Genomic DNA, 115,343 nt, shown 5'->3' with positions numbered 1-115,343 from the left:
GATCCTGCACGTCGAAGATTTTGCCGAGGTTGCGCAGGTCGTTGTAGGTGTCTTCAAGCGAGGCGGCCGGGCGTTTCATCACGAAAGCGCAGGACTCGGTCAGCTCATACACGTTGATGCCCAGCGGTTGCAGGGTCTGCGGCGTGAGATCACCGCCCACGCGCATGCCGTAATCCCAGCCGGCGAAGAAGAAATCGACGTTGGCGTTGAGCAGGGTTTCCACGGACGGATACTTCGCGGCCAACTCCGGCAGGCCGTCGAGCAGCGACTGCATCTCAGGGGTGACCGACTTCCAGCCACTGACGCCGCTGTAACCGGCCATCCGCGATTTCAGGCCGAGGGCGAGCATCATCTGGGTCATGTTGATGTCGTGGCTGACCGCGTGTTTCGGCGCTTGCGTGAAGGTGACTTCACGGTTGCAGCTTTGCACCGTCAGCGGGTATTTCGTGGCCTCGGCCAGCGCTTGGGCACTGCACAACAAAAGAGCGACGCAAAGCAGGGAACGCACAGTCATGGTCGGGTTATCCAGGTGATTCGCGGGTAGCCGTGAAGGGGGTGGGAGTCGATCAAGGCGTCGACGCCGAAGACGTCGCGCAGCAGTTCAGTGGTGAGCACTTCTTGCGGTGTGCCGCTGGCGACGATGCGACCGTGATTGATCACGTACAGTCGGTCGCAGAACGCGGCGGCCAGATTCAAATCGTGGATGCTGGCGAGGGTGCCGATCTGCAAGCGTTTGACCAGTTGCAGCAGCTCCAGTTGATAACGCGGGTCGAGGTGGTTGGTCGGCTCGTCGAGGATCAGCAGTTGCGGTTGCTGGGTCAGGGCGCGGGCGAGGATTACGCGCTGTTTTTCGCCGCCCGACAGCGTGGCGAAGCCGTGGTCCTCGAAGCCTTCGAGGCCGACTGATTTGAGCGCCTGTGTTGCGAGGTTTTGATCCTCAAGGGTTTCGCCGTCGAACAGGCCTTTGTGCGGCGTGCGGCCCATGGCGACCACTTCTTCGACGGTCAGGCCGAAGGCGTCGGGGAATTCCTGCAAGACCACGGCGATGCGTTGTGCGCACCAGCGTGAGGATTGTTTCCAGACGTTGTGGTGACCGAGGTTGACCTCACCGTGTTCCGGCTGACTGAAACGGTAGGCGCAACGCAGCAGACTGGTCTTGCCGCTGCCGTTGGGGCCGATCAGACCAACGAACTCACCGGCGGCCACGTGCAACGAGGCGTCACGCAGCTGGAACTGGTGATGGCAGTGGCCGTGGCCCAGGGGTGTCCAGGCGAGGTTGGCGATTGTCAGTGAGGTCATCTTCTACTCTGAAACATCGGGTGCTGCTGATGACGCCTTCGCGAGCAAGCCCGCTCCCACAGTGGAACGCATTTCAATGTGGGAGCGGGCTTGCTCGCGAAGGGGCCGGTGAATCAAAAGGTGTAATCAGCAGTGACAAAAAACGACCTCGGCTCGCCGAGGATCCACTGCTGCCCGCCATTGTATTGGCTTTGCGCATACCGGCGGTCAAACAGATTGTTCACCTGCAAACCCAAGGTCGTGTTACGCAAGGCCTGCCACGACATTGTCGCATCCACCACGGTGTAACTCGGCAACTCGTTACGGTTGGCCATATCGGCGTAACGTGCATCGACATAGCGCACGCCCGCACCGGCCTTCAGGTCATCGGTAAGTGCTTTGTTCAGCCACAGATTCGCAGTGCGTCGTGGCACGTCCACCGGGCGATTGCCGTTGTACGACAGTGTCTGCCCGTTCACCACTTCGGAAAAATCGTCGTACTTCGCCTTCACAATCGCCGCGTTGGCCAGCAGTTGCCAGGCGTGCGGCAATTGCAGATCAAGGCTGGCTTCCAGACCGTTGGACGATTGCTGGCCGACCTGCTGCTTGAGCGTCGGGTTGCCCGGGTCATCGGTCAGCAGCTTCTTCTTGACGATGCGATAGGCCGCCAGCGTGAACTCGCCGCGCTGATCCCAGAACAATTGCTTCAGGCCGATTTCCGTCTGCCGGGCCGTCGACAGATCGTATTGCTGCTGGCTCGGGCTCAGTGAAACAAGCCCGCCGATGCCATCGGTGCTGGTCGCGACCTGGCCATAGAACGAAGTCTCGGGCGTCAGCGCAAACACCAGCCCGGCCTTCCAGTTGTTGCCGGTCAGGGTCTTGTCGCTTTGGCTATCGTCGATCAGATTGTTGCGATCCACGTGTACATAGTCGCGACGCACGCCGGTCACCAGCGACCAGCGCTCACTCAACTGCGTGCGGTTTTCGGCGAACACCGACATCTGTTTGGTGGTGCTGTCGAACTGGTCGCGGTATGGATTGCTGCTCTCGAAATAGCCCGGTTGCGGATGATGCAGGTCCAGCGGTTGGCCATTGGGCAAGACATCGTTGAACGGCGAGTTGCTGTCGAGCTGGAAGCGGATGCGGTTGTAGTCGACGCCGGTCACGGTCTGGCTGTCGAGGCCGAACAGCGAATGCTTGAAGGTGAACGTCTGACGATCGCCGACTTGCTCCTGCTGGTGGCCGATGCCGAAGTAACCGCTGCGGCTCAGTTGTTGGCTGCCCGCGTCGAAGTTGTAGTTCTCGGCGTTCTGCCAGCGGCGCTGGGCCTTGAGGTAGTAAAGCTCGTTGCTGGCGCTGACGGCATCATTGATCTGCCAGTCGCTGGTCAACCGCGTCCATTGATCGTTGTAGTGCTGTTTGTCGTCGCGCACGTTGTAGTTCTTGTTGCGCAGGCTGTCCTTGAAGTGGCCGTTGATCAGCGGGGTGCCGAAGTAGTTTTGCGGACGCTGGTCGCCGTAGTCGTGGGCGAGGGTGAAGGCCAGATCATCAGTGGCCTGCCAGCGCAGGGCGGCGCTGATGAAGTCGCTGGAGGCGTCGCCGCGATCAATCCAGCCGTTGCTGCGCAGGCGATTGAGATTGAGGCGATAGCTCAGGGTATCGCTCAGCGAACCACCGCTGTCGAAGGCCTGTTGCTGGCTGTCGTAGGAGCCATAGCCGAGGCGCACATGGTTTTCGATTTCGCCTGCGAACGGCTTTTTCGGGATCACGTTGACCACCGCGCCGGTCGCGCCTTCGCCGTACAGCACCGAAGCGGGGCCGCGCAGCACATCGACGCGGTCCACCGACCAGGTGTCGACCGGAAAGGTCACCGTGCCCATGCCGCTGTACATCCGATTGCCGTCATACAGCTGCATCACCGAACTCTGCCCGGTAAAACCCCGCGCCTGTAACGATGTGCCGCCATCGCCCGGCGTGCCGGTGCGGCTGATGCCGGTGCTGCGCGACACGGCGTCCTGCACGCTGCGATCACCCCGCTCGCGAACTTGCTCGCCGCTCAGGCTCTCGACACTGGCCGGGGTCTGCATGGCGCTGAGGTTCAGGCGCGAGCCGGCTGTGGTCGCAGTGGTGAGGCTGACGCTTTCGTCGTCAACTGCCGGCGCAGTGATGCTGCCAGTAGGCAGGGTCAGTACTGGGCTATCGGCATGCGCGCTGTTCATGGCGAACAGACAGAGGCTGGACAAGAGGTACTTGTTCATCGGGGTGGAGAATCACTTCTTCAAAAGAAAGCCCGCAGCTTTTGGCTGCGGGCAGAATGGCAAATTAGCGTTATACAGTAACACTAAGAATTACCGGATTATAAGCCCCGGCATTCTATAGAGCTGCCTAAAACGCGCATCTCACCTGATTCATGATGAAGGTGAGGCAGATTCAGCTTGCCGACCAAGCCGCGACAACAGCAGGCGATCAAACAACCACACCACCACCAGCGAAGCCCCCACCAACGGGAAAATCACCGCCAGCGCCAGCATGATCACCACCCCGGTTTTCCATTTCGGCAAGTCATGACGCAGCGGCGGCACGCCGAATTTGCCCTGTGGCCGGCGCTTCCACCAGATCACCACGCCACTGACGGCGCTGAGCAGGATCATCAGGCAGATCAGCAGCACGACAATCTGGTTGAAGGTGCCGAACATCTTGCCTTCGTGCAGCATCACGCCGATTTCCGTGGCGCGGGCCACTGTGCCGTACTGCTCGAAACGCACATCGGCGAGGACTTTTCCGGTGTACTGATCGACGTGCAGGGTCGCGTCGTTGCGCGGGTCGTCAGCGAATACGGCGATAGTGAATACACCGGTAGCGGTGGTCGGCAGGGTGATGCTGTAGCCGGGTTCGACCTGGCGTTGAGTGGCGATGTCCTGCACGGCTTGCAGGCTGATGGTTGGCGCGGCGGGGCCTGCATTTGCGCTGCCGTGGGCCATGTGTTCGGCGTGGTCGCCGGACATCGGCATCGGTGTGTTTTCCAGCGCCCATGGCACGGTTTGGCGGGTGGCACTGTTGAGGCTGCGCGCCTCGACGTCAGAGGTCGGCACGTTGTCCCACATGGCCGCCGGGAACACGTTCCACACCTGGGCGTATTGCTTGCCCCAGAAGCCGGTCCAGGTCATGCCACTGAGCAGCATCACCAGCAACAGGGTCGCGCCCCAGAACCCGGTGACCGCGTGCAGGTCACGCCACAACACGCGGCCGCGACTGTTCAGACGTGGCCACAGAATTCCCGCCGCCTGACCGCGCGGCCACCACAGGAACAGCCCCGACACCACCAGCACCACGCCCCAACCGGCGGCCATTTCGATGAGTCGGTCACCGACAGTGCCGATCATCAATTCGCCGTGAATGGCGCGGGCGATGGCTTGCAGATTCTGCTTGGCATCCTGCTCGCCGAGGATGTCGCCGTGGTATGGATCGACGAAGACGTTGAGTTCGTGGCCGGCATCTTTCACCACGAATTGCGCACTGCGCTCGGCGTTAAGCGGCGGCAGGTACTGCGTGACCTGACCTCGTGGGTAAGCGCTTTTCACCCGTTGCAGCAAGTCATCGGCCGGAACCGTGTGATGGCCGGCCGGAACTTTGAGCAGGCTGCTGTACATCAGAGAATCGAGCTGGGGTTTGAACAGGTAAATGATGCCGGTCAGGGCCAACATCACCATGAAGGGCGCGACGAATAAACCGGCATAGAAATGCCAGCGCCAGGCCAGATTGTAGAAATTCGGTTTGGGCTTTTGCATCACGTTTGCTCCGCTTGGCTTGGATCTTTTAGTTGTTTATTCAGGTTGCTACACCGCATTCCCTGTGGGAGCGAGCCTGCTCGCGAAGGGGACGTCACATCCAACATCGATGTCGTCTGGCACGACGCCTTCGCGAGCAGGCTCGCTCCCACATGGGTGGGTGTTAGAAACTCATGTCCACCTTGGTCCAGAGCGTGCGCCCCGGCTCATTGATGGCTTGCGGGTCATTGGCCGGGTAGCCGAAACCGGCGTTGCCCGCCAGGTTCAGGTGTTCGGCGTAAGCCTTGCCGAACAGGTTGTCGACGCCGCTGCTGACCTTCCAGTTCTTGTTGATCCGGTAGGCACCGTTGAGCGAGAACACGCCGAAGCCCGAACTCTTGTCGTAATCCTTGCCGACCACGTTGCCCTTGTTCTGATCGATACGGTTTTGCTTGGCCACCACCCTCCAGAGTGCGCCGGCGCTCCAGTTGTTTTCGCTGTAGGTCAGGCCGAAACGTGCATCGAGCGGCGGCATTTGTGGCAGGGCCGAGCCGTCGCTGCTGTTCTCGCCCCAGGCGTAAGCCAGGGTCGCATCGGCTTTCCAGTTATCGGTGAGGTTGTAAGCCGCACCGAGTTCACCGCCCATGATTCGCGCGTCGATGTTCTCGGCGCGCGAAGTGCTCATGCCCATCATCGTCGGGGTGTAATCGAACAGGATGTAGTCACGCACCACACCGATGTACCCAGAGGCCCAGGCCTCAAGATCGGCACTCTTGTAGTTCACGCCGAAATCCAGCTGGGTGGTCTTTTCCGGTTTGATCGAATCGAACGCATTAACCGAACCGGCAGGGCCGGACTTGGGCGAAAACAGCTCCCAGTAATCCGGGAAGCGCTGTGCGTGGCCGAGGCCTGCGTAGAGCGTGGTCGGGCTGTCGGCCAGGTCATGCTCGTAACGCACGAAACCGCTGGGCAATGTGTCGGCACGGGTGTTGTCGGCGGTCGGGTTTGGGCGAGCCATCATTCCCGAACCGCTGGTTTGCCGGTAGTCCTTGGCTGAAGCACGGTCGATTCGAGCGCCGGTGATCAGCCGGTCGCGGTCGGCGGCGTACCAGGTCATCTCGCTGAACACGCCGTAGTTGTGGAAATCGGCGTCCTTGTTACGCGGTACGTCCTTGTAGGTGTCGATGCCCATTGCGCTGCGCTGGCGGTGTTCATTGGTCTGCGCGTCGAGCCCGGTGATCAGTTGAATGTCAGCCCAGCGCCAGGTGGCCTTGATCCGCGCGCCGAGGGTGCGGCGGTCGACGTTGGACGCCATGGGACCTGCCATCATCCCGGTGCCGGACGGCGTGCGCAGGGTGTAGTTGTCCATCACGTGGTCGGCGTAGTTGTAGTAGACCTGCGCCTCCAGCGTCTCCAGTACGTCGGTGATGTTGGATTTCTCCATGCGCAGGCCGAGGCTCTCGCGCAGGAACTGTGAACCGTCCATGCCGCGCCCGGCGTAGCGAGCCTCGCCGTCGCCCTTGCCGGCAGTCAGCTCGATCAGGGTATCGGCGTCCGGGGTCCAACCGAGCGCCACGTCGCCGTTCCACTTGTCATAGCGCGAGGCGACGATGTCGTTGTTGCCGTCGCGATAATCGTCGGAATGCGCGGTGTTGCCGATTACCCGCACGTAACCCAGCGGCCCGCCGGCAGCGGCATCGATGACCTTGTCGAAGCGCCCGTGGGAGCCAGCCAGAATGCTCGCGTTCACCCGCGTGCCGAGCTCGCCAAAGCTCTCCGGCTCGCGGTCGAACAGAATCGTGCCGGCCGAGGCACCCGGGCCATACAGCACGGTTTGCGGGCCTTTGATCACGGTGAGTTTGTCGTAGGTTTCCGGCGAAATGTACGAGGTCGGCGCGTCCATGCGGCCGGGGCAGGCGCCGAGCATCATGCTGCCGTTGGTGAGGATATTGAGGCGCGAACCGAACATGCCGCGCAGCACCGGATCACCGTTGGTGCCGCCATTGCGCACCAGGGCGAAGCCCGGAATGGTTTTCAGATAATCGCCGCCATCACTGGCCGGCACCGGTTGGCGTGGGTCTTTGGGGTTGGTGACGATGGTCAGTGGCGAACTGGGCGCAATGGCGGTGATCACCGTCGGGCTCAGTTCATCCGCGTGTGCGGTGTGATCATCGGCCAGCACCAGCGGGGACAGCAGGACGCCGCAAAGGACGGCGATAGCGTGCCCGAAACGAATCCGCGATTCGTTCAAAGCGAAGTTCGCCTGAGCGCAGCTCAGACGTGGAACAGCAGAAAACCTGGACATGACAATTTCCATCAAACAGTCGTAAACGACACGGCCGGCAGCCTGAAGCTGTCTTCTCAACCGTGTGTAATCAGCGGTGGGTGATTAGGCTGCGACGGGCGGGGCGCGGGTGCGGGCGCCGGGGAAGAAGGTTTGCCGGGCATGGCCCATGCGTGGGGAGGGCGGGGTGATGGTATTGGCGTGGGCGATGCTGAATGTGGCGAATGAACCACCGCCGGTCAGCGCCGGGCAATTGAACAGCAGGCTGCAATAACCGCACTTTTCCCACATGGCATGGTGCGAGGATTGCGGCGGGCAGTGTTCGGCGGAAGGCTTGGCGTCGTGCCCCGAGTGCTCCATGCCGGGCATGTCCATCGACATGTCCATGCTCATCGGCATGGAGGTCGAGGCGTGTTGATCCATCGGCATCGACTGAGAAATCAGTGGGCCGATAAAGATCATCAACATGGCGAACAGGGCGATCCAGCTGCCGCGAGTCAGGTGTTCAGCCTGACGGCGTTGCAAGGATGGCCTGGCGCGCGACGGGCGCATGGGCGTCGTCAACCGCAGTGGTTATTGAGCGTGCGCGTGGGCCTGCGTGGTTTGCGGTGGCTTCTTCTGCACGGCGACTTCGACCGTCACGTCACCGGCCTTCTCGAAGTGCATCGTCAGCGGGAAGCGTTTGCCGTCGCTGAGCAGGCTGCGGTCTTTGAGCTCCAGCAGCATCACGTGATAGGCCATCGGTGCGAAGGTCACTTGGCCGCCGGCGGGCACCGACACGTTCGGCACCTGTTGCATCTTCATCAGATCGCCCTGCATGACGTGCTCGTGCAGCTCGGCTTTGCCCGAGATCGGTGAGTCGACGCTGAGCAAGCGGTCGTCGGTCTTGCCGGGATTGTTGATCACGAAGTAAGCGGCGACAGTCGGCGCATTGGGCGGCAGTTCCTGCGACCACGGGTGAGCGATTTCCAGCTCGCCAGCCTTGTATTCGTGGGCATGGGCGAAGCACGCCGGCAGCAACAGCGCAGCGATGACGATGAATTTGTTCAACATGGCAGTTCTCCAGAACGATTTGAAAACGCAGGTCAAATGCGGGAACAAATCAAACCAGAGGGGAAGCGCGGGGATTGAGACTCGGCCATTGCTGGCGCGGTGTTGGTGTTTGCAGAGAGGCGGGCGCCACGCTGCGATTGCTTTCGAAGCGGGCGAAATACAGCTGCGGCGAATGCCCCGGCAACGCCACCAGCGGCGCTGACCCCGAGCAACACCAGCAATGCTGCATGTTGGAATGGTTGTCGTCGGACGGGGCTTGCTGATCCGTGGTGCCGATATTGATCGCCACCATCTTCGTCCCGCTGCCGGTGCAGAAACTGCTCCAGAGCAATTGCTCGGCCGGTGAATTGGCCGCCTGCGCCATCGCTCCCGTCATCGGCATGGCGAGCATGTTGAACAGCACTGCAAAGCAGGCGATCCAGGCAATGGCTAGCCGGTGTCGGTTCATGGGACAGATCCGTTGGGTGGGCGATCAGGCGCGGCTATTTAGCCTGATCAGGGCCGATAAGTAAAAAAGCGTCGTGCGGTTTGGTGTCGCAGAGTGCTCACTGAGCGACAGCGTGCAATCTCAAACCCAAGGCTTTCATGACTTTCATGATAGTTGCGAATTCGGGATTGCCAGTGCTGCTCAGCGCTTTATAAAGACTTTCCCGGCCCAAGCCAGCATCGCGTGCCACTTGGGTCATGCCCTGAGCTCTGGCAATATCATTGAGTGCTGCCCGTATCAGCACTCCATCACCCGCATCTTCGTCAAAACACGCGTCGAGGTATGCGGCCATTTCTTCGGGTGTTTTAAGAAATTCTGCAGCGTCGAAACGGCTGAATTTTTCGGTCATGACTTACTCCTCATTTCCGATGCTTTGCGCCATCTGTATGGCGCGTTTGATATCTCGTTTTTGTGTCGACTTGTCGCCCCCGATCAGTAGCAAATAAACCACCTCGCCTCGGCGTGTGAAGTACATCCTGTAACCAGGGCCGACATGTACACGCATTTCATAAACGGTGTCGCCTACGAACTCGCAATCACCAAAGTTTCCGTGCTCCGCCGCTCGCAGTCTGGCGATGATTCGAGCTTTGCCGATGGTGTCTTTCAAACAGTCGAGCCAATCGGCGAATGTGCGGGATCGTTCAAAGTCGATCATGTCTGGATCGTATTCCTTGGGATACAGCATGGCAAGCGACAAACTCCCGTTAGGACATTGATGGGAGTTTGCTGACGTGTCGGCTATTTGGATAAAAGGAATCGAAATATTGGGGGGGAAGCTGTAGCAGAGTACAGTCGGCCGCGTCTTAAAAAATTGCCGGCCAATTCGCGAGTAAATTCGAAATCAGGATTTATCTGACACGGATAGAGCTGCGAGGACTTCAGACGTCGACCCAAACTCCCGATCAACCCCCGGCAACCCCGGCCGCTTCAACACAATCACCGGCACTCCACGCTCACGCGCCACTTCCAGCTTCGGCTCGGTCGCGGTGCTGCCGCTGTTTTTGCTGATCAGCACATCGATCTGCCGCCGCTCGAACAACGCACGTTCATCCTCCAGCAGAAACGGCCCGCGCGCGCCGATCACTTCGCAGCGTGCGTTGCCGGGGTAAACGTCGAGGGCGCGCAGGGTCCAGAACTGGTCTGCTGGGATTTCATCGAGGTGTTGCAGTGGTTCGCGGCCGAGGGTGAACAGCGGTCGGCGAAACGGTTTGAGGGCTGTCATCAACTCAGCCCAGTCGCTGACTTCGCGCCAGTCATCACCGGGCTGCGGTTGCCACGCCGGGCGGCGCAGGGCCCAGCAGGGGATTGCGGCCAACTGCGCGGCGGTGGCGGCGTTGTGGCTGATCTGTGCGGCATAGGGATGCGTGGCGTCGAACAGTAGATCGATGCCTTCGTCGCGAATGAACTGCGCCAGACCTTCGGCGCCGCCGTAGCCGCCGACGCGTACCTGGCAGGTCAAGTCAGTCGGCACACGGCCCACACCGGCCAGGCTGTAAATGTGCGAAGGCCCGAATGTCCGCGCGATGGCCAGCGCTTCAGTCACACCGCCCAGCAGCAAAATCCGTTTCATGCAAAACCTCCGGCATGCCCGACAATCGCGCCCTGACGATCAATCGCAAACACTTCGACCTGGACCTGCGCCGGCACCACGCTGCGGGCGAAATTCAGCGCATGGCGACACACTTCATCACCCAGCGCGATGCCGACCGCACTGGCCATGGCCAAGGCCTGCTGACTGGTGTTGGCCTCGCGAATACTCTGCTGCAAAACCTCATCGGCACCAATCGCCGCTGCCCATTGCGCCAGTTGCGGCAGGTCGATGCTCGAATGCCGTGAATGCAGATCCATGTGCCCGGCCGCCAGTTTGCTGATCTTGCCGAAGCCGCCGCACAGGCTGAGTTTATCCACAGGCACTTTGCGCAGATGCTTGAGCACCGCACCGACGAAATCGCCCATTTCGATCAGGGCGATTTCCGGCAGGTTGTAGACCCGGCGCATGGTGTCTTCGCTGGCGTTGCCGGTGCAGGCGGCGATGTGCAGGTAGCCGTTGGTTTTGGCGACGTCGATGCCTTGATGGATCGACGCGATGTATGCCGCGCAGGAAAATGGCCGGACGATGCCGCTGGTGCCAAGGATCGACAAGCCGCCGAGAATGCCCAGACGCGGATTCATGGTTTTCAGCGCCAGTGCCTCACCCCCTTCGACATTGACCGTGACGTCGAAGCCGCCGGCGTAACCAGTCTCGGCCGCAAGCAGGTTCAGGTGATCGCTGATCATCTTGCGTGGCACCGGGTTGATCGCCGGCTCACCGACAGCCAGCACCAGTCCCGGACGGGTCACGGTGCCGACGCCCAAGCCGGCATTGAAACGAACGCCCGGCTCGGCCATCAAGCGCACCCGCGAATAGAGCAGGGCGCCGTGGGTCACGTCCGGGTCGTCGCCGGCGTCTTTGATCGTCCCGGCCTCGGCACCGTCGTCGGTCAACCGGCAGAACTCCAGACGCATCTGCACCTGCTTGCCTTTGGGCAAGACAATCTGCACCGCATCGGCGCCAATGCCACCGAGTAACAGGCGGGCAGCAGCGAGGCTGGTGGCCGTGGCGCAGCTGCCGGTGGTCAGGCCACTGCGCAGGGGCGCGGGTTGTTCGGCGGTTTCGTCACGCATCGAGGGGTTTGACCAGATCGAGCAGGGTAATTGGCAGCGCCTGACGCCAGGTATCGAACTCGCCAAGCGGTTGCGCCTGGGCGACATGGATGCGCGTCAGCTCGCCGCCATGGCGTTCGCGCCAGTTCATCAGGCTGATCTCACTTTGCAGTGTCACCGCGTTGGCGACCAGCCGGCCACCGGGTTTGAGTTGTTCCCAGCAAGTCTCGAAGACACCTTCACGGGTCACGCCGCCGCCGATGAAGATCGCGTCCGGGCGTTCCAGCCCTGCGAGCGCCTGCGGTGCGCGGCCACGGATCAATTGCAGGCCGGGCACGCCCAAAGCATCGCGATTGTGTTCGATCAATTGCTGGCGGCCGTCATCGGCTTCGATGGCCAGCGCCCGGCAACTGGGGTGCGCGCGCATCCATTCAATGCCGATCGAGCCGCTGCCGGCGCCGACGTCCCACAGCAATTCACCGGGCGTCGGGGCGAGGCGGGCGAGGGTGATGGCGCGCACGTCGCGTTTGGTCAGTTGGCCGTCATGCTCGAATGCCGAATCGGGGAGGCCGGCGAGGCGCGAAAGGCGTGGAGCATGGGCGTCGGCCAGGCATTCGACGGCGATCACGTTGAGGTCGGCAATCGGCGATTCGTTCCAGGCATTGGCCGTGGCGTCGATACGCCGTTCGGCAGCGCCGCCCAAATGCTCCAGAACGCTGATGCGACTCGGGCCGAAACCGCGCTCACGGAGCAATTGCGCGACCGCCCCCGGACTCTGTCCGTCATTGCTCAGCAACAACAGGCGCACGCCGCTGAACAGTTGGGCATTGAGGGCTGCCAGCGGTCGGGCCACCAGCGACAGTGTCACCACTTCCTGTAATGGCCAGCCGAGACGGGCGGCAGCCAACGAGCAGGACGACGGCGCAGGCAGGATCAGCATCTCGTCGCTTGGCACCTGACGCGCGAGGCTGGCGCCGACGCCGTAGAACATCGGGTCACCACTGGCCAGCACACAAACTGATTCGCCACGTCGGTCCAGTACCGGTGCCAGCGAGAAAGGACTTGGCCATAACTGGCGCACGCCACGGATGCACACCGGCAACAGGTCCAGCTGGCGCTGTCCGCCGACGATCCGCGAAGCATTCATCAGGGCACGCCGGGCGTTTTTACCAAGACCGTTAAAGCCGTCTTCAGCGATACCTACAACCGTGAGCCAAGGGGTCATGCCGTTCCTCAATCGCGTACTTGCCGTTAATGGGCGACATGATAACGCGGTGGCGGGTAACTGACTGCTGTCTATTTTCAGCGTGGAATCAGACATCAAATGTTTATGTTGTTTCTCAAAGAAGTGATTTGTTTGTTGGTAAGTTGCTATTGGATGGTGCGTCGCTTGGTTTTTGAGAGAAAAGTGCGCGTGATATCAATGAATGAGTGCCTGAGGGCAAAATGAAAAATGGAGAAGTTTATTATGAGCGATACGCAACAACAGATTGAATCACTCTCTGGGGAAAGTAGTTCAGTCGTCATGGGCAGTAATGTGTTGTCCTTTCTTTCGGGAGTGACCCGGCAGGATCGGCAGTTCATCAAAGACAGTATGCGTCTGGCAGAATACCGGGCTGATAAGCTCTTTAACCGAAAACGGGAACCCGCACAGTGGTTTGAGTTTTATTCAGGGGTGCTCTGGTCTGTCGGTTGGGGGCTGGAACATGCTCCTGTGATTATCGCGGACAATGATTTTTCCGGTGCGGTGCTAGACGTGTGGGCGAAGTCACTGTCGACACAGTTGAGCAGGGAAAAGATCAAGCGGATGAAGGAAACCTTCCAGTTACTTGAATACGACGCTGCCGGAGTCGAGGTGTTCACCGACAGCACGCGCAAGTGGGGCGATTTCCGGTTTGCCCCTGCACAGTACAACGTGCATAAGGAACTGGAGATCGTGATCAGTAATGTGCGGTTACTTAATAACGAATGGGTTTCCACTTATCTGTTCTGGAACATAACGCACAGCAGCGCTCAACTTGATCTACAGTCCAGGCGTTTCGTGACCACGCCGAAAGAGATGGATAAGTATCGGGACTTGTTGACTGCTACCGTTCGCGAAATGAGGGTCAAGGAAATAGAGCTCTCATTGAAGTCCTGATCTGTGCGAGAGGTCGGAGCATCTTTAGTTATTGTTTTTTTAGAAACCAATTGAATTAAATGGAACTTGCCTGGTTTTTCTATGGCGGTTACTTTGCCTCTACGCCAAGGCGGCGTTTTAATTAATTAGAAGGGATTATTTTATGAATGAAGTAAACAATCAAGTAATGAGCGCAGCGCAACGTGTTGCGATGATTCAGGAAACCAATGCACTTATCGCAGCGCAACCCCCGGTGATTATGCCGAGGATGGCTGGAGGCGCTACTTTGCCTGTTGATAAGGATGAATTGAACGCGGCCATTATGGGGTCGGGTATTGCCGGTTTCGACGCAAGTATGTCCAAGCGCAGCAAGCGAATTGTTAAAAATACTTATATGTATGCCGATCTGTGTGCGCTGCTCAAGTTTCCGGCAGCAAACCAAAAAGAGCAGCGTTATAACGAATTCATGCGTCTGATGAAACTGGCGGGATGGTTTGTCTTTGGCGAGCCCTATCACCGCTACCAGGCAACTTCGCAAAAGCTGACCATGGACAACCTTGCACTGTCGATCATTCACACCGCGGTGGGCGCGGCCGTCAGTAAAGGTCAAGCAGCATTGAAAGTGCTGTCGACGGTAGCGGATGCCACCCTGGAGGCGCTGAAGAATGAGCCGGAAGCGTTGAAGCTTTTCGAAAACAACTCGAAAAAGGCCGACGGCGGTAACTTCTGCATGTCGAGTTCTTTTGAAGACGCTGACGGTGACATTACGATGGCCGTGGCTGCCGTGCAGTACACCGCCAAGGCTCAGCCGACCAAAGTACTGTTTGTTGAATGGACAAGCTCCAGCGTTGAAATCTACAACGGTGCATCCACCATGACTATCTCGGAAGACGACTACGGTGTCGCCGAACCGCTGATCGTCAAGGCACTGGCCGAGCAGCGCCAAAAAGCACTCAGCATTGAGTTCGGCAAAGCCTGAATTTAACGGGAGCCAGGGGTGCAGACCTCTGGCTTTTAAGGAGTGGACGATGCACAAGACCCTTGGATTCAAAGCGTTCATATGCGCAGGTGCTGTGATTCTGGTGGCGGATGAGTTGTCGGAATCAGACACGCAAGACAGTCTGGATGCCTTGCTTTATTCACAAGCGGCGGCCACCAACAAGATTACCGATTTAACACAGGTAGAGACTTGGACCCGCGCCAACAAGATGGCGATGAGGGTGACCGGTGCAATGCTGCTGGACAATCCTGATGCAAACTTTCCTGTGTCAATGCCTGGCCGTTTCAGTTTATTGGGACTGGCGCGACAGGTGCTGGGGGAATGGATACCTGAAACGGTTGCTTCGGTAATGGATTCAAACGTGCAGCTACGGCTTGAGCAGGCACTCGCAGCGCCCGCAATTGAAGAGCTGCAACAGCATGTGGTACATCAGGATAAATGGATACGGTTCATGTTCGGCGTCGTTTGCCCTGATCTGACCATCACGGTTGTGTTGATAGCTTTCGAGTTCGATGAACCCATAGTCGATAACGTTCTTCGACACCGTTTCAATTCTGAAAAGGTTCTGGGTAACCTCTATGTCGATGGTTACAAGGCGCTGGCCGATCCGGAAGACTATGACCTTTCCCGTGCCACGATCATTTCGTTGTTGGGTGAACGGCGTCATAAGCAAATCATCGCTCTGGACTGAGCGTGTGCCCCGACGTCCAAGTGTCCGCGACGCTTCTATTGTCTGCTCGACCTGACGAGGCGACGGGCAGACTTATCATGCGGCCGGACAAAGCAGGCATAATACCGCGCCTTTCCCACGCAACCGGTCAGTCCCTTGAACGAACGCCCGATGTCCACCGCCATACGCCCCTCGGCCTGCCCGGGGTTGCTGCGTATCGTCCAGGCATTGGACGGCGGTATCTGTCGGATCAAGCTCAATGGTGGCTCGATCAGCGCCGATCAGGCTGACGCGGTGGCCAATGCCGCCGAACAGTTCGCCGGCGGTGTGATCGAGGCGACCAACCGCGCCAACCTGCAAATACGTGGCATCGGTCAGCAATCCGCTGCACTGATCGACAGTCTGCTCGCCGCAGGTCTGGGGCCACGCACGGCAGCGGGCGACGATGTGCGCAACCTGATGCTCAGCCCGACCGCCGGGATCGACCGGCAAATGCGCGTCGACACCCGGGCGCTCGCCGAACAGATCCTCGACACCCTGCAAAGCCATCCACGCTTCCACGCTTTGAGCGCCAAATTCGCCGTGCAACTGGATGGCGGCGAAGCGCTGGCGATGCTCGAACATCCGCATGACCTGTGGCTGTCGGCATTCGAGCGTGACGGTGAAACGCTGCTGGCATTCGGTCTGGCGGGTTGCCCGACGGATCGCGCCATCGGCGCCGTGGCGCTGGAAAACGGCCACGCGCTGGTGGTGGCGGTGCTGGAATTATTCCTTGAGCGGGCGCGGCCAGAGCAAACGCGGATGCGCCACCTGCTCGACGAATTGCCGATGCTGGCGTTTCTCGAACAGCTCAGGGCACGCCTGCCGATCAAGGTGATCAGCGCCTGGCAACGTGCCCCGGCAGCGGACGATCTGCGCATCGGCGCTCACCCGCAAGATATCGACAATCTGGTTTACATCGGCGCGGCGCCGCCACTTGGCCGTCTCGACCCGGACATGCTGCGCGGTGCCGCGCAACTGGCTCGTCGGTTCGGCGATGGCAGCCTGCGCTTCACGCCGTGGCAAAGTCTGCTGCTGCCAAACGTGAGCGCGAGCGATGCCGCACAAGTGCTCGGAAGTCTCCAGCAACTGAGTCTGCTCACCAAGGCCGCTGACCCCCTGTCGACACTCATCGCCTGCACCGGCTCCGCTGGTTGCGGCAAAGGCCTGGCCGACACCAAGCACGATGCTCGTACTCTGGCGAGCCTGTTACCCCTGGCCCAGAGCGTGCATCTGTCCGGCTGCACGCGTTCGTGCGCCGCCGCCCACTGTGCCCCGGCGACGTTGCTGGCCGTCAGTGCCGGGTATTACGACCTCTATTTTCGCGATGCCGCGCAGCCGGGTTTCGGCGCGTTGCACGCACGCAACCTTACTATTGAAGCGGCCGCGACCTTGCTCGCCGTCCGCTCTCGGAGCCCCCTTGATGCTTGATTACATCCGCGACGGTCAGGAGATCTATCGCAACTCCTTCGCGATCATTCGCAGCGAAGCCAATCTGGCGCGCATCCCGGCCGACCTGGAAAAACTCGCGGTGCGGGTGATCCACGCCTGCGGCATGGTCGAGGCTGTCGACGGTCTGCAATTCTCCGAAGGTGCGGGCAAGGCCGGGCGCGATGCGCTGGCCGCCGGTGCGCCGATTCTGTGTGATGCGCGGATGGTCTCCGAAGGCGTGACCCGCGCGCGTCTGCCGGCCAACAACGAAGTGATCTGCACTCTGCGCGATGAGAGCGTGCCGGAGCTGGCCCGCGAGTTGGGCAACACCCGTTCTGCCGCCGCGCTGGAACTGTGGCGGCCGCATCTGGAAGGCAGTGTGGTGGTGATCGGCAACGCGCCGACCGCGCTGTTCTATCTACTGGAAATGCTCGACGCCGGCGCACCAAAACCGGCGCTGATCCTCGGTTTCCCGGTGGGCTTCGTCGGCGCCGCCGAATCGAAAGCGGCGCTGGCGGCCGACAGCCGTGGCGTACCGTTCGTGATCATGCAAGGTCGGCTCGGCGGCAGCGCCATGGCCGCCGCAGCGGTCAATGCCCTCGCCACGGAGATCGAATGATGCAGGCAAAAGGTCGTTTGATTGGCCTGGGCGTCGGCCCTGGTGATCCGGAGCTGATTACTGTCAAGGCTCTGCGCCTGCTGCGCGAATCGCCAGTGGTGGCGTACTTCGTCGCCAAGGGCAAAAAGGGCAACGCCTTCGGCATCATCGAAGCGCACCTTCAAGAAGCGCAGAATCTGCTGCCGCTGGTGTACCCGGTGACCACCGAAGCGCTGCCGGCCCCGCTTTCCTATGAGCAAGTCATCAGCGATTTCTACGATGAGGCCGCCGAGACGGTGGCCGCGCATCTGGATGCCGGCCGCGACGTTGCGGTGATCTGTGAGGGCGATCCGTTCTTCTACGGTTCCTACATGTATCTGCATGATCGCCTCGCCACCCGCTATGAAGCGCAAGTGGTGCCGGGTGTGTGCTCGATGCTGGGCGGCGCATCGGTATTGGGTGCGCCGTTGGTGTATCGCAACCAGAGTCTGTCGGTGCTTTCCGGCGTTCTGCCCCATGAAGATCTGAAGCGCCGTCTGGCCGATGCCGACGCGGCGGTGATCATGAAGCTGGGGCGCAACTTCCCCAAAGTGCGTCAAGTGCTCGAAGAACTCGGCCTCGCCGAGCGGGCGCTGTATGTCGAACGCGCGACCATGGCCAATCAGAAGATTGTGCCGATGGATCAGGTTGAGCCGATGTCGTCGCCGTACTTCTCGCTGATCATCGTGCCCGGCGAACGGTGGCAAGGCTGATGACTCAATCGACTCCCGCCATTGTCATTCTCGGTCAGGGCAGCCTGGCCACCGCGCGGCGCATTCAGCAGGTGTACCCGGCGGCGCAGATCCACGGCCTCGCCGGTCGGGTCGAAGGCGCCGATTGCAGCTATCAGGAATTCGGCGCGACCCTGCGCCAGTTGTATCAGCAGGACACGCCAATCATTGCCCTGTGCGCGGCCGGCATTGTCATTCGCACGCTGGCGCCGCTGTTGCTGGAGAAGGGCGCCGAACCTGCGGTGCTCGCCGTCGCCGAAGATGGCAGCGCCGTGGTGCCACTGCTCGGCGGCCTCGGCGGAGTGAATGTCATGGCCCGGGAAATCGCCGCCGGGCTGCAAGTCGCGGCGGCCATTACCACCAGCGGCGAATTGCGTTTTGGCACCTGCCTGCTCAATCCCCCTAGCGGTTATGCGCTCGCGGATCTGGAACTGGGCAAGCGTTTTGTCTCCGATCTGCTGGCTGGGCACAGCGTGCGCATCGAAGGTGCGGCGCCGTGGCTGGATCAGGCGCAATTGCCGGAAGATCCACAGGCGCAGCGTTCGATCCATATCGGCAGTGCCGAACGCGAAGCGAACGCTAATGAGTTGCTGATTTACCCGCGCAGTGTCGCGGCGATGGTCAGCGCCGACATCAGCGATCTGCCGAATTCTCTGCGTGCGGCGTTGCATCAGGCGGACGTGGCGGTGCAATCACTGGCCTGTCTGGTGGCGATCGACACTCAAATGGCTTCGGCGAACCTGCGTGAAGCGGCGCTGGAACTGTGTGTGCCGCTGCGGTTTATCGGCGCAACGGGCGACCTCGATACGCTGCCGGGCGTGTCGATGATTGAATCGGCACACGGCATCACTTTGGCTGTCGCCGAACAGCCGCTGGACGTGGCGCAAATAGGTCGCCCACGCGGACGCCTGGCGGTGATCGGCCTCGGCCCCGGCGCTGCCGAACTGATGGTGCCGGCGGTAAAAGCTGAACTGGCCCGCGCCACCGACGTGCTCGGCTACGAAACCTACGTACGCATGGCCGGCCCGTTCCGCGACGATCAGGTGCAGCATTGCACCGACAACCGCGAAGAAATGCAGCGCGCGCGTCACGCCTTCAGGCTGGCGGCCGAGGGCCGTTCGGTGATCGTAGTGTCGTCCGGTGATCCGGGCGTGTTCGCCATGGCAGCGGCGGTGCTCGAAGCGTTGCACGAGTCCGATGACCCGGCGTGGCACAGCGTCGATCTGGAAATCCTCCCGGGCGTGTCCGCCTCGCTCGCTACCGCTGCGCAGGCCGGTGCACCGCTGGGTCATGACTTCTGCGTGATGTCGCTGTCGGACAACCTCAAACCCTGGTCGATCATCGAGAAACGTCTGGACCTGGCCGCCGAAGCGGATCTGGCCCTGGCGTTTTACAACCCGATCTCCCGCGCCCGGCCGTGGCAACTGGGGCGGGCGCTGGAAATCGTCGCGCAGCACCGCACGCCTGCAACCCCGGTGGTGTTGGGACGGGATATCGGTCGACCGGGACAGACCCTGCGGACCACGACGCTCGGGGCGCTGACGGTGGATCAGGTGGACATGCGCACCATGGTGCTGATCGGTTCGTCCACCACCTGCACCTTCCCCCGTGCAGCGGGCGGCGATTGGGTCTACACGCCTCGCTGGTATGGAGAAAAGCCCGTTTCCTGACAGGGATGTGCAAACGTTAGTTGGCGTGAACAACGTGGCAAAAGTTTGCTGAGGGAGATGTTTTAAATCAATTGAAGACAAGGCCGTGAACCTTAGGGTTTACGGCCTTGTGCGTCTGTGTGACTGACGGTCTGGATATTAATGCGTCGCTGAATTATTCAAAGTGCCGGTTTGAATGTTATGGGTTATGTATTCAGACACTGTTTGAATTTTCTTGGGTTTGAATAACGCGGGCCGCTGCCCTAGTTTTGTCGAACACGTTGCACTCTCATCAAACCTTCGCTGGCAACGGTTTGTAGCCTGTTGCACCGCCTAATCTGCAGTTGCCTGCCTGTCACTTCGGGACGTTGACGGCAGCGTTTCAAAGTATGACCCGATTTGTGACGTATTGAGTGTTCCGGCAGTGGGCATGGCTTCGTGTCGCCTGAACAAAACTTTGCTGATCAAACAAATAAGGATCAGGAACTTTTGGGTCGGGTTGCGTGCAATCCATGGTCGCGTCATTAACATAAGGAAGTGATGTTGTGAAAGAAGTACATCCCGTTGGCAAAGACAGTTTCAAGAAATTTACCGAGTTGTTTACCCCGGCCGAGTTCGAAACAGCACTGCAATCTTACAAGGGCACTGCGCAATATGCGGCAGCCATGCGTTACTACCAGGGTTGCCTTGGCGCTGTTGCCACTGGCAGCGAACTGGAGCCCCTCGGTCTGCTGCGGGAACAGTTGAGCAGCATGCTGCCGCAGACACGTTCGCAACGCTCAACCGATGGGCAAGGCGCGCGCATGGGCGAGGTTCGGGGGGCTTTGGAGAGCATGGGGCGTCAGCTGGACGAATACGCCTTGCGCAAGCTCAGGAGCGATGCCATCGCGACTCTGGAGGCAGAGCCGATCCCGAAAAAAATGCACTTCGTCTGGGTTGGCGGTGGGCTTGGGGATATTCAGCGCGACTATATCAATGTCTGGAAAACGGTCATGTCCGCGCAGGGATTCACCCTCAACCTGTGGTTCGATCAGGACGCCTTGCTGGCGTACAAGACCAACCAGATCATCGTCGCCGCGGCGAAGGCGGATGTACTTTCGTCAATGACTACACCGATCACTGATGGTGAGGAACTCGCTGACCTGTATGTCAGTCGGGTGCTCGTCCTCAAACAGCAAATGTTCGATCACATCACCGCTTGGCGAGCGGCGGGCAAGACTGCCGATGAGGCGAGAATCGATCTGCTGGTCAAAGCGTATGGCCAGGACCTTGATGAACTGCGGGCACTGAAGAAAAACAATGAGCGAAGTATTCGCAGACTGGCGGACGAACAGCTGGATTTACGCGACCTGAGCAGTCAGGAGCAGACGTTACCGCTGGCGGATATTTACGAGCGTGAAATATCACTGCGCATGAACATGGCGGCCGCATCCGACGCCGTGCGTTATCCGGTGGAGTATCTGGAAGGCGGCATTTACTGCGATGTCGATCATCTGCCGCCCTTTGCGGATGACATTGCAGGGGTGGCGGTTAACGCGCTGGGCTCGGATGCCCGACTGGGTGTTTTGCAGTTGCTGCTGGAACACAATCCGCAGTGGATGCCCGGGCGGGCGCAAAACGTTGAACATTACAGGGATTACTCCGATCAGGTCCCGCCGCAGTATCGCGCCGCACTGGAACAATACGCTGCAGGCAAACCGGCGCTGAACGAAGTCTTTGTCGCGCCGGGGAATCTGGGAGTCCCGCTCGATGGTGTTCGTACGTCGATTCTGAGGGGTAGCCTGAGCAACGCGTTTCTGATGGCTCATCCGCGGTCTGCGGTCGTGAAAGCGATCATTGATCGAATCGGGTTGCAGTACGCCATGATGGACACTGCAGTGCAGCAGTTTGCAGGTAAGCGAGTGGCCATCGGAAAAGCCGAGGCGGACCATTTCTTTGACCTGGCCGGGGAGCTCGTTGAGCAAGTTCTGGAAAGCTTGCCGTTATCGGAAAATGAGCGGGTGCTGGATTTACATTACGCCAAAGCGATAGTCGAATATTTCTTCGACGGTATAAAACCCGAATCAGATGCGGCCATTTTCATGACCGGGCCTAACGTCATGCGGGCCGGAATGGATGCCTACGAAGGGGCGCAGTTCACACCGCAAGGGGCTAGCGTGTGGCGTGACTTGGTCGCCTATCCAAAGGGTGTAAACACGGTCACTGAAGAGGAACAGGATCATAGTTGGAAGGAACAGTTGACCGACGTTGCCGAATGGTACGCGCGTGAAATGCAATCCTGGGCAGAGGGCCAATACACCATCCGCTACAACGGCAACGTGAATGAGCTGCTCAATCCTCGCACCCTCAACTTCGAAAACGGCTGGCCACTGATCGAGGGCCGGCAAGTGTTGTCCACCGAGATTCTCCAGCAGTTGAGAGACAGCCTGGGCGAACCCTTTAGCCAAGCGATGGCACAGGGGCTCACTGGCGCTGTGACCTTCAGGAAAGACCTGTCATTGAGTTTCGATCGGCGCCAGCAGATTCTTGCCGCGCCGAGCAGTCTTGTGCCGACGCCATGGCAGGAGGACAAACGTATACAGGCGCTGACGTTCGATCAGCTGTTGGACAACATCGGTAACAACCAGGTCAGCCTGGAGCAACTCAATCCCGCACAGCGAATGTTTCTGGGCGGCGTGTTTGGCAGTGATTCGCTGGACAGTCAAAGTTTCGGTGATCACTGGCCGGTCATCAAAGTCCAGTGTGCCGCCATGGCCGATCTGTCGGTCGCCAATCGTTACGCCGCCATCGAGCGGCTGCTCCTGAAGAACAATGCGGCTGCGTTTGCCGAAGGGCTGGCAAGTGAATCCGCTTACGCCCCGGCGTATTCCGACCGTTCACTTTTGATGAAAAAAGCCAGCCTGCAACAGGCGGCGACATTGCGTGAATGGGGCGCCCGGGTGGCGAGGCTGCGCAAGGTGGCACTCGCCGAATATCGGGATCAGCTACTGACCCGGCAGAGCGATGTGCTCGGGCACTTCGGAGGCAGCGTCAAGCTCGCCCCACAGGACTTATTGCTCAATGGCTATGGCGAGCGCATCGGTGGGCGCTGTGTGCCGCTGGTACTGGTGCTGGCTGCAGCACTGCACAACAAAGGAGACAGCAGCAACAATCTCTGGACACGCTTTTTTGAAGCGGCTGCAAGCCCCGACTCGATCGAAACCCGCGCTTTTGTGCAATCACTGGAGGCGTTGCAGGACGTTCCTTTGCATGCGGTCGGCAAGTCCTTGGGCCGTGTCACGCTGGACGCTGCGATACGGGCACTGGAGTCTGAAAGCCCTTGGCGCACGCTGATGCTCAACACCGACAACCACTCCATGTTGTTGGCCAGAACCCGGCAGAACGGGCGCAATGCCTACCATTTCTACGACCCGAACTTTGCCATTTCGACCTATCAGGACCCGGTCGAGCTCAAGGAAATGCTCGAAGGATTTTTTACCGGGGAAAAAATGGCCGACTTCTACGCGGCCTTCACAGAGGATAATCAGCTGGCGTTTGATCTGATCGATATCGACGCAAAACGGGTCAGCCAGTGGCCGTTGTCTCCTGAGATGAATGTTTCAACGTTATTGGGGGCGGAGCCGTTACCGGGCGAACCGTTGATCAAACTGATGGAGCGTCTGGGGCGTACCCGGGGGCGCTCACTGTCGGAGAGTCCGCGCCTGGGCAAAAGCCTGCTCGAACTAGACGGCAACTGGTGGGCGGAGCAAATCAGGGACGTCTCGCGACAGCTTCAGCAAAGCAATGGCCTGAGTGCCGATTACGTGCCGATCTATGAAACCCTTGAACAGCATTCGACAGGCGATTACAGCATCAGCCTGATCGACATCAAGGACCGGCAGACCATCAAACGTGTCACCACCAGCAATCGCTGGCTGGCGCGGATCAAGGCCTTCCTGACGAAAATGTTCAGGAGTCTGGCCGGCAAGAACACCGAAGCAACAACCCCGGGTGAGCTGGGCGTGGAGCATGTTTCGGCGGTGCATACCCTCAATGCCGGCTTTACCTTGCAGGCTTTGATCAATGCGTTGCACCGGCATGAAGAGGGCGCATCGGCGGGCAACGAGGCACCACTGGCAATGTCGGTGCGGCTGCATGGCTATGTCAATTACGCGCAGATGGCCCATGGCACGGTGCTTGATGGCGTTGGCCTGCTCAGACTGGTTCAGCAGGGGATGGCCGAGGAGCGCCTGATCGCCGCGACGGCTGTCTCTGCAACACGTGCAGCCGTCGCGCGAGTGGCGACCGAAGGTGTCGGCGCAGCGCTTGCCCTGATCAATGTCGGGTTCGACATCTATCAACTGGCGTACGCCAAAAGCGATGTTGAACGCGCCCAGGTGGGCACCCAACTGTTTTTTGATGCCACCGGTGGCGCCATGATGGTTGCCGGGTGGGCGGTCGGCAGTTCTGCTGGCGCCATTCTGAGCGGTGCTGGCGTGATCGTTGCCGGGCTGGGGGTGGGTGTTGCAGCACTGGCCAGGGGCTTTTCCGATATCGCCGAGCAAGCCAAGCTCGTTGGCCTGTATTTTCACGCGCTCGAAAAAACTTATCGCGAGGGTGGCTATCAACGCGGTGCGCTCGATGGCGTGCTGACGCCAAAACCGCTGATCGTGTTCAAACGAATTGATTTTAAAACGGGACAAATCGATTACGGCAGCCCTGCGCTGTTTCCGCTGAGGGACCATTTCGGTGTGCCGGATTTTGAACCTGACTACGGCGCCGCCATTGATATCCGCCGCGGTCTTGGCTTGCCATCGAACACAACACTCACGTTTGAGCCTGCCGACAGACTGGTGTTGCCGTGCACGCCGGCCACCTATTTCGGTTACGAGTACAAAGCCCTGTTCGGCGCCACCAATCGCCACGATCTGGGCTTCGACCTTGTGCGCAAACTGGAGCAGAGAAACGCTGCGGGCAATTGGCAGTTCATGTTCACGTTCTGGTCGTTCCCCGGCGAATACATCCTCTACAAAATGAATCCGGTCTACCGCGCCACGACGATTGCGGTGCGACTTGATGCTGTCGAGCGCACGCTGATCGTGCCGCAGGTGCCAGAGCTCTGGCACGGTTTGATCACCTATCAGATCAGTGCCGAACAAGGACGCTGCGCCATAGTGCTCAACCCAGGTGTTTCGCTGGTGTGCGAGGCTGCCGGCAATGGCAGCATGCATTGGGAGCTTGTTGCACCCTGGGCAGGAGAGTCAGAGGTGAAGATGCAGGCGCATGGCCAGATGAGCATCGGCACGGTGAATATGCAGTTCACCGGTGGTCACCACGACGTGCTTCTGCGGCTCAAGGACGATCAGGTGTTACGTGTCGACTGGCGGCAACAGTTGCTGCTTGTCGAAGAAGCGGATGCGCTGGAGGTGCCGGGTACTGACAGTCTCAAGGAGCATTTTGCGGCGTTGTCCCGTGAGCATCGCTTGATTCATCCCTACACCCTGGTGCGTAACTATCAGATCCCGTTTGAGCCCATTGATCGGCCGGTTTACACCAACGCCTACTACGATGCAGTGCGCGAGCGTTTCATGTACGTGAGGGATATTGATGAGCCCTTGGTGGATGAAGCGGTGCTGGGTGCTGTAAACGGCGATCAGGCATTTTTCTATCATTCGGACGCTTACATGGTCTGGCAAGTCGATACCGTAACCAGTCTGCCGGTTCGACGCTATCGTCTGCTGCTGGCCGACAACTCCAGAATCACCGGGTGTCTGGTCATGGAGAACGGTGCCGTGCAGGTGAGTCAGATCTTCAATCGCAACGGCCAGGTCGATGAACTGACCTACATGATTCACGAAGATCAGTGTTTGCTGACCTCCATCACCGGTGACCTCGATCCACAGGTAAACATCGCACTCAATGCGGCCAGTGTCCTGAAAGACTGGAACGACGTTCTCGCACCCTATGCGCCGTTACCGTACCGCTCAAGCTTGAAAAACACCGTCGATTGCAAACCTGCCAGTCTGGTTTCAATCTGTTGGCGTGCGCCTGGGGTTGTGAGTCAGTACGCGTGGGTGCGTAACGATGACGGTCTGATTATCCGGCCGGATATCGCGCCGATTCCAAGCGGTCATATACCCAACGGTGGGATACAGTCCCGCCATCTCAGTCTGATTCTGGCCGAAGGCACGGAGCAGTTGGTTTTTGTTTTTTACGATCACAGCACCCGCTGTCTGTTTCGGCAGACCGAGGCCACGGCGCCGGCCATCGCAAGGCCGGGAGAATTTTCGGCGACGGCCATCGAGCCCCGCGAGGTCTCGCAGGTGGTGGCCACCGAGCAAGGTTTCATGGCGGTCACCAGCGAAGGTCTGTCTTTGCACCTGACAACCGATGGCACTCTGCAACTTGCCGGGGTCACCGATGCCTGGCTCAAGGAGCGCCATGACTGGTGGCTGGAGTTGCCGGCGCTGGCCAAGCAGTACGCCGTCGCCAATTTTGCGATTTTGGGGGTGCGCAACTTTGCCGGCGATAACCGGCTCGGCGCGTGGCAACTGGACGGGCAACTGTTGCTGACGCAAGCCGGCCATGGCCAGGCGTATCGTCTGCTGAGTGTCACCGACGACAAACAGGCGGCCTGGGTATTCGACCCGACGGCGGGCGGCGTCTATCGGCAACCCTTTGTCGCGCCGGAACGCTTGCGCGAGATTTTTGCCCAGGGCCACCAGGTGTTGCAGCGAGATGCCGTGCCCCAGGCGCAGCGTTTCTGGTCGGACTGGCCATTCAGGGAGGTTCGCGCCGAGGTTGCCGGGTTGCGGGCGACCACGATTGACGGGGTTGTCCTGGCGTTGCACGAAAACCAGCCAGCGATGGTCGTTGGCGTCGAAGCCGATTGGGTCAACCACCACAAGGATGATCTGCAGCAAAACCTCAGAGCATTGGTCAGCGCTCACCACGCGTCGGCATTTCTGTCGGTGGCCGAGGTGGACAGTTTCCAGTGGTACGTCACGGAGGCTGATCGACTGATCAGCGTTGCCAGAAAACAGGTGATGGAACCGTTTGACCTGCTCGGTACGCACCAGCAAAACAATGTTCTGTTGGTGGATGGCCACGATGGACGCGTACACACCTTCCCGGCGGGGAGTGCCAGCATGCCGTTGATGTTCGTGCAGCGTCATGAGGACGTATTGAGCGTCAGCGCACAAGGACGCATCGACGATGTACTGAAACTGCTGCCTGACGGTGTCTCCACGCTGGTTCTGGGCATGGGGCAAGGGGCGATAACCTGCCACCTCTCGAAGGCTGCCTGGGAGAGGCTCGATACCGTTATCGTTGACTGCCGACGGTCGTCGCAGTCGGCGCAATGGGTGCCGGGCAAATTGATCTGGGATCTCGAATCACCGCAAAAGCTGTTGCCCAGCCTGTTTGGTGAGCATTTGATTCTGATTGATCCGGACAGTGGCCACAGTCTGATTTTTCGTGGCATCAACGCCATCGACAGTGAACTGCGCGCGCAGGTTTTTCTTGGCCTGAAAGGCCTGACCTCGTTCGCCGTGAACAATCTGGTCGACAGGTTAGCGGCAAGGCAAAGTGATGAGGGTGGACAGAGTCTGGGAGCGTTCCTCGAGCAGGCGCAGAGTCCGCAGATAGCCGCGTGAACAGGGCGGGGCCGGGCAATAGTGTCCGGCTCCGTCGCACCTCAGTTGTAGGTCTGGGCTTTTGGGTCAGGGTACAAGGTAGCCTTTGACCCCGGTGAAAATGATCTGCGCCGCCAGTGCGCAAACAAACAGCCCCATCAAGCGACTGACAATCTGCAGGCCCTGATCGCCGAGAATCCGCTCGATGCGGTTCGACAGATAAAGCACCACCCCCACGGTGAAACTGGCCAGTGCAATGCTCATGATCGCCGTGAGCTTGTCGTCCCAATGCGGCTGGCTGACGCCCATTACCAACAAGGCACCGATGGTGCCGGGGCCGACGGTCAACGGAATGGTCAGCGGCACGATGGTCACGTCCTGCTGCACGTTGTCGGTTTGCACCACAGACTTGCCTTGCGCCATGCCCAGCGCCGAGATGAACAGTACGCTGCCGGCGCCAATCCGGAAGGCATCCACGGTGATGCCGAACACATCGAAAATCACGCGTCCGAACAAATACAGAAGAACACTGGAAACCAGCGTGGCGATCGCCACTTTCCAGGCCAGGCGCCGCTGTTCCTTGCGCGAATAACCACGGGTCAGGCTGATGAAGCAGGACAACACGAAGAACGGGCTGTAGAGCACCAGCATCTTCAGGTAAACGCTGAATAACACGTGGAGCATGGTGCAAGCTCACTGGCAAGGAAAGTCGTGGGGAGTCTATCAGGCACTACAAGGTCTGTCGGCTTACGACGGTTGTGTTGTAGCCCGGTTCTGTTGGTCACGCTGAGCGACCCAATGCTCGATTAACTCGCGCAACTGCGACAACTCGACGGGTTTGGACATGTGCCCGTCCATTCCGGCCTGGCGTGCCTGCTCCTTGTGTTCGGCGAGGATGTGCGCGGTCAGCGCGACAATCGGTGTGCGGATGCGTTGATTGCTGACTTCCCAGGCGCGCAATTGCTGAGTCGCGGAGAAACCGTCGAGGATCGGCATTTCGCAGTCCATCAACACCAGGTCGTAGCGCTGGGCCTTCATCGCCTGCAGCGCTTCTTCGCCGTTGCTGGCTGTGTCCGGTTGCAGGTTGAGCTTGCCGAGCATGCCGCGAATCACTTTGGTCGAAATCGTATTGTCTTCGGCGACGAGGATGCGGAAGTCGCTCGGCACTTTGGCCGCCGTGGCCGCGGTGACCACTTGTGGCTGGAACACCACCTGGCCTTTGTTGCGCTGGTTGAGCTCATCCGCCAGGGTAGTCTTGAGCGTGTAACCGGCCACTGGTTTGGCGAGGATGCGTTTGATCCCCGAGTTGCGCGCAATGATCTTGCTCGGCGCGTTGCTGATGCCGGTGAGCATGATCAGCAGGATGTCGTGATTGAGGCTCGGGTCTTCCTTGATCTTCGCGGCCAGTTGCATGCCGGTCATGCCGGGCATGTTCTGGTCGAGCAACACCACATCGAAGTAGTCACGCAGGTGCGCCTTGGTGCGCAGCAGGGCCAGGGCTTCCTTGCCTGATGGCACGGCGCTGACGTTCAGACCCCAGGCGCTGCACTGCTGCACCAGCACTTTGCGGCAGGTGTCGTTGTCATCGACCACCAGCACCCGCGCGCCTTGCAATGGGCTGTCCAGATCAGAGGTCGGGTGTTCGAGCCGATCTGGGTCCAGCGGCAGGGTCAGCCACAAGGTGCTGCCCTGGTTGGCGCCGCTCTTGATACCGAATTCACCTTGCATCAAACGGATCAACTGGCGGGCGATTACCAGTCCCAGATTGCCGCCCAGACGATTGGCCGAGAGGAAATGCTTGCTGTGCAGTTCAGCGTGCATCAACGCATCGCGTTCTTCCTGCTCCATCGGCGCGCCGCTGTCCTGCACGGCGATGCGCAGGCGCGGTTTGCTACTGCGCTCATCAAGGGCGACAACGATCAGCACTTCGCCCTCGTCGGTTTTCTTCAGGGCGTTTTCCAAAAGGCTCAACAGGGTCTGTCGCAGGCGGGTCGGGTCACCGCTGATCACGCGCGGTACTTGCGGCTGAATGAAACTGATCAGCTCGACGTTCTGCTGCTCAGCCTTGGCGCGGTAGATGCTCAGGCAATCGTCGATCAGCGCATTGAGATCGAACTGCACGTCGTCCAGTTCGATCTGCCCCGATTCGAGCTTGGAGATGTCGAGGATCTCGTTGATCAACGTCAGCAGTTCGTTGCCGGCGCTGTGGATGGTTTGCACGTAGTCGCGCTGCTTGACCGATAACGGCGTGCCCAGCAGCAGTTCGGTCATGCCCAGCACACCGTTCATCGGCGTGCGGATTTCGTGGCTGATCTTGGCGAGGAATTCGGCCTTGGCGTTGATCTCGGCATTGCTGGCGGCGAGGTCGCGGCTGATGCTGAAGCGGCTTTCAGTGATGCTGCGCTGACGCTCGCCCAGCGCGATGCTCATCAACAGTCCGCTGATGCAGATGAACGCCATCAACGTCATGATCAGGCCTTGCGGCGCGACGAGTGTCAGGCCCAGCAGCGCCGGAAGAATGATCAGCGTACCGATGTTGAACACCACCATCGCCGCCACGAACAGGCGCGCCGGGCGATACCCTTTCTGCCAGTGATAGAAGCCGACCAGCAACATGCTCAGGCCTGCCAGGGCTACCAGCGCGTAGGTGATGATGTTCAGGGGCAATGTGTTGACGAACAACAGCAACAGGCTGCAGATCACGATGAACAGAATGTCGCCCAGCAACAGTTTGTTCAGGGGATGAGGCCCAAGCGGCGAGAAAAAGCGCAGGGCAAACATCAAACCGGCAGGGGCGGTCAGGAGCAAGGCCAGGTAAGCGCCTGGCGTCTGGATCGCGTGCCAGTTCGGCAACCAAGGACCTGCGAGGTTAAGCAGTAGCAACAGGCTGAGCCCCAGCAGACCTTCGCAGACCGCCAGCCACAGACTGCTGCGCGAGCGTGAATAGGCGTAGCGCACAAGGTTGTGCAGCAACAGCATGCCAAGGCAACCGAACAGCAGGCCGAAGACCAGGGTCTGGTTTTGATTGGCCGCGCTCATCACCGCCGATTGCAGGGTGATGTACGGACGCAACTGATGGTCGGAAACCATCCGCAGATAGACGTCCAGGGTCTTTTCGCTTTGTGGCAGTGGCAGCATGAAGTCGCTGCTCGGCAATGGCCTTTCGGCCTGGGGCTGGTTGGTGCCAGTATTGCGTTGCTCGATCAGCTTGTCGCCGTCCAGCACGTACAGATCAAGGTGGGACAGATCGGGGGCGAAGACGCGCAGCACTTGTTCGTGCTTGCCCGGCGCCAGTTTGAAGCGCAGCCACAAGGCACCCTCTGGCGCCGCCGCGGTGAGGCGATCAAGGTCGATGGGGCTGAATTGATTCGTGTAGCGAGCGGAGCGGATATCGCTCAGTTGCAGATCGCCCTGATCGTCAAGCAATACCGACCAGCCACTGCCTTGCGCGGCCTGAGCCGCAAGCATGCAGAGCAAGGTCAGCAACGTGACGGTGAAGCTTATGGCAATCCTGAGCCAGCGCACGGCGAAATCCCTTCATAGGTTGATGCCAGAATATAACGATGCGCGGCGGCGGAACAGCCCGGCGAGGGACTGCATCCCGCGCCGGGTCTGATCGACAGCTTATTCCTGGGTTTCGCCACGTTCACGGGCAATGGCGCGGTAGCCAATGTCCTTGCGATAGAAGCAGCCTTCCCAGTCGATCGCCGCAGCCAGCTTGTACGCTTGCTGTTGCGCGGCACTGACGCTGGCGCCCATTGCGGTGGCGCACAGCACGCGACCGCCGGCCGTCACGACCTGACCATCCTGCAGCGCGGTACCCGCGTGGAAGACTTTGCCTTCCAGGCTTGCCGCAGCATCCAGACCGTTGATCGCCGCGCCTTTGGCGTAATCGCCAGGGTAGCCGCCAGCCGCCAGCACGATGCCGACGCTCGGACGTGGGTCCCACTGTGCTTCAACCTTGTCCAGCGCTTGCGCCAGTGCGGCTTCAACCAGCAGCACCAGGCTCGACTGCAGACGCAGCATCACCGGTTGGGTTTCCGGATCACCGAAACGGCAGTTGAACTCGATGACCTTCGGGTTACCGGCCTTGTCGATCATCAGACCGGCATACAGGAAGCCAGTGTAGACATTACCCTCTTCGGCCATACCGCGCACGGTCGGCCAGATCACCAGATCCATCACGCGCTGATGCACGTCGGCAGTGACCACCGGGGCCGGGGAGTAAGCACCCATGCCGCCAGTGTTCGGGCCGCTGTCGCCGTCACCGACGCGTTTGTGGTCCTGGCTGGTGGCCATCGGCAGGACGTTCTTGCCGTCGACCATGACGATGAAGCTGGCTTCTTCGCCGTCGAGGAACTCTTCGATGACCACGCGCGAACCGGCGTCACCGAAAGCATTGCCGGCGAGCATGTCGCGCACGGCGTCTTCGGCTTCGGCCAGGGTCATGGCAACGATCACGCCTTTGCCGGCCGCGAGGCCGTCGGCCTTGATCACGATCGGTGCGCCTTTTTCACGCAGATAAGCCAGCGCTGGCTCGATCTCGGTGAAGTTCTGGTAGTCGGCGGTCGGGATCTTGTGGCGCGCGAGGAAGTCCTTGGTGAAGGCTTTCGAACCTTCCAGTTGCGCGGCACCGGCGGTCGGACCGAAGCAGTCCAGGCCACGGCTGCGGAACAGGTCGACAACACCGGCGACCAGCGGCACTTCCGGGCCGACGATGGTCAGGGAAACGTTTTTCTCGGCGAAGTCGGCCAGTTGCTCAAGGGCCAGCACGTCAATGGCGACGTTCTCGCACTTGGCTTCAATCGCGGTACCGGCATTGCCCGGCGCGACGAAAACTTTCTGCACGCGCGGATCCTGAGCCACTTTCCAGGCCAGGGCGTGTTCACGGCCACCGCTGCCAATGATCAAAACATTCATTTCAAAAACCTCAAAAATCTGTCAGTCGCTGCTGGAGCGCTTTATGTGGGAGCGGGCTTGCTCGCGAAAGCGGTGTGTCAGGCAAAACAGTTGTCGCTGACAGATTGCATTCGCGAGCAAGCCCGCTCCCACATTTGGATCGAGTTGAATCAGTGACGGAAGTGGCGCATGCCCGTAAAGACCATGGCGATGCCGGCTTCATCAGCCGCAGCAATCACTTCAGCATCACGCATCGAGCCGCCTGGCTGGATCACCGCAGTGATCCCCACCTTGGCTGCGTTGTCCAGACCGTCGCGGAACGGGAAGAACGCGTCCGATGCCATCACCGAGCCGGCGACTTGCAGGCCGGCGTGTTCAGCCTTGATCGCGGCGATACGCGCCGAGTTCACGCGGCTCATCTGGCCGGCGCCGACACCGATGGTCTGACGGTTTTTCGCGTAAACGATAGCGTTGGATTTAACGTACTTGGCGACTTTCCAGGCGAAGATCAGGTCGTTGATTTCCTGTTCGGTCGGGGCACGCTTGGTCACGACTTTCAGGTCTTCGCTGCCGATCATGCCGATGTCACGGCTCTGTACCAGCAGACCACCGTTGACGCGCTTGTAGTCCCAGGCCGCAGCGCGGTCAGCCGACCACTCGCCACAGGCCAGCAGGCGCACGTTAGCTTTGGCTGCAACGATGGCACGGGCTTCTTCGCTCACGCTTGGGGCAATGATCACTTCGACGAACTGACGCTCGACGATCGCCTTGGCGGTCTCGGCATCCAGTTCGCGGTTAAAGGCGATGATGCCGCCGAACGCCGATTCGGTGTCGGTGGCGTAGGCCAGTTCGTAGGCCTGACGGATGCCGCCTTCGGCGTCCGGGCTCACCGCCACGCCGCACGGGTTGGCGTGCTTGACGATCACACAGGCTGGCTTGACGAAGCTTTTTACGCACTCCAGCGCGGCGTCGGTGTCGGCCACGTTGTTGTACGACAGCTCTTTGCCTTGCAGTTGGGTTGCGGTGGCGATGCCGACTTCGGCAGGCTTGGCTTCAACGTAGAACGCCGCGCTCTGGTGCGGGTTCTCGCCGTAGCGCATTTCCTGAGCCTTGATGAACTGGCTGTTGAAGGTGCGTGGGAATTCGCTGCGACCTTCTGTGCTGAGGGTATCAGCGGCCTGGTTCACGGTGCCCATGTAGTTGGCGATCATGCCGTCGTAGGCGGCGGTGTGTTCGAACGCCTTGAGCATCAGGTCGAAACGCTGAGCGTAGGTCAGGCCGCCGGCCTTGAGGCTTTCGAGGACGTTGGCGTAATCGCTGGCATTCACCACGATCGCGACGTCTTTATGGTTTTTCGCTGCCGAACGCACCATGGTCGGGCCGCCGATGTCGATGTTCTCGATCGCGGTCGGCAGGTCGCAGCCTGGCTTGTTGATGGTGGCTTCGAACGGGTACAGGTTGACCGCGACCAGATCGATCGGCTTGATGCCGTGCTCGTTCATGATCGCGTCGTCGGTACCGCGACGACCGAGGATGCCGCCGTGGATTTTCGGGTGCAGGGTTTTCACCCGACCGTCCATCATTTCAGCGAAACCGGTGTAATCCGCGACTTCCACTGCGGCAACGCCGTTGTCGCGCAGCAGCTTGAACGTTCCGCCGGTGGAGAGGATCTCGACGCCCAGCGCTTCAAGCTCCTTGGCGAATTCGAGGATCCCGGTCTTGTCGGAAACGCTGATCAAGGCGCGGCGGATCGGCAGGCGGGTAGTCTGGTCGGTCATCTCAATTTCCATCAAAAGCAAAGGAAGTCAGCAAAAAAGGCGACCGGTTTTACGCGGGCGCCTTTCTGGTTTGATTGAATGCTTACAGCAGATCGTACTGCTTGAGTTTCTTGCGCAGCGTGCCGCGGTTGAGTCCCAGCAGTTCACTGGCCTTGGTCTGGTTGCCCTTGACGTAGTTCATCACGCTTTCGAGCAGGGGAGCCTCGACTTCGGAGAGCACCAGGTTGTACACATCCGTGACGGACGCGCCCTCAAGGTGGGCGAAATAATTGTGCAGCGCCTTCTCGACACTCCCGCGAAGGGTCTGACCTTCTTCGCTCGGGGTATTGAGGTGCTGTTTCAAATTCACGTTGTCGCTCACGGGTGCTGTTCCACTCACTAAAGTCTCGGTCATCATCGTCATGCGGCCACCCCTTCTTCGTCCCCTGTCAGGCTCTTGTAACGCTCGGCGAAGAACTCCCGAACGTTGGCGCATTGTGTTTCCGTACCATCCAAACGATTGAAGTGGGCGCGAAACTCCCTGGCGCCCGGCAAGGTTGCGAGATACCAGCCCACATGCTTGCGCGCAATGCGCACGCCCATCACGTCCCCATAGAAAGCGTGAAGTGCGGCCAGATGCTCTAGCAGTATGTGTTCCACTTCGATCAGTTGCGGTGCCGGCAATTTCTCGCCGGTACGCAGGTAATGATCGATCTCGCGAAAAATCCATGGCCGCCCTTGGGCGGCACGGCCTACCAACAGGCCATCGGCACCGGTCGCGTCGAGCACGTAGCGGGCCTTTTCCGGCGAATCGATATCGCCATTGGCAAACACCGGAATCGACACCGCCTGCTTGATCGCGGCAATCGTGTCGTACTCGGCTTCACCGGTATACAGATCGGCGCGAGTGCGGCCATGCACTGCCAGCGCGGTGATCCCGGCCTGCTCGGCGATCTTCGCCACGGTCAGGCCGTTCTTGTTGTCGCGATCCCATCCGGTGCGGATCTTCAAGGTGACCGGCACATCAACCGCAGCCACGACGGCCTGCAGGATCTCGGTGACCAGTGCTTCATCCTTCAGCAACGCGGAACCGGCGGCCTTGTTGCAGACCTTCTTTGCCGGGCAACCCATGTTGATATCAATAATCTGTGCGCCCAGTTCGACGTTGGCCCGGGCTGCATCCGCCAGCATCTGTGCATCACCACCGGCAATCTGTACCGAGCGTGGCTCGGGATCGCCTTCGTGGATCATGCGCATGCGCGACTTGCGGGTGTTCCACAGGCTCATGTCACTGGTGACCATTTCCGAGACTACAAGCCCCGCGCCCAGGCGTTTGCACAACTGACGAAAGGGCTGGTCGGTGACGCCCGCCATCGGGGCGAGAATCAAGCCGTTCTGCAATGTATATGGGCCGATGCGTACCGCCGACATAGGACTTCCCTGAAGTGGGGCCGGATCATGAGAGTTCGAAAAAGGGTGGGCATGATACCCGCTCTCGATGACTGGATAAAGGCTGAATTGAACAAAATCTGAACAGTTATTCCGTTATCGCCAGCGGTTTGGTTGCGCAATGCGAAGTCAGAAAATTGCCGTCAATCAAGAAGCGGTGAAGCGATTCACTCGGGCGAGTGGAAACTCAGGCTGTAATTCACCGCTTTGGGGCCAGGATCGAGAATATCCAGCGCGATGTGGATCGGCGTTTGTGGCGGCATCTCCGCCAGACCTTCGAGGTCGCCACTGAGGTATTCGCCGGGTTTGAAGCGACGACTGGCGATCAGGTGGCCGTTGAGGTCGGCAAAACGCAGTTCCAGCAGTGGGAACGGTTGGGAGAACGTCGCGCGGTTATAGATGATCGCGTCGACCACCAGCGCGCCGCTGAACTCCGGATGGCTGCGCACCACCAGATTGCTGCTCTTGATTCTGGCGATGTCGACCTTTGAGGGCACGGTGCAACCGATCTGCGGGCAGGCTTGCTGGAACCATGGGCGGTACTGATCCTGGCGTGCCAGTTCATCAAAATGATAAGCGATGTACTGGAAGGCCAGGCCACCGGCGGCCAGCAGCACCAGCGTCAGCCATAGCAGGCGTCGGCCCCACGGCGAGCGGCGTTTCTGCCAGTCCAGTTGCAGCGGATCGTCGGTCAGGTCCTGCAGCACTTCGGCGCGGACGCCAGGCTCTGCGCGTTCGCGTTTTTTGCGCGGCGGCTCGATTGAAGGCAGATCGTCGTCATCGGCTTCGTCACTGGCGGACAGGCGTTCGCGACGGGCATTCGGATCGATCGGATCGTGCAGGCGCAGTTGCGGGATCGCCGGTTCGTCATCCAGATCCACCGGCTCCAGCGACAACGAAGGTTCGGTGCGCGCAGTTTTCACCGGTTCGGGTTCGACGATCTCGGGTTCGGCTTCGGGCAGGTGCTCATCTTTACGGGCGCTGAACAGGCTATCGCGCCACTGCGTTTCATCGGCTTCGGGACTGTCTCGCCGGGCGCTCAGGGAATCTTCGCGGGGACGACCGAATTCGGTGGTCGGCTGGATTTCCCGTTGTTCGAGGCGAGCGAGTTCTTCGTCCAGATCGAGGTTGTCGAGATCCAGCTCCGAGGCGCTCCACTGCTTTTGGCTGATGGCGCGCGGCGCGGGCGGCTCGACGCTGGCCGGTGACTCGACAACCGGTAGCTCTTCGGCGGGCAGCGTTTCAATTGGCGGCGCGACCGGTGTCACCGCGTCCTTGCCGGCGTGTTGCTCAAGCAGCTGTTTGGCCGCGTTGAACACTTGCAGGCAGGAGCCGCAGCGAACCACCCCGCGGGCCACGCTCAATTGAGCATGGCTGACACGGAAACTGGTTTGGCAATGCGGGCACTGGGTGACGAAGCTGTCGGTCATGCGGCGATCCGGATTATGCAGGCGGCCATTCTAGCGCCGACGCCCGGTGATGCGCACCCAGCCATCGCGATTGGCGATCGGGTCGAGCTCGAAGTCCTGAGCGTAGGCAGCAGCGACTTCATCACCTTGTTCGGCAAGGATGCCCGACAGCGCCAGACGCCCGCCGGACTTGACCAGGCAGGACAGTTGCGGGGCCAGCGAAACCAGCGGGCCGGCCAGAATGTTGGCGACCAGCACGTCGGCTTTGACCTGTGGCAGATCTTGCGGCAGGTACAGCGGGAACAGCTCTTGGGCAATGTTGTTGCGCCCGGCGTTGTCACGCGAGGCTTCCAGCGCCTGCACATCGATGTCGGTACCGACTGCTTCCTTGGCACCGAGCAACAGGGCGGCGATGGCCAGAATCCCCGAGCCGCAGCCGAAGTCGAGCACATTGCAGTCTTTCAGATCCTGGCCGTCGAGCCATTCCAGGCACAACGCGGTGGTCGGGTGGGTGCCGGTGCCGAACGCCAGGCCCGGATCGAGCAGCAGATTTACCGCGTCAGGCTCTGGAGCCGCGTGCCAGCTCGGCACGATCCACAGGCGCTGGCCGAAACGCATCGGCTGGAAACCGTCCATCCAGCTGCGCTCCCAATCCTGGTCTTCGATGATTTCGCTGTGATGCTCAGGCAGCGGGCTGCCGGTCAGCAGCTCCAGATGCGCCAGCACCGGCGCAGCTTCAGTGCCGCCCTCGAACAAGGCCAGCAGGTGCGTGTGCGCCCACAGCGGGGTGGTGTTGAGTTCCGGTTCGAAGATCGGTTGATCTTCGGCGTCCATGAAGGTCACCGACACGGCGCCCACTTCAAGGAACGCGTCTTCGTAGGTTTCGGCTTGTTCCGGGCTGATGGCGAGTCGTACTTGCAGCCAAGGCATGGCGGGCACCTTTGAAAAAATATGATTGCAGCCTAGCGGCCTGCGAGAAGCGCGCAAGTTTACGCGAGCGCGCAGGGTTTGTGGGAGCGGCATTTGTAGCGCAGATGTTGTACCGGTGGGGATCTGTGGGAGCGAGCCTGCTCGCGAAAGTGGAGTGTCAGTAGATGCATATGGATCTGATACACCGCTTTCGCGAGCAGGCTCGCTCCCACAAGGGGTTTGTGTAGTTTGCAGAAACAACAAAGCCGCCCGAAGGCGGCTTTGTCTGGTGCGGGCTGAAGCTTAGTGCTTCTCGCCAGCCAGCTTGTGCTCGAGGTAGTGAATGTTCACGCCCCCTTTGCAGAAGCCTTCATCACGGACCAGATCACGGTGCAGCGGGATGTTGGTCTTGATCCCGTCAACCACGATTTCGTCCAGGGCATTGCGCATGCGTGCCATGGCTTCGTCGCGGGTGGCGCCGTAAGTGATCAGCTTGCCGATCAGCGAGTCGTAGTTCGGCGGAACCGCATAACCGCTGTACAGGTGCGAATCGACGCGAACGCCGTTGCCGCCTGGGGCGTGGAAATGCTTGACCGTGCCCGGGCTCGGCATGAAGGTTTTCGGGTCTTCAGCGTTGATCCGGCATTCCAGCGAGTGACCGCGGATAACCACGTCATCCTGCGTGAACGACAGCTTGTTGCCAGCGGCGATGCTGAGCATCTCCTTGACGATGTCGATACCGGTGACCATTTCCGAAACCGGGTGCTCCACCTGAACACGGGTGTTCATTTCGATGAAGTAGAAACGACCGTTCTCGTACAGGAACTCGAAAGTACCCGCGCCGCGGTAGCCGATGTCGATGCACGCCTTGACGCAGCGAGCCAGTACTTCCTCGCGCGCTTTCTCGTCGATGCCCGGTGCCGGCGCTTCTTCGAGAACTTTCTGGTGACGACGTTGCAGCGAGCAATCGCGGTCGCCCAGGTGGATCGCATGACCCTGGCCGTCGGACAGCACCTGCACTTCGACGTGACGCGGGTTGGTCAGGAATTTTTCCAGATACACCATCGGGTTGCCGAACGCCGCGCCTGCTTCGGTGCGGGTCAGTTTGGCGAAGGAGATCAGGTCTTCTTCCTTGTGCACCACGCGCATGCCGCGACCACCACCGCCGCCAGCGGCTTTGATGATCACCGGGTAGCCGACTTCACGACCGATGCGCAGTGCCGTTTCTTCGTCTTCCGGCAGTGGGCCGTCGGAGCCTGGAACGGTGGGCACACCGGCTTCGATCATCGCGTGCTTGGCCGATACCTTGTCGCCCATCAGGCGAATGGTGTCGGCTTTCGGGCCGATGAAGGCGAAGCCGGAGTTCTCGACCTGCTCGGCGAAGTCAGCGTTTTCCGCGAGGAAACCGTAACCCGGGTGAATGGCGGTAGCGCCAGTCACTTCGGCGGCAGCGATGATGGCCGGGATGTGCAGGTAAGACTGAGCGGCAGACGCCGGGCCGATGCAGACGGATTCGTCTGCCAGACCCAGGTGCATCAGCTCTTTGTCGGCCTTGGAGTAAACGGCGACGGTCTTGATGCCCATCTCTTTGCAGGCACGCAGAATCCGCAGGGCGATCTCACCGCGGTTAGCGATCAGAACTTTTTCCAACTTCGCAGTCATCAAAGGCTCTCCGCAGTTCAAACGATGGTGAACAGCGGTTGGTCGTACTCAACCGGCTGGCCGTCTTCAACGAGGATGGACTCGATCACACCGCTGGTTTCAGCTTCGATGTGGTTCATCATCTTCATGGCTTCAACGATGCACAGCGTGTCGCCTTTCTTCACGGTCTGGCCGACTTCAACGAAGGACGGCGAGGTTGGCGAAGACTTGCGGTAGAAAGTACCGACCATCGGCGAGCGGGCAACAGTGCCGTTCAGCGCTGGAGCAGCAGCGGCAGCCGGGGCGGCAGCAGCAACAGGAGCGGCGGCAACAGGTGCAGCAGCCGGCGCTTGCATCGGCGCAGGTGCGTAATACTGCTGAGCCGGGGTCTTGCTGTGGCGGCTGATACGTACGGACTCTTCGCCTTCCTTGATCTCGAGCTCGTCGATGCCGGACTCTTCCAGCAATTCGATCAGTTTCTTAACTTTACGGATATCCATGAATCATCAACTCCCAAGGGTCGGTCAGGGGCGTATAGCTTGGTGTTCAAGCTGCTCTAGTGCAGCCTCCAGGGCCAGTCGGTAACCGCTGGCGCCAAGGCCGCAGATCACTCCTACCGCTACGTCGGAGAAGTAAGAGTGATGGCGGAAAGGTTCGCGTTTGTGCACGTTGGACAAATGCACTTCGATGAATGGGATGCTCACTCCCAGCAGCGCGTCACGTAATGCGACACTTGTGTGTGTAAAAGCTGCTGGATTGATCAGGATGAAATCCACACCTTCGCCGCGAGCGGCGTGGATGCGATCGATCAATTCGTACTCGGCATTGCTTTGCAGATGCAGCAGATGATGGCCGGCTTCACGGGCGCGGCGCTCCAGGTCCTGATTGATCTGTGCCAGGGTCGTCGACCCATAGGTGCCCGGTTCGCGGGTGCCAAGCAGGTTCAGGTTGGGGCCGTGCAGCACCAGTAGGGTTGCCATCTGCGTGTCCTTGTTATGAATAAGCAGTCGTCAGAACCCGGCGACTATGCCGCAAAGACTTTGTGACTGTCCAGTTCTATGCAATAGCCAGCACGATGGCCGATGTTTGCGCGAAATTTGTGACCGGGTGGTTAGATCCGGTCATTTACGGTGACGGGGCGGGCCTCTTCGCGAGCAGGCTCGCTCCCACATTGAAATATGTACCCCTGTGGGAGCGAGCCTGCTCGCGAAGGCGGTCTATCAGACACGAAAGGCTTGTACGGCCGTATGCAATTGTCCGCCCAATACCAGCAAGTTCTCGCCCTGTTCGCGCCCACGGCCGATGCGGACCAGGTTATCCCCACCCAATTGGTGAATCCGCTCACTGTGATCGCGAATCTCACTGACCGCGCCGCTCTGCTGTGCGGTGATATCGGCGATGCGGATCGCTGTCTCGGAAATGGTCTGGATCGCGCCGACGATTTTGTCCAGCGCACCGTCCGCCGCTTGTGCCTGATTGGCCGTGGCTTCGGCGTGTTCGACCTGCGCGCGCATGCCCTCGACCGATTGCCGCGCCGCCGTTTGCAGGCCGGCAATCAAGGTTTGAATCTCGGCGGTTGCCCCGGCGGTACGCTGCGCCAGCGAGCGAACTTCCTCGGCCACCACGGCAAAACCACGACCCATTTCCCCCGCGCGCGCGGCTTCAATCGCCGCGTTCAATGCCAGCAGGTTGGTCTGGTCGGCAATCGAGCGAATCACCGTCAGCACGCCGCCGATGGTCGCCGACTCTTCGGCCAGATGTTCGATCATTTGCGCGTTGCCCTGCACTTCGCCGACCAAGGCGTGCAGGCCGGTAAGGCTCTGGCCAATGACGCTCTGACCGTGTTCGACGGCCAGCCCGGCATGACGGCTGGCATCGGCAGCCTGTCGCGCATCGCCGGCAACTTGCTGAATAGTTGCCTCCAGTTCGCCGAGGGAATCGCGAATCAAAGCGGTATCACCCGCCTGATGCTCGGCGCCGCTGTGCAAGTCGTTGCTCAATTCGGCCAGGGTACGGCTACTGCCGGCTACTTGCTCGGCATTACCGCGAATGGTGCCGACCAAGTCCACCAGATAAGCGCGCAAGCGATTGAGCGAAGCCTCGATGTCATGCAATTCGCGGTTGGTCTTGCCCAGTTGAATGTCACGGCTGAAATCGCCTTCGGCCCAGGTCGACAACGCCGGAGCAAGATTGGTCAGGGTGCGGGCCAGACGGCGCTGCAAGGTATCGATCAGTAGCGCGATCAGCAGAATCAGGCCAATCATCACGCCTTGCATCAGCCGCACTTCGCTCTGGATCTGCCCGTGCTGCGCGCGCACCACCGGTTCCAGGCCTGCGATGGCTTGCTGCACGGCGGCGATTTTCAGGTGAGTGGCGGTGCTCAGATCGGTGCGCTTCTGGATTTGCTCGCGGGTGCGTTGCAGTTCCGCCGGATAACGGCCGAGCAAGCTGTTGAGTTCGCGCTTGAGGCCGACACCGGCATCTTCGGCGACGGCTTTTTCAGTGCTCTCGATGCCCATCATTGCGGCGAAATCATCGCTGCTTGATGCATTGCTGGCGACCACACCGAGAAGGGGCAGGGCATCGATCAACTGCGCCTGAGCGCGGATGTTGTCGACTTCGCGCTCGACGTCGGCGGCCAGTTCGCTGCGGCCGCTGCTGACCAGTTTGTCGCGTGCCAGCGACAGTTTGCCCAAGTGCTGCGAGGCAGTGAGCAGTGGCGCGAGCCATGTTGCGTTGCCATTGGCGTAGGTGCTGAGTTGCTCCAGGCTGGCGCTGAGTTCGCGCTCAGCCTGCAACAGCAACGCCTGCGGATCACCGGCCAGCTTGCCGGCGGCGAGCAAGTCGGTTTTGCTGAATTCTTCAAGCCCTGAAAGGCTCGGGCGCAGGGTTTCGGCCAGCGCGGGCGGCAGTTCGCCGAGTTCGTTCTGCAAACCGGCGATGGCCTGACTGGCACTGCTCAGGCGCAGGGCATCGCCACTGGCGAGGTAGTCCTCGACGTTACGCGCCACCTCGTTCTGAAATTGCTGCGACAGCCCCAGATAACGCTCCATCAGCAGATACGGGCGTTCGAGGGCTTTTTGCGACCACCACAGCGTGGCACCCAGGGCCACGCACACGGCGACCAGCAGCAAAGTATTGAGATTGGTGAGCAACTTCAGGCGCATGACGGCTACCAACGGCAGAAATGGTAAGCGCCTGAATTTATTGCGGTTCTGTTACAGGGTTATGACCGAATCGGTGGATTCTGATGAAAAAGTGGCACTTTGCTTTGAGTCCCGTGCGGTCTGCACCCGATTGCGTCCGGCACCCTTGGCGCGGTACAGCGCCTCGTCGGCCTGGCTGGCCATCATCAGGCTGTCGCAGTCGTCGTGCATCTCCACCACACCGGCGCTGAAGGTGCACCATAAATCCTGCGGCTGCGCCGGGTAATGGATTTCGGCGAAGCGCTGGCGGATCTCGTCGAGTACTTTATGCGCGGCTTCTATATCGGTATCCGGCATGACGATGGCGAACTCTTCGCCGCCATATCGACCAATGAAATCGGTCTTGCGCAAACGCTGCTTGAGAAACAGCGCGAGGCTCTTGATCACGCGGTCGCCCATCGGGTGGCCGTGGCTGTCGTTGACCCGTTTGAAGTGGTCGATGTCGAGCATGGCAAAGCTCAGCGGCTTGTTCTCGCGGCGGGCACGGAATGAGCAGTCTTCGAGCAATTGCAGGATGTGCGTGTGGTTGTACAAACCGGTGAGGCTGTCGCGCACCATGCGTGCCTTCAGGTTGCGCGCACGGGCGGCGCGGTTGCGCACCGTTGTAATCAGATGCCGTGGCTTGATCGGCTTGGTCAGGAAGTCATCGCCACCCTCGCTCATGGCGTCGAGCTGTTTATCCAGATCGTCCTCGGCCGACAGGTAAATGATCGGCACGCTGACATAGCGGTCGTTGTGGCGGATCACCTTGGCCAGTTCGGTGCCGGTGCAGGCTGGCATGTACATGTCGAGGATGATCAGATCCGGCTGGAAGTCCGCCAGCTCGGCCATCGCCTGAATTGGTTCGATCAGGGTGCGGGTGACGATTCCGGCGCTGTTGAGCAGGCGTTCAGTGTGCAAGGCCTGGGCGCGGGAATCATCGATGATCAGCACTTTATACGGTTCGTACTGGGCGACGCAGGTCAGGACTTCGATCTTCTCCAGCAGGCTCGACGCTTCGAGGGTGCCGGTGAGGAATTCCTGGCCACCGGCGCGCACCGCGGCGAGACGCGTCGGCGTGTCGGTTTCGTGCAGGCTGAAAAACAGCAGCGGCAGCGGCTCTTCCAGACCGACCTGAGCTTCGGCGGCGAGTTTCAGGCCGACGCCGGCACCGCTGAAATCCACGTCCATGACGATGGCGGCGGGCAGGCGCTCGACCATCGACGAGCGAAACGCCGCCACGCTGTCCAGCGCCTGGGCACTCAGGCCGAAGAATTCCAGTTGCTTGGACAGGCGCTCGGCGCGGTCGTGGTCCTGCAACATCACGTAGATCGGTTTGCGCAGTGGCGGCAGGAAGGTCTGGTCGAGTTGGTCGCCATGGCGCAGGCCGGTGCGCGACAAGCGCTGCATCAAGCGGTTGAGGTCGGTGATCAGACCGCTACTGAGGCGTCCGCGATTGGCGTCCACAGCTTCCAGTGACTGACTGATATGGCGTGCGAGATACGTGTGTTCGGGCTGTTCGAAACGCTCGGCAAAACGCAGCAGGCGCAGGTTGGCCTCGCTTAATTCGGCGAGGTCGACGGTGGACCATTCACTGCGTTGCAGGCGCTGCCATATCTCAAGAATCTGACGTGCCTGATGAATTACCCGCTGGGCAAAGTGGTGCTTGAGACGCTCACGGCTGGGGTCTTCTGGCTCGGTCATATCCTGACTACTAGTTAGGCTGCATGCTGAGATCGACTGGTGGCTCTATGCTAGCACCTCTTTTCCCTTAGACGAGTGTCGCGCGTCAATAATCTGCAATGCGTCACCATTCAGTTTCTGACCGAATGGTTTTATTTATGACTTGTTCGTCGGTCAAGTGCCTGTGTGCAGCGGCTTTATCGGGAGGCTGAGTGATTTTTGGTGAGTTTTTTGCGTCGTGCGCTCAAGCGTAGTGAATCCGCTTTGCGATGGCTTTCCACATCCTGAGCCTGCAGTTCAGGGAAGGTGGTATCGGGGATTCCCTTAGTTCTGGCAGATGCGACATCTGCCCGCGCGATTTGCGGCTTATCTATACTCGCGGGTGCCCGGCCTCGGCACGTTGTTGTATGGTTGTGGTCGAACCGTTGAACCCAAGTGATTGAAAGGATATCGCCATGCTGGACTGGAAAAACCGCGCGGGCAGCGCGCCTGAACGTGCCGCCGAGCCCAAGTCGGCCACCCGCAGCTACGTCGGCGGGCTGTTGTTCAGCCGGGCGCTGGCCACGCTCATCGGTATTTATCTGCTGGTGACCATCGGCCTGGGCTGGTACTGGAGCCAGGAACCGGCGCTGTTTCCGGTGGCGCAAAACGCCCAGGCGGCCGCCGAAAAAGAAGGTAAACAAATGGTGCTCGGTTACACCACGGTCGAAACCCTGAAAACCGTCGCCGGTACCCTGCTCGACAAGCCGGGCGGCTATATTTCCAACGACCGTTTCCCGCCGGGCTTGTGGATGGACAACACGCCGAGCTGGGAATACGGCGTGCTGGTGCAGGTTCGCGACCTGACCCGTGCCTTGCGCAAAGACTTCGCCCGCTCGCAATCGCAGTCGGCGGAAGACGCCGATCTGGCCAAGGCCGAGCCGCGTTTCAACTTCGACAACAAGAGCTGGATCCTGCCGTCCAGCGAGTCGGAATATCAGGAAGGCATCAATTCCCTGAGCCGCTACCAAGCGCGCCTGTCTGATCCAGCGCAGAAAAACGCGCTGTTCTACGCCCGCGCGGACAACCTGAACAACTGGCTGGGCGATGTCGGCACCCGTCTGGGTTCGTTGTCGCAACGGCTGTCGGCCAGCGTCGGCCGCGTCAAGCTGAACACCGCGCTGAAAACCGAAGTTCCAGCGGTGGGCGAAGTGCCGCAGGTTGACGAAGAAGTCGTCGAAACCCCGTGGATGCAAATCGACAACGTGTTCTACGAAGCACGCGGCCAGGCATGGGCACTGTCGCACTTGCTGCGCGCCATCGAAGTTGACTTCGCTGACGTGTTGGCGAAGAAGAACGCCACCGTCAGCGTGCGTCAGATCATTCGTGAGCTGGAAGCTTCGCAAGAGCCGGTCTGGAGCCCGATGATTCTCAACGGCAGTGGTTTCGGTGTGCTCGCCAACCACTCGCTGGTGATGGCCAACTATATTTCCCGGGCCAACGCCGCCGTCATCGACTTGCGTCAATTGCTCAATCAGGGCTGATTAATGAGCCACAACGCCAAAGAGGCAGCGCATCGCGCCGCCTCGGATGCCGAACAGATCGCCTGGGTCGACGAGCAGGACAACCTGCTCGGTGCTCTGGTGCGCGCTGATTTGCGCGAACGCGGGCTGATTGGTCGCGGCACTTACATCATGCTGTTCAATTCCGCCGGTGAGCTTTGCGTGCATCGGCGCACCTTGAGCAAGGCGATATACCCGGGTTACTGGGACGTGGCGGCGGGCGGTATGGTGCAGGCCGACGAAACCTATGCCGAGTCGGCAGCCCGTGAGCTGGAGGAGGAATTGGGCGTCAGCGGCGTTGAGCTCACCGCTCACGACCATTTCTATTTTGAGGACACCGGCAATCGCCTGTGGTGCTCAGCGTTTTCTGCGGTGTGGGATGGCCCGCTGAAACTGCAGCCGGAAGAAGTGCTCGAAGCGCGCTTTATCCCGGTCGAGCAGGTCATGCGGGAAATCGAGCGAAAGCCTTATTGCCCGGACTCTCTGGCGGCATTGAAGCGCTATCTCAAGGCTCAGCAAAGCGACGTCGCAAAGAACACATAAATTGGCGCCGATTGGCACTTAGCAATTGGGTTTTTTGCCGTTACACTGCGCGACCTTTTCAAGCTGCACTGGCCTGCTTTTGTTGAAGCGTCGGTGCAGTAGCGCTGCCCCTGCCTGAGTGGGGCTTCGCGGTCGATGACCTTGCCCAAGGTCGCGATCAGTCTTCGTCCTCCCAAGAGGATTGCCGGTGGCCAAAAAAGCCGCATCCTTCGCCGCCCTGGGCGGTCTGGTATTTTCCACCGACGCAGGTCGTCATTGCCCGGAATGCAGTAAACCGGTGGACGCCTGTATCTGCAAACAAACCGTGATCCCGGCCGGGGACGGCATTGCCCGCGTGCGTCGCGAAAGCAAGGGCCGTGGCGGCAAGACGGTGACCACCATCACCGGCGTGCCGCTGGCCGAAGACGCACTCAAGGAGCTGGCGACGACGTTGAAGAAACGTTGCGGCACCGGCGGGGCGTTGAAAGACGGGATCATCGAAATCCAGGGCGATCATGTCGAGCTACTCTTGGCTGAACTGATCAAGCACGGTTTCAAAGCGAAGAAGTCCGGCGGCTAGCAGCCTCTGTGAAAACCACCTGCGGCTTGATCCGGTTCTGAATGTCTTCGGGTCCGGCGTCGTCTCCATGGTTTTCACAGAGCCTGTTCATGACCGGTTTCTAAACTCCACGCGGTCAGCGCGGTCTACCGCCGCGCTGACGAACCGTCATTTTCATTCTTTAGACTGCGCCAGCCTGCATTTCAGGTAACGCACTATGACTTCTTTATAGGGGACTTCGATGTCCGTACGACGCACACGTAAAGACGATGGCAGCCAATGGACAGTTGCGGACAGCCGCAGTGTTTACGGGATTCGCCATTGGGGGGCCGGGTATTTCGCGATCAATGAAGCCGGTCGCGTCGAAGTTCGTCCGAACGGCCCGAGCAGCTCGCCTATCGACCTGTTCGAGCAAGTCGACCAACTGCGCAAAAGCGGTTTGTCCTTGCCGTTGCTGGTTCGCTTCCCCGACATCCTGCAAGACCGTGTTCGCCAGTTGACCGGCGCTTTCGATTCGAACATCGAGCGTCTGGAATACCAGAGCAAGTACACCGCGCTGTACCCGATCAAGGTTAACCAGCAAGAAGCGGTGATCGAGAACATCATCGCCACCCAGGACGTCTCCATCGGTCTGGAAGCCGGCTCCAAGCCTGAGCTGCTGGCGGTGCTGGCGCTGGCGCCGAAGGGCGGCACCATCGTCTGCAACGGTTACAAGGACCGCGAGTTCATCCGTCTGGCGCTGATGGGCCAGAAGCTCGGCCACAACGTGTTCATCGTGATCGAGAAAGAATCCGAAGTCGGTCTGGTGATCGAAGAAGCCGCCTCGCTGAAGGTCAAGCCACAAGTCGGCCTGCGCGTACGTCTGTCGTCGCTGGCGTCGTCGAAGTGGGCGGACACCGGTGGTGAAAAGTCCAAGTTCGGTCTGTCGGCGGCGCAACTGCTGTCGGTGGTCGAGCGCTTCCGCGCCGCCGGTCTGGATCAGGGCATTCGCCTGCTGCACTTCCACATGGGTTCGCAGATCGCCAACCTTGCCGACTATCAGCACGGCTTCAAGGAAGCGATCCGTTACTACGGCGAGTTGCGCAACCTCGGTCTGCCGGTCGATCACATTGACGTTGGCGGTGGTTTGGGCGTCGACTACGATGGCACCCACTCGCGCAACGCCAGTTCGATCAACTACGACATGGACGATTACGCCGGTGTCGTGGTCGGCATGCTCAAGGAATTCTGCGACGCGCAGAGCCTGCCGCACCCGCACATCTTCTCCGAGAGCGGCCGCTCGCTGACCGCGCACCACGCCATGCTGGTGGTGCAGGTGACCGACGTCGAGAAACACAACGACGAAATCCCGCTGATCGAAAACAAGGAAAACCTGCCGGAAACCGTGCAGTGGCTGGTTGACCTGCTCGGCCCGACCGACATTGAAATGGTCACCGAAACCTACTGGCGCGCCACCCACTACATGAGCGACGTGGCCGCACAGTACGCCGACGGCAAACTCACTCTGGCGGAAAAAGCCCTGGCCGAGCAGTGCTACTTCGCTGTCTGCCGTCGCCTGCACAACTCGCTTAAGGCGCGCCAGCGTTCGCACCGTCAGGTGCTCGACGAACTCAACGACAAGCTGGCCGACAAGTACATCTGTAATTTCTCGGTATTCCAGAGCCTGCCGGACACCTGGGCGATCGATCAGGTGCTGCCGATCATCCCGCTGCACCGTCTCGACGAAGAGCCGCTGCGCCGCGCGGTACTGCAAGACCTGACCTGCGACTCCGACGGCAAGATCAACCAGTACGTCGACGAGCAGAGCATCGAGACCAGCCTGCCGGTACATGGTCTGAACGAAGGTGAAGACTACCTGCTGGGCGTGTTCCTGGTCGGCGCCTATCAGGAAATTCTCGGCGACATGCACAACCTGTTCGGTGACACCGACTCGGTGAACATCTATCAGAACGCCGATGGCAGCGTGTATCACGCCGGCATCGAAACCCACGACACCATCGAAGACATGCTGCGTTACGTGCACTTGTCGCCGGAAGAACTGATGACTCACTACCGCGACAAGTGCGCCAGTGCCCGCATCAGTGCCAGCGAGCGCACGCAGTTCCTCGATGCCTTGCGCCTGGGCTTGACCCGCTCCTCCTACCTGTCTTCCTGAGACCCGGTAACGATCCCGCCGGGTTGTCTGAATTTTTTCCACAAGCTGTGGGAAATTCGGATGACCCGGTAGGGCATCTCCTAAACTTTCCGCGAATAGATCGTCTATCCAAGCCAGAAAAGTCATCCGGTCTGCTTTTCGCGTAGGTCATTTCCTAAGTTGTACTTCGGCACTCTACTCGGCCATGGCTCTCGGCGAGAATCCCCGGCCGCCCCTCCTGTAGAGATCCGCCCATGTTCGATCCAGCCAACGAGCCGTCGTTTCGTCTCGATGTAGCGGGCCTGTCCGACCCCTTCGAAGTCCTCGCTTTTACCGGTAACGAGGCGCTCAGCGAGCCCTTTGCATTCGAGATCGATGTGCTGATCGACGATGCGCAACTGGACCTTGGCGGTTTACTGCACCGTTCGGCGCTCCTCTGTTTCGGCGCGACGCAAGAAGGTGTGCACGGGCAGTTGCAGAGCCTGGTCCAGCATGAGCACGGCAATGGCTCGCGGTTATGCCGGGTGCGGCTCGAGCCAAAATTGAGTCGTCTGGCGCTGCGTTTCAACCAACGAATTTTCAGTGGCCGTTCGGTGCCGCAGATTCTCGATCAGGTGCTCAAGGAACACGGAATCGTCGCTGCCCAGCGGCGTTTCGAATGGAGCAGGGAGCATCCGCCCCAGACGTTTTGCACGCAGTATCACGAATCGGATCTGCAACTGCTCCAGCGTTTGTGCGCGAAGGCGCAGGTCCACTATTACTTCGAGCACCGGCGTGACGGACATTGCCTGGTGTTCGGCGATGATCCGGCGCAGTTGCCAAGAATCGGCACAGCGGCGTTTGCCCGTGACGGTGACGATGTGCCGGGTGTTCGCCAATGGCAGGTGCAAGACACGCAACCAGCCTTTGCCAGCCACTCGCAACCGATGCGCACGGCCGAAGGCCATACCGATCTGCCGCAACTGGGCAGCGGGCAGTGGCTCGCGTTGACCGGCCATCCGTTTGCCGAGTGCAATCGTCAGTGGTTGCTGGCCCGCGTCGAGCATCATGCCGACGCACTGCAGGAACCTGCCTACAGCAACCGGATCTTTGCGCTGGAACAAGGGTTACCGGCAGCAACGGCGGTCGCCCCTCGGAGGCAGCGCATGAATGGCTTGCAACGGGCCTGGGTGGTGGCGGTCGACGAGCCGCGCCCTGATCGACAGCGGCCCGTGGCGGTGCAGTTCGACTGGTTGTATCAGGGCGAAGGCGCGGCCCCTAGCCATTGCTGGTTACCCCTGGCGCCGACGCTAGCCGAAGCACCATTGGCGGCTCTGGCTGAAGGCGTTGAAGTCGTGGTGAGTTTTTTTGAAGGTGATCCGGATCAACCAATGATCAGTGGTGTGTTGCAGGTACCGGCGGCGCAAGATCAGGATGAGTCGTCGGGACTGCCGCAAGCACTCGTCGACGAAGGTTTGCAGCGTTTGTTGCGGTCGGCCGAACCCTTGCTGCTGTTGTGCCTGATTCCGGGGGGGGGCAGTTTCACCCATTGTGCGCAGTCGGTATGCACCTGCCGGCTGATTACCGCCCTTGAACGGAGCGGGGCAAGATGAGCGGCCTGGCGCTCGAACCCATTGTGCAGTGGCTGTTACTCGATAGCGCGGATGCCCCACAGGCCTTGCAGACGCTGCGTCAGGGCTTCGCGACCGTGCGCTGCTACTGGCTGTTTGACGACACCGAGTTTGCCTCGGTGCGCGAACAGGGGCCGGTGTTGATCGAGCTTGAAAATTGCCCCGCGTTGTCTGCGTTGTGCCATCGCGATCCACAGACCTGGCGTGGCCTGATGCTTGAAAGCGCCGCGCCCGCCGATGCCTTGCTTGGCCATTTGCGACGCATGCTCACCGTATCTTTCGGTCTGAGCCAGCGGGCGTTGCTGGGCTACTACAATCGGCAGACGGCCAGCTATTTCTTTGATGCCTGCGATGTTCGGGAACTGAGCCGCTGGCTTGGGCCAATTCAGCAGCTGCGTTGGTTCGGCGGAACCTGGGCAGACCGGGCGATCGGGTGTGAGGGCTGGCAACAGTTGCGCAATCCGCGCTTGGCAGTCCAGCCGCTGGGCGTCGAAGAAACCCTTGGCCGCCGTCAGCGTGAGCGTCTGCAAACCTGTCTGCTGGAACAGCACATCTGGCGCTGGTGCCAATCGATGGGAGTCACTTATCCCTTGATGTGGTCCCATGCCCAACAAGGTCTGGCGCTGGGTTTCAGCGATCGGACGATGCTCGACAGCTGGTTGTGGCTACGCTTGCAACATCCGCATGAGGTTCTGCTGCCGCTGCCGGCGGGGCTGACTCAGCAGGAGGGCATCGAGTATTTGCGGCAGCGCTGGCAGAACGACCAACCCTGAGGTTCAACAGCTATGGCAGGTTCTTTGCGGCAACAGGTCGGTACAGTGATGGGCGGGCTGGTGCTGCTGTTACTCAGCGCCTGTTCGCCGGTGAAGGTGCTCAATGCCCTGACACCTGGCGACACGTTCGAGCGCAAGGCGGGCATCGCTTATGGCGCCGATCCCCGGCAGCAGCTCGACGTGTATGTGCCCAATCAGCCCTTGCCCGATGCGCCTGTCGTAGTGTTTTTCTATGGTGGCAGCTGGAACAGCGGCGCGCGGCAGGATTACCTGTTTGTTGGCGAGGCACTGGCGTCGCGCGGCATTGTTGCGGTGGTGGCGGATTATCGGCTGTATCCGCAGGTGCGTTATCCACTGTTTTTGCAAGACGGCGCGCAAGCCGTGGCGTGGACCAGGGCGCACATCGGCGAGTTTGGCGGCAACCCGAAACGGCTGTATCTGATGGGCCATAGTTCTGGCGCGTACAACGCCGCGATGCTGGCGCTTGACCCGCAGTGGCTGGGCGAGCAGGGCATGTCGCGCAAAGATCTTGGCGGCTGGATCGGTCTGGCAGGGCCTTATGATTTTCTGCCGATCAAGAACCCTGAAGTGCGTCCGGTGTTTTTCTGGCCGGACTCGCCGCCGCAATCGCAGCCGATCAACCATGTCAGTCGTGGGGCGCCACCGGCGTTGCTGATTGCGGCGAACAAGGATGATCTGGTCAACCCGACACGCAACACCGGCGGCCTCGCACGCAAACTGCGCGCCGTCGGGGTGCCGGTGCAGGATCTCTACTATTCGCGGCCCAGTCACATCACCTTGGTCGCGACGTTATCGCGGCCACTGCGGCGACTGGCGCCAGTGCTCGATCAAGTGGTCGGCTTCATTGAACACACGCCGATTCAGTGAGCATCGCCGTCGAACCAGCCGTCGTTGCGCTTGAGCCACCAGGCTTGCGCACCGAGGGTCAGGCTGCGCAGCACCATGAACAGCAGGAACGTTATCCACAGACCGTGATTGCCCAAACTTTGCAGTGCCCAGGCGAACGGCACCAGCATAACCACGGTGAGCAGCATGCCATTGCGCATTTCCCGCGCCCGGGTGGCCCCAATGAACAGGCCGTCGAGCAGATAGCTCCACACCGCAATCAACGGCAGCACGGCGAGGTAAGGCAGATAGACCAAGGCGGTGTCGCGCACGCTCTGGATGTTGGTCTGCATCTCGATGAACAAATGCCCGGCCAGCAGAAACAACAGGGCAAAGCCAAGGCTGGCGATCAGTGACCAGCCACCGGCAACGACCAATGAGCGGCGCAAGGCCAGGCGATCACGGGCGCCGATGGCATGCCCGCACAAGGCCTCGACGGCATGGGCCAGACCGTCGAGGGCATGGGCTGTCAGCAGCAAGCCGTTGAGCAGCAGCGCATTGGCGGCGACCGTCGCATCACCCAGTCGCGCACCTTGCACGGTGATCAGGAAAAATACCGATTGCAGCGCCAGGCTGCGGATGAAAATGTCGCGGTTGACCGCCAGCAGCGGGCGCCAGCTCTGCCACACTTTTAGCGCCGCCCAAACGATGTGTCCCGGATAGGCCCGCAGCGCCTTGCGGGTCAGCACCAAGCCGAGCAGGGCGCCACTCCATTCGGCAATCACCGAGGCCCGGGCCGAGCCGACCACGCCCCAGTCCAGACCGATGACGAACCACAAATTGAGGGCGATGTTGATCAGGTTGGTGGTCAGCAAAATCGCCAGCGGCGCCCGCGCGTTCTGGGTGCCGAGGAACCAGCCGACCAGCGCATAACTGGCCAGCGCGGCAGGCAGGCCGAACAGTCGGGTGTGGAAGAAGTCGCGAGTGAGCTGATCAAGCTCCGCTGACGGTTGCATGAAGTGCAACGCGACGCCGCTCAGCGGTACACCCAGGGTGCCGAGCACCAGCGCCAGCCCCATCGCCAGCAGCAAGCCCTGAAGCAGAATCTGCCGCAACGCCGCGCCATCGCTGCGCCCGGCAGCCTGCGCAGCAAACCCGGTGGTGCCCATGCGCAGAAAACCCATGGCCCAAGCGAGAAAGGTATACAGGCTGGCGCCGACCGCCACCGCGCCCAGTTGATGGGCGTGGGGCAAGTGGCCGATGACAGTGCTGTCGACCAGCGCCACCAGCGGCACGGAAATATTGGAGAGGATCATCGGCGCAGCGAGCGCCCAGACCTTGCGGTGAGTCGGGCGGTCGCGCCAGTCGGCAATCAGGTTGGACATGCGGGCTCCTTGGGGGAGCGGGCATTGTAGCGATTCATCCGGTCCTGAGCAGGATCCGTTGTGGGAGCGAGCCTGCTCGCGAAAGCGTCAAGTCTGTCAAAGCTGTGCTGAATGACACACCGCTTTCGCGAGCAGGCTCGCTCCCACCGGGAGGCCACGGTGTCAGTGAATAATCCAGCTCAACAGCCACAACCCCAGCAGCAACCAGATAATCCCGGCAATGATCGACGCATTCATGAATGCGCGTATCGCTGACCACAGCAGCATCAACCCGACAATCAGCGCAATGATGCTGATGATCGAAGTGTCCATGCCCAGTGTTTTGGCCAGCCCGTCGACAAAGTTGCCGCCGGCGTTGCTCAGAATGTTGAACAAACCGCTGAGGCCATCGACGATAAAGCGGATGACCGAGCCGAGTGCCTGGCCGAGCCATTCGAAAAAGCTTTCTACCTGCATGTGTGCATCCCGATGAAAGAGCTGAGCCTTGGGCCACGACGAGGGCGGCCGAGTTCCCTGCAACTATAGATGTTTACACGGATCCTGTGGGAGCGAGCCTGCTCGCGAAGGCGTCGTGTCAGGTAAATCAAAGTTGGATGACCTAACGCTTTCGCGAGCAGGCTCGCTCCCACAAAAGCACCGCATGTTCGCTTGCGTTCAGTCGCCTTCCCCCCGAAGCTATACGCCTTCAGGAGAGCCCGATGAACCTTGTTGAACTGACCGAACGCCTGCACGCCATTCGCGACCGAAATGACTGGCGGCAATTTCATAGTCCGAAGAACCTCGCCATGGCCGCCAGCGTCGAGATGTCCGAACTGGTGGAGATCTTCCAGTGGCTGACCGAAGACCAGTCGCGTCAGTTGCCGGCGGACAAACTCGCCCATGCCGGGCAGGAAGTCGGCGATATCGTCCTGTATCTGTTGCTGCTGTGCAGCGAGTTGGGGCTGGACATGAATGAAGTGGTGCGCAGCAAGCTCGCCGACAGCGAACGGCGGTTCAGCTGATGAGCGACCGTCATTTCGATCAGTTGGCGACCCGTTTCGCCGAAAAAATCTACGGCGGTGCCAAAGGCGCGATTCGCCTCGCGGTGTTGCAGGCTGACCTGGCCGAAGCGCTGCCGGATCGCCCGTTGCGCGTTCTGGACATTGGCGGCGGCCTGGGTCACATGTCGCTGTGGCTGGCCGAGCGCGGCCACGAGGTGACCTTTACCGAACCCGCCGAGCCAATGCTTGAAGGCGCGCGCCAGCGTTTCACTGCCGCGGGGCAAACCGCGACGTTCATTCAGGCGCCGTGGCAGGAGTTGCTCGGGCAACTTACCGAGCCTTACGATCTGGTGATTTGCCACGCGGTGCTGGAATGGCTGGGCGAACCTCACGCGATCCTGCCAGTGCTGCATCAACTGACCCAGCCCGGTGGCTGGCTGTCGCTGGCGTTCTACAACCGCGATGCGCTGATCTACCGCAATCTGCTCAAGGGCCATTTCAAGAAAATGCGCAAGAACGTCATGGCCGGCGAAAAGCAGAGCCTGACCCCGCAGCAGCCCCTCGACCCACGAGAGTTGGCAACGCAACTCGAAGGCTTGTGGCAGGTCGAAAGCCAGAGCGGGGTGCGGGTTTTCCACGACTACATGCCAGTGGAATTCCAGGCCCGCGCCGAACTGGCGGATTTGCTGGAGATGGAGCTCGCCCACCGTCGCCACCCAAGCTTCGCCGGGCTTGGGCGTTATTTGCACTGGATCTGCCGGCCGATCTGATCGGAGCGCGAAATGAAAGCACAATCGGGGTTATTGCTGATCTGTCTGGGGTTGGTCGCCTGCCAGGGCAGCCACCCCTACGTGGCGCAGTCACGGCCCTTGCCGCCGGCGCCAGCGCAAGCGGCCAACACCTTTGACCGCAGCGCTTACCCGGCGCCACCGCGCGATTACGGGCGCTACCGCAGTTGGGCCTGGCTCAACGGCCAGCTGCCGCCGGGCACCGCCTGGGCGGATTCGGCGCAAGTGGCCGAGGCGGTGAGCAACGCGCTGGATCAACGCGGCTTGCGTCCGCTGCACGACAACCGCCCGGCTGACCTGTTCGTCACGGCCAACCTGCGTCTGGAAACCCGTTTGCGTCAGGTGCAGGACGATTACGGCTACGGCGGTTACGGTGGCTATGATCGTTATGGGCGCGGTTACGGCATGTACAACACGGTGCCGATCGTTCGCACCTATCAGGAGCAGGTTGTGGTGGTGCGGGTCGATCTGTTCGACGCCGGCACGGGGCAACCGGTGTGGAGTGCCAGCGCTGAGACCGCTGACAAGGGCAGTCAGATCGATCGCACCGATGCGATTCGCGAGGCTGTGGAAAAGGCCATGTCGGCGTATCCTCCGAGTTAGCCGCAGATAATCGAAAGCTCTAGCAGGTTCATGTCTTCAACCGGAGAAAAACCATGTTCCGCCGTCTCGCTTTACTGGCCATGGCCATGCTGCTCAGCGCTTGTGCCGCCAACCGTGTCAATCACGACTTCGACGCCAGCCGCGACTTTGCCGCCTATCGCAACTGGAGCTGGAAAGACCCCGCTCTGCAATATCGTCCCGATGATCCACGGATCAAAAGCGACCTGACCGAACAACGCATCCGTGCGGCCGTGACCGATCAACTCGATCAGCGCGGATTGCGTCCCGCCGCTGCTGGCGCCAAGGGTGACCTGAGTGTGCAGAGCTACCTGATCGTCGAGGATCGTCAGCAACAAGTGACCACCAACTACGGCGGCGGTTGGGGTGGCCCGTGGAACGGCTATTGGGGCGCGCCGATGTACAACAAAACCCGCAACATCACTTACAAGGTCGCGACGATTCAGATCGATCTGCTCGACGGCAAGGACGGCAAACTGGTGTGGCGCGGCAGCGATGAGCAGATGCTTGCCAGCAAACCGAATCCGGAAGATCGCAGCAATGCCATTCGCGAGACGGTGGCGCGCATTCTCGCCAACTATCCACCGCGCTGATTGTGCATAAAAAACGGGAGCCACTGAGCTCGCCTTTTTTTGCCCCACACAAATCCCCTGTGGGAGCGGGCTTGCTCGCGAAAGCGCTGTGTCATCCAGCATTTAAAGTGACTGACACGACGCCTTCGCGAGCAAGCCCGCTCCCACAGGGATGGTCATCAGTTCGAAATCCCCGTCTACACTGAAAAACACCCACGGAGGCAGCGCTCGGCAGTGCGCCGGCAAAGGAGTGCGCGATGTCACCTCGTTCGCAATTCAACGGCCCGGTCCGGCAGCGCGGGGCGATCGGTTTGATGGCGGCGCTGACCCTCGGCCTCGCCTTGGTGTGCATGGTGCTGGTGGTCGACAGCGGTCGTTTGTACATGGAACAGCGCAGCTTGCAGCGGGTGGTCGATGTGGCTGCGCTGGAGGCGATCTCGCGCGGTGGCGATTGCCTGACAGGCGCCAGTGCAAACGGGTACGCCACCGCCAGTGCGGCGCGTAACAGTTTTTCCGTCGGCCAGGGCACAACGCTGACCGTAACCTGCGGGACTGTGCAAACCGGTGCGAATAGCCTGCGCGCCTTCGCGGCGGATGCCACCAAGAAGGAAGCCATTAGCGTGGTCGCCACCCGGGTCGTACCCACCAGTGTGGCTGCCGGGATCTACGCATTGTTCTCGCCGGGCAGCGTGTCCCCGACCACGCGACTCTCGGCCACGGCGGTGGGTGCCTCCGCGATCCTGCCGCCGCAGGCCCAATTGACCATCGGTACCACGGCGCTGACCATCGATGCCAGCCAGTCGGCCGCTCTGAATACGTTGTTCGGGCAAATGCTCGGCGGCAGCCTCAACCTCAGCGTCGCTGGCTGGCAGGGGCTGGTCGAGACCCAGCTGAATCTGCTCAGTTACCTCAATCAACTGGCGGTCGACGTTAATGTGGACGCGGGCAATTACACCCAATTGCTGAGCAAGAGTATTCAGATCACCCAACTGATCGATACCGCCATCACCGTGCTGACGAAGGGCGGCACCACTACCAGCGTGGCGGTCAGCGGCCTGCTCGGACTGAAGGGGGCGGTCGGCAGCACTTCGGTGGCGCTCGGGCAATTGCTGCAGTTGCAGACCGGTGCCACGTCCGCGGCGCTCAATGCCAATCTGCAAGTGTTCCAGCTGCTCGAAGCCGTCGTGCAAGTGGCCAACAGTCAGAACGCACTGGTAGCGACCGTGCCGCTGAGCATCCCGGGGCTGGTCAACGGCTCCGTCAAAACCAAAGTCATCCAGCCGCCGCAATTATCAGCGGTGGGCAACCCGGCGCTAGCCAAGGCCGACCCCATGGGCGCCAACCGGATTTACGTGAAAACCGCGCAGGTGCGCACGTTGATCTCGCTGAATCTGCCGGTGCTGTCCGGCGTGGCCGGCCTTGCCAGTGCCATTGTCAGTACACCGCTGGTGGGCGGATTGACGGATACCTTGAACAATGTGCTGCACCTGAACATTGCCGGTGCATTGAACTCGGTGTTCTGCGCATTGGGTGGCACCTGCCAGCGCACCGATCTGAAGATTCTGCCCACATCAACCATCGACATCCTGCTGGAGGCCGCCGCTGCCGACAGCCATGTCACCGATTACACCTGCACCAGCGACGCGACCAAGACCCTGACCACCCAGACCAACTCATCGGTGGTCAAGCTCAAGGTCGGCAAGATCGACCCCGCCAACGCTTTTTCATCCGTGGCGGATGTCACCGTGCAGCCGCTGGCGTTGATTGATGTCGGCGTTATCACCTGCACCATTCCACTGCTGGGCCTGGGCCAGCCAACCTGCGATCCCAACTCGCGCAAACCGTTCTACGGCGGTGGCCTCGGTGTGAGGGTTGATACCTCGGTGGCCAGCATGCAGAGCATCCATACCTACAATCAGCCGCCGGAAATCAAGCAAACGCCGCAGCTCTACAGTTTCGGCACACAGGGCGTGGTCAATAGCCTCAAAGGCACCTTGAGCGGGGTTCAGGTGCAGGCCTACAAACCTACCGGTTCAAGCCTGCTGGGTGGCTTGCTCACCACCACCGCCGATGTGCTGGCCGGCGTCAACAGCACGCTGGGTGTGGTCATCGGTAACTTGCTCAGCCCGGTGCTCGACCCGATTCTTGACGGTTTGCTCGCCAACCTCGGCATCACCCTGAACAAGGTCGATGTCGGCGCCAACCTCAGTTGTCGACCGCCCGGGCAACCGATGCTGGTGATCTAGTCGTTCAGCGCAATCGGTAGCTCGATGCAGAACCGCGCGCCCTCGTCGCCATTGCGCACGCTCAGGCGTCCGCCCATGTTGTCGATGATGCCGTAGCTCACCGACAGGCCCAGACCGGTACCGACGCCGACCGGTTTGGTGGTGAAGAACGGTTCGAAAATACGCTCCAGCAGGCGCGGATCAATGCCGCCGCCGTTGTCCTCGACCCACAGTCTTACCACATGCTCGTCGCACTCGGCGTACACGGCGATCCACGGCTGGAAATCGCGATCGGCCTCGCGCTTGCCGAGCAAGGCATCGCGGGCGTTGACCATCAGATTGATCAGCACTTGCTCAAGCTGATCGACGTAACCGCGCACCTGAACCGTAAAACCTGCCTCTTTGATGCGTAGCTCGACGCCTTTGCCGCGCAGGCCTTCAGACAGCAGCGACAGCGTGCCTTCGATTGCATCAAGGGGGTTGAATGGATGCTGTTCGATTTCCGAGCGCCGCCCGAACACGCGCATGTGATCGACCACCCGCGCCGCCCGTTGTACTTGTGCGTCGATGCGATTGAGCTTGTCGGTCAGGTAGTCGATCTGCACATCGCCATTGCCCAGGCGTTTGAGCACATTGACGATGGCCATGCGCATCACGTTCAGCGGCTGATTGATCTCGTGGGCGAGGCCCGTGGCCATTTCGCCGAGGGTGGCCATTTTCGCGCTTTGCGTCAGTTGCTGTTGGGAGCGCCGTACCTCGGTGTTGTCACGGCCCACCGCTTGTACCTCGACCAGTTGCCCATGCTCATCAAACACCCCGCGATCCGACCAGACCCACCACGCATGTTCGCGACCGGGCAGGCGCAAATTGATTTCGGCGGTGCTCACCGGCAACTCCGGGGTCAGTTGCGCCAGGCGCTCAACGAACGCCTGGCGCTGTTCGCCGGACATCCAGCTGCCCAGATTCACCCCGGGCAATTGTTCCGGCGCGCATTCCAGATAAGTCGCCAGTGGCCGGTTGCCGAAGATCAGCGTCAGGTCGGGGCGGTAGCGGCAAATCATCGCTGGCGAGTCTTCCACCAGGATCCGGTAACGCTCCTCGCTGGCCTTGACCTGCTCGGCGGCCAGGGTCGCTTCGGTGACGTCCAGCCACAGCCCCACGGCTTCCACTGGCAGACCGAGGTCGTCGCGCAGCAACTTGGCTTCATCGAGCAGCCAGTGGGTATTGCCCTGGCGATCAAGCACCCGATACCGCGTGCTCACTAAGCCTTCGCGTAATAGCTGCCGCGTGCGTTCGAAGTAGCGTGGGCGGTCTTCGGGATGGATGTGCTCGACCAGTCGACCATCGTCGCAGTCGGCGAGACTCCAGCCGAGCAAGGCTTGCAGGCTGGCGCTGAAAAATGTCGGTTGCAACGCCCCTTCGACGTAGCGCTGCACGTAGATCACCGCGGGGGAACTGGCAATCAGATTGTCCAGTCGGGCGTGGGCGGCGGCGGCTTGTTGCTGCTGATTTTTGATGTCGCTGATGTCGAGCATGAACCCCACCAGCCGGCGTTGGGCGCCGATGCCCAGTGACCGGCCTTGCAGGCGATACCAAAGGGGCAGCGATTGATCGCTGCGTTGCAGGCGCACACACAACGCCAGTGGCGTGCCGTCATCCTGCAAGGCTTGCAGGCCACTGCGCAGTTCATCGCGGTCGGCGGGGTGCACGTGGCTGAACCAGTGCGCAATCGCAATCCGCTCGGTCTGCAAGCCGAGACTCTGAGCCAGCGACGGGGCCAGTTGCATGTCGGCACTGTCGCTGCTGACTTCCCACCAACCGGTACCGAGCAGCGCTTGCAGACTCTCCAGGCGTTCCAGTTGCTGATGATGGCGATGCTCGCGCAGGCGCTCCAGCAAGGGCGCGGCCACTGCAGCGGCGATCAACAGCCAGTCGTGATCGCTCAAGTCCGGCGCCTGTTGTGCTGCGTTATAGCCGGCGCATAGCAGCCACGCCGCCACGCCCTGGGCATCGCAGTAGGGCACGGCGAAGCCTTCATAGGGGCCGAACAGCGCGCTCAGGCGCGGTTGTTCGCTCGCCAGCAAACGTTGCGGCAGTGCACCGTTGAGGCTGTCGAGGCTGGTGCTCAGCGGCTGCTGATCGCGCCACAGCTTCGGCGCATTCAGCGCCGCGTAATGCTGATGAATTTGCCAACCCTGACCTTGCTCATCAAGTAACGCAATCGCCAGACACGGAACATGCAAATGCTGGCTCAAACGCTGCAACTGCTCGCCCAGCACCTCGGGCAGACGCGCGAGGCTGCCCAGACGCAATTGATCGCGAATCTGCGTGGCCAGCCACTGGCATTGCTCGCGGCTGCGCGCCTGGCGCCGATCACTGAGCAAATCACCGATGTCCAGCAACTGCAGCAACCAGCCGTCACCTTGGGCCTGTACCCAGCCACGCAGGTGCAGCGGCGGGCCGGCGAGGCTGTAAAAATCCAGGTCGAGCAATTGGCCTTGCCAGTCGGCGGGGCGGCCCTCGATCGTGAGGCCGCTGTGGGGGAACAGATACTCAAACAGAAGCGCGGGATGAGGGCTGGGCCTCTGCTGCGCCAGCACATGACGCAATGGCCCGCTCAAATGATTGACGCGGCCATCGCCATCCAGATACAGCTGCAGCCCGACGCTGGGCACCACAGGACTGTCCAGCGGCTGGACCGTCTCGGGGTGTCGTTTGAGCAGGCGGTCGAACAGCTTGTCACCGGAACTCAAAATTGCAGGCTCGACGAGGCGCGCAGTGTTGCTGGCAGGCGCGGTACCGAACCGATTCCCGGCAACACCAGAAACGGCAACGCCTGGTTTAGCTTGGAGGTGGGGTAATTGACGGTCACCGTCAGCACGCCGCCGACGTAGGTGACGGTGCTGTCGGTGGCCGCATCGAAATTCAACGCGCCGGGCAGCCAGGCCAATTGCCGGGTCAGCTCGGTTCGGGCAGTGGCGGTGAGGGCGGTTGAATAATTGGCGGAGGCCGGGTCCAGCGCCACGCTACGGCGTACGGCCTCGGCGGTGGACTGATTGAACGACTGCATCAGCAACAGCGGCAGGCTATAGCTGACCAAGCCGTAAAACACGGCGAAAAACACAATGAACACCAAGGCGAATTCGATGGCGACAGCGCCTTTTTGCTTGCGGGGGAGGCCGGATTTCATGAGTGCGTCTACCCTGACAATCACTACGTAATATCAGCATAGAATCAATCGGCCAAAACGGATGTTTTTTACCGTATGCACAGCGTTGTTCTACTGATCTGGCTGACGCTATGCGCGGCGCAGGACGCCCGGCAGCGGCACATTGGCAATGGCCTGACCTTGGGTGCCGGTGGGTTGGCAGCGGTGTATTTGCTGGTCACCGGTAACACCTGGCTCGGCGCCGAAGCCGCACAGGGTGGCTGGGCGGTGCTGCTGGCGCTGGCGCTCTGCCTTCCCGGTTATATCTTGAAACGATTCGGCGCAGGCGATGTGAAATTAATGACAGCTTTGGCCCTTGCGACGAACGGCACGGTTTTGCTCGGTGCGCTTATCGGCGCCGCACTGTCCAGCGCACTCTGGCTCCTGCTGGCGCCAAAACTCTGGCTGCATATGCGTCAAGGGCTTAGAGAACGTCTTCGATATCTCCAGACCGACAAGTCAAAAAAGCTGCCATTTGCGCCGTTCGTGCTGATTGGCACAATCCTCACTTTGTGTTGGATCCACTAGTCGCCCCACGCCACTAGTTCTATGTACATAGTCGGAAAGTAGGTCTACTTTCAATTCAACGCTGTACAGCTTCGCGCTGTAAGTACAGGAACGGTCAGCCTTTGGCCTGGGCATGGAGTGGCAAGTGAACAAGCTTACGTCAGCAGTGAAGGTTCTGGTGGTCGACGATCAGCCGCTGATTGTCGAGGAACTCTGCGAATTCATCGAAAGCAGCGGCTACCGTTGCGTGCCTTGCGAATCGAGCAAGCAGGCCATCGAGCAATTCATCGAAGACCCGGCCATCGGCCTGGTGCTCTGCGACCTGCACATGCCGGACATGGACGGCATTGAGCTGGTGCAGGAACTGCAGCGGTTGGCGGGCAAGCATCGAGCGTTCGAAGCCATCATGCTCACCGGTCGCGCCGACAAGCAGGACGTGATCAAGGCCTTGCGTGCAGGGATTGCCGACTACTATCAAAAGCCGATTGATCTGGACGAACTGCTCGAAGGTTTGCAGCGCCAGGAAGCGGCCTTGCAGGAACGACAGAAAACCCTGCATCTGGGCCATCTGAATCAGAAGCTGCAATACCTCTCCGAGTCGATCGACGACCTTTATCAGGACCTCGACAAAGTCCGCCGTGGTCCTGCACCTGTGAGTGATGAGGCGTCAGGTGATGCCGTAGGGGGGGAGGAAATACCGGCGATTTTCAATCAGTTGTCGCCGCGTCAACTGGACGTTGCCCGGCTCGTGGGCAAGGGCCAGACCAACTATCAGATTGCCTGTGAACTGGGGATCACCGAGAACACGGTCAAACTGTATGTCTCGCAAGTCTTGCGCTTGACGCACATGCACAACCGCACGCAATTGGCCCTGGCGTTATCGCCGAGCAATTCGGGTTTGCGTCAACGGGTGACCGCGCATTGACCGCTGTTGACCCCGCTCATTTAGCGGGGTCAAACACCTCAACCGAGATTGGCCTTGGCCTTGGGAAACAGGTTGTCCAGGGTTTCCAGCAAGCGCACGTGATAGATCGGCTTACGAAACAGGTCCAGCACCTGCAGGCGCAGCATATCGCTGACATCCTCCATATCGGCATGCCCCGACGTGACGATCACCGGCAGATGCTGGCGCGAGGTGTGTTCACGCAGACGCTTGATCAGCGACATGCCGCTTTCTTCCGGCATGCGCAGATCAGTGATCACCAGAGCGATATCGGGATGGCGGGTCAGGTGATGAAGCGCGAGTTTCACCGACGTCGCGGTATGGCAGGTGAAGCCTTCGCCCTCCAGCAACTCCGCAAGCTCCAGCAGTGCGTCCTCCTCATCGTCGACGAGGAGCAACTGCTGGCGCGGAGTCTGTGAAGAGTTCATGGGCAACACCTGCAATGGACTGAGTGCTGACGGTAGAACCCAATGGCCGCATTGACAAGTAATCGGGTCCGATCAGGTGAGGGCGGTCTGGATAGCGGTCAGGGTGGTGGTAATCGCGGTGCCTATACCGTTACCGAAAGCGGCGATAACCAGCGCGACCATCCCGACGACCAAAGCGTATTCGATCGCCGAGGCGCCTTCGGTGTCTTTGGCCAGGCCTTTGAAGAAAGCGATCTGCGATTTGATTTTCCGAGCGACTTGGGAATACGACATGAGGATTCTCCTTGAGCGCACCAGGTGTTGCGCGTTCGCAACATGATTTCCCTGTGCCAGCATCAGCATTGTCGGCAAATCCCGAGCCTACAACTGTAAGAACGTATTAAACCTTTAGTAGTAGCGCGTCGTTTAACGGCAGAAAACGACGTTTGGCGCTTTAGGCCTCTACTTTTGTTGGATATTTCTGCGTTCGTAATGGCGTTTTGTTCGGCCTGCGCTACCGTCAAATAGCGAAATAGTTACTTGTTCATAGCTGCCTGATTGCGAATTTGTCTCGAAGGAAGTCACGGGTCATTGCACAAGACACAACGCAGCGGGAAAGGGAGAGCCGTCATGAACAGTCGCGTCACTTTGGGTCTGGCCGGGTTGTTCCTGGTGGGCGCCATCATTGCCGGGTATTGGGGGCTGACGTTGAGCCGCCAGCCGGCTGCCGAACCTGCCGCTGCCCCCGTTGCTGTTGCGGTCGTACCCCCGACCGCTGCGCCCGCGGTCCCTGTCGAAGACCCCACCCGCCAACCGGTTGTAGTGCTGCTGCGGGATATCGCACCTTTCGTGAAAATCACTGCCGCCGATGTGGCGGTGGAAAAACTGCGCACCGCGCCCGCCGGCAGCCTGGGCAACGTCGATCAAGTGATCGGCCGCACACCGTGGCGTCCCTTGAGTGCCGGCAGCTGGTTGAGTGAGGAGAGCTTTGAATCCGGCAGCGCACTGGCGCGCATGATCCGTCCCGGTGAACGGGCGCTGGCGGTGGCGGTGGATGAAGTGATCAATGCCGGCGGGCAACTGGCGCCCGGTGATTACGTCGACGTGCTGCTGTTTCTGCGCAAGGACGAAAACACCCCACAGGCCTCGGCGCAATTGGTGGTGCCGGCAGTACGGGTACTTGTGGTCGGCAACCAGAGCGGTTTGACCAACGACGGCCAGCCGGGCAGTCCCGCCCGCAGTGACGACGAACGCCTCAAGCAAGAACAACAACGCATGGCCGCACGCAGCGTGGTACTGGCCGTGCCTGAGCTGTTGCTCAGCCGTTTGATGCTGGCCTCCGGCGCCGGTGTGCTGCGCCTTGCGGTGCGCAGTGCCGATGAGCAGCAACTGGCGAACTACTGGTCCGGCGAAAGCGATGTCGCCACCCGGCTCGACACGCCTCGCCGCGAGTTGATTGAGTTCAGTCAACTGTCCCTGAGCGCTCCACCCAAACCCATGACCGTGGCCGGTCAAGCCGCCCCACGCAAGGCCACCGTGGAAGTCATCCGCGGTGCCGAAACCGCACAACCTACTCCCTGATTCGAGCAAGGACGCCTTTACATGCGCACACGCTTTACGCCCCTGTTCAACGGCTTGCTCCGAGCCTCGCTGCTGAGCGTCGCCTCGATCGGCAGTGCCGTCGCCGCCGCCAGCAACTGCGCCGCGCTCGGTCCGTTGCCGGCGACACTGGAAGTCGGCGAAGGCCTGCAACAGGCGCTGCAATCCCCGGTGCCAATCACTCGGGTTGCGGTGGGCGACCCGAAAATCGCCAATGTGCGCGTGACCGGCGATCAAGGCGTGTTGCTCACCGGCGTCGCGCCCGGCGCCACCACGTTGATGATCTGGAGTGCCTGCGCCAGCGCGCCGCTGCAGAGCATGGTGTTCGTACAGGGCAAGGCCAGTGCAGCGATGACCGCCGTTACACTGCCGGCAACCGATGACCCGAACCTGCCGTCGCAAGTACAGACCGACATCCGTTTTGTCGAAGTCAGCCGTACCAAACTGAAAGAGGCCGGCACCTCGATCTACGGTAAAGGCTCCAACAACTTCCTGTTCGGCGCTCCGGGCACTGTGCCCGGTAGCGGCGTTCGGCCGGGTACGGTGCCGTCGATTGCACCGAGCATTCCGTTGGCCAACGACGTGTTCAACATTGTCTGGGGCGGTGGCAGCAGCAAATTTCTCGGCATCGTCAATGCGCTGGAGGGCAGCGGTTTCGCCTACACCCTGGCGCGACCGAGTCTGGTTGCGTTGAGCGGGCAGAGCGCGAGCTTCCTTGCTGGCGGTGAGATTCCGATCCCTGTGCCGAGCGCCAACAGCAATAGTTACTCCATCGAATACAAGGAATTCGGCATCCGCCTGACGCTGACCCCGACCGTGGTCAGCAACAACCGCATCGCCCTCAAGGTCGCCCCGGAAGTCAGCGAGCTGGACTACAACAATGGCGTGACCATCGGCGGTACCACCGTGCCGGCATTCACCATCCGCCGCACCGACACCAGCATCTCTCTGGCCGACGGTGAGAGCTTTGTGATCAGCGGGTTGATCAGCACGCGCAACGCCTCTGAAGTGAACAAGTTTCCCGGCCTTGGCGACATCCCGGTCCTCGGCGCATTTTTCCGCAACTCGTCGATCAATCGCGAAGAGCGCGAGTTGCTGATGATCGTCACCCCGCACCTGGTGCAGCCACTGGCCGCCAACGCGCCGCTGCCTTCGTTGCCCGGCGAGAAACTGCGCAACTACGATCCGAACTGGTATCGCCTGTACTTCCTCGAAAACGGCAACTTCGATAAACGCAGCGGGTTATCGCAATGAGCCAGAGCCTCAGCCAGACCTTCCTCGCCATCACCCGCAACGACACCGACCTTGAGTGGCTGCAAGGCGCGCTGGCGCCACTCGGGCAGGTGGTCAGTGCCGGGGGCGGCAGCCTCGACGAATTGCTGGCACTGGTCGACGTGACCTTCGCCAGCCTGGTGTTCGTTGGCCTGGATCGTGATCATCTGGTGGCCCAGAGCGCCCTGATCGAGGGGGTGCTGGAAGCCAAGCCGATGCTCGCCATCGTCGCCCTCGGTGACGGCATGGACAATCAGTTGGTACTCAACGCCATGCGGGCCGGCGCGCGGGACTTTGTCGCCTACGGCTCGCGCTCCAGCGAAGTCGCCGGGCTGGTGCGGCGTCTGAGCAAACGTCTGCCGGCCGTGACGCCGAACGCCCAGCTCGGCGGTTTGACCGTGCTCTATGGCGTGCAAAGCAACGCCGACGGTGCGCTGCTCGCCAACCACATGGCGCTGGTGGTGCAGAAGAGCGGCCAGCAAACCCTGTTGCTCGATCTGGGCCTGCCGCGCGGCGACAGTCTGGCCTTGCTCGGGCTCGAGAGCTCGTTCCATTTTGGCGATGCGCTGCGCCACTTGCGCCGGCTCGACGCGACGCTGATCGATAGCGCCTTCACCAGTGCCGAAGCCGGCCTGCGCATTCTTGCTTACGCCCAGGGCGATGAGCCGCTGGAGCGCACCAGCGCCGCCGAGTTGTATATGTTGCTCAGCGCCCTGCGCCAACACTTCCAGCACATCGTCGTCAACCTCACCGGCCAGCCCGACAGTGAAGCGCTGCGCACCTTCGTCAGCCATTGCGACAAGCTGATCTGGTACACCGACCAGAATGTGCTCGACTGTCGGCGCAACCTCGCCGTGCTCAATCTGTGGCGCGAAAAAGGCATGAAACTCGACCATGGCCGGCTGCTGGTGGATCGCTACTTGCGCAACGTTGCACCGGACTCCGACACCCTCGGCAAGACCTTCGGCCTGGAAGTGATCGCGGTGCTCGCCTACAGCCCGGAGATCCGTCTCAACGCGAAAAACCAGGGTGTCAGCCTGTTCGAACTGGCCCCGCGAGAGGCCATCAGCCAAAGCCTGCGCACCCTCGGCGAACGCCTGGCAAAACGCTCCGAAGGCCTGGCCAAACCCAAAGCCAGCTGGTTCGACCGCTTGCGAGGCACCTCATGAACGGCGAGCAACTGTTCGGCGGGCCGCAGCGCCATGCGTCCGGCAACACCGATCACGACGGCCTGAAACTGGTGCTGCACCGCTACATCATCGACGCCATCGAAGAGTCCGGGAAAAACCTGCTGGAAGGTTCGCGGCAGGTGCTGTCGCAATTCGTCATCGACAAGGTCGCTGAATACATCGCGCGCCTGCACCTGGCGATTTCCCGTTATGAAATGGAGCGGCTGGCGGAAGAAATCGTCGATGAGCTGACCGGTTTCGGCCCGCTGGAAGTGCTGCTGCGCGACAGCGCCGTGACCGAAATTCTGGTCAACGGCCCGCATCGCGTATTCGTTGAGCGCGATGGCGTGCTGCACTTGAGCGACCTGCGTTTTATCGATGCGCATCACGTCGAACGGGTCATGCAACGGATTCTCGCGCCGTTGGGGCGGCGACTCGATGAGTCTTCGCCGATGGTCGATGCGCGCCTGCCCGATGGCAGCCGGGTCAACGCGATCATCCCGCCGATTGCCCTCGACGGGCCCTGCCTGTCGATCCGTAAATTTCGCAAGGACATGCTCAAGAGCACCGACCTGATGGCGATGCAAACCATCGACCAGGCGATCTACGACTTCATCGAAGAGGCGGTGGGCAAGCGCTGCAACATCCTTATCAGTGGCGGCACCGGCACCGGCAAAACCACGTTGCTGAACATCCTTAGCCAGTTGATCAACCCCCACGAACGGCTGGTGACCATCGAAGACGTCGCCGAATTGCAGCTCGGCCATCCCCACGTCGTGCGCCTGGAAACCCGCCCGCCGAATGCCGAGGGCCACGGCGAGGTGAAAGCCAGCGACTTGATCCGCAACGCCCTGCGGATGCGCCCGGACCGGATCATCCTCGGTGAGATTCGCGGTGTTGAAGTGGTCGACGTACTCACCGCCATGAACACCGGTCACGACGGCTCGATGAGCACCGTGCACGCCAACAACGCGCAGGACGCCTTGCTGCGTCTGGAGACGCTGGTCGGCCTGACTGGCCGCACCATCGCCGAACGTACCCTGCGCCAGATGATCTGCGCAGCGCTGGATGTGGTGATTCAACTGACGCGCATGCCCGACGGGCGCCGCTGCGTCAGCGAAGTGGTGGAAGTGGTCGGCGTGCGCGATGACGTCTATGTCACCAACACCCTGTTTCGCCTTGATCGGCGCAGTGGCTTCGGCTTTCTGCGCGAGGCGATCAACCCGGCCGGCGACAAGTTGCGCCGCGAACCAACGCTCGCGCACTGAGGGCCAACGGCATGCTGAAAGCGCTGCTGCTGTACTTGCTCAGTCTGGCTTTGTTCGGGCAATCCATGCGTTTGTTCTATAAGGCATGGCGTATGAGCGGTGTCACCCGAGTGATGGAACGATTGAATCAGGGACAGCCGCAGGACGTCTCGCCAAAACCCGTCTGGGCGAGCCTTGAACGTGCTTTCTTGCGCGCAGGCCTGGGGCGTCCGACCGAGCGTCTTGGCGCATGGATCCTGCTCTGGCTGTTCGCCGTCGTGCTGAGTCTGGCGCTCGCCGGATGGATTGGCGTACTGGTGATGCTCGTGTTGCCGCCAGTGGCCGTGCGGTTGTACGTCAGTTGGCGCTACCAAAGGCGCTTGCGGCGGATGATCGAGCAACTGCCGCAACTGCTCGACCACACCGTGCGCAGCCTGAAATCCGGGCGCACCCTCGCCGATGCGGTGCTCGGTGGCATCGAGGCCAGCGAGTATCCGCTCAAAGATGCCATGGGCCGGGTGCAGCGCAACGTGCAGTTGGGCGTGAGCCTGCCGGACGCCGTGGCGGATCTGGCCGAGCTTTATGAGCGCGACGAGTTTCGCCTGTTCGCCCTCGGCCTCAAGGTCAATCATCGTTACGGCGGTAACGCCAGTGAGCTGCTGGAAAACCTGATCAAGATGATCCGCGAGCGTGATCAGGCCTCCCGCCAGTTGAGCGCCATGACCGGCGAAACCCGCCTCACCGCGTGGGTGCTCGGCTTGCTGCCGATCATCATGGCCGGGTATTTCCTGATGGCCAATCCGATTTATCTGGTCGCCATGTGGCACGACCCGTCCGGGCAGCGAATGCTGGCCACGGCGTTCGGCATGCAGGTGGTCGGCAGTCTTTTACTCTGGCGGATGTTGCGCAGCCTATGACGACCCCCCTGATGATCAGCGCCTTGCTGTTGCTGGGCGCCGCGCTGTTGCTGCTGGCCAGCCTGGCGGACCAGCGCCGCCGAACCCGGCAGATCAGCCGTCGACTGGAAGGTGACCTGCTACGCCAGGGTCGCTTCGGCAATCTGCTGCAAGTGCTCGGCGACAGCAAAGTCGGCCAACACAGCGTCAAGCTCGACAACGAAACCCAGGCCCTGCTTAACCGTCTGGGCTGGCGCAGCGCGCGCCAGCGTTCGTTGTTCGCCGCCTGCCAGATCGGTTCGCCGTTGTTGCTGTTGGCCCTGACGTTACTGCTGCAATCGGTGTTTTTCCCCACCGTGGAAAAACAGTGGATCGCGCCGTTGTTCGCCCTTGGCGTCGGCTACCTGTTGCCCAAGCGGCTGCTGGTGATCGCCGTCGCGCGGCGGCAGAAACAACTGGCCAACGAGATCAGCACGTTCATCCCGCTGCTGCGCATCCTCTTCGAATCCGGCATGGCCGTGGAGCAGGCATTGCGCGTGCTGAGCCACGAAGGCCAGGCCTTGCTGCCGGTGCTGACCCAGGAACTGCGGCTGGTGCTGAGCCGGGTCGACTCTGGCCTTGAACTGGGCGAAGAACTCAACAAAGCCACGCTGTTGCTGGCGGTTGATGAGTTCACCGACACCTGCGTGATCCTTCAGCAGTTGCTGCACCAGGGCGGCGGGGCGATGAAATCGCTGCTGTCGCTCAAGCAACTGCTCGATGACCGGCGCCTGACGCGCCTGCAGGAATACGTCTCGAAAATGTCCGCGAAAATGTCCGTCGTGATGATGCTGTTTCTCTTCCCGGCGTTATTGATTGTCCTTGCCGGCCCGGGCTTCACCGCCCTGGCGAAGGCGTTGGGAGCTTGAAGGAGTGGTGATGAAAGCAATGATTGCCGGTGCATGTTTGTTGTTGCTCGGTGGCTGTGCCAGCACCGGGCAGAACCCCTGGGAGGCGCTGACCCGCAACGCCAGTTGCGGCAAGCTCAGTTCCGATCAACAACTGTCGCTGAACCTTGCCGACGACATGGCCAAAGACGGCAAGCTCCACGCCAGCCTGGCCAACCTGCAAAGCCTGCCGGACAACCTTGCCGATGTGCGTTTGCGCAAGGCCAAGGTTTACCGCTTGCTGGGTCGCAGCGAAGCCGAGCCGTTGTATCGCAGCTTGCTCGGCAGCTGCCTGGCCGCTGAGGCCGAACATGGTCTGGGCCAACTCGCGGCGGCCAAGTCCGATTACGGTCAGGCGCAGGCGCACCTGCAACGTGCGGCGCGGTTGGCACCGACCGACGAAAAAATCCGCAACGATCTCGGGGTGGTTTACCTCAATCAACTGCGCATCGAAGACGCACGCTTCGAATTCCTCACCGCCATGGAGCTCAAGCAAAGCGATCAACTGGCGGCGCTGAATCTGGTGACGCTGTTGCTCTATCAGGACGACTGGAACCGTGCCGCTGAACTGGTCAGTCGCCTGGGCCTGAGCCCGGCGCAATTTAGCGAAGCGCAGGGCCGCGCGGAAAAACTCAAGGCGCCGAGCCGCGCCAGCGTCGCCGTCACGGCGATGCTCAAGTAAGGAGAGCTGCGATGAAAACTGCCATTTTTTGTTTTGGCTTGCTGGCTTTGCCGTTGACCAGCCACGCCATCGACGCCGGCCCGGCTTCGGCCCAGCAACAGGAAACCGAAGGCTGGCTGTTGCTGCAGAGCCGCAACAAAGTTGCCTCGCCGACAGTACAGACAGCCACCCCGACGGAACGTGAACTGGCCATGCAGCGCTGGCTGAAAAGTTACCAGCATGAGATCCCGCAGTTTTTCGATCAGGATCAGGGCGGCAAGGTCGACAGTGGGTCGGGGGGCGGGGGCTGACAATTTTTCAGCAGACACACCGCGTCATCGTTCTTCGGGAGCAAGCCCCCTCCCACACTGGAATGCATTTCATCCAGAGGTCCAAGTCAATCCCACTGGATTGCACTCCAACCAGGCAGCAAGGTCCCTCACACAGACTGAAATGCATTCCAGTGTGGGAGGGGGCTTGCTCCCGAAGGGGCCCGCTCAGCCAACCCGTTTTATGTGGACTGCATGGCTCTTGCATGGGGGGGATTTCAATTCGGGATGTTTAAGTGTGTGTGGAATTGCCGGAACCGTCCCACAAGATTTTCAGGTTGTCCGTCGGACGTGCGCTCACTAGTCTTGGGCGGTCGCTGACATCTCAGCGATGGGGTGTGAGAACCCGGCAACTTATGGTCATTCAGTATCTGTGCACGCATAATCGCCGCCAGCCTATCCGCTGTCGGTATGCGTCATGGCGGCTGTGTGCGGGCAGACCTCGGTCTGGCCGGGTGTCCATAACCGGTATTCTCACCCCGCATATAGCTGCCACCCCAAGCCCCGTGAGAATGGCAAAGGATGGCGCAGACAACTGTGGAGAATTGTTTTAATGGACAAGCTAATTCCCGATCCACCCCTCGAAACCCCCACCCCACTCACCGACGCCATCCGCGCCGATGAACAGACGAAAAACCGCGAAGCCATCAAGCGCGCGCTCGATTTCTACCTCTGTCCCAATCCCGTCAAACCGCGCCAGCCGAGCACCATGTTCCTGGTCAATCCGAGTGTCGACACCGAAAGCCTGCTCGCCCATGCCAGCGAATCACTGGCCAGTGCCGGCACGGCGGCGAGTAACTTCGCCAATGAGCTGAGCGGCTCGCAACGCAGCACCGTGCTGGGGATCCAGCAGATGGTCATGCTCGCCGAACTGGCGGTGAACCGCGCGCTGGATCAGGTTGACCCACAGACCTGATTCACAGGATCACCGCGTCATCGTTCTTCGCGAGCAGGCTCGCTCCCACAGGAGGTTGCATTCCAAATGTGGGAGCGAGCCTGCTCGCGAAGAGGCCCGCCCAGTCGCCTCTTCTCGCACAGACTGCATGCATGGGTACCTGAAAATTGACGCCATATCATTGACAATTTGATGGTGTCGAAATGATGGCTCGTGTAGATTTCGCCGCGCCCGAATCAGATGGTCTGGTGGGCCGGTAGGGATGCCTGAGTAACGATGTGAACCCTGCTGAAACTGTTTTTCATGTTTTGGAAGGGAATCACGTTGAATACCACTCGCTTGCGCCACTCCTTGCTGGCGCTTTCCATTGCCGCCGCTTTGCACACCGGCACCGCTGTCGCCGATATTGATTACGACATCAGCAGCACACCATTGGACAGCAACCTGCTCAACACCACCGGCCTGGTCGATTTGCACGGCAATCTCAATGCCTCGCCCGTGGCGGCGCCGGGGCTGACGTTTGGCGCTCAGTTCAAAGGGTTGAGCGCACGGCAGTTGCGTAACAACGACAGCATCCGCATTGATGGCGCCACCCACGGTGTCGGTATCAGTCTCGGTGACTCGGGGGCTGTGAAAAGCAAAATTCAGTTCGCGCTGATCAACGATGGCTCGATTGCTGTGCACGGATTGACCGGGGTGGGAACCTCAACGGGTATCTCCGTGATTAACAGTGAGTTGGGTAACTCCCTGAGCAATAGCGGCAGCATCGACATTAGCGGGGCGACGTCCACCGGTGTGATGCTGGTGCAAACCAGTCTTTCCGGAGTCAGCAACAGTGGCATGATCAGCGCCAGTGGCACCGATGCACTGGGTTTGTTTCTCGACGGTGCCACGCTCAATAGCGGGATAAACAACTCCGGCACTGTCCGCGCCACCGGGACCAACGCTGAGGCGCTGGTGCTAGAGGGTGTCAGCCCATCAGGCTCCGGGCAATTGTTGTTGAGCAACAGCGGCACGATTTCCGGCGAGTCCATCGGCGTGCACGTCAGCGGCCAAGCGGCCGGTGGCAGTCCTTTGAGCATTTACCAACTGAACGGTTTGATCGAGGGGGGGAAAGCAGCCATTCAGATCGATGACGGCGAAAGCTATTTCGATTTCTTCGGCGGCACTGTGAAGGGTGATCTGCTGGGGCTGACCGGGGTGAAAATCGACGGCGATGCGGTGTTTGACGGATCAATCATCAAGTCCGGCTACGTCACGATCGAAGAGGGCACGCTGACCCTGGTGAAGCCTCACACCACGATCATCGGCGACTTCGACATGGAGGAAGCCAACTCGGTGCTGGAGATGTACCTGGGCAACGACACCAACCCGGCGCTGCCAGTGTTGAAGGTCACCGGTACTAGCGATATTGCACCGGGCGCGCAACTGCGGTTACTCGCACGCTCCAGTGATTTTCGCGTGACCCCGGGCGGCACGCGTTACACGTTGATCAGTTCGGGTAATTTGATCGGCGGCAACAACCTGACCGTGACGTCCTCTTCGGCGCTGCTGGATGTGAAGAGTTTCGGTGTCACGGGTAACGACATCACGACAGTGGTGACGGCCAAGTCGAGTGAGGTGCTGGCCAATAACACTCTGGCGGTCGGCGGTAGTCACAACGCGGCAACAGCCATTGGGCGCTTCTCCAGTGTCATGTCGCGAATCGACGAGCAGGACCCGGTGTTCCAGGCTTTCGCCAACGCCAGCACCGATGCGCAACTGGCGCGTCTGTCCGAGTCCCTCAGTCCGGATGTCAGCCGGGGCGTGCTGCATGCCGCCACCAACAGCCAGACGCTGGTCTCCGGCGTGATCAACGAGCGCTCCAGCCGCGCGCGCAATGCTACTGGCTCGACCGAAAAAGGCGTGTGGCTGCAAGCCTTGAGCAACGACGCCAATCAGGACGAGCGCCGTGGGGTGGCCGGTTATGACGCCGACAGCCACGGGATTGCTGTGGGTGCCGATGGTCAGTTGAACGCCGATACCGCAGTGGGCCTGGCCTACAGCTACCTCGACACCGATGTGAAATCGGACCTGGGCAGCAAGACCAAAGTGACTGGCCACGCGCTGACCGTGTACGGCAACTGGGCGCATGACAACTGGTTCGTCGACACCTCGTTGATGTACGGCTGGAACGACAGCGAGTCCAAGCGTTACATCGCCGGCACCCGGGCCAAGGCTGATTACGACAGTGATGTGTTTGGCGTGAGTGCCTTGGCCGGTTACAGCCTGCGCTTGATGCCGGATGTGGTACTTGAGCCGCAGGTCGGCGCACGCTACGCCAATGTGAAGATGGAATCGTACCGCGAGAAGGGCAGTTCGGCGGCGTTGAATGTCGGCAGCCAGCGTTACGAAGTCGGTGAGTTGGGCATGGGCGCGCGCCTGGCTGCTGCGTTTGCAGTCGGCGCGGGCAGTCTTGAGCCCGAGGCGAAGCTGATGGCCTGGCACGACGTGATCGGCGATAAAGTAGCCACCCAATCTGCGTTTGTACTGGGCGGCGATTCGTTCACCAGTCGCGGGACCACGCCGGTGAGTGACAGCTATGAATTGGGCCTGGGCGCCAACTACCGCATGGGCGCCTGGAGTGTGGGCGGCTCCTACAACTACGTGACGGCCAGCGGGTTTGACGCCGATGGCTTCTCGGCGAAGGTACGTTACGCGTTCTGATCCTGCCTCGATACCGCGTTATCGTTCTTCGCGAGCAGGCTCGCTCCCACATATTAAGTGCATTTCAAATGTGGGAGCGAGCCTGCTCGCGAAGGCGGTCTGTCAGGCTGCGACATCCCTAGAGCTGATAGCTGAAACTGATGCTGTACCGCGTCCGCCGATTGAACGTGTCCAGCGCTTCATCCGACATCGCCTTCGCCGCCTCCAGCGCAATGTTGTAGTACTTGGCGTCACCAAAGCGCAGGCCGATCGCGGCCGAAGACAGATTGTTGGCCTGCACCGGCAATTCATTGAACCAACTGCGCGAGCGATCAAGCACCACGTACGGTTGCAGGATGCGCACCCAATTGCCGTCGCGGTTGAAGCTGTAGTTGACCTCGTAAGCCACCCCCCAGCCCTTGTCGCCGGACGCCTGATCGTCGGGGTAACCGCGACCGAAATTCTGCCCGCCGAACACCGCACGCTCGCTCTCTGGCAAGGTGTCGTCGCTCCAGTACAAGGCTGCCGACAGTACGCCTTGCCAGTTGTCGAAGAACTTGTCGCTTTGCACGCCGGACAGCCGCACACGGAAGAAGTCCAGGTCGATGGCGCTGTTGTTGGTCTTCGCCCCCATGCTGTCCAGCCCTTGGTACACGCCGCCGCTGAGGATGCGCAGTTGCCGGGCGTCGGCCTTGCGCCAGTCACTTTCGAAAGCGAGGGCGCGGATGTCGGTGCGTTCCTCGACGCTCAATGGGTAGCCGATAACGCTGTAGCGCGTTTTGTCATTGACCGCGTAGAGCCGTGAACCGGCCGTCAGCAGTTCGTTGGACGCGGCAATCAGCGGCAGGCTGAAGCCGATCGAATAGCGGTCGTTCTCTCGGTGCGGCTTGAGTTGCAGGCCATTGTCGAGCAACACATTGGTGCCGGGGTCGGCGCGGTAGCGGGAGGCGGACAGGGCCAGTTGCGTACCTTCGCTATCGAGGAACTGGCTGTAGTCGAGGCGGTAGTAATGTTCTTTGTCGTCACCCGGCGGAAACAGCCCGCTGAGGGTCAATTGCTCGCCCATGGACGTCTGCGAGTTGCTGCTCACACCGAGTAAAGCTTGCGTGCCGTTGCGGTTGTCTTCGGTGGTGCTCAGCGTGCTGGTGAACGGTTTGCGACTGGCTTGCGCGACCAATGTCGTGGCGCCGTCGGTGGTGCCGGGCGGCGGTACCTGCGCCTGGATGGTCACGCCGGGAATGCGTGTCATCAGCGTGGTGTAGCGCTCGAACGTCTTGCGGGTCAGCGGTCGCTCGGCCTGGATTTTCGCCGCGAGTTTGTCGAGCAGGCCTTTGACCCGGCCGACGTCGCCTTGCATCTGAATGTCGCGAACGTAACCTTCCACCAGCACGACCCGCGCCACCCCGTCATCGAATGTCTGTTGCGGCAGGAAGGCGTACGACAGCAGGTAGCCGTCCTGTTGATAGCGACGGGTGATGTTGCGCGTGGCTTCGATCAGATCGGCGAGGCTGGTCTGGCGACCGATCAACGGCTTGTAGACTTCGGCCAGTTCGTTGAGCGGATAGATCGTGCCGCCTTCGATCTGCACGGTCTTCAGATTGACTTTGGTCTCCATCAGCAACGGCTGCGCGGCAGCCGCACCAGGATCCGGAACTTGCAGCGGCGTCGCAGCCGGGCGATAGGCGTCGGCCGGCAGGTTGGGCACGGGCAGGTTGCGGATGGTTTCGTTGCTGTTGAGAAAGCTGGGCAGGGTGTCGGCGAGGGCGGCGGAACTGAGACTGAGGCACAGCAGGGATGCCATAACGCGCATAGGACACTCCATGGTCAGATCAAAGCGCAGGGCTGAATTTTTCCTAAGAAAAAAGCGGAAGACTCGTGGGAATCTTCCGCCCTCAACCAAGCGTAGGCGCTGTATGTAAGGCCGTCGAATCGGCCAGGTGCAATTTAGCGTTGAGTGCCTCCCAAGGCGCCGGTCAGGCCACCGAGCACGCCGCCCAGACCGCCAGTGGCGCCGCCAGTTGCGGTGCCACCGTTCGCCAGACCGCCGACCGCTGCGACGGTGCCGCCGACGTTAGTGACCAGGCCACCGACAGCGGTAGTGACCGGGTTGTTGGTGGCAGCAATCGCGCCACCGAGGTTGCTCACCGCGCTACCGGCCTGGCCGGAGAGGCTGGCCACAGGACTGCCCAGGCCCGTTGCGGCACCGACTTGTTGCGTCAGGCTGGTGACCGCGCTGGTGACCGGGTTCAGTGCGCCGCCGACGTTGTTGCCGAGTGCGGCCAACGGCGTGGTGCTGGAGGTGATCGGAGTGCCCGAACCACCCAGAACGGTATTCAGTGACGCGATGGTATTGCCAAGCCCACCTGCAGTGACGCCACCGGCACTGACCACACCATTGGTGTTACCGGCGTTCAAGCCCGAACCAACGTTGACCACTGCGCCGCCGACGGTTTGCAGCAGACCCGTACCGCCCAAGCCCCCACCGAGGCCGCCGCCGATACCGCCAGTGCCTGACCCCGTACCGTTGGACACCAGCCCACCCGCCTTGCCGACCGCCGTACCGGTATTGCTCAGTGCGCCACCGAGGGTGTTGGTCAGCGCATTGCCGTTACCGGAGTCAGTCACTTTGTCGCCGACACCGTCGACGGTGCTGCCGACTTTCTGGATCACGCCTTTGAGTGGGTCGCCCAGACCGGTGGCATCGCCGATTTTGTCGGTGGTGCTTTCAACCATGGCGATCACCGGCACCAGACTGCTGCCGACTTTGTTGGTCAGTTGGCTGGTTGGACCATTGCTGAGGGTGGTGTTGAGGGTATCGCCAAGCATGGTGACTTTTTCCCCGACACCATCAAGCACCGGAGCCACTTTGGTGACTACGCCGCCGACCACTGGAACGCTGCTGGTAGCGGTCGAAAGTTTGCCGCTGAGGTCCGACACGCCATCGCCGACGTCCGTTACGACGCTACCGACGGAGGCCACGGTGGTGGTCAGGCCTTTCGGGTCGGTTGCCAGCTTGCCGATGCCATCGGCGACACCATCGCCCAGAGTGGTCACCACGTTGCCGGTAGTATTGGCCACGCTCTGCACCACGCCACCGACCACAGGCACGGTGCTCAGGGAATCGCCAATCTGACCAACGCCATCGCCGACGCCGCTGACGGTGTTACCGACATCCTGGACAAGGGTGGTAGTCACCAGTGCCGGGGTGGTTGGGTTGGTTGGGTTGGTCGGATCTGTAGGGTCAGTCGGATTGGTTGGATTGGTCGGATCGGTGCCGCCGGTGCCGCCTGTACCACCTGTACCTGCAGTGCCACCGGTGCCTGCGGTTCCGCCAGTGCCGCCAGTGCCGTCGGTGCCAGCGCTGCTGGTTGGCGAAGAACTCCCGGAACTGCTTTTGTGACCGCCACCGCCGCTGCTGCAACCGGTGAGGCCGAGGGAGAGAATCAATGCCAGAGCGATTGCCGATTTGCACCACACGTCTTGAGTTTTCATGATCGAGATTCCTTGCACCTGTCACAACATTCGTCGTTTTCGATGGCTCGCCGATCTGTTGTCGGTGATGCCTCGTCCGTGGTGTCAATCTCGATCCGGGGGCGCATTCACGCCATTCTCAAGTTGGTATTAACGCCTTTATATATAAGGCGTTGCGCTGTGCCTAAGGACTAATACCCAAGGTATAGAAGGGAAAAAAAAGCCTTGAGAGTCAAGGCCGGGTGTTTTGTGCAGGAGAGGGGCGGGCTGCGGGAAAACTTAAGTTATATACACAATTTACGAGTTTTCCCGGGCCCGTGAGGTCAGGCGATCGGCTGCCAGCGACCCACCATATGTTCCAGATCCCCCGCACCCACCAGCCGCAACTCTCCACTGGAGCCCGCCGCACTTGCCAACAACGTCACCTCGCTTGGCAACCGCACCGGCTTGCGAAAGTGCACGGTGATCTCCAGATTGGCCTTGGGCAAATGATCCGCCAGCGCCGCGAGCGTGCGCGCCTTGTTCCATAAACCGTGAGCGATGGCCGTGGAAAGGCCGAACAACTTGGCGCTGGCCGCACTCAAGTGGATCGGGTTGTAGTCGCCAGACACCTTGGCGTATTGCCGGCCGATGTCTGCCGGGGCTTTCCACTGGGTCAACTCCACCAGGGCCTGGTTCGGCTGCCAGTCTTTCTCGACTGGCTCGCCGTCAAGTTTCACCCCGCGACAGAGCATCTGACTTTCGGCTTCCCAAAGGGGCCCGAGCTGATCATCGAGGGTGGTCAGCAGATCGAACGTCGCGCCCTTGGGGTGCGCTTGCAGGTTTTGCACGCGCACGCTGACTTGCGCCCGGCTGATCCCGCCCATCGGCCGCAGCACGCGAATGCGGTTGCTCAGATGAATCAGCCCCAGCAGCGGGAACGGAAAATCCTTCGCCGTGAGCAATTGCATCTGCAAGGCAAACGCGAGGATGTGTGGATAAGTCGGTGGCAACAGCCCGTCGTCGGCAAAACCGCAGACCTTGCGATACTCCGCCAGGCGTTTACCGTCGACATCTACCCAGCAGCGTAAGCCGCTGTCGGGCAGTTGCGTGCCGGTGATCTTGCGTCGAGTGGCCGCCCGCGCATACAACCCGGGCAGGCTCGGTTGGCGATCCAGTATGTGCCATTCGATACTCATGCCTAAGCCCCCAGAACACTTTGTCCACAGACCCGCAGCGCCTGCCCGGTGAATGCGCCAGTGCCCGGTTGCGCCAGCCACGCGACGGCTTCGGCGACGTCTTGCGGCAAGCCACCCTGGCCCAGTGAACTCATGCGCCGCCCGGCTTCACGCAGGCCAAACGGAATGTGCGCGGTCATCTGGGTTTCGATGAACCCCGGTGCCACGGCGTTGATGCTGATGCCGCGGTCCAGCAGCGTCGGCGCCCAGGCTTGGGCCAGGCCGATCAACCCGGCCTTGCTCGCGGCGTAGTTGGTTTGCCCGCGGTTACCGGCGATGCCGCTGATCGACGCCAGCAGAATTACCCGCGCGTTGTCGTGCAAGGTGCCGCTATCGAGTAGCGCTTTGGTCAGCACTTGCGGGGCATTGAGGTTGACCGCCAGCACCGCGTCCCAGAATTCCGGAGTCATGTTGGCCAGGGTCTTGTCGCGGGTGATCCCGGCGTTGTGCACGAGAATGTCGAGGCCGTCCGGCAGCTGCTCGATCAGTTGTGTGGCGGCGTCTTCGGCGCAGATATCGAGGGTGATGCTGCGCCCGCCAAGACGTGCAGCGAGGGCTTCGAGATCGGTCTTGGCCGGTGGCACGTCGAGCAGAATCACCTCGGCGCCATCGCGCGCCAGCGTTTCGGCAATTGATGCGCCGATACCACGCGCCGCGCCGGTGACCAGCGCCTTGCGTCCGGCCAGTGGTCGGGTCCAGTCGGTCACGGGTGTCGCACACGCAGTGAGGCGAATCACTTGCCCGGACACGAAGGCACTTTTCGGCGAGAGGAAAAACCGCAGCGGGCCTTCGAGTTGATCTTCGGCGCCTTCGCCGACATAGATCAGTTGCAGTGTACCGCCGCTGCGCAATTCCTTGGCCAGCGACCGGGAGAAACCTTCCAGCGCCCATTGTGCACTCGCCGCGAAGGGATCGCGCAGGGTTTCCGGCGCACGGCCGAGAATTACCAAGTGGGCACTGTGCTCAAGATTCTTCATCAACGGCTGGAAGAACTCGCGCAGCTGTTTGAGTTGGTCGGTGTGCTGCAGATCACTGGCGTCGAATACCACCGCTTTGAGTTTCGGCCCGAGGCCGGGAATCCATTCGGTGGCCGTCGCCGGTTGCTCGCCGTAGCGGTAAATGCCGTCGGTCAAACGGTTGGCGAAAACACTGACGCGTTCGGCCAGCGGCCCCCCACCGATCAGCAGCGCACCTTCCACCGGCCGCAGGCGCCCGGCCTGCCAGCGCTCCAGTCGCACCGGCGACGGCAGGCCCAGTGCCCCGACCAGACGATGGCCGATGGACGAGTTGGCGAAGTCGATATAGCGGTCAGACATGGAACGCTCTCCAAAAGTTGGGGTTCAAAGTGTGGACTGCCAACGGCAAACAATCGTTCGATCCACGCAATAAGGCCTACGCTAGAACACTGAGGTTTAGCAGGTCTTGCAGATAAATGCGGACCTTGTGGGAGCGGGCTTGCTCGCGAATGCGGTATGCCAGCCAACAAATCCGGCGACTGACACACCGCATTCGCGAGCAAGCCCGCTCCCACAGGGAAAGGTTTCAGGTCAGACATTTCACAAGGAGTTTTTCATGAGTCAGCTGCGCCGCGTCGCGATCATCGGCGGTAACCGTATTCCCTTCGCCCGTTCCAATGGCCCTTACGCCGCGGCCAGCAATCAGGCGATGCTCACCGCAGCCCTCGAAGGCCTGATCGAACGCTACAACCTGCACGGCCAGCGCATCGGCGAGGTGGTGACGGGTGCGGTGCTTAAATTGTCACGGGATATGAATCTGACCCGCGAGTGCGTGCTCGGCTCGCGCCTGTCACCGGCCACCCCGGCCTATGACATCCAGCAAGCCTGCGGCACCGGCCTTGAAGCCGCGTTGCTGGTGGCCAACAAAATCGCCCTTGGCCAGATCGATTGCGGCATCGCTGGCGGCGTCGACACCACCTCCGACGCGCCGATCGGCGTCAGCGAAGGCCTGCGCAAAATCCTCCTGCAAGCCAACCGCGCCAAGACCACCGGTGAAAAGCTCAAGACTTTTCTGCAACTGCGCCCGCAACACCTGATCCCGGATTTTCCGCGCAACGGCGAAGCGCGCACGGGCCTGTCGATGGGCCAGCACTGCGAGTTGATGGCGCAGACCTGGAATATTGCGCGCGAAGATCAGGATCAATTAGCCCTCGAAAGTCATCACAAACTGGCCGCGTCTTATGGCGAAGGCTGGCACAACGATCTGATGACGCCGTTCCTCGGCCTGACCCGTGACAACAATCTGCGCCCGGACCTGACCCTGGAAAAACTCGCCGCGCTGAAACCGGCGTTCGAAAAAAGCGCCAAAGGCACGCTGACCGCGGGCAACTCCACGCCCCTGACCGACGGTGCCTCCGTGGTGCTGCTCGGCAGTGAGGAATGGGCGAAAGAGCGTGGCTTGCCGATCCTCGCCTACCTGCGCGATGGCGAAGCGGCGGCGGTGGATTTCGTCAACGGCGCCGAAGGCCTGCTGATGGCGCCGGTGTATGCGGTACCGAGATTGTTGGCGCGCAACGGCCTGACCTTGCAGGATTTCGACTATTACGAAATTCACGAGGCGTTCGCGGCGCAGGTTTTATGCACGCTCAAGGCCTGGGAAGATCCGGATTACTGCAAAACCCGACTGGGGCTGGAGGCGCCACTGGGTTCGATCGACCGCAGCCGGCTTAATGTGAAAGGCAGTTCGCTGGCGGCGGGGCATCCGTTTGCCGCGACGGGTGGGCGGATTGTCGCGAACCTGGCCAAACTGCTGGATGCGGCGGGCAAGGGGCGCGGGCTGATCTCGATCTGCGCCGCCGGCGGCCAAGGCGTCACCGCGATCATTGAAAGATAAATCGGATCCTGTGGGAGCGGGCTTGCCCGCGATGAGGCCATCAGATTCAATATTTTTATTGACTGGGATATCGCCATCGCTGGCAAGCCAGCTCCCACAGGTTTATGCGGGCATGTTCAAGGACGCTTACAGGCCAATGTCAGATTCTGTCGCAAATGCCCTCAACACCATTTACCAACATTCACGACCGCCTCGGCTATGATTCGCAGCGGTCAATTTTTTCGGCACAGTGTGTGCATTCACAAGGTTCACAGGTCGGTACCCCCTCCCCGTAAAGCGAGGATTGCCGTATAACGAGTGACATTCGCGTGTTTGGTAATAAAGGACCCACAATAAAAGCTGATGAAGACTCCAAAACGCATTGAACCCCTGATCGAAGACGGTCTGGTCGACGAAGTGCTGCGCCCACTGATGAGTGGTAAAGAAGCAGCTGTATATGTGGTGCGCTGCGGCAATCAGTTACGTTGCGCAAAGGTCTACAAGGAGGCGAACAAACGCAGTTTCCGCCAGGCGGCCGAGTATCAGGAAGGCCGCAAGGTGCGCAACAGCCGACAGGCTCGCGCAATGGCCAAGGGCTCCAAGTTCGGTCGCAAAGAGACCGAGGACGCCTGGCAGAACGCCGAAGTGGCGGCGCTGTTCCGTCTGGCCGGTGCCGGTGTTCGGGTGCCAAAACCTTATGACTTCCTCGACGGCGTGCTGTTGATGGAACTGGTGGCCGACGAATTCGGCGATGCCGCGCCGCGCCTGAACGACGTGGTGCTGGAGCCGGATCAGGCGCGCGAGTATCACGCGTTCCTGATTTCGCAGATCGTGCTGATGTTGTGTACCGGTCTGGTGCACGGTGACCTCTCCGAGTTCAACGTGCTGCTGACACCGACCGGGCCGGTGATCATCGACCTGCCGCAAGCGGTCGACGCGGCGGGCAATAACCACGCGTTCAGCATGCTCGAGCGTGACGTTGGTAACATGGCTTCGTACTTCGGTCGCTTTGCACCGGAGTTGAAGAAGACCAAGTACGCCAAGGAAATGTGGGCGCTGTACGAAGCCGGTACCTTGCACCCGGCCAGCGTGCTGACCGGCGAATTCGACGAACCGGAAGATCTGGCCGATGTCGGCGGGGTGCTGCGCGAAATCGAAGCCGCCCGTCTGGACGAAGAACGCAAACAAGCGATTCGTGCGGCGGATGACGAGCCGAAAGGCAAGTCAGAGGAGCCACCACCGCCACCGTGGATGCAATGATCGCTTGAACAGAAACCCGGCTTCGGCCGGGTTTTTTGTGCCCGGATTTCGACAGCACCACAAATCATTGTGGGAGCTGGCTTGCCAGCGAAAGGGCCTGTACATCCAATACACCTCTTAATGCTGAACCACCGCTATCGCTGGCAAGCCAGCTCCCACAGGGTGAGATGGTGTTAATGAAAGTTGTGTGGGACTCTTGTCCGCCTCCGCACACTCAAGGATTGAATGTGAACGCCCGCCTGATCATCACTGCCCGGCTGATTTCCGATTTCGGCGCCTTTCTCAACATGGTCGCGCTGGCCACTTACGTTTACCTGCTCAGCAACAGCGCAATCAGCGTGGGGATCTTCCTCGCCAGCCGCGTCGGCGGCGGAGTTTTCGCCAGTCTGATCGGTACGCGGTTTTACCGACGCTTCAGCGGCCGTCTGCCGCTGATCGCATTCGACCTGCTGCGTGCTGGCGTACTCGGTTTGCTGCTGATCGTGCCGGTCTCTCAACAAGCGCTGTTGTTGCCGTTTATCGCGTTCGGCCTGGGCCTGGGCAATTCGATGTTCGCCATCGGCCTCAACAGTCAGTTGCCGCGTTTGATCCCCGCAGCGCAGTTACTCAAGACCAACGCCTGGATCACCTCGGCTTCGTCGGCGGCGATGGTCGGCGGCAGTCTGGTCTCGGGGTTGCTGGTGGCGGGGTTCGGTTTCGAAACGGTGTTCGCGTTGAACGCGCTGACCTATCTGCTGGCGGCGGTACTGATCATGCCGCTGCGTTTCGACGCACCGACGCTCCATGAACGCCCCGAACGCGGCGAATGGTCGGCCCTCAAGCAAGGCCTGCGCAGTGCGCCGGTGATTGCCGCGATGCTCGCGGTCACAATGGCCGATACTTTGGGCAGCGCCGCGCACAACGTCGGTTTTCCGATCATTTCAAAGTTGCTGTCACCGGAGTCAGCGAGTACCACGCTGGGCCTGATGCTGGCGGTGTGGGCCTGCGGCAAGCTGTTCGGCGCACGGATCGCCAGCCGAATGAAAGGCTCGGACAATGTCCATCTGGAGCGGCGGTTTTTCTTCGGTGTGGCGCTGATGTCTTGCGGCTTTATCCTGATGTTCCAGCAGCACAGCCTCTACGGATTGCTGCTGTTTTCATTGCCGGCGGGGTTGGGCGACGGTTTTTCCGAAGTCGGGCTGATGTCGCGTCTGCAACGCGAGCCCGAGCATTTGCGTCTGCCGATCTTCAGTTTCCTGACGCTGCTGCAAATGACCGGGTTCGGCGTCGGCATGTTGATCGCCGCGCCATTCTACGAATGGTGGACGCCGGGTGCCGTGGTCATGCTGTTCCACGGCATTCCCCTCGGCACCTTGCTGACGGTGAAAGTTTTGACGCTCAGGCGCGGGCGGGTTTTGCGCAGCAGCCCGACGCCAGTTCCTTGAGGATCGGGCAGTCGGGACGATGGTCGCCCTGACAGTGCTCGACCAGGTCTTGCAGGGTGTCGCGCAGCTCGCCCAGTTCGCGGATCTTCTGGTTCAACTCGTCGATGTGTTGACGGGCCAACGCCTTCACATCGGCGCTGGCGCGCTGGCGATCCTGCCAGAGCGTCAGCAGCTTGCCGACCTCTTCCAGCGAGAACCCCAGGTCCCGCGAACGCTTGATGAACGCCAACGTGTGCAGGTCATCATCGCCGTAGACCCGATAACCGCTTTCAGTTCGGTGGGCCGCTTTGAGCAGACCGATCGACTCGTAATAACGGATCATCTTCGCGCTCAGGCCGCTTTGTTTAGCTGCTTGGCCGATGTTCATCGGTGCTCCTCCAGATCCTTGGGTTTCCAGGTTTTCAACAGTAGCGCATTGCTCACCACGCTGACGCTCGACAGCGCCATTGCGGCGCCAGCCAACACCGGGTTGAGGAAGCCGAACGCTGCCAACGGAATGCCGATCAGGTTGTAGACGAAGGCCCAGAACAGGTTCTGGCGGATCTTCGCGTAGGTCTTGCGGCTGATCTCCAGCGCCGCCGGCACCAGCCGTGGATCACCGCGCATCAGGGTGATACCGGCCGCATGCATGGCCACGTCGGTGCCGCCGCCCATGGCGATGCCGATGTCCGCCGCCGCGAGTGCCGGGGCGTCGTTGATGCCGTCACCAACCATGGCGACGACGCCGGTTTTCTTCAGTTCGGCGACGGTGGCGGCTTTGTCGGCCGGCAGTACTTCGGCGTGAACGTCTTTAATGCCCAGTGCTTGGGCCACCACCCGCGCGCTGCCGCGGTTGTCGCCGGTGAGCAAATGGCTGTGGATACCGCGCGCGGCCAGTTGTTGCACGGCTTGCAGTGCCCCGGGCTTCAAGGTGTCGCCGAAAGCGAACAGCCCGAGCACGCGCGGTTCGGGGCTTTGTTCGATCAGCCACGAAAGGGTGCGGCCTTCGGCTTCCCAGCTCGTGGCGGATTCGCTGAGGTTGCCAGCGCTCAAACCGCTTTCTTCCAGCATCCTCCGGTTGCCCAGGGCCAGACGCCGACCATCAAGACTGCCGGCGATGCCACGGCCGGTCAGCGATTGGCTGTCGCTGACGTCGGGTACATCCAGATCACGTTCGGCCGCCGCATCCAGCACGGCTTTGGCCAACGGGTGTTCACTGCCGCGTTGCAGGGCACCGGCCAGTTTCAGCAGGGTGTTTTCGTCGCCATCGACCGCGCTGAAGTGCGCGATGCGCGGCGTGCCGGAGGTCAGCGTGCCGGTTTTGTCGAAGACCACGCTGCTGACTTCATGGGCACGCTCCAGGGCTTCGGCGTCCTTGATCAGAATGCCGTGGCGCGCCGCCACGCCAGTGCCGGCCATGATCGCGGTCGGCGTGGCGAGGCCGAGGGCGCAGGGGCAGGCGATCACCAACACGGCGACGGCGTTGATCAGCGCGGTTTCCAGCGGCGCGCCGTATAGCCACCAGCCGACCAGCGTCGCCAGAGCCAGCACCAGCACGGTCGGCACAAACACCTGACTGACTTTATCCACCAGTTTCTGAATCGGTGCTTTGGCCGCTTGCGCGTCTTCGACCAGACGAATGATCCGCGCCAATACGCTTTCGGCGCCGAGGGCGGTGGTGCGCACCAGCAAGCGGCCTTCACCGTTGATGGCGCCACCGGTGACTTTATCCCCCGGCTGTTTCGGTACCGGCAGGCTTTCGCCGCTGATCAAGGCTTCGTCGGCGTGGCTCTGGCCTTCCAGCACTTCGCCGTCGACCGGGAAACGCTCACCGGGTTTGACCAACACCCGGTCATTGAGGCGCAGGGCGCTGATGGCGACGTCCTGTTCGCGGCCGTCGATCACCTGGATCGCCCGTTCCGGACGCAAGGCTTCCAGGGCGCGGATGGCGCTGGCGGTCTGGCGCTTGGCACGGCTTTCCAGGTATTTACCGAGCAACACCAAAGCGATGACCACCGCCGAGGCTTCGAAATACAGGTGCGGCATGCGCCCGGCGGCATTCGCCCATTCGTATAGGCTCAAGCCATAACCGGCGCTGGTGCCCAAGGCCACGAGCAAGTCCATATTGCCGGCCCCGGCGCGCACAGCTTTCCATGCGGCGACGTAAAACCGTGCGCCGAAGATGAATTGCACCGGGGTGGCTAGAGCGAATTGCGCCCAGGCCGGCAGCATCCAATGGATGCCAAACGGTTGCAGCAACATCGGCAGCACCAGCGGCAAGGCCAAGGCGATGGCACAGATCAGCGCCCAGCGCTCATGCTTCAGGCGCTGTTGCTGGTTATCGGTTTGCGGATGTTCGGCTTGCCAGACGCTGGCGGAGTAACCGGCCTTGTTCACGGCGTCGAGCAGGGTTTGTGTATCGAGCTGACCGAGCAATTCGAGGTGCGCACGTTCGTTAGCCAGATTGACGCTGACACGTTTAACGCCGGGGACTTTGTTCAGGGCGCGCTCGACGCGACCGACGCAGGAGGCGCAGGTCATGCCGTCGATGCTTAACTCGATGGTTTGTTGCGGCACGCTGTAACCGGCACGCTCAACCGCGTCCATCAACGCCGGCAAGCTGTCGCCGGGCGCCTGCACCCGGGCCTGTTCGGTGGCGAGGTTAACGCTCACGGCACTGGCGCCGCTGACTTTGCTCAAGGCCCGCTCGACACGTCCGGCGCAACTGGCGCAGGTCATGCCGGCAATCGGCAGATCGAAAGTAATCGATTCGGACATCGGTCACGCTCCCTGTAGAAGATGCCTACAGGATCAACCTTGCCATGCGGGCAAGGTCAAGCGCCAATCTTTGGGGCGCCCTAAATCAAATGTGGGAGCGGGCTTGCTCGCGAAGGCGCCGTGTCAGTCAATCATTGAATCGCCTGACACACCGCTTTCGCGAGCAAGCCCGCTCCCACATTGGGATTTGCTTAGTAGCCGAGATCGGCGCGCTTGAGGTACATCCCTTCCTGCGTCATCGCGATCCGGTACTTCTGCACATCACCGGCCCGAAGTTTGATGTCTTGCGAACCCGGTGCGAGCAAGCCGGGGTTGCAACCTGGCGCCTGCCCCGGCAGCAATTTGAGGCGCAGCGATACGCTGCCCGGCGGCAGGTTGAACGAGGTGCTTTGTTCCTGGAACAACCGCGCCGACAGCTGATCCTGGATATACACGCCGATTTCGCAGGAGGTCGCCACTTCCAGACGCTCGCGAGAAATGATCAGCACCGCGTAATCCTCACCGACGGCTTGTACCGAAGGGATGGCGGCAAAGAGACTGAGGAAGCCAAACAGGCTGAAAGCTGACCAGCGCATGGCTGAATCTCCTGAATTTATGTCATAGATGCACGCAGCTTGGCCGAGCACGGCGCGGATTGCCAGCCCGGCAGTTTATTGAAGAACTTGACCTTGCCATGGTGGCAAGCTCAAGACTGCCGGCAACCTCACTCAAAGGAGTCATTGCATGCAAGTATTCAATGTTCAAGGCATGTCCTGCGGTCACTGCGTCAAAGCCGTCACGCAAGCCGTGCAGGCCAAAGATCCGTCGGCCAGTGTGCGCGTCGATCTGGCAGCCAAAGAAGTCGGCGTCGAAAGCGCGCTGAGCGCAGATCAGGTCATCGAGATCATCAGCGAAGAAGGCTACCCGGCAAAACTGGCCTGATGTTTTTATAGTTAGCGAGCTATCGGAATGTTCAAGGCGTCCATGCGCGGCTAGACTGTCGGGCTGCTGACTTTCAAACCTGGACGCCTGATGAACCTCCGTACCATTCTGATTCTCGGTGCCTTGAGCGCCTTTGGCCCATTGGCCATCGACTTCTATCTGCCCGCGTTCCCGTCCATGGCGTTGGCGTTTGGCACCGATGAACAACACGTCCAGCTGACCTTGGCGGCGTATTTCCTCGGCCTGTCCATCGGTCAGCTGTTATACGGCCCGGTCGCCGACCGTTTTGGCCGGCGCATTCCGCTGCTCACCGGTGTCGGGTTGTTCACCGTCGCGTCGCTGGCCTGTGCCTACGCGCCGAATCTGGAGTGGCTGATCGGTGCGCGTTTCGTACAGGCATTGGGTGGTTGCGCGGGTATGGTGATTGCCCGGGCGGTGGTCAGCGACAAATGCGATGCGGTGGGTTCAGCGAAAGTCTTTTCACAACTGATGCTGGTGATGGGCCTGGCGCCGATTCTGGCGCCGATGCTCGGTGGTCTGCTGGTTAACACCACGGGCTGGCAGTCGATCTTTCTGGTGTTGACCGGGTTCAGCGCCCTGGCCGGTCTGGCCGTGGCCCTCGGCCTGCCGGAAAGTCTGCCTGACCATGTGCCGCGCCAGCCGTTGTCCGGCGCGCTGCGCCAATATGGGCGGTTGTTCAAGGATCGGGTCTTTCTTGGCCACGCCTTGACCGGGGGGATCGCCGTCGCCGGGATGTTTTCCTACATCGCCGGTTCGCCGTTCGTTTTCATCAAACTCTATGGTGTGCCGGCCGAGCATTTCGGCTGGCTGTTCGGCACCAACGCGGCAGGTTTCATTCTGGTGGCGCAGGTCAATGCGCGGCTGTTGGCCAAGCGTGGTCCGGCCTTTCTGCTGGCGCGTGCCGTGTGGGTGTACCTGTTGGCGGGCGTGGCTTTGCTGGCGGTCAGCGCGCTTCACACCCAAGCGTTGTGGCCGCTGTTGATTCCGTTATTCATCTGCATCGCCAGCCTTGGCTGCATCTTGCCCAACGCCGCGGCCTGCGCGATGAACGGTCAGGGTGCGCGGGCTGGCAGCGCGTCCGCGCTGATGGGCTGCTTGCAGTTCAGCGTTGCTTCGGGTGCTGCTTCGCTGGTGGCATTCCTGCACGACGGCAGCGCCATGCCGATGGCCATGGTCATCAGCCTGTGCGGTGTGCTGGTGGTCAGCGTCGCGATGCTCACCCGGCGTTTGCAGAATGCCCAGGCAGAGGCGCAAGCCGCGGCGTGAGCCGATAGATAAAGGCAGTCAGCCAGCCGCGCGCTGCTGGCTGCGGTCGGGAAACGGGTGGGGCGCGCAGATTCGCGCTTCGAGGGTGCGGGTGAAAGCCAACGCTTCGGCTTCACTGCGGAATGTCACGGCGTGCTGGTCGAGTCGAACCTGCCATTGAGACTTCGCCACTTCTTTTATCAGGATCTTCATTGCTGACCTCCCTTACGTAAAAGATGTATCGCAGAGGTTTCGATTGTAGACCTGAATACGATCGCAATTGTGACAGTGGTCAAGCATCTGACTGACGGCAAAAAAGCGCGCAGCCCGCGCCAGCCCTTTATAGAAGCTGCCGAAGGCTGCGTTTTTTTACTTTTAGAAACCTTCTAAAACAATTTTTCCCTTGGCCTTGCCGCTTTCGAGCAACTCATGCGCCCGGCGCAGATTGGCGGCATTAATTGTGCCGAAGTGCTCGCCGACGGTGGTCTTCAACGTTCCGGCGTCAATCAGCTCGGCCACCCGATTGAGCAGTTTGTGCTGTTCGATCATGTCTGCAGTTTCGAACAGCGAACGGGTGTACATGAACTCCCAGTGCAGCGACAGGCTCTTGCGCTTGAGCTTGGTTACGTCCAGCGACTTCGGATCGTCGATCAGTGCCAGTTTGCCTTGCGGCGCCAGGGCCTCGATGAGTTGGTCCAGATGTTCATCGGTCTGGGTCAGGCTGGCGACGTGGGATACATTTTTGACCCCGGCTTGTTTCAGTTCTTCGGCCAGTGGCTTGTTATGGTTGATCACCAGATCCGCGCCCAGGTTGCTGACCCAGTCGCGGGTCTGAGTGCGCGAAGCGGTGCCGATGACCAGCAGCCCGGTCAACTGACTGGCCAATTGCGTGAGGATTGAGCCAACGCCGCCGGCAGCCCCGACAATCAACAGGCTCTGACCTTCATCGGCTTTGCCTTCGCGGATCTGCAAACGCTCAAACAGCAGCTCCCACGCGGTGATCGCGGTCAGAGGCAGGGCGGCAGCTTCGGCAAACCCAAGGGATTTGGGCATATGCCCGACAATCCGCTCATCGACCACGTGCAACTCGCTGTTGCCGCCCGCGCGAGCAATGGAGCCGGCGTAGAACACTTTGTCGCCAGCCTTGAACAGCGTGACGTCGCTACCAACAGCCTTGACCACGCCGGCCACGTCCCAGCCCAGCACTTTCGCCGCGCCGCCTTCGGGTGCCACGTTCTGCCGCACCTTGGTGTCGACCGGGTTGACCGAGATGGCTTTGACTTCCACCAACAAGTCTCGCGGGCCGGCAACCGGCTCCGGCAGTTCGATGTCTTGCAGCGAGTGTGCATCGCTGATCGGCAGGGAGGCGTAATAGGCAATGGCTTTCATGGAGGACTCCGGCATAAATATGAAGCGCTGGGATGAATTCGATGGGACAGATGATTGGCTATTTCTCTGCGAGATAAAACCGGCTAAAAGAGCAGTCTCTTTCAACTTTTTTTTGATAATAGAGGCTGAGGATGCTGCGTTTCGACGATTTGCAGTTATTTGTGCGGGCCGCGGATCTGGGCAGTCTGTCGGCGGCAGCGCGAGTGATGGACATGTCGGCTGCCGTCGCCAGTGCCGCGCTCAAACGTATCGAGCAGCAACTCGGCGCCCGCTTGCTGGCACGTTCGACCCGCAGTCTGCGTCTGACCGCTGAAGGTGAAGGGTTTCTCGAATACGCTCGGGCGGCGTTGAGCCATCTCGATGAGGGGCGGCGTCTGCTGACCAGCGGGCAGGATCAGGTCAGCGGGATCCTGCAGTTGTCGGCGCCCTCGGATTTTGGTCGCAACCTGTTGCTGCCATGGCTTGACGAGTTTCAGCGTCAGCACCCGAAATTGACCGTGCGCCTGCTGCTCGGTGACCGAATCGCCGACCTGTTCCGGCAGCCGGTGGACGTCGCCTTGCGCTATGGCGAGCCGGAAGACTCCAGCCTGGTGGCCTTGCCCATTGCCTCGCACAACCGCCGGGTCCTCTGCGCGTCGCCGGCCTATCTGGCCCGACATGGCGAGCCACGTCAGCTCGAACAACTGGCCCAGCACAATTGCCTGCTGTACATGCTCGGCAGTCGGGTACATGACCATTGGAGTTTTCATGACGGCAAGCGTGAGGTCAGTCTGACCGTCAGCGGTGACCGCTTCAGCGACGATGCCGATGTCGTGCGCCTGTGGGCGGTGGCAGGGGCGGGAATCGCCTATAAATCCTGGCTCGATGTGGCCGCCGATGTCCTCGCCGGGCGTCTGCAAGTGCTGTTGCCGGAGCTGATGTGTGAGCGCGCTCCGCTGAATTTGCTGTGCGCTCATCGCGCACAATTGAGTAAGCCGGTGAACCTGTTGAGGGAGATGCTTGCCAGCCGTTGCGCTGAAGTGAGTAGTCAATTTCCCGCTTTCCCGAAAGATGATCATTAGTCGCAGTGAAATAGAGAAATTTCTGTCAGCAACAATCACCACCCGGACAGGGAGTGGTGCGGGACGCGGCGTGTAACCCGCTTATACTAGCGCCCGCCTCATGCCTGCGCCGACACCCAGGTGCGGACACTCGCAGTGCAGGGCGGTCAGGTTTAAGTACCGGGCGCACAATGGCTGCCGATTGCACGGCGGAGCGGGCCGCGTCGGTGGCCTGCCTTGCCCCGGTTCACGGCGTTTTCCGCGTCTTGGCCGACGACTCAATACTGGTCAAGATGTCTGCGAGCAGTAGACGATACGATTCAACAGGGAGTGAATACATGGAACATGCACCTTGCATCAGCCAGATCGCCACGCTACTGGCCGACCCCAAGCGCAGCGCGATGATGTGGGCGCTGATGGATGGCTCGGCCAGGCAAACCGAAGAGCTGGCGTTGCTGGCAGGGCTGTCGCCGTCGTCGGCCAGTGCACACCTTGGGCGACTGTCCGCTGGCGGTCTGTTGAAAGTCGAAGTCCGTGGTCGCAAACGCTTTTTTCGCCTTTCCGCGCCGGAAGTCGGTGCCGCCATCGAGGCATTGGCCAGTGCCACCATTGCCAGCGCCCCCCGGGAAATCCCGACAGCGTTCAAACGCACGACACCGATTGCCAGGCCTCAGGCGGCTCCATCGTCGCTGTTGCGTGCACGCTTCTGCGATGACCACCTCGGCGGTACGCTCGCCGCTGATTTGTACCAGCGACTGCTTGATGCCGGCTGGATCGAACAGTTCGAGCAGCGGGTGGTGGTCACTCACAAGGGCGCCACGCAGTTGGCCAAGCGCGGAGTGTTCATCCAGGCGCTGGCCCATCGCAATGTGCAGGTGGCCTGCGCCTGTCCGGACTGGAGCGAGCGGCGCCCGCACATGGGCGGTTCGCTCGGGGCGGCGTTGCTGCAGTTGTTCATGCAGTCCGGCTGGCTGACCTTGCCCAACGATTCCCGGGCGCTGCAACTGACAGCCACGGGGCAACGGGAAATCCATCGCTTTGCCAAGGAAACCGAGCTGGAAATGGCGCTTTAGAGCGTTCGTGGTCGCCGCCGGGACCGGCGGCGTCGTCTACGACTGTGAGCACGTCGCATCCAGTACGACCTCTGAATCACCATCGCGCACACTCGATCCGGTGAATTTTCGGACGGGGGAATGCGACATGGAAACTCAGCGCTACAGCGCGGCAGAACGACTGGAACGCTTGCCACTGAGCGGTTATCACCGAATCATTTTCATCATCATTGCCCTGGCGTTTTTCTTCGACTCCATGGATCTGGCGATGATGACGTTCCTGCTCGGCTCGATCAAAGCCGAGTTCGGCCTGAGCAGCGCCGAGGCCGGGCTGCTCGCCAGTTCGAGCTTCTTCGGCATGGTGCTGGGGGCGTCGCTGTCCGGCATGCTCGCCGATCGGTTCGGGCGCAAACCGGTGTTTCAATGGAGCATCGTCCTGTGGGGCGTGGCCAGCTATCTGTGCTCGACGGCGCAAACGGTCGAAGCGCTGACGCTGTTCCGCATCCTGCTGGGGATCGGCATGGGTATGGAGTTTCCCATTGCACAGTCGATGCTCTCGGAGCTGATTCCGGCGCAACGGCGCGGCCGCTACATCGCGTTGATGGATGGTTTCTGGCCATTGGGTTTCGTCGCGGCCGGGGTACTTTCGTATTTCCTGCTGCCGCTGATTGGCTGGCGCGACATCTTTCTGGTGTTGGCGGTGCCAGCGGTGTTTGTGCTGGCGATCCGCTTTTTCATTCCCGAGTCACCGCGCTGGCTGGAACAGGCCGGGCGGCATGAAGCAGCGGATAAAGTCCTGAACGGCATTGAAAACCGGGTGCGCGCCTCGCTGGGTGGTGCTGCTTTGCCGGAACCGCTGCGCCTGCCGCGAACCGTGACGCCACCGGGCACTTTTTTCTCGGCGCTCAAGCAGATCTGGTCGCCGCAATACCGTCAGCGCACCACAATGATCTGGAGCCTGTGGTTCTTCGCGCTGCTGGGTTTTTACGGGCTGACCTCGTGGCTCAGTGCATTGCTGCAACAGTCGGGCTTCGCCGTGACCCAGTCGGTTTACTACACCGTGCTGATTTCCCTCGGCGGAATTCCCGGGTTTCTGATGGCCGCATGGCTGGTGGAGCGCTGGGGACGCAAACCGGTGTGCATCGTCACGTTGCTCGGCGGCGGGGTGATGGCGTTTCTCTACGGCCAGAGCGCGGTGTTTGGCGGCAACGTCGCTTTGCTGATCAGCACGGGGCTGCTGATGCAGTTTTTCCTGTTCGGCATGTGGGCGGTGCTCTACACCTACACGCCGGAGCTGTATCCAACCTCGGCCCGTGCGACAGGCTCGGGGTTTGCCTCGGCGATTGGACGGGTGGGTTCGCTGCTCGGGCCATTGGTGACCGGGCTGGTGTTCCCGATTACCGGGCAGGGCGGGGTGTTTGCGCTGGGCGCGCTGTGCTTTGCGATTGCGGCGGGGGTGGTGTGGCTGTTCGGGATGGAGACGCGGGGCAAGACCCTTGAGGAGCTGACTGAAGCAGAGATTGCTGGCTGAACACAGACCCAAATGTGGGAGCGGGCTTGCTCGCGAAAGCGGTGTGTCATCAAACATTTATGTCGACTGACACGACGCCTTCGCGAGCAAGCCCGCTCCCACCGTTGATCACCTGTGTTGTTAAGGTTTCACCAGGCGTGCATCCAGGCTGTTCTGCGCCAGGCGCTTGGCCTGATCCTGGGTCATGCCCAAGTGCTCGTGCAGTGCATGGAAGTTCTCGGTCACGTAACCGCCGAAGTACGCCGGGTCATCGGAGTTCACCGTCACCTTCACGCCACGTTCGAGCATGTCGAGGATGTTGTGCTGGGACATGTGATCGAACACGCAGAGCTTGGTGTTGGACAGTGGGCACACGGTCAGCGGGATTTGCTCGTCGATGATCCGCTGCATCAGGCGCTCGTCTTCGATGGCGCGCACGCCATGGTCGATGCGCTGGATTTTCAGCAGGTCGATGGCTTCCCAGATGTATTCCGGCGGACCTTCTTCACCCGCGTGGGCGACGGTCAGGAAGCCTTCGTGACGGGCACGGTCGAACACGCGCTGGAACTTGCTCGGCGGATGGCCCATCTCGGAACTGTCCAGACCGACAGCGACAAACGCGTCACGGAACGGCAGCGCCTGGTCGAGGGTTTTCTGCGCTTCGTCTTCGCTCAGATGGCGCAGGAAGCTCAGGATCAAACCGCTGGTGATGCCCAGTTGCTGCTCGCCATCTTTCAATGCGGCGGCAATACCGTTGAGCACCACTTCGAACGGGATGCCACGGTCAGTGTGGGTCTGCGGGTCGAAGAACGGTTCGGTGTGAATCACGTTCTGTTCTTTGCAGCGCAGCAGGTAAGCCCAGGTCAGGTCGTAGAAATCCTGGGAAGTGCGCAGCACGTCGGCGCCCTGGTAATACAGGTCGAGAAATTCCTGCAGATTGTTGAAGGCGTAAGCCTTGCGCAGGGTTTCGACGTCATTCCACGGCAGGGCGATCTTGTTGCGTTCGGCCAGGGCGAACAGCAGTTCGGGCTCCAGCGAGCCTTCCAGATGCAGGTGCAGTTCAGCCTTGGGCAGGGCGTTGAGCCAATCGTACATATTCTTTTCTCATCAGGTGCAATGGCGGCATTCTACAGATGCACGCCGAAACAATTGGCAAAACCTGACCAAGCGATCGATCAAACCGCTTCTTGCTCGCGACGATAGGCGTAGGTATCGGCGAAGCGCGACAGGAGGAATTCGGCGCAAGTGGTGGTCGGATATTTCGCCGGGTGCTGTGCGTCCTGACAGCCGGGCAGGCATTCGATGCGAGTGTCCGGATGCGGTTCGGCGAAGAACGGCATCGAGTAGCGATCCACGCCAAGCGGGCTGATCACCCGGTGCGGTGTCGAACGATAACGGTCGTTACTCCAGCGCGCCATCATGTCGCCGAGGTTGACCACGAAGGTGCCGTCAAGCGGCGGTGCGTCGATCCACTCACCGTTGACGTTTTTCACTTGCAAGCCGCCGGCGCTGTCCTGATAGAGCAGGGTGATACAGCCGTAATCGGTATGCGCGCCGGCGCCTTGCTGTTCGGCGGAGCTGGCGGTGTGGCGTGGCGGGTAGTGGATCATGCGCAGCACGGAGACGGGATCAACGAAGCGGCTGTCGAAGAAGTCGCGCTCAATGTTCAAGGCAATCGTCATGGCGCGCAGCAACGTCTGCGCGAGGGCCTGCATATCGAGGTAGTGCTGTTCCATCAGCGCTTCCCAACCCGGTTGCGCGGGATGGCGGTTCGGTCCGCGCAAGGGTTTTTCCGCCAGCACCTCGGCATGGTTGGCCGGCAGGTGCAGGCCCATGTCGAAGGTTTCCTTGAGGTCGCTGGGTCTACTCGGGTCGAGTTGTTCGGTGGCGATGGCGCCGTAGCCGCGATGGTGACGGGTCTGGGTGATGTCGATCTGGAGTTTTTCGGCGGCGGGCAGGGCGAAAAAACGTTGTGCGTGATCCAGCAAAGCCGCGATGCGCTGCGGCGAAATCGGATGGCCCTTGATGTAGAAGAAACCCCACTCGCGGCAGGCGTGGTCGATTTGCGCGGCGACGGCGGGCCAGGCGTTTTCGTTGTCGGTGTAGAGCGGGCTGATGTCGATGATCGGAAGCTGATCCATACACAATCCTTGAATACGCTGAAGATCAAATGTGGGAGCGGGCTTGCTCGCGAAGGCTTCGTATCAGTTGAAACATGAGTTGCCTGATACACCGCTTTCGCGAGCAAGCCCGCTCCCACAGGGGTTTTGTGTGATTAGTAAATATTTACTTCGGCATCTCAGCCTTCATGCCTTCCACGTAATAGTTCATCGACGCCAGTTCCGCATTCGTTGCACTCACACCTGCCGGGATTTTCTCCACGCCGGCCTGATCCTTGATCGGCCCGGTAAACGGCTGCAACGCGCCACTCTTGATGTCGGCAATGATCTGTTCGGCCTCGGCTTTCACCGGCGCCGGCACCAGATCGCTGATCGGCAGTTCAACCGTGCCTTCCTTCAGCCCGCCCCAGTAATCCTGCGACTTCCAGGTGTGGTCGATGACGCTTTGCGTCGCCTGAATATAGTGCGGGGCCCAATCATTGACGATCGAAGTCAGCACCGCTTTCGGCCCGAAGTGCGCCATGTCCGAGGCATACCCCACCGCATACACGCCACGGCGTTCGGCCGCTTGAATCGGCGCCGGGCTGTCGGTGTGCTGGAACACCACGTCGACGCCCTGATCGATCAGCGCGTTGGCCGCATCGGCTTCCTTGCCCGGGTCGAACCACGAGTTGACCCACACCACTTTGATCTCGGTGCCGGGGTTGTACTTGTTCAGGGCCAGTTGGATGGCGTTGATGTCGCGGATCACTTCCGGAATCGGGAACGAGGCGACATAGCCGATCTTCTTGGTCTTGGTCATCTTCGCCGCGAGGAAACCACCGACGTAGCGGCCCTCGTAAGTGCGCGCCAGATAGGTGCCGAGGTTCTTGTCCTGCTTGTAACCGGTGGCGTGTTCGAAGGTCACTTTGGGAAATTGCTTGGCAACTTTCAGCGTCGGGTTCATGTAGCCGAAGGACGTGGTGAAGATCAGGTCGTACTTGTCCTTGGCCATGTTGCGGATCACCCGCTCGGCATCGGCGCCTTCGGCGACGTTTTCCACGTAGTTGGTGGTGATCTGTGAGCCGAGCTTCTCCGCCAGCGCCTTGCGCCCCTGTTCATGCTGATACGTCCAGCCGTGGTCGCCGATCGGGCCGATGTAGACGAAACCGACCTTCAGCGGATCGGCAGCGCTGGCGCTCAGGCTGATCCCCAGACCGATGGCGGCGCACAGCAGTTTGTGCAGCGGACGTATTTGCATGAATTGGAGCTCCATTTTGTTGTGTGTGGTCAGGGCCAATGCAAATTGCTGACCAACAGGACAACAAACGTCTCGAAACCGCATAACGGCCTTCGCGAGCAGGCTCGCTCCCACAGGGGAATGCATCTCAATGTGGGAGCGGGCTTGCTCGCGAAGAGGCCGGCAGGAACGATAAAAGTGCATGGATGAAACCAGCTGCCATCGGCTGGTGCGCTAATGTGTAACGAAACGTTAGCGCCGCCCCGCAGTTAGTAGCTCATTCGACTCTCTTGGCAAAAAGGCCCGCCATGCTCTCAATCCTCAAGCAAGAAAGCTTTCTGGTGCTGGCCCTGCTCGCCGCACTTGTCGCCTATCCACTGGAACACTGGATGCTGCACAGCGGCCAGATCGTCGCGCTGATCTGCGGCCTGGTGCTGATCGCTTTCATCGTCGCCGCCTCGATGCGTGTCGCCCATCAAGCTGAACTGCTGGCGGAAAAAGTTGGCGACCCCTACGGCACGATGATCCTCACGCTGGCCGCGGTGCTGGTGGAAGTGGTGATCCTGGCGATCATGATGAGCAACGAAGCCTCGGCCACTTTGGTGCGCGACACGATCTATTCGGCGGTGATGCTCGACATCAACGGCATCCTCGGCCTCGCCGCGCTGATGGGCGGGATCAAGCATGGCGAGCAGTCCTACAACGACGATTCGGCGCGCAGTTACAGCGTGATGATCCTCACCGCCATGGGCGTGTCGATGGTGGTGCCGGAGTTCATTCCCGAGGCCAACTGGAAGATTTATTCGGCGTTCACCATCGGCGCGATGGTGGTGCTGTATGCCTTGTTCCTGCGCATGCAGGTCGGCCCGCACAGCTACTTTTTCAGTTACAGCTACCCGGACAAACGCCGCAAGAAAGAGCCGGCGGAACAGGAACCGAAACCGCTCAGCCTGGCGCTGTCGATCGGTATTCTGGTCGCAGGTGTGGTGGTGATCGGCGCACTGGCCGAGGTGATGTCCAAGACCCTCGATCTGGGCCTGGAAGGTACGGGCGCACCGCCGGTGATCACGGCGATTCTGGTGGCGGCCATTTCGGCGGCGCCGGAGATTCTCACAGCCTTGCGCGCGGCACTGGCCAATCGCATGCAGTCGGTGGTCAACATCGCGATGGGCGCGTCACTGTCGACGGTGATCCTCACCGTGCCGGTGATGGAGGCGATGGCGCTGTATACCGGCCAGCCGTTTCAGATGGCGATGACGCCGGTGCAGACGGTGATGATTTTCCTGACGCTGATCGTCAGCGCGATCAACCTCAATGACGGTGAGACCAATGCCATCGAGGGCATGACGCACTTTGTGTTGTTTGCGACGTTTATCATGCTGTCCCTGCTCGGCCTCTAAGAACACCGCAAAAACAAAATGTGGGAGCGGGCTTGCTCGCGAAGGCAGTGTGTCAGGCAGTTCAATACCGACTGACACGACGCTTTCGCGAGCAAGCCCGCTCCCACAGTGTTTAATGGTGTTGTATCAGGTACCAGCGATCAACTGACGCGCCGCCTGGCTGTGATCGGCGATCAGGTCTTTGAGATCCAGCCCTTCGACCTGACCATCCACCACACGCCACTTGCCGCCAATCATCACCCGATCCGCCCGATCCGCACCGCACAACAGCAGCGCCGAAATCGGATCATGGCTACCCGAGAAACGCAGTTCATCAAGCTTGAACAACGCCAGGTCCGCCTGCTTGCCCACCGCCAGTTCGCCGATGTCAGTGCGACCCAACAGGCTCGCCGAACCCTTGGTGGCCCAGCCCAAAACGCGCTCCGGGGTGATCTTCTCGGCGCCATAGCGCAGGCGCTGGATGTACAACGCCTGACGCGCTTCCAGAATCATGTTCGACGCATCGTTGGACGCCGAACCGTCGACGCCCAGACCAAACAGCGCGCCAGCGTCGGTCAGATCGATACTCGGGCAAATGCCGGAGGCCAGACGCATGTTCGAACTCGGGCAGTGGCAGATACCGGTGCCGGCCTGGCCGAGGCGGGCGATTTCGTCCGGGTTGAAGTGGATGCCGTGGGCCAGCCAGGTGCGCGGGCCAAGCCAGCCGACGCTGTCCAGATAGTCGACGGTGCGCAGGCCGAAACGTTGCAGGCAGAAGTCTTCTTCATCGAGGGTTTCAGCCAAGTGCGTGTGCAGGCGCACGTCGAGCTTGTTCGCCAGTTCGGCGCTGGCCGACATGATTTCCGGGGTCACCGAGAACGGTGAGCACGGCGCCAGAGCGATCTGGATCTGCGCGCCGTCGCCACGCTCGTGGTACTCGTGAATCAGGCGCTGACTGTCGTCGAGAATCACCTGACCTTCCTGCACGGTCTGTTGCGGCGGCAGGCCGCCGTCCTTCTCGCCGAGGCTCATCGAACCACGGGTGAGCATGGCGCGCATGCCCAGTTCACGCACGGTGTCGACTTGCACGTCGATGGCGTTTTCCAGACCGTCCGGGAACAGGTAGTGGTGGTCGGCGGCGGTGGTGCAACCCGACAGCAGCAATTCAGCCAAAGCCACTTTGGTCGCGAGGGCGAGTTTTTCCGGGGTCAGGCGCGCCCACACCGGGTACAGGGTTTTCAGCCACGGGAACAACGGCTGATTGACCACTGGCGCCCAGGCGCGAGTCAGGGTTTGGTAAAAGTGGTGATGGGTGTTGATCAGGCCTGGCAGGATCACATGCTCGCGGGCATCGAACACTTCATTGCACGGCGCCGACGGTTGCTGACCGGCAGCGAGGACTTCGACGATCACACCGTCTTGCAGCACCAGACCGCCACGGGCATCGAGCGCGTTGGCCGTAAAAATGGCGAGGGGGTTTTTTAACCAGGTACGGATGGCAGGCATTGTGGCCGGCTCCTCTGAAAATGGGGTTCAGGGTTGCCAGCTCAGTGTTGCCCTGTCTGCTGATCCAGGGTCGCCGCGAAGGACGAGGTGCGGAGTTTCAAACAAAACCGCTTTATGGGCAACCCCCACCCGACCGGACACCAGCATCCCCTGTGGGAGCGAGCCTGCTCGCGAAGGCGTCATATCAGTCGATACTTGAGTTGCCTGACACACGGTATTCGCGAGCAGGCTCGCTCCCACATTGGGATCTTCAGGGTTTACCAGGGAATGGTTTCACCCTTGTAATTCACAAAATGATGCCCGCCCTTGCCGGTATATGCATTCACCTGATCAACCAACCCGCGGGTGCTGGTATCGACATCGATGTCGGCACCATCGCCGCCCATGTCGGTCTTCACCCAACCCGGATGCAGCGACAGCACCGTGAGTTTCTGCTCGCCCAATTGCGTCACGAAGCTGTTGGTCATCGAGTTCAGCGCAGCCTTGCTCGCTTTATAGAGCGCCAGTTCTGGTGCATCCGGCATGGTCACGCTACCGAGCACCGAACTCATGAACGCCAGCACACCGCTGCCATCGCGGATCTGGCCGACGAAACGCTGGGCCAGGTTGATCGGTGCCACGGCGTTGGTAAAAAACAATTGGCCGACTTCGGCCAGCGTCGCGCCGCCCGGGGTTTGCACATCCGGGCCTTTGACCCCGGCGTTGACGAACAGCAAATCGAAGGTTTCACCCTTGAGTTGCTGACTCAAGGCGATCACCGCTTGCTGATCGTCCATGTCGAGTTTCTCGATGCGCACCTTGCCCAACGCCTGCAGCGCTGTGGCGTTCGAAGGATTGCGCACGGTGGCCGTCACTTGCCAGCCATCGGCCAGCAGGGTTTTCACCAGCCCGAGGCCCAAGCCACGGGAGGCGCCGATGATCAGTGCGTTTTTTGCCTGGGACATGATGGGTTCCTTGAAAAGTTAACGTTCAGGATTCAATGGACACGCCTGGCCGAGCCGGAGTTGCAACTCATGCCTTAGTGCATCCAGTTCACTCATGCGGGTTTCGATCAGTTGCAGTTTGTCGCGCAACAGTTGCGCCACGGCGTTTTCCGGATCAGGCGCGTTCCACAACGCGGCCACGCTGTTGCCGATTTCGCCGAGGGTAAAGCCCAGCCGTTGCGCAGTCTTGATATAGAGCACCAGTTGCACCATCTCCGGCGGATAGTCGCGATAACCATTGGCACTGCGTTGCGCCGCGATCAATCCGCGCTGCTCGTAGAACCGCAACGTGTCACGGCTGACGGCGCTGGCCACGGCTAATTCACCGATGCGCATGGTGCTGCTCTCAATAGGGCTTGACCCTGGAGCATACTCCAGGCTTTACCGTGGTTGCTCCTCAAATTTCTGGAGCAAGGTCGATGTGGACTTCAACGCAATATCGCAACGTGGTGCGCGGCAGTGCCTGGTATGACTTGATCGTCACGGCGGCGTTTGCCACGCCGTGGAGTTTTGCTGTTGTACATGGGCTGTTAACCGCGCTGGATGTTCCCGGCGAACTGCCGGCATTCCAACCTGTGCATATGTTGATGGCGAATCTGTTGGGTTCGGTGGTTTGTGTGTGGGCGGTGCTGCGGATTCGTGATCCGCAGCGGGTTTATGGACGGTATGACGCGGTGGCGCGGTTTCTGTTTGCGGTTTGGCAGGGCTATGCCTTGCTGCAGGGCGCCAGTTCGATTTTGATTGTTTTTCTGGTCTTCGAACTGGCGTGGGGCATTGCTCAGGTGCTGCCTGTCAGGACGCTTTCGCGAGCAGGCTCGCTCCCACAGGGGAATGCGGTTTACTGTGGGAGCGAGCCTGCTCGCGAAGAGGCCCGCTCAGAAAACAATTAATGCCCTGCCTGCCACGGCTGCCCCAGCGACACCGGTGCATACAACCGTGTCCTCACCGCATCGCGCGACAACAACACCAGCACCACAATCGTCGCCACATACGGCAGCATCGCCAGCAAACTCGACGGAATCGCCAGCCCCAATCCCTGCGCCACTAGATGCAGGATGCTGGCGAGCCCGAACAGATACGCCCCAAGCAACAACCGCCACACGCGCCAACTGGCAAACACCACCAGCGCCAGCGCAATCCAGCCGCGCCCGGCGGTCATGTTCTCGGCCCACATCGGCGTGTACGCCAACGACAGATAAGCCCCGGCCAATCCCGCCATCGCCCCGCCAAACAGCACCGCCAGCGTGCGCACGGTCAACACCGGCAAACCCATCGCACTGGCCGCATCGGGGTTTTCACCGACCGCCTGAATGATCAACCCAACACGGCTTTTGATGATCACCCACGCCACCAGCGCAAACAGCGCGAACGACAGATAAACCAGCAGATCCTGGGCAAACAGCATCCGCCCGATCAGCGGGATTTCACTCAAATACGGAATCGCCAATGGCTCAAAACCCGCCAGTGGTTTACCCACCCACGCGGCGCCAACAAACGTCGACAACCCCACGCCAAAAATCGTCAGCGCCAGACCGGTCGCCACCTGATTGGCGTTGAACACCAGCGCCACCAAGGCAAACAGCGACGACAACAGCATCCCCGCGAGCATTGCCAGCAGCACGCCGAGCCACAGGTTGCCGCTGTTCAGTGCGACGATAAAACCGATCACCGCGCCGAACAGCATCATCCCTTCCTGCCCGAGGTTGAGCACGCCGCTCTTCTCGCAGATCAGTTCACCCAGCGCCACCAACAACAGCGGCGTACCGCAGCGCACCATGGCGTAAAAAATATTGCTCAGCAGATCGATATCCATCACAGCGCTCCGGCGGTTACGACGGTGGTCGAGGCGCGCCGTGTCCAGCGCAGTTTCAGCCGTGGCCGATAGAGAATCAGCACGTCACAGGCCAGCAGGAAAAACAGCATCATTCCCTGGAACAGTTGGGTAATCGCTTGCGGCAGATTCAGGCTCATTTGCGCGCTCTCGCCACCGATGTACAGCAGTGCCATCAACAGACTGGAGAACAGAATCCCGATCGGATTGAGCCGCCCGAGAAACGCCACGGTAATTGCCGCATAGCCATACCCCGGCGAAACCTGTGGCACCAATTGACCGATCGGCCCGGTGACTTCGCAGACTCCGGCGAGCCCCGCCAAACCACCGCTGATCAACAGCGCCAGCCAGATTAAACGCTTCTCGCGAAAGCCGACAAACCCCGCCGCACGCTTGTCCAGCCCGAGCACTTTGATCTGGAACCCGACAAAGCTTTTGTGCAGCAACACCCACACCGCAACCAGTGCGAGCAGGGCGAAATACACCCCGGCATGCACGCGGCCATCCTCCAGTAACAGCGGCAAACGGCTGGCGTCGCCAAACATCGCCGACTCGGGAAAGTTGAACCCCGCCGGGTCCTTCAACGGTCCGTGCACGCAGAACAACAGCAGGTTCAGCGCGATGTAATTGAGCATGATGCTGGTGAGGATTTCGTTGGCGTTGAAGCGCGTGCGCAACCACGCCGTCAACCCGGCCCACGCGGCGCCGGCCAGGGTACCGGTGAGCAGAATCAGCACCAGTGCCCAACGGCTTTGCATGTCGATGATATTCACCGCCAAGGCACTGCCGGCCAATGCGCCGAGCAGCAATTGACCTTCGGCGCCGATGTTCCAGATCCGCGCCTGATACGCCACTGCCAGCCCCAGCGCGCAGAGCAGAATCGGCAGGGCTTTGACCAGTAACTCAGACACGCCATACAAGTCACTGACCGGCGCGATCAGCAAGGTGTGCAAGGTTTGCAGCGGATCATGGCCGAGGGCGATAAACAGTAGTGAGCCGCAACCGAGGGTCAGCGCCGCCGCCAGTAACGGCGAGCACCAGAGCATCAGGCGCGATTGCTGGCCACGGGGTTCGAGGGAAAGCAGCATGTTGAAAACTCCGTTAAACCGTGGCGTGTTGTTGAGGGGCATCGAACTGGCCGGCCATCCAGCCGCCGACATCGCTCAGCAGGGTGTCCGCCGTGTTGTGCAACGCGGACAGCTTCCCGCCGCACAACGCGCCGAGGCGATCGCTGATCTGGAACAGTTCGTCGAGGTCTTCGGATATCACCAGAATCGCCGCGCCGGCATCGCGTAACGCGATCAACGCGCGGTGGATGGTGGCGGCAGCACCGACGTCCACGCCCCAGGTCGGATGCGCGGCGATCAGTAGTTTCGGTTGCTGGAGGATTTCCCGGCCGAGGATGAATTTCTGCAAATTGCCGCCGGACAGACTGCGCGCGGCGGTTTGCGTGTCCGGGGTTTTCACGCCGAAGCGTTGAATGATTTGTTGCGCGAGGGCTTCGACCTTGCCGCGCTGGATCAGCCCGTTACTGACCAATCCTTGTTGGAAGGCCGTGAGCAGGGCGTTGTCCGCCAGACTCAACTCCGGCACCGCGCCATGGCCGAGGCGTTCAGCGGGGACGAATGCCAGACCGAGTTTGCGCCTTGCATCAGGGCGCAAATCAGCGACAGATTGTTCACCGAAGCGAATCGTCGCCGCCTCGGCGCGCGGCAGGGTTTGTTCGCCGCTGAGCAGGGCGAGCAACTCATCCTGACCATTGCCCGCGACCCCGGCGATGCCGACGATTTCACCGCTACGCACCTGCAAATCGATGTCGCTCAGTGAGCAGCCGAATGGATCGGGGTTATGCCAGCTCAAACCACGGACCTGCAAAAACGCCGCGCCGCCGCTGACCTTTGGATAGTCACCGATCAACGCCGCCGCTTCGCCGACCATCAATTGCGCCAGTTGTTGATCCGAGCATTCGGCCGGCACACAATGCCCGGCCACACGCCCACCGCGCAAAACCGTGGCGCTGTGGCACAACGCGCGCACTTCACCGAGTTTGTGGCTAATAAACAGAATGCTGCAGCCCTCGGCGGCGAGCCGACGCAAAGTGATGAACAGTTCGTCGGCCTCTTGCGGCGTCAGCACCGAGGTCGGTTCGTCAAGGATCAACAGGCGAATGTCCTGCATCAGGCAGCGAATGATCTCCACCCGTTGCCGTTCGCCAATCGACAGGCTGTGGACAAGTCGTTCCGGTTCCAGCGCCATGCCGTAACGACGCGAGACTTCGCGAATCTTCGGTTCAAGCTGTTTCGGCGTGCCTGCCTTGGCCCCCATGGCCAGGGCAATGTTCTGCGCCACGCTGAGGGTTTCGAACAGCGAGAAATGCTGGAACACCATGCCGATCCCCAACTGCCGTGCCTGCGCCGGGTTGCGGATATTCACTCGCTGCCCTTGCCAGAGCATCTCGCCCGAATCGGCTTGGGTGACGCCGTAGATGATCTTCATCAACGTACTTTTGCCCGCGCCGTTTTCACCGAGCAGCGCGTGGATTTCCCCCGGCGCGATGTTCAGGTCGATGGCGTCGTTGGCCAGGCAACCGGGATAGCGTTTGCTGATTTGGCGCAGGTGCAGGCGCGGGGTTGGCGGATCGATGGGCATGACAGGCTCGACTGGCTTGGAGTTGTGCCTGTGGATAAAGCAATTTCCTGGCCATTGAGTCAGGAACTCTCGCAACGGCTGTGCCAGCGCACCGGTTACAGAGCATCCCGACCCCAATCGTGTTGTTGACCGGCACCAATTGAGAGCAAGGCCGTTGATCAGGCTCCAGTTTTGCCCTTGGGCAACTGATCAAAAAACGAGCAAACGCGTGGGGCCTATGCAGAATCTGCGACTGCGCCAGCCATGAACGGGTTATCCACAGGTTGTTCCACAGTTATTGTGCGCAAGCTGTAAACCCGGGCATAAGCACCAGGATGCTTTCTTCTAATAGTGCTAAACCGCGTTAACTGATTGTTTCTCTTTGAAAATTACAGTTCGTCGGGGGGATTGAACGAAAAGTGAGCAAAACTCGCAAAGCCACGTGACAGAAGGGTTACAGCAGAATGTACTCAGGTTATCCACAGTCGGGTGCACAGCAGATGTGGGCAAGTGCGGGGAATAACGGAAAAGGGTGATGCCCTAAAAGATCGCAGCCTTCGGTAGCTCCTACAGGGGAACGCAGTTCAAGTGTAGGAGCTGCGGAACGCTCGGGCCGCGATCTTTTGATCTTTTGATCTTTTATCGTTGAAGCAAAATCCGCCCACGACTCAAATCGGCTAACTGCGTTTGCAAGACCTCGATCTGCGCTTCCCCCACAGCCAACTTCAACTCAACGCCGTTTGCCGTGAAGTTTTCTTCGACAACCAATCCACCCCAGTCCGCAACCCGCAACTTCACCAGCGCCAACTCGGCAAACCCGCAGGCGCAACTTAGCGGCACGCGGCTGATCAACTCGACCTTCGCCGCTGTTTGCAGGCACTTGTTCGCGCCACCGCCATAGGCCCGGGCCAAACCGCCCGTGCCCAGTTGAATCCCGCCATACCAGCGGATCACCAGCACCGCGACCTGATCGCAATCCTGCGCCTCGATCGCCGCCAGAATCGGTCGCCCGGCCGTGCCGCCCGGCTCGCCGTCGTCATTGCTGCGGTATTGATCGCCGAGTTTCCACGCCCAGCAGTTGTGCGAGGCGTTCAAGTCGCTGTGCTGTTCGAAGAACGCCTGCGCCTCGGCGGGGCTGCTGATCGGCGCGGCGAAGGTGATGAAGCGGCTTTTGCGAATCTCTTCGCGGTACTCGCAAAACCCGCTGAGGGTGAAAGGCATAGACGTCTTATATAGAAGGAGTGAGGCCGCAGCCTTTGAGGATGATGCGGATCAGGTTGTTGCCGGCGTCTTCCATGTCTTGTTTGGTCAACTTGGTCCGACCACTGACCCGGCAGATCTGCGTGGCAAAGTCGGCGTAATGCTGAGTGCTGCCCCACAGCAGAAAAATCAGATGCACCGGATCGACCGGGTCCATTTTGCCCGCATCGATCCACGCCTGAAACACGGCGGCCCGACCGGTGAACCAGGCGCGGTAATCCTGATTGAAGTATTCCGTCAGGCATTCGCCGCCACTGATCACCTCCATCGCGAAGATGCGCGAGGCTTGTGGCTGGCGTCGGGAGAATTCCATCTTGGCGCGGATATAACGGGTCAGCGCTTCGGCCGGATCGTCCTCGGCGGTGAGGGTGTTGAAGGTGCTGTCCCACAACTCGATGATGTTGCTCAGCACCGCCACGTACAACCCAAGCTTGTTGGTGAAGTAGTAATGCAGGTTCGCCTTGGGCAACCCGGCATTCAGGGCGATGGTGTTCATGCTGGTGCCTTTGTACCCGTGACGGGCGAACTCGTCTTCGGCGGCTTTGAGAATGGTCTCTTCGTTCTTTTGACGAATGCGGCTGGCGGGCTTGCCGCCGTGAGCGGGGACTTCAAAGGTCATAGGCACTTCCGGGTTTTGTCTGTGGGTGCAACCAGTTGCGTTGATAGCGCACCCGCAGACATCCGACAAGTCCCGAAACGATAAATCGTTATGCCTGTTCGATCTTGTTCAGCGTTGCATGCGCCTCGGTTTTTTCTGTTTTTGCTTCCGGCAAAAGCAGGCAAAGGATGATCGCCGTGAGCCCGCCGCTGGTAATTGCCGAGTCGAACAGGTTCTGCACAAGTTTCGGCAACAAGTGCAGCAGGTTCGGTTGCGCAGCAATGCCCAGGCCGACGCCGAACGAAGTGGCGATGATCAACATGCTGCGCCGATCCAGCGGCGACTGCGCGAGGATGCGCACACCGGCCGCCGCGACGGCACCGAACATCACCAATGTGGCTCCGCCCAGTACCGGTTTCGGAATCTGCTGCAGCACCGCGCCGATCATTGGAAACAGACCGAGACAAAACAGAATCGTGCCGATATACAACCCGACGTAGCGGCTGGCCACGCCAGTCAACTGGATCACGCCGTTGTTCTGCGCGAACGTGGTGTTGGGGAAGGCGCTGAAGGTGGCGGCGATCATGCAGCTCACGCCGTCACCGAGTACGCCACCGCGCAGGCGGCTTATATAAGAGGGGCCGCTGATCGGTTGACGGGCGAGCATGCAATTGGCGGTGAGGTCGCCGACGGTTTCGATGGTGCTGATCAGATAAATCAGCGCGACCGGCAGGAAAGCCGTCCAGTCGAAGCTGAAACCGAACTTGAACGGTGTAGGAAGGCTCACCAGCGGCAGGTCAGGCAATGGCTGTGGCAGCAGTTTCCCACTGAACCACGCTGCCAGACTGCCGAGCAGCAGGCCGATGATGATCGCCGACAGCCGCACCCACGGCGTGTTCGAGCGGTTGAGCAGGATGATCGTCAGCAGCACGAACACGCCCAACGCCAGATTGCCCGGCGCACCGAAGTCCGGCGCGTTGAAGCCGCCGCCCAGATCAGTGATGCCGACCTTGATCAGGCTGATGCCGATCAGCGTGATGACGATCCCGGTTACCAGTGGTGTAACGACTCGGCGTAATTGACCAATGAAGCGGCTGAGGACGATCTGCACGATCGCGCCGAAAAAGCACACACCGAAGATCATCGCCAGAATGTCTTCCGGGCTGCCGCCACGCTGCTTGACCAGAAACCCCGCCGACAGCACCGCGCCGAGAAAGGCGAAACTGGTGCCTTGCAAACAAATCATCCCGGCACCAATGCCGAACGGCCGCCGCGCCTGAATAAACGTGCCGACACCGGACACCATCAGCGCCATGCTGATCAGGTACGGCAAATGCGCGGTCAAGCCGAGCGCCGAACCGATCACCAGCGGCGGGGTAATGATGCCGACGAAACTGGCGAGCACGTGTTGCAGGGCGGCGAGGATCGCGGCGGGCGGTTTGGGGCGGTCGTTGAGGCCGTAGATCAGGTCGCTGGACGATTCAGAATCTGGCTGCATGGATTTGGCTTCTGTTAAGGATCAAGTTAATCCCTCTCTGCAAAAACCTGTCCACTTGCTCAGCTTTAAGGTCGCGCATCAGCTCGAATGTAGGAGCTGCCGCAGACTGCGACCCTTTGATCTTCGGGGGTTGCCCTCCTGTCCGCAGCCGCTCAAATTATTTTTCAACGCGTCGCCGCCAGACTCTCAAGAAAGCTTTCCAGCACCAAATGAGGGCGCCGGCCCTTGCGCGTGACCGATGCGAGGCTCAGGTCGTAAAAACGCATCTGCGCCTTGAGTGCGCGCAAGCGGCCCTGTTGTACCCAAAGGCTGGCGTAGTGATCCGGCAGATAACCGATATAGCGCCCGGTCAGAATCAGAAACGCCATGCCTTCGCGGTCGGAGGCACTGGCGGTGCAATTGAGGGCCTGGTAATGCGCCTGGATCTCCGCTGGCAAACGGAACGTCGGCGCAATCGCGTCCTGACTGTTCAGACGCTCGTCGTCGAGTTGCTTGTCATCGACATAAAACAGCGGATGCCCAACCGCGCAATAGAGCAGCGAGCGCTCGCTGTACAGCGGCTGGTATTCCAGGCCGGACAGCGCACTGGCCTGCGGCACCACGCCAACATGCAGCCGACCGTCGAGCACGCCTTGTTCGACTTCATTGGGCGCGATCATGCGGATCTGGATCTGCACGTCCGGCCCGCGTTCCTTCAATTGGGCGAGGGCGTGGGTGATGCGCATGTGGGGCAGGGTAACGAGGTTATCAGTCAGGCCGATGATCAGTTCGCCGCGCAGGTGCTGGTGCAGGCCGTTGACCTCGGTGCGGAAACTTTCCAGCGCACTTAACAGTTGCAGGGCGGATTGATAGACCTCGCGACCTTCTTCCGTCAGCGAGAATCCGGCGCGCCCGCGTTGGCATAAACGCAAGCCGAGGCGCTGTTCCAGATCGCTCATTTGCTGGCTGATCGCCGAGCGCCCGATACCGAGCACGGTCTCCGCCGCCGAAAAGCCGCCACTTTCGACCACGCTACGAAAGATTCGCAGCAGGCGAATATCAAAGTCACTGACCTGGGCCAGCGGATCGGGGCGGCGGCTGCTCATGTGTGAATGCTCAAAGTTTAGTGATGATCTAACTGAAGGTTAGAAGAGTTGGATTTCACCGACTTTATCGCCGTGGCAATTTAGCTGCAACAACGCTTTCTATCTCCCTGACGCTTATGCCCTGCGAGGTTTTGCCCGATGAACATGCCTGAACACGCGCCGTCGCCACTGGCCAGCCAACTGAAGCTGGACGCGCACTGGATGCCGTACACCGCCAACCGCAACTTCCAGCGCGATCCGCGTCTGATCGTCGGGGCCGAAGGCAGCTGGCTGTTCGATGACAAGGGCCGCAAGATCTACGATTCGCTGTCCGGTCTGTGGACCTGTGGCGCCGGGCATACCCGCAAGGAAATCCAGGAAGCCGTCTCCAAACAGTTGGGCACCCTCGATTATTCGCCGGCCTTCCAGTACGGCCATCCGCTGTCGTTCCAGTTGGCCGAGAAAATCACCGACCTGACCCCGGGCAATCTGAACCACGTGTTCTTCACCGACTCTGGCTCCGAGTGCGCCGATACCGCGGTGAAAATGGTTCGTGCCTACTGGCGCCTGAAGGGTCAGGCGACCAAAACCAAAATGATCGGCCGTGCCCGTGGCTACCACGGCGTGAACATCGCCGGCACCAGCCTCGGTGGCGTCAACGGCAACCGCAAAATGTTCGGTCAGGCGATGATGGACGTCGATCACCTGCCGCACACGTTGCTGGCGAGCAATGCGTTCTCCCGTGGCATGCCGGAGCAGGGCGGTATTGCCCTGGCCGATGAGCTGCTGAAGCTGATCGAATTGCACGATGCGTCGAATATCGCCGCCGTGTTCGTTGAACCCATGGCCGGTTCCGCTGGCGTGTTGGTGCCGCCGCAGGGTTACCTGAAGCGTCTGCGTGAAATCTGCGATCAGCACAACATCCTGCTGGTGTTCGACGAAGTGATCACCGGTTTCGGTCGCACCGGCTCGATGTTCGGCGCCGACAGCTTTGGCGTCACCCCGGATCTGATGTGCATCGCCAAGCAAATCACCAACGGCGCGATCCCGATGGGCGCAGTCATTGCCAGCTCCGAGATCTACCAGACCTTCATGAACCAGCCGACGCCGGAATACGCTGTGGAATTCCCCCATGGTTACACCTATTCGGCGCACCCGGTGGCTTGCGCCGCTGGCTTGACCGCACTCGACCTGCTGCAAAAGGAAAACCTGGTGCAGAGCGTGGCCGAAGTCGCACCGCATTTCGAAAATGCGCTGCATGGCCTGAAAGGTTCGAAGAACGTCATCGACATCCGTAACTACGGCCTGGCCGGTGCGATCCAGATTGCCCATCGTGACGGCGACGCCATCGTGCGTCCGTTCGAAGCGGGTATGGCGCTGTGGAAAGCCGGGTTCTACGTGCGCTTCGGCGGCGACACCCTGCAGTTCGGCCCAACCTTCAACAGCAAGCCGCAAGACCTTGATCGTCTGTTCGACGCGGTCGGCGAAGTGCTGAACAAGCTCGACTGATTTTCCTTCTATATATACCTACAAACTACGGGTGCCCCTCGTGGGCATCCGTGGACAAGAATTCAGGAGTTTTCGATGAGCGTTATCCCGCATTTGATCAATGGCGAACTGGTGACCGAGAACGGTCGTGCGGTCGATGTGTTCAACCCGTCTACCGGTCAGGCGATCCACAAGCTGCCACTGGCCAGCCAGGCGACCATTCAAAAAGCCATCGATGCCGCCAAGGCCGCATTCCCGGCGTGGCGCAACACACCACCGGCCAAACGTGCCCAAGTGATGTTCCGCTTCAAGCAACTGCTGGAGCAGAACGAGGCACGCATCTCGCAATTGATCAGCGAAGAACACGGCAAGACTCTGGAAGACGCCGCCGGTGAACTGAAGCGCGGTATTGAGAACGTCGAGTTCGCCTGCGCAGCTCCAGAAATCCTCAAGGGCGAGTACAGCCGTAACGTCGGCCCGAACATCGATGCATGGTCGGACTTCCAGCCGCTGGGCGTGGTGGCTGGTATCACTCCATTCAACTTCCCGGCCATGGTGCCGCTGTGGATGTACCCACTGGCGATCGTCTGCGGCAACTGCTTCATCCTCAAGCCTTCCGAGCGTGATCCGAGTTCGACGCTGCTGATTGCTCAACTGTTGCTGGAGGCCGGACTGCCGAAAGGCGTGATGAACGTGGTGCATGGCGACAAGACTGCAGTCGACGCGCTGATCGAAGCACCGGAAGTCAAAGCACTGAGCTTCGTCGGTTCGACACCGATTGCCGAATACATCTACGCCGAAGGCACCAAGCGCGGTAAACGCGTTCAGGCACTGGGCGGCGCGAAGAACCACGCGGTGCTGATGCCGGACGCGGATCTGGATAACGCGGTCAGCGCACTGATGGGCGCGGCTTACGGTTCCTGCGGCGAGCGTTGCATGGCGATCTCGGTTGCCGTGTGCGTGGGTGACCAGGTGGCTGATGCGTTGGTGGCCAAACTGGTTCCACAGATCAAAGCGCTGAAAATCGGTGCTGGCACTTCGTGCGGCCTGGATATGGGGCCGCTGGTGACCGGTCAGGCGCGCGACAAGGTCAGCGGTTATGTTGATGACGGCGTAGCGGCGGGCGCGACTCTGGTGGTCGATGGTCGCGGCTTGAGCGTGGCGGGGCATGAAGAAGGCTTCTTCCTCGGCGGCTGCCTGTTCGACAATGTCACCCACGAGATGCGCATCTATAAAGAAGAGATCTTCGGGCCGGTGCTGTGTGTTGTTCGCGTCAACAGCCTGGAAGAGGCGATGAAGCTCATCAACGATCACGAATACGGCAACGGCACCTGCATCTTTACCCGCGACGGTGAAGCGGCGCGTCTGTTCTGTGACGAGATCGAAGTCGGCATGGTTGGCGTCAACGTGCCGCTGCCGGTACCTGTGGCTTATCACAGTTTCGGCGGCTGGAAGCGTTCGCTGTTCGGCGATCTGCATGCCTATGGTCCGGATGGTGTGCGCTTCTACACCCGTCGCAAGGCGATCACTCAGCGCTGGCCGCAGCGTGCAAGCCATGAGGCGTCGCAATTCGCGTTCCCTAGCTTGTAAGTAGAAGGGATGAAGAAGGCCGACCTCTAGAGGTCGGCCTTCGTGTTTTCGGGTTTTTTTGACCGATATGACAGAATTATGAAAATAGTGGTTGACGGCGAATTCCAGACGTCTATAATTCGCCCCACTTCCGGCGCAGTCGAAACGGAAAACTCCTTGAGATTCAATGAGTTATACGGTTTTCGATAGCGGGTTGCTTCAGTTCATCGAAGCCTGGAAGGAGTTGGAAGAGCGGTGACGTTTGGCTCTTTTAACGGTTCGATCTTCTCGGTCGAAAGCGGAGAAAAAGAGGTGTTGACAGCAGCGTGTAACGCTGTAGAATTCGCCTCCCGCTAACGAGAGATCGGAAGCGCAAGTGGTTGAAGTTGTTGAAGAATTCTTCGAAAACTTCTGAAAATAATCACTTGACA

98 protein-coding genes (1 of these 98 running past the window's edge) are annotated in these 115,343 nt (G+C 60.6%); 44 read left to right on the top strand and 54 right to left on the bottom strand.

Annotation, left to right across the window (positions count from 1 at the left end; all coding sequences use genetic code 11):
- From CKW18_RS07600 to cbiE, 13 genes are all read right to left on the bottom strand, one after another.
- On the bottom strand, positions 1-514 hold the 5' portion of the coding sequence (locus CKW18_RS07600) for an ABC transporter substrate-binding protein (protein WP_095188275.1). 434 nt of this gene lie to the left of the window's left edge; the window shows 514 of its 948 coding nt (coding positions 1-514); its start codon is at positions 512-514; its stop codon lies off the left edge, out of view.
- Complete coding sequence (locus CKW18_RS07595; RefSeq protein ID WP_095188274.1) at positions 511-1,299, bottom strand: ABC transporter ATP-binding protein; 789 nt, start codon at positions 1,297-1,299, stop codon at positions 511-513. The genes CKW18_RS07600 and CKW18_RS07595 overlap by 4 nt, the downstream gene beginning before the upstream one ends.
- Before the next feature lie 113 nt (positions 1,300-1,412).
- The gene (locus tag CKW18_RS07590; RefSeq protein WP_095188273.1) at positions 1,413-3,536 is read right to left on the bottom strand and encodes a TonB-dependent siderophore receptor; all 2,124 of its coding nucleotides are present in this window, start codon (positions 3,534-3,536) and stop codon (positions 1,413-1,415) included.
- 150 nt (positions 3,537-3,686) lie between these two features.
- Positions 3,687-5,066, bottom strand: a complete 1,380-nt coding sequence (locus tag CKW18_RS07585) for a PepSY domain-containing protein (RefSeq protein WP_095188272.1) — start codon at positions 5,064-5,066, stop codon at positions 3,687-3,689.
- A 163-nt stretch (positions 5,067-5,229) separates the two neighbouring features.
- The gene (locus CKW18_RS07580; RefSeq protein ID WP_095188271.1) at positions 5,230-7,350 is read right to left on the bottom strand and encodes a TonB-dependent copper receptor; all 2,121 of its coding nucleotides are present in this window, start codon (positions 7,348-7,350) and stop codon (positions 5,230-5,232) included.
- 84 nt (positions 7,351-7,434) lie between these two features.
- Entirely contained in the window at positions 7,435-7,881 is a 447-nt protein-coding gene (locus CKW18_RS07575) for a DUF2946 domain-containing protein (protein ID WP_095188270.1), read from the bottom strand.
- Between the two features lie 21 nt (positions 7,882-7,902).
- Positions 7,903-8,382, bottom strand: a complete 480-nt coding sequence (locus CKW18_RS07570; protein WP_095188269.1) for a copper chaperone PCu(A)C — start codon at positions 8,380-8,382, stop codon at positions 7,903-7,905.
- Positions 8,383-8,431: 49 nt separating this feature from the next.
- The gene (locus tag CKW18_RS07565; protein ID WP_095188268.1) at positions 8,432-8,830 is read right to left on the bottom strand and encodes a DUF2946 domain-containing protein; all 399 of its coding nucleotides are present in this window, start codon (positions 8,828-8,830) and stop codon (positions 8,432-8,434) included.
- Between the two features lie 97 nt (positions 8,831-8,927).
- Positions 8,928-9,218 carry an addiction module antidote protein gene (locus tag CKW18_RS07560; RefSeq protein WP_095188267.1) on the bottom strand — a complete coding sequence of 97 codons (291 nt, stop codon included), beginning with the start codon at positions 9,216-9,218 and terminating at the stop codon, positions 8,928-8,930.
- Between the two features lie 3 nt (positions 9,219-9,221).
- Positions 9,222-9,524 carry a type II toxin-antitoxin system RelE/ParE family toxin gene (locus CKW18_RS07555; protein ID WP_095188266.1) on the bottom strand — a complete coding sequence of 101 codons (303 nt, stop codon included), beginning with the start codon at positions 9,522-9,524 and terminating at the stop codon, positions 9,222-9,224.
- A 186-nt stretch (positions 9,525-9,710) separates the two neighbouring features.
- Entirely contained in the window at positions 9,711-10,439 is a 729-nt protein-coding gene (locus CKW18_RS07550) for a cobalt-precorrin-6A reductase (RefSeq protein WP_095188265.1), read from the bottom strand.
- Positions 10,436-11,533 (bottom strand): cobalt-precorrin-5B (C(1))-methyltransferase, encoded by a 1,098-nt coding sequence (locus CKW18_RS07545; RefSeq protein WP_095188264.1) that lies wholly within the window; start codon positions 11,531-11,533, stop codon positions 10,436-10,438. The genes CKW18_RS07550 and CKW18_RS07545 overlap by 4 nt, the downstream gene beginning before the upstream one ends.
- Positions 11,526-12,737, bottom strand: a complete 1,212-nt coding sequence (cbiE, locus tag CKW18_RS07540) for a precorrin-6y C5,15-methyltransferase (decarboxylating) subunit CbiE (RefSeq protein ID WP_095188263.1) — start codon at positions 12,735-12,737, stop codon at positions 11,526-11,528. The genes CKW18_RS07545 and cbiE overlap by 8 nt, the downstream gene beginning before the upstream one ends.
- Before the next feature lie 243 nt (positions 12,738-12,980).
- Here cbiE and CKW18_RS07535 point away from each other — a divergent pair, with 243 nt between their 5' ends.
- From CKW18_RS07535 to CKW18_RS07500, 8 genes are all read left to right on the top strand, one after another.
- Entirely contained in the window at positions 12,981-13,652 is a 672-nt protein-coding gene (locus CKW18_RS07535) for a hypothetical protein (protein WP_141233086.1), read from the top strand.
- A 142-nt stretch (positions 13,653-13,794) separates the two neighbouring features.
- Positions 13,795-14,610 carry a hypothetical protein gene (locus tag CKW18_RS07530; RefSeq protein WP_095188261.1) on the top strand — a complete coding sequence of 272 codons (816 nt, stop codon included), beginning with the start codon at positions 13,795-13,797 and terminating at the stop codon, positions 14,608-14,610.
- Between the two features lie 49 nt (positions 14,611-14,659).
- On the top strand, positions 14,660-15,322 hold the full coding sequence (locus CKW18_RS07525; protein ID WP_095188260.1) for a hypothetical protein: 663 nt from the start codon (positions 14,660-14,662) through the stop codon (positions 15,320-15,322).
- A gap of 150 nt (positions 15,323-15,472) precedes the next feature.
- On the top strand, positions 15,473-16,771 hold the full coding sequence (gene cobG / locus CKW18_RS07520; protein WP_095188259.1) for a precorrin-3B synthase: 1,299 nt from the start codon (positions 15,473-15,475) through the stop codon (positions 16,769-16,771).
- Entirely contained in the window at positions 16,764-17,390 is a 627-nt protein-coding gene (locus CKW18_RS07515; protein WP_007914573.1) for a precorrin-8X methylmutase, read from the top strand. Before cobG ends, CKW18_RS07515 begins: the two co-directional genes overlap by 8 nt.
- A complete protein-coding gene (locus CKW18_RS07510; RefSeq protein WP_371857616.1) occupies positions 17,387-18,121 on the top strand; it encodes a precorrin-2 C(20)-methyltransferase in 735 nt (244 codons plus the stop codon). The genes CKW18_RS07515 and CKW18_RS07510 overlap by 4 nt, the downstream gene beginning before the upstream one ends.
- Positions 18,121-19,809, top strand: a complete 1,689-nt coding sequence (gene cobJ, locus CKW18_RS07505; protein WP_095188258.1) for a precorrin-3B C(17)-methyltransferase — start codon at positions 18,121-18,123, stop codon at positions 19,807-19,809. The genes CKW18_RS07510 and cobJ overlap by 1 nt, the downstream gene beginning before the upstream one ends.
- Before the next feature lie 524 nt (positions 19,810-20,333).
- Entirely contained in the window at positions 20,334-27,422 is a 7,089-nt protein-coding gene (locus CKW18_RS07500) for a TcdA/TcdB pore-forming domain-containing protein (protein WP_095188257.1), read from the top strand.
- Positions 27,423-27,488: 66 nt separating this feature from the next.
- On the opposite strand, the gene CKW18_RS07495 is transcribed toward CKW18_RS07500, so the two are convergent.
- The 13 genes from CKW18_RS07495 to gcbA all read right to left on the bottom strand — a co-directional run bounded on the left by CKW18_RS07495 (position 27,489) and on the right by gcbA (position 44,354).
- The gene (locus CKW18_RS07495; RefSeq protein WP_064593220.1) at positions 27,489-28,085 is read right to left on the bottom strand and encodes a MarC family protein; all 597 of its coding nucleotides are present in this window, start codon (positions 28,083-28,085) and stop codon (positions 27,489-27,491) included.
- Positions 28,086-28,148: 63 nt separating this feature from the next.
- Positions 28,149-30,926: a hybrid sensor histidine kinase/response regulator gene (locus CKW18_RS07490; protein ID WP_095188256.1), complete on the bottom strand. Its 2,778-nt coding sequence runs from the start codon at positions 30,924-30,926 to the stop codon at positions 28,149-28,151.
- 99 nt (positions 30,927-31,025) lie between these two features.
- Positions 31,026-32,321: a phosphoribosylamine--glycine ligase gene (purD, locus tag CKW18_RS07485; RefSeq protein WP_095188255.1), complete on the bottom strand. Its 1,296-nt coding sequence runs from the start codon at positions 32,319-32,321 to the stop codon at positions 31,026-31,028.
- A 149-nt stretch (positions 32,322-32,470) separates the two neighbouring features.
- The gene (gene purH / locus CKW18_RS07480) at positions 32,471-34,078 is read right to left on the bottom strand and encodes a bifunctional phosphoribosylaminoimidazolecarboxamide formyltransferase/IMP cyclohydrolase (RefSeq protein ID WP_095188254.1); all 1,608 of its coding nucleotides are present in this window, start codon (positions 34,076-34,078) and stop codon (positions 32,471-32,473) included.
- 82 nt (positions 34,079-34,160) lie between these two features.
- Entirely contained in the window at positions 34,161-34,481 is a 321-nt protein-coding gene (gene fis, locus CKW18_RS07475; RefSeq protein ID WP_003221275.1) for a DNA-binding transcriptional regulator Fis, read from the bottom strand.
- Positions 34,478-35,488 carry a tRNA dihydrouridine synthase DusB gene (gene dusB, locus CKW18_RS07470; protein WP_095188253.1) on the bottom strand — a complete coding sequence of 337 codons (1,011 nt, stop codon included), beginning with the start codon at positions 35,486-35,488 and terminating at the stop codon, positions 34,478-34,480. Before dusB ends, fis begins: the two co-directional genes overlap by 4 nt.
- Positions 35,489-35,673: 185 nt before the next feature.
- Complete coding sequence (locus CKW18_RS07465; protein ID WP_095188252.1) at positions 35,674-36,936, bottom strand: DUF3426 domain-containing protein; 1,263 nt, start codon at positions 36,934-36,936, stop codon at positions 35,674-35,676.
- Positions 36,937-36,966: 30 nt separating this feature from the next.
- Positions 36,967-37,845 carry a 50S ribosomal protein L11 methyltransferase gene (gene prmA / locus CKW18_RS07460; protein ID WP_095188251.1) on the bottom strand — a complete coding sequence of 293 codons (879 nt, stop codon included), beginning with the start codon at positions 37,843-37,845 and terminating at the stop codon, positions 36,967-36,969.
- Between the two features lie 282 nt (positions 37,846-38,127).
- Complete coding sequence (accC, locus tag CKW18_RS07455; protein WP_095188249.1) at positions 38,128-39,486, bottom strand: acetyl-CoA carboxylase biotin carboxylase subunit; 1,359 nt, start codon at positions 39,484-39,486, stop codon at positions 38,128-38,130.
- Between the two features lie 17 nt (positions 39,487-39,503).
- Positions 39,504-39,965 (bottom strand): acetyl-CoA carboxylase biotin carboxyl carrier protein, encoded by a 462-nt coding sequence (accB, locus tag CKW18_RS07450; RefSeq protein WP_007914603.1) that lies wholly within the window; start codon positions 39,963-39,965, stop codon positions 39,504-39,506.
- 24 nt (positions 39,966-39,989) lie between these two features.
- On the bottom strand, positions 39,990-40,445 hold the full coding sequence (gene aroQ / locus CKW18_RS07445) for a type II 3-dehydroquinate dehydratase (protein ID WP_016771861.1): 456 nt from the start codon (positions 40,443-40,445) through the stop codon (positions 39,990-39,992).
- 240 nt (positions 40,446-40,685) lie between these two features.
- Positions 40,686-41,729, bottom strand: coding sequence for a methyl-accepting chemotaxis protein (locus CKW18_RS31460; RefSeq protein WP_371857617.1), 1,044 nt, complete (start codon positions 41,727-41,729; stop codon positions 40,686-40,688).
- 954 nt (positions 41,730-42,683) lie between these two features.
- Complete coding sequence (gene gcbA / locus CKW18_RS07435) at positions 42,684-44,354, bottom strand: diguanylate cyclase GcbA (RefSeq protein ID WP_095188245.1); 1,671 nt, start codon at positions 44,352-44,354, stop codon at positions 42,684-42,686.
- A 434-nt stretch (positions 44,355-44,788) separates the two neighbouring features.
- Here gcbA and CKW18_RS07430 point away from each other — a divergent pair, with 434 nt between their 5' ends.
- From CKW18_RS07430 to CKW18_RS07400, 7 genes are all read left to right on the top strand, one after another.
- On the top strand, positions 44,789-45,856 hold the full coding sequence (locus CKW18_RS07430) for a DUF2333 family protein (RefSeq protein ID WP_095188243.1): 1,068 nt from the start codon (positions 44,789-44,791) through the stop codon (positions 45,854-45,856).
- Positions 45,857-45,859: 3 nt separating this feature from the next.
- On the top strand, positions 45,860-46,417 hold the full coding sequence (locus CKW18_RS07425) for an NUDIX hydrolase (RefSeq protein ID WP_095188241.1): 558 nt from the start codon (positions 45,860-45,862) through the stop codon (positions 46,415-46,417).
- Between the two features lie 187 nt (positions 46,418-46,604).
- On the top strand, positions 46,605-46,976 hold the full coding sequence (locus CKW18_RS07420; protein WP_007914613.1) for a translation initiation factor Sui1: 372 nt from the start codon (positions 46,605-46,607) through the stop codon (positions 46,974-46,976).
- 220 nt (positions 46,977-47,196) lie between these two features.
- On the top strand, positions 47,197-49,110 hold the full coding sequence (gene speA / locus CKW18_RS07415; protein ID WP_095188239.1) for an arginine decarboxylase: 1,914 nt from the start codon (positions 47,197-47,199) through the stop codon (positions 49,108-49,110).
- Between the two features lie 233 nt (positions 49,111-49,343).
- Complete coding sequence (locus CKW18_RS07410) at positions 49,344-50,681, top strand: type VI secretion system Vgr family protein (protein WP_095188237.1); 1,338 nt, start codon at positions 49,344-49,346, stop codon at positions 50,679-50,681.
- Positions 50,678-51,472 carry a DUF4123 domain-containing protein gene (locus CKW18_RS07405; RefSeq protein WP_095188235.1) on the top strand — a complete coding sequence of 265 codons (795 nt, stop codon included), beginning with the start codon at positions 50,678-50,680 and terminating at the stop codon, positions 51,470-51,472. The genes CKW18_RS07410 and CKW18_RS07405 overlap by 4 nt, the downstream gene beginning before the upstream one ends.
- A gap of 12 nt (positions 51,473-51,484) precedes the next feature.
- The gene (locus CKW18_RS07400; protein WP_095188233.1) at positions 51,485-52,360 is read left to right on the top strand and encodes an alpha/beta hydrolase; all 876 of its coding nucleotides are present in this window, start codon (positions 51,485-51,487) and stop codon (positions 52,358-52,360) included.
- Here CKW18_RS07400 and CKW18_RS07395 read toward each other — a convergent pair.
- Together CKW18_RS07395 and CKW18_RS07390 are read right to left on the bottom strand one after the other, a co-directional pair.
- Complete coding sequence (locus tag CKW18_RS07395) at positions 52,354-53,703, bottom strand: MATE family efflux transporter (RefSeq protein WP_095188231.1); 1,350 nt, start codon at positions 53,701-53,703, stop codon at positions 52,354-52,356. The two genes, CKW18_RS07400 and CKW18_RS07395, sit on opposite strands and share 7 nt — an antisense overlap.
- A gap of 162 nt (positions 53,704-53,865) precedes the next feature.
- On the bottom strand, positions 53,866-54,159 hold the full coding sequence (locus tag CKW18_RS07390; RefSeq protein ID WP_007914623.1) for a hypothetical protein: 294 nt from the start codon (positions 54,157-54,159) through the stop codon (positions 53,866-53,868).
- 242 nt (positions 54,160-54,401) lie between these two features.
- Between CKW18_RS07390 and CKW18_RS07385 the strand changes: the two genes are divergently transcribed.
- The 5 genes from CKW18_RS07385 (at position 54,402) to CKW18_RS07365 (ending at position 58,910) form a co-directional block, all read left to right on the top strand.
- Positions 54,402-54,704, top strand: coding sequence for a MazG-like family protein (locus CKW18_RS07385; protein WP_007951009.1), 303 nt, complete (start codon positions 54,402-54,404; stop codon positions 54,702-54,704).
- Positions 54,704-55,453, top strand: a complete 750-nt coding sequence (locus CKW18_RS07380) for a methyltransferase (protein WP_095188229.1) — start codon at positions 54,704-54,706, stop codon at positions 55,451-55,453. The genes CKW18_RS07385 and CKW18_RS07380 overlap by 1 nt, the downstream gene beginning before the upstream one ends.
- Before the next feature lie 12 nt (positions 55,454-55,465).
- Positions 55,466-56,074, top strand: a complete 609-nt coding sequence (locus tag CKW18_RS07375; RefSeq protein ID WP_095188227.1) for a DUF4136 domain-containing protein — start codon at positions 55,466-55,468, stop codon at positions 56,072-56,074.
- A 53-nt stretch (positions 56,075-56,127) separates the two neighbouring features.
- Positions 56,128-56,685: a DUF4136 domain-containing protein gene (locus CKW18_RS07370; RefSeq protein ID WP_095188225.1), complete on the top strand. Its 558-nt coding sequence runs from the start codon at positions 56,128-56,130 to the stop codon at positions 56,683-56,685.
- 236 nt (positions 56,686-56,921) lie between these two features.
- Complete coding sequence (locus CKW18_RS07365; RefSeq protein ID WP_095188223.1) at positions 56,922-58,910, top strand: TadG family pilus assembly protein; 1,989 nt, start codon at positions 56,922-56,924, stop codon at positions 58,908-58,910.
- On the opposite strand, the gene CKW18_RS07360 is transcribed toward CKW18_RS07365, so the two are convergent.
- Together CKW18_RS07360 and CKW18_RS07355 are read right to left on the bottom strand one after the other, a co-directional pair.
- The gene (locus CKW18_RS07360; protein ID WP_095188221.1) at positions 58,907-61,642 is read right to left on the bottom strand and encodes a PAS domain-containing sensor histidine kinase; all 2,736 of its coding nucleotides are present in this window, start codon (positions 61,640-61,642) and stop codon (positions 58,907-58,909) included. The two genes, CKW18_RS07365 and CKW18_RS07360, sit on opposite strands and share 4 nt — an antisense overlap.
- Entirely contained in the window at positions 61,639-62,079 is a 441-nt protein-coding gene (locus CKW18_RS07355; protein ID WP_095188219.1) for a TadE/TadG family type IV pilus assembly protein, read from the bottom strand. Before CKW18_RS07355 ends, CKW18_RS07360 begins: the two co-directional genes overlap by 4 nt.
- Before the next feature lie 75 nt (positions 62,080-62,154).
- On the opposite strand from CKW18_RS07355, the gene CKW18_RS07350 reads away from it, so the two are divergent.
- Positions 62,155-62,625 (top strand): prepilin peptidase, encoded by a 471-nt coding sequence (locus CKW18_RS07350; protein ID WP_095188217.1) that lies wholly within the window; start codon positions 62,155-62,157, stop codon positions 62,623-62,625.
- 124 nt (positions 62,626-62,749) lie between these two features.
- Positions 62,750-63,529 carry a response regulator transcription factor gene (locus tag CKW18_RS07345; RefSeq protein ID WP_095188313.1) on the top strand — a complete coding sequence of 260 codons (780 nt, stop codon included), beginning with the start codon at positions 62,750-62,752 and terminating at the stop codon, positions 63,527-63,529.
- A gap of 38 nt (positions 63,530-63,567) precedes the next feature.
- Here CKW18_RS07345 and CKW18_RS07340 read toward each other — a convergent pair whose 3' ends face one another.
- Together CKW18_RS07340 and CKW18_RS07335 are read right to left on the bottom strand one after the other, a co-directional pair.
- Positions 63,568-63,975, bottom strand: coding sequence for a response regulator (locus CKW18_RS07340; protein ID WP_095188215.1), 408 nt, complete (start codon positions 63,973-63,975; stop codon positions 63,568-63,570).
- Between the two features lie 72 nt (positions 63,976-64,047).
- Complete coding sequence (locus CKW18_RS07335; RefSeq protein WP_095188213.1) at positions 64,048-64,248, bottom strand: Flp family type IVb pilin; 201 nt, start codon at positions 64,246-64,248, stop codon at positions 64,048-64,050.
- Positions 64,249-64,584: 336 nt separating this feature from the next.
- On the opposite strand from CKW18_RS07335, the gene cpaB reads away from it, so the two are divergent.
- The 10 genes from cpaB to CKW18_RS07285 all read left to right on the top strand — a co-directional run bounded on the left by cpaB (position 64,585) and on the right by CKW18_RS07285 (position 75,654).
- Complete coding sequence (cpaB, locus tag CKW18_RS07330; protein ID WP_095188212.1) at positions 64,585-65,535, top strand: Flp pilus assembly protein CpaB; 951 nt, start codon at positions 64,585-64,587, stop codon at positions 65,533-65,535.
- 21 nt (positions 65,536-65,556) lie between these two features.
- Positions 65,557-66,807, top strand: a complete 1,251-nt coding sequence (locus CKW18_RS07325) for a type II and III secretion system protein family protein (RefSeq protein ID WP_095188210.1) — start codon at positions 65,557-65,559, stop codon at positions 66,805-66,807.
- On the top strand, positions 66,804-67,994 hold the full coding sequence (locus CKW18_RS07320) for a pilus assembly protein (RefSeq protein WP_095188208.1): 1,191 nt from the start codon (positions 66,804-66,806) through the stop codon (positions 67,992-67,994). The genes CKW18_RS07325 and CKW18_RS07320 overlap by 4 nt, the downstream gene beginning before the upstream one ends.
- Complete coding sequence (locus CKW18_RS07315) at positions 67,991-69,262, top strand: CpaF family protein (protein WP_095188206.1); 1,272 nt, start codon at positions 67,991-67,993, stop codon at positions 69,260-69,262. The genes CKW18_RS07320 and CKW18_RS07315 overlap by 4 nt, the downstream gene beginning before the upstream one ends.
- An 11-nt stretch (positions 69,263-69,273) precedes the next feature.
- Positions 69,274-70,158 carry a type II secretion system F family protein gene (locus CKW18_RS07310; RefSeq protein ID WP_095188204.1) on the top strand — a complete coding sequence of 295 codons (885 nt, stop codon included), beginning with the start codon at positions 69,274-69,276 and terminating at the stop codon, positions 70,156-70,158.
- Positions 70,155-71,045: a type II secretion system F family protein gene (locus tag CKW18_RS07305; RefSeq protein WP_095188202.1), complete on the top strand. Its 891-nt coding sequence runs from the start codon at positions 70,155-70,157 to the stop codon at positions 71,043-71,045. The genes CKW18_RS07310 and CKW18_RS07305 overlap by 4 nt, the downstream gene beginning before the upstream one ends.
- 10 nt (positions 71,046-71,055) lie before the next feature.
- A complete protein-coding gene (locus tag CKW18_RS07300) occupies positions 71,056-71,745 on the top strand; it encodes a tetratricopeptide repeat protein (RefSeq protein ID WP_095188200.1) in 690 nt (229 codons plus the stop codon).
- An 11-nt stretch (positions 71,746-71,756) separates the two neighbouring features.
- Positions 71,757-72,035, top strand: coding sequence for a DUF3613 domain-containing protein (locus CKW18_RS07295; RefSeq protein ID WP_095188199.1), 279 nt, complete (start codon positions 71,757-71,759; stop codon positions 72,033-72,035).
- 571 nt (positions 72,036-72,606) lie between these two features.
- Complete coding sequence (locus CKW18_RS07290; protein ID WP_095188197.1) at positions 72,607-72,969, top strand: DUF6124 family protein; 363 nt, start codon at positions 72,607-72,609, stop codon at positions 72,967-72,969.
- Between the two features lie 303 nt (positions 72,970-73,272).
- Positions 73,273-75,654: an autotransporter outer membrane beta-barrel domain-containing protein gene (locus tag CKW18_RS07285; protein WP_095188195.1), complete on the top strand. Its 2,382-nt coding sequence runs from the start codon at positions 73,273-73,275 to the stop codon at positions 75,652-75,654.
- A 118-nt stretch (positions 75,655-75,772) separates the two neighbouring features.
- Here CKW18_RS07285 and CKW18_RS07280 read toward each other — a convergent pair whose 3' ends face one another.
- The 4 genes from CKW18_RS07280 to CKW18_RS07265 all read right to left on the bottom strand — a co-directional run bounded on the left by CKW18_RS07280 (position 75,773) and on the right by CKW18_RS07265 (position 81,637).
- On the bottom strand, positions 75,773-77,443 hold the full coding sequence (locus tag CKW18_RS07280; RefSeq protein ID WP_095188193.1) for a ShlB/FhaC/HecB family hemolysin secretion/activation protein: 1,671 nt from the start codon (positions 77,441-77,443) through the stop codon (positions 75,773-75,775).
- Positions 77,444-77,577: 134 nt separating this feature from the next.
- On the bottom strand, positions 77,578-79,125 hold the full coding sequence (locus tag CKW18_RS07275) for a collagen-like triple helix repeat-containing protein (protein WP_095188192.1): 1,548 nt from the start codon (positions 79,123-79,125) through the stop codon (positions 77,578-77,580).
- 302 nt (positions 79,126-79,427) lie between these two features.
- A complete protein-coding gene (locus CKW18_RS07270; RefSeq protein ID WP_095188190.1) occupies positions 79,428-80,282 on the bottom strand; it encodes a MaoC/PaaZ C-terminal domain-containing protein in 855 nt (284 codons plus the stop codon).
- 2 nt (positions 80,283-80,284) lie between these two features.
- Positions 80,285-81,637 (bottom strand): 3-oxoacyl-ACP reductase, encoded by a 1,353-nt coding sequence (locus tag CKW18_RS07265; RefSeq protein WP_095188188.1) that lies wholly within the window; start codon positions 81,635-81,637, stop codon positions 80,285-80,287.
- Positions 81,638-81,893: 256 nt separating this feature from the next.
- Between CKW18_RS07265 and CKW18_RS07260 the strand changes: the two genes are divergently transcribed.
- The 3 genes from CKW18_RS07260 to CKW18_RS07250 all read left to right on the top strand — a co-directional run bounded on the left by CKW18_RS07260 (position 81,894) and on the right by CKW18_RS07250 (position 85,834).
- A complete protein-coding gene (locus tag CKW18_RS07260) occupies positions 81,894-83,171 on the top strand; it encodes an acetyl-CoA C-acetyltransferase (protein WP_095188186.1) in 1,278 nt (425 codons plus the stop codon).
- A gap of 342 nt (positions 83,172-83,513) precedes the next feature.
- Positions 83,514-84,410, top strand: coding sequence for a PA4780 family RIO1-like protein kinase (locus CKW18_RS07255; protein WP_095188184.1), 897 nt, complete (start codon positions 83,514-83,516; stop codon positions 84,408-84,410).
- Between the two features lie 176 nt (positions 84,411-84,586).
- On the top strand, positions 84,587-85,834 hold the full coding sequence (locus CKW18_RS07250) for an MFS transporter (protein ID WP_256586903.1): 1,248 nt from the start codon (positions 84,587-84,589) through the stop codon (positions 85,832-85,834).
- Here the strand turns inward: CKW18_RS07250 and cueR are convergent.
- From cueR to CKW18_RS07235, 3 genes are all read right to left on the bottom strand, one after another.
- Positions 85,788-86,201 (bottom strand): Cu(I)-responsive transcriptional regulator, encoded by a 414-nt coding sequence (cueR, locus tag CKW18_RS07245; protein ID WP_095188180.1) that lies wholly within the window; start codon positions 86,199-86,201, stop codon positions 85,788-85,790. The two genes, CKW18_RS07250 and cueR, sit on opposite strands and share 47 nt — an antisense overlap.
- Positions 86,198-88,591 (bottom strand): copper resistance metal-translocating P1-type ATPase CueA, encoded by a 2,394-nt coding sequence (gene cueA / locus CKW18_RS07240; protein ID WP_095188178.1) that lies wholly within the window; start codon positions 88,589-88,591, stop codon positions 86,198-86,200. The genes cueR and cueA overlap by 4 nt, the downstream gene beginning before the upstream one ends.
- Before the next feature lie 191 nt (positions 88,592-88,782).
- Complete coding sequence (locus CKW18_RS07235) at positions 88,783-89,166, bottom strand: hypothetical protein (RefSeq protein ID WP_095188176.1); 384 nt, start codon at positions 89,164-89,166, stop codon at positions 88,783-88,785.
- A gap of 148 nt (positions 89,167-89,314) precedes the next feature.
- Here CKW18_RS07235 and CKW18_RS07230 point away from each other — a divergent pair, with 148 nt between their 5' ends.
- A complete protein-coding gene (locus CKW18_RS07230) occupies positions 89,315-89,512 on the top strand; it encodes a heavy-metal-associated domain-containing protein (protein ID WP_095188174.1) in 198 nt (65 codons plus the stop codon).
- Between the two features lie 90 nt (positions 89,513-89,602).
- Positions 89,603-90,799 carry a multidrug effflux MFS transporter gene (locus CKW18_RS07225; RefSeq protein ID WP_095188172.1) on the top strand — a complete coding sequence of 399 codons (1,197 nt, stop codon included), beginning with the start codon at positions 89,603-89,605 and terminating at the stop codon, positions 90,797-90,799.
- A gap of 18 nt (positions 90,800-90,817) precedes the next feature.
- On the opposite strand, the gene CKW18_RS30530 is transcribed toward CKW18_RS07225, so the two are convergent.
- A complete protein-coding gene (locus CKW18_RS30530) occupies positions 90,818-90,991 on the bottom strand; it encodes a hypothetical protein (protein WP_167394872.1) in 174 nt (57 codons plus the stop codon).
- A 162-nt stretch (positions 90,992-91,153) separates the two neighbouring features.
- Positions 91,154-92,167, bottom strand: a complete 1,014-nt coding sequence (locus CKW18_RS07220) for a zinc-binding alcohol dehydrogenase family protein (RefSeq protein WP_095188170.1) — start codon at positions 92,165-92,167, stop codon at positions 91,154-91,156.
- A gap of 131 nt (positions 92,168-92,298) precedes the next feature.
- Between CKW18_RS07220 and CKW18_RS07215 the strand changes: the two genes are divergently transcribed.
- The 3 genes from CKW18_RS07215 to CKW18_RS07205 all read left to right on the top strand — a co-directional run bounded on the left by CKW18_RS07215 (position 92,299) and on the right by CKW18_RS07205 (position 95,790).
- The gene (locus CKW18_RS07215; RefSeq protein WP_095188158.1) at positions 92,299-93,228 is read left to right on the top strand and encodes a LysR family transcriptional regulator; all 930 of its coding nucleotides are present in this window, start codon (positions 92,299-92,301) and stop codon (positions 93,226-93,228) included.
- 317 nt (positions 93,229-93,545) lie between these two features.
- The gene (locus tag CKW18_RS07210; protein ID WP_095188156.1) at positions 93,546-94,280 is read left to right on the top strand and encodes a helix-turn-helix transcriptional regulator; all 735 of its coding nucleotides are present in this window, start codon (positions 93,546-93,548) and stop codon (positions 94,278-94,280) included.
- A gap of 127 nt (positions 94,281-94,407) precedes the next feature.
- A complete protein-coding gene (locus tag CKW18_RS07205; RefSeq protein WP_095188154.1) occupies positions 94,408-95,790 on the top strand; it encodes an MFS transporter in 1,383 nt (460 codons plus the stop codon).
- A 120-nt stretch (positions 95,791-95,910) separates the two neighbouring features.
- Here the strand turns inward: CKW18_RS07205 and CKW18_RS07200 are convergent, their stop codons facing one another.
- From CKW18_RS07200 to CKW18_RS07190, 3 genes are all read right to left on the bottom strand, one after another.
- The gene (locus tag CKW18_RS07200; protein ID WP_095188152.1) at positions 95,911-96,864 is read right to left on the bottom strand and encodes an adenosine deaminase; all 954 of its coding nucleotides are present in this window, start codon (positions 96,862-96,864) and stop codon (positions 95,911-95,913) included.
- 80 nt (positions 96,865-96,944) lie between these two features.
- Positions 96,945-97,910 (bottom strand): 2-oxoglutarate and iron-dependent oxygenase domain-containing protein, encoded by a 966-nt coding sequence (locus CKW18_RS07195; protein WP_095188150.1) that lies wholly within the window; start codon positions 97,908-97,910, stop codon positions 96,945-96,947.
- A gap of 145 nt (positions 97,911-98,055) precedes the next feature.
- Entirely contained in the window at positions 98,056-99,129 is a 1,074-nt protein-coding gene (locus CKW18_RS07190) for a BMP family ABC transporter substrate-binding protein (protein WP_095188148.1), read from the bottom strand.
- 287 nt (positions 99,130-99,416) lie between these two features.
- Between CKW18_RS07190 and CKW18_RS07185 the strand changes: the two genes are divergently transcribed.
- The gene (locus CKW18_RS07185; protein WP_095188146.1) at positions 99,417-100,508 is read left to right on the top strand and encodes a calcium:proton antiporter; all 1,092 of its coding nucleotides are present in this window, start codon (positions 99,417-99,419) and stop codon (positions 100,506-100,508) included.
- A gap of 126 nt (positions 100,509-100,634) precedes the next feature.
- Here the strand turns inward: CKW18_RS07185 and CKW18_RS07180 are convergent, their stop codons facing one another.
- From CKW18_RS07180 to CKW18_RS07170, 3 genes are all read right to left on the bottom strand, one after another.
- On the bottom strand, positions 100,635-101,993 hold the full coding sequence (locus CKW18_RS07180; protein ID WP_095188144.1) for an 8-oxoguanine deaminase: 1,359 nt from the start codon (positions 101,991-101,993) through the stop codon (positions 100,635-100,637).
- Positions 101,994-102,250: 257 nt separating this feature from the next.
- Entirely contained in the window at positions 102,251-102,937 is a 687-nt protein-coding gene (locus CKW18_RS07175) for an SDR family oxidoreductase (RefSeq protein WP_095188143.1), read from the bottom strand.
- Between the two features lie 18 nt (positions 102,938-102,955).
- Positions 102,956-103,312, bottom strand: a complete 357-nt coding sequence (locus CKW18_RS07170) for a MerR family transcriptional regulator (protein WP_095188141.1) — start codon at positions 103,310-103,312, stop codon at positions 102,956-102,958.
- An 83-nt stretch (positions 103,313-103,395) separates the two neighbouring features.
- On the opposite strand from CKW18_RS07170, the gene CKW18_RS07165 reads away from it, so the two are divergent.
- Positions 103,396-103,866 (top strand): hypothetical protein, encoded by a 471-nt coding sequence (locus tag CKW18_RS07165; protein WP_095188139.1) that lies wholly within the window; start codon positions 103,396-103,398, stop codon positions 103,864-103,866.
- On the opposite strand, the gene CKW18_RS07160 is transcribed toward CKW18_RS07165, so the two are convergent.
- The 7 genes from CKW18_RS07160 to CKW18_RS07130 all read right to left on the bottom strand — a co-directional run bounded on the left by CKW18_RS07160 (position 103,863) and on the right by CKW18_RS07130 (position 111,876).
- Positions 103,863-104,789, bottom strand: a complete 927-nt coding sequence (locus CKW18_RS07160) for an ABC transporter permease (RefSeq protein WP_003221385.1) — start codon at positions 104,787-104,789, stop codon at positions 103,863-103,865. The two genes, CKW18_RS07165 and CKW18_RS07160, sit on opposite strands and share 4 nt — an antisense overlap.
- A complete protein-coding gene (locus CKW18_RS07155; RefSeq protein ID WP_095188137.1) occupies positions 104,789-105,895 on the bottom strand; it encodes an ABC transporter permease in 1,107 nt (368 codons plus the stop codon). Before CKW18_RS07155 ends, CKW18_RS07160 begins: the two co-directional genes overlap by 1 nt.
- A 13-nt stretch (positions 105,896-105,908) precedes the next feature.
- On the bottom strand, positions 105,909-107,456 hold the full coding sequence (locus CKW18_RS07150) for an ABC transporter ATP-binding protein (protein WP_095188135.1): 1,548 nt from the start codon (positions 107,454-107,456) through the stop codon (positions 105,909-105,911).
- Between the two features lie 618 nt (positions 107,457-108,074).
- A complete protein-coding gene (locus CKW18_RS07145; RefSeq protein WP_095188133.1) occupies positions 108,075-108,656 on the bottom strand; it encodes a YigZ family protein in 582 nt (193 codons plus the stop codon).
- A gap of 7 nt (positions 108,657-108,663) precedes the next feature.
- Entirely contained in the window at positions 108,664-109,314 is a 651-nt protein-coding gene (locus CKW18_RS07140; protein WP_095188131.1) for a TetR/AcrR family transcriptional regulator, read from the bottom strand.
- A gap of 88 nt (positions 109,315-109,402) precedes the next feature.
- The gene (locus CKW18_RS07135) at positions 109,403-110,791 is read right to left on the bottom strand and encodes a uracil-xanthine permease family protein (protein WP_095188129.1); all 1,389 of its coding nucleotides are present in this window, start codon (positions 110,789-110,791) and stop codon (positions 109,403-109,405) included.
- Positions 110,792-110,955: 164 nt separating this feature from the next.
- Positions 110,956-111,876: a LysR family transcriptional regulator gene (locus CKW18_RS07130; RefSeq protein ID WP_095188127.1), complete on the bottom strand. Its 921-nt coding sequence runs from the start codon at positions 111,874-111,876 to the stop codon at positions 110,956-110,958.
- Between the two features lie 138 nt (positions 111,877-112,014).
- On the opposite strand from CKW18_RS07130, the gene CKW18_RS07125 reads away from it, so the two are divergent.
- Both CKW18_RS07125 and CKW18_RS07120 read left to right on the top strand, forming a co-directional pair.
- Positions 112,015-113,364 (top strand): aspartate aminotransferase family protein, encoded by a 1,350-nt coding sequence (locus CKW18_RS07125; RefSeq protein WP_095188125.1) that lies wholly within the window; start codon positions 112,015-112,017, stop codon positions 113,362-113,364.
- Positions 113,365-113,439: 75 nt separating this feature from the next.
- Positions 113,440-114,933: a CoA-acylating methylmalonate-semialdehyde dehydrogenase gene (locus CKW18_RS07120; protein ID WP_095188123.1), complete on the top strand. Its 1,494-nt coding sequence runs from the start codon at positions 113,440-113,442 to the stop codon at positions 114,931-114,933.
- Positions 114,934-115,343: the final 410 nt, after the last annotated feature.

The sequence above is a fragment of the Pseudomonas sp. Irchel 3E19 genome, from assembly GCF_900187585.1.
In the GTDB taxonomy this organism is placed as follows: domain Bacteria; phylum Pseudomonadota; class Gammaproteobacteria; order Pseudomonadales; family Pseudomonadaceae; genus Aquipseudomonas; species Aquipseudomonas baetica.
This window is presented reverse-complemented; position numbering and strand designations above follow the sequence as displayed.

Excerpts from the sequence above, each read along its gene's own strand:
- cobJ (WP_095188258.1), top strand. The coding sequence starts at position 18,121 with ATGACTCAATCGACTCCCGCCATTGTCATTCTCGGTCAGGGCAGCCTG.
- purH (WP_095188254.1), bottom strand. The coding sequence starts at position 34,078 with ATGACCGACCAGACTACCCGCCTGCCGATCCGCCGCGCCTTGATCAGC.
- CKW18_RS07125 (WP_095188125.1), top strand. The coding sequence starts at position 112,015 with ATGAACATGCCTGAACACGCGCCGTCGCCACTGGCCAGCCAACTGAAG.
- CKW18_RS07220 (WP_095188170.1), bottom strand. The coding sequence starts at position 92,167 with ATGAAAGCCATTGCCTATTACGCCTCCCTGCCGATCAGCGATGCACAC.
- CKW18_RS07395 (WP_095188231.1), bottom strand. The coding sequence starts at position 53,703 with ATGTCCAACCTGATTGCCGACTGGCGCGACCGCCCGACTCACCGCAAG.
- CKW18_RS07310 (WP_095188204.1), top strand. The coding sequence starts at position 69,274 with ATGCTGAAAGCGCTGCTGCTGTACTTGCTCAGTCTGGCTTTGTTCGGG.
- CKW18_RS07190 (WP_095188148.1), bottom strand. The coding sequence starts at position 99,129 with ATGCAAATACGTCCGCTGCACAAACTGCTGTGCGCCGCCATCGGTCTG.
- CKW18_RS07375 (WP_095188227.1), top strand. The coding sequence starts at position 55,466 with ATGAAAGCACAATCGGGGTTATTGCTGATCTGTCTGGGGTTGGTCGCC.
- CKW18_RS07320 (WP_095188208.1), top strand. The coding sequence starts at position 66,804 with ATGAGCCAGAGCCTCAGCCAGACCTTCCTCGCCATCACCCGCAACGAC.
- CKW18_RS07175 (WP_095188143.1), bottom strand. The coding sequence starts at position 102,937 with ATGTCCCAGGCAAAAAACGCACTGATCATCGGCGCCTCCCGTGGCTTG.
- CKW18_RS07140 (WP_095188131.1), bottom strand. The coding sequence starts at position 109,314 with ATGACCTTTGAAGTCCCCGCTCACGGCGGCAAGCCCGCCAGCCGCATT.
- CKW18_RS07565 (WP_095188268.1), bottom strand. The coding sequence starts at position 8,830 with ATGAACCGACACCGGCTAGCCATTGCCTGGATCGCCTGCTTTGCAGTG.
- CKW18_RS07255 (WP_095188184.1), top strand. The coding sequence starts at position 83,514 with ATGAAGACTCCAAAACGCATTGAACCCCTGATCGAAGACGGTCTGGTC.
- CKW18_RS07425 (WP_095188241.1), top strand. The coding sequence starts at position 45,860 with ATGAGCCACAACGCCAAAGAGGCAGCGCATCGCGCCGCCTCGGATGCC.
- prmA (WP_095188251.1), bottom strand. The coding sequence starts at position 37,845 with ATGCCTTGGCTGCAAGTACGACTCGCCATCAGCCCGGAACAAGCCGAA.
- aroQ (WP_016771861.1), bottom strand. The coding sequence starts at position 40,445 with ATGGCAACCCTACTGGTGCTGCACGGCCCCAACCTGAACCTGCTTGGC.
- CKW18_RS07585 (WP_095188272.1), bottom strand. The coding sequence starts at position 5,066 with ATGCAAAAGCCCAAACCGAATTTCTACAATCTGGCCTGGCGCTGGCAT.
- CKW18_RS07275 (WP_095188192.1), bottom strand. The coding sequence starts at position 79,125 with ATGAAAACTCAAGACGTGTGGTGCAAATCGGCAATCGCTCTGGCATTG.
- CKW18_RS07365 (WP_095188223.1), top strand. The coding sequence starts at position 56,922 with ATGTCACCTCGTTCGCAATTCAACGGCCCGGTCCGGCAGCGCGGGGCG.
- CKW18_RS07325 (WP_095188210.1), top strand. The coding sequence starts at position 65,557 with ATGCGCACACGCTTTACGCCCCTGTTCAACGGCTTGCTCCGAGCCTCG.
- cueA (WP_095188178.1), bottom strand. The coding sequence starts at position 88,591 with ATGTCCGAATCGATTACTTTCGATCTGCCGATTGCCGGCATGACCTGC.
- cueR (WP_095188180.1), bottom strand. The coding sequence starts at position 86,201 with ATGAACATCGGCCAAGCAGCTAAACAAAGCGGCCTGAGCGCGAAGATG.
- CKW18_RS07380 (WP_095188229.1), top strand. The coding sequence starts at position 54,704 with ATGAGCGACCGTCATTTCGATCAGTTGGCGACCCGTTTCGCCGAAAAA.
- CKW18_RS07495 (WP_064593220.1), bottom strand. The coding sequence starts at position 28,085 with ATGCTCCACGTGTTATTCAGCGTTTACCTGAAGATGCTGGTGCTCTAC.
- CKW18_RS07570 (WP_095188269.1), bottom strand. The coding sequence starts at position 8,382 with ATGTTGAACAAATTCATCGTCATCGCTGCGCTGTTGCTGCCGGCGTGC.
- CKW18_RS07385 (WP_007951009.1), top strand. The coding sequence starts at position 54,402 with ATGAACCTTGTTGAACTGACCGAACGCCTGCACGCCATTCGCGACCGA.
- CKW18_RS07350 (WP_095188217.1), top strand. The coding sequence starts at position 62,155 with ATGCACAGCGTTGTTCTACTGATCTGGCTGACGCTATGCGCGGCGCAG.
- CKW18_RS07595 (WP_095188274.1), bottom strand. The coding sequence starts at position 1,299 with ATGACCTCACTGACAATCGCCAACCTCGCCTGGACACCCCTGGGCCAC.
- CKW18_RS07575 (WP_095188270.1), bottom strand. The coding sequence starts at position 7,881 with ATGCGCCCGTCGCGCGCCAGGCCATCCTTGCAACGCCGTCAGGCTGAA.
- CKW18_RS07280 (WP_095188193.1), bottom strand. The coding sequence starts at position 77,443 with ATGCGCGTTATGGCATCCCTGCTGTGCCTCAGTCTCAGTTCCGCCGCC.
- CKW18_RS07340 (WP_095188215.1), bottom strand. The coding sequence starts at position 63,975 with ATGAACTCTTCACAGACTCCGCGCCAGCAGTTGCTCCTCGTCGACGAT.
- CKW18_RS07195 (WP_095188150.1), bottom strand. The coding sequence starts at position 97,910 with ATGGATCAGCTTCCGATCATCGACATCAGCCCGCTCTACACCGACAAC.
- CKW18_RS07355 (WP_095188219.1), bottom strand. The coding sequence starts at position 62,079 with ATGAAATCCGGCCTCCCCCGCAAGCAAAAAGGCGCTGTCGCCATCGAA.
- CKW18_RS07465 (WP_095188252.1), bottom strand. The coding sequence starts at position 36,936 with ATGACCGACAGCTTCGTCACCCAGTGCCCGCATTGCCAAACCAGTTTC.
- gcbA (WP_095188245.1), bottom strand. The coding sequence starts at position 44,354 with ATGACCGAGCCAGAAGACCCCAGCCGTGAGCGTCTCAAGCACCACTTT.
- CKW18_RS07555 (WP_095188266.1), bottom strand. The coding sequence starts at position 9,524 with ATGATCGACTTTGAACGATCCCGCACATTCGCCGATTGGCTCGACTGT.
- CKW18_RS07400 (WP_095188233.1), top strand. The coding sequence starts at position 51,485 with ATGGCAGGTTCTTTGCGGCAACAGGTCGGTACAGTGATGGGCGGGCTG.
- CKW18_RS07210 (WP_095188156.1), top strand. The coding sequence starts at position 93,546 with ATGGAACATGCACCTTGCATCAGCCAGATCGCCACGCTACTGGCCGAC.
- CKW18_RS07515 (WP_007914573.1), top strand. The coding sequence starts at position 16,764 with ATGCTTGATTACATCCGCGACGGTCAGGAGATCTATCGCAACTCCTTC.
- CKW18_RS31460 (WP_371857617.1), bottom strand. The coding sequence starts at position 41,729 with ATGATTGGCCTGATTCTGCTGATCGCGCTACTGATCGATACCTTGCAG.
- CKW18_RS07390 (WP_007914623.1), bottom strand. The coding sequence starts at position 54,159 with ATGCAGGTAGAAAGCTTTTTCGAATGGCTCGGCCAGGCACTCGGCTCG.
- accC (WP_095188249.1), bottom strand. The coding sequence starts at position 39,486 with ATGACTGCGAAGTTGGAAAAAGTTCTGATCGCTAACCGCGGTGAGATC.
- CKW18_RS07170 (WP_095188141.1), bottom strand. The coding sequence starts at position 103,312 with ATGCGCATCGGTGAATTAGCCGTGGCCAGCGCCGTCAGCCGTGACACG.
- CKW18_RS07305 (WP_095188202.1), top strand. The coding sequence starts at position 70,155 with ATGACGACCCCCCTGATGATCAGCGCCTTGCTGTTGCTGGGCGCCGCG.
- CKW18_RS07525 (WP_095188260.1), top strand. The coding sequence starts at position 14,660 with ATGCACAAGACCCTTGGATTCAAAGCGTTCATATGCGCAGGTGCTGTG.
- CKW18_RS07260 (WP_095188186.1), top strand. The coding sequence starts at position 81,894 with ATGAGTCAGCTGCGCCGCGTCGCGATCATCGGCGGTAACCGTATTCCC.
- CKW18_RS07300 (WP_095188200.1), top strand. The coding sequence starts at position 71,056 with ATGAAAGCAATGATTGCCGGTGCATGTTTGTTGTTGCTCGGTGGCTGT.
- CKW18_RS07545 (WP_095188264.1), bottom strand. The coding sequence starts at position 11,533 with ATGCGTGACGAAACCGCCGAACAACCCGCGCCCCTGCGCAGTGGCCTG.
- fis (WP_003221275.1), bottom strand. The coding sequence starts at position 34,481 with ATGACGATGATGACCGAGACTTTAGTGAGTGGAACAGCACCCGTGAGC.
- CKW18_RS07430 (WP_095188243.1), top strand. The coding sequence starts at position 44,789 with ATGCTGGACTGGAAAAACCGCGCGGGCAGCGCGCCTGAACGTGCCGCC.
- CKW18_RS07135 (WP_095188129.1), bottom strand. The coding sequence starts at position 110,791 with ATGCAGCCAGATTCTGAATCGTCCAGCGACCTGATCTACGGCCTCAAC.
- CKW18_RS07160 (WP_003221385.1), bottom strand. The coding sequence starts at position 104,789 with ATGGATATCGATCTGCTGAGCAATATTTTTTACGCCATGGTGCGCTGC.
- accB (WP_007914603.1), bottom strand. The coding sequence starts at position 39,965 with ATGGATATCCGTAAAGTTAAGAAACTGATCGAATTGCTGGAAGAGTCC.
- cbiE (WP_095188263.1), bottom strand. The coding sequence starts at position 12,737 with ATGACCCCTTGGCTCACGGTTGTAGGTATCGCTGAAGACGGCTTTAAC.
- CKW18_RS07580 (WP_095188271.1), bottom strand. The coding sequence starts at position 7,350 with ATGTCCAGGTTTTCTGCTGTTCCACGTCTGAGCTGCGCTCAGGCGAAC.
- CKW18_RS30530 (WP_167394872.1), bottom strand. The coding sequence starts at position 90,991 with ATGAAGATCCTGATAAAAGAAGTGGCGAAGTCTCAATGGCAGGTTCGA.
- cpaB (WP_095188212.1), top strand. The coding sequence starts at position 64,585 with ATGAACAGTCGCGTCACTTTGGGTCTGGCCGGGTTGTTCCTGGTGGGC.
- CKW18_RS07370 (WP_095188225.1), top strand. The coding sequence starts at position 56,128 with ATGTTCCGCCGTCTCGCTTTACTGGCCATGGCCATGCTGCTCAGCGCT.
- CKW18_RS07290 (WP_095188197.1), top strand. The coding sequence starts at position 72,607 with ATGGACAAGCTAATTCCCGATCCACCCCTCGAAACCCCCACCCCACTC.
- CKW18_RS07590 (WP_095188273.1), bottom strand. The coding sequence starts at position 3,536 with ATGAACAAGTACCTCTTGTCCAGCCTCTGTCTGTTCGCCATGAACAGC.
- cobG (WP_095188259.1), top strand. The coding sequence starts at position 15,473 with ATGTCCACCGCCATACGCCCCTCGGCCTGCCCGGGGTTGCTGCGTATC.
- CKW18_RS07205 (WP_095188154.1), top strand. The coding sequence starts at position 94,408 with ATGGAAACTCAGCGCTACAGCGCGGCAGAACGACTGGAACGCTTGCCA.
- CKW18_RS07405 (WP_095188235.1), top strand. The coding sequence starts at position 50,678 with ATGAGCGGCCTGGCGCTCGAACCCATTGTGCAGTGGCTGTTACTCGAT.
- CKW18_RS07225 (WP_095188172.1), top strand. The coding sequence starts at position 89,603 with ATGAACCTCCGTACCATTCTGATTCTCGGTGCCTTGAGCGCCTTTGGC.
- CKW18_RS07295 (WP_095188199.1), top strand. The coding sequence starts at position 71,757 with ATGAAAACTGCCATTTTTTGTTTTGGCTTGCTGGCTTTGCCGTTGACC.
- speA (WP_095188239.1), top strand. The coding sequence starts at position 47,197 with ATGTCCGTACGACGCACACGTAAAGACGATGGCAGCCAATGGACAGTT.
- CKW18_RS07185 (WP_095188146.1), top strand. The coding sequence starts at position 99,417 with ATGCTCTCAATCCTCAAGCAAGAAAGCTTTCTGGTGCTGGCCCTGCTC.
- CKW18_RS07150 (WP_095188135.1), bottom strand. The coding sequence starts at position 107,456 with ATGCCCATCGATCCGCCAACCCCGCGCCTGCACCTGCGCCAAATCAGC.
- CKW18_RS07265 (WP_095188188.1), bottom strand. The coding sequence starts at position 81,637 with ATGTCTGACCGCTATATCGACTTCGCCAACTCGTCCATCGGCCATCGT.
- CKW18_RS07270 (WP_095188190.1), bottom strand. The coding sequence starts at position 80,282 with ATGAGTATCGAATGGCACATACTGGATCGCCAACCGAGCCTGCCCGGG.
- CKW18_RS07155 (WP_095188137.1), bottom strand. The coding sequence starts at position 105,895 with ATGCTGCTTTCCCTCGAACCCCGTGGCCAGCAATCGCGCCTGATGCTC.
- CKW18_RS07235 (WP_095188176.1), bottom strand. The coding sequence starts at position 89,166 with ATGCGCTGGTCAGCTTTCAGCCTGTTTGGCTTCCTCAGTCTCTTTGCC.
- CKW18_RS07510 (WP_371857616.1), top strand. The coding sequence starts at position 17,387 with ATGATGCAGGCAAAAGGTCGTTTGATTGGCCTGGGCGTCGGCCCTGGT.
- CKW18_RS07535 (WP_141233086.1), top strand. The coding sequence starts at position 12,981 with ATGAGCGATACGCAACAACAGATTGAATCACTCTCTGGGGAAAGTAGT.
- CKW18_RS07145 (WP_095188133.1), bottom strand. The coding sequence starts at position 108,656 with ATGCCTTTCACCCTCAGCGGGTTTTGCGAGTACCGCGAAGAGATTCGC.
- CKW18_RS07230 (WP_095188174.1), top strand. The coding sequence starts at position 89,315 with ATGCAAGTATTCAATGTTCAAGGCATGTCCTGCGGTCACTGCGTCAAA.
- CKW18_RS07530 (WP_095188261.1), top strand. The coding sequence starts at position 13,795 with ATGAATGAAGTAAACAATCAAGTAATGAGCGCAGCGCAACGTGTTGCG.
- CKW18_RS07250 (WP_256586903.1), top strand. The coding sequence starts at position 84,587 with ATGAAAGTTGTGTGGGACTCTTGTCCGCCTCCGCACACTCAAGGATTG.
- CKW18_RS07215 (WP_095188158.1), top strand. The coding sequence starts at position 92,299 with ATGCTGCGTTTCGACGATTTGCAGTTATTTGTGCGGGCCGCGGATCTG.
- CKW18_RS07410 (WP_095188237.1), top strand. The coding sequence starts at position 49,344 with ATGTTCGATCCAGCCAACGAGCCGTCGTTTCGTCTCGATGTAGCGGGC.
- CKW18_RS07130 (WP_095188127.1), bottom strand. The coding sequence starts at position 111,876 with ATGAGCAGCCGCCGCCCCGATCCGCTGGCCCAGGTCAGTGACTTTGAT.
- CKW18_RS07315 (WP_095188206.1), top strand. The coding sequence starts at position 67,991 with ATGAACGGCGAGCAACTGTTCGGCGGGCCGCAGCGCCATGCGTCCGGC.
- CKW18_RS07165 (WP_095188139.1), top strand. The coding sequence starts at position 103,396 with ATGTGGACTTCAACGCAATATCGCAACGTGGTGCGCGGCAGTGCCTGG.
- CKW18_RS07335 (WP_095188213.1), bottom strand. The coding sequence starts at position 64,248 with ATGTCGTATTCCCAAGTCGCTCGGAAAATCAAATCGCAGATCGCTTTC.
- CKW18_RS07120 (WP_095188123.1), top strand. The coding sequence starts at position 113,440 with ATGAGCGTTATCCCGCATTTGATCAATGGCGAACTGGTGACCGAGAAC.
- CKW18_RS07180 (WP_095188144.1), bottom strand. The coding sequence starts at position 101,993 with ATGCCTGCCATCCGTACCTGGTTAAAAAACCCCCTCGCCATTTTTACG.
- CKW18_RS07200 (WP_095188152.1), bottom strand. The coding sequence starts at position 96,864 with ATGTACGATTGGCTCAACGCCCTGCCCAAGGCTGAACTGCACCTGCAT.
- purD (WP_095188255.1), bottom strand. The coding sequence starts at position 32,321 with ATGAATGTTTTGATCATTGGCAGCGGTGGCCGTGAACACGCCCTGGCC.
- CKW18_RS07560 (WP_095188267.1), bottom strand. The coding sequence starts at position 9,218 with ATGACCGAAAAATTCAGCCGTTTCGACGCTGCAGAATTTCTTAAAACA.
- dusB (WP_095188253.1), bottom strand. The coding sequence starts at position 35,488 with ATGTCGGCGGTACGCATCGGCCCATATACATTGCAGAACGGCTTGATT.
- CKW18_RS07550 (WP_095188265.1), bottom strand. The coding sequence starts at position 10,439 with ATGAAACGGATTTTGCTGCTGGGCGGTGTGACTGAAGCGCTGGCCATC.